The organism is Xanthomonas sp. NCPPB 901 (assembly GCF_056725085.1).
This window is the reverse complement of sequence record NZ_CM161511.1, coordinates 1,664,382-1,778,570: the sequence shown is the minus strand read 5'-3', so window position 1 is coordinate 1,778,570 and position 114,189 is coordinate 1,664,382. Positions and strand designations below refer to the sequence as shown.

At 69.8% G+C, this 114,189-nt stretch carries 98 protein-coding genes, 1 other RNA gene and 1 pseudogene (2 of these 100 running past the window's edge); 61 read left to right on the top strand and 39 right to left on the bottom strand.

The features are described 5' to 3' along the window. The 6 genes from fabZ to AC1PME_RS07225 all read left to right on the top strand — a co-directional run. On the top strand, positions 1-336 hold the 3' portion of the coding sequence (fabZ, locus tag AC1PME_RS07250; protein WP_254460950.1) for a 3-hydroxyacyl-ACP dehydratase FabZ. Its footprint begins 120 nt before the window's first position; 336 of the gene's 456 nt are visible here — the last part of the coding sequence; its start codon lies beyond the left edge, outside the window; it ends in the stop codon at positions 334-336. A gap of 19 nt (positions 337-355) precedes the next feature. Further along, the gene (lpxA, locus tag AC1PME_RS07245) at positions 356-1,147 is read left to right on the top strand and encodes an acyl-ACP--UDP-N-acetylglucosamine O-acyltransferase (protein WP_481097741.1); all 792 of its coding nucleotides are present in this window, start codon (positions 356-358) and stop codon (positions 1,145-1,147) included. A 23-nt stretch (positions 1,148-1,170) separates the two neighbouring features. Continuing rightward, a complete protein-coding gene (gene lpxB, locus AC1PME_RS07240) occupies positions 1,171-2,454 on the top strand; it encodes a lipid-A-disaccharide synthase (RefSeq protein WP_481097740.1) in 1,284 nt (427 codons plus the stop codon). Continuing rightward, on the top strand, positions 2,451-3,146 hold the full coding sequence (locus AC1PME_RS07235) for a ribonuclease HII (protein ID WP_481097739.1): 696 nt from the start codon (positions 2,451-2,453) through the stop codon (positions 3,144-3,146). Before lpxB ends, AC1PME_RS07235 begins: the two co-directional genes overlap by 4 nt. Positions 3,147-3,305: 159 nt before the next feature. Beyond that, complete coding sequence (gene dnaE, locus AC1PME_RS07230) at positions 3,306-6,893, top strand: DNA polymerase III subunit alpha (protein ID WP_481097738.1); 3,588 nt, start codon at positions 3,306-3,308, stop codon at positions 6,891-6,893. A gap of 336 nt (positions 6,894-7,229) precedes the next feature. Next, positions 7,230-8,189, top strand: coding sequence for an acetyl-CoA carboxylase carboxyltransferase subunit alpha (locus tag AC1PME_RS07225; protein ID WP_254460945.1), 960 nt, complete (start codon positions 7,230-7,232; stop codon positions 8,187-8,189). A gap of 168 nt (positions 8,190-8,357) precedes the next feature. Here AC1PME_RS07225 and AC1PME_RS07220 read toward each other — a convergent pair whose 3' ends face one another. Next, positions 8,358-8,813 carry a CopD family protein gene (locus AC1PME_RS07220; RefSeq protein WP_254461375.1) on the bottom strand — a complete coding sequence of 152 codons (456 nt, stop codon included), beginning with the start codon at positions 8,811-8,813 and terminating at the stop codon, positions 8,358-8,360. Between the two features lie 81 nt (positions 8,814-8,894). On the opposite strand from AC1PME_RS07220, the gene AC1PME_RS07215 reads away from it, so the two are divergent. Both AC1PME_RS07215 and AC1PME_RS07210 read left to right on the top strand, forming a co-directional pair. Further along, positions 8,895-9,500, top strand: a complete 606-nt coding sequence (locus AC1PME_RS07215; protein ID WP_481097737.1) for a class I SAM-dependent DNA methyltransferase — start codon at positions 8,895-8,897, stop codon at positions 9,498-9,500. A 63-nt stretch (positions 9,501-9,563) separates the two neighbouring features. Beyond that, the gene (locus tag AC1PME_RS07210; protein ID WP_481097736.1) at positions 9,564-10,871 is read left to right on the top strand and encodes a polyhydroxyalkanoate depolymerase; all 1,308 of its coding nucleotides are present in this window, start codon (positions 9,564-9,566) and stop codon (positions 10,869-10,871) included. Between the two features lie 68 nt (positions 10,872-10,939). Here AC1PME_RS07210 and AC1PME_RS07205 read toward each other — a convergent pair. Then, positions 10,940-11,088: pseudogene (locus AC1PME_RS07205) on the bottom strand (sensor domain-containing protein); the annotation flags it as partial. A gap of 94 nt (positions 11,089-11,182) precedes the next feature. On the opposite strand from AC1PME_RS07205, the gene AC1PME_RS07200 reads away from it, so the two are divergent. Next, positions 11,183-12,961 (top strand): XVIPCD domain-containing protein, encoded by a 1,779-nt coding sequence (locus AC1PME_RS07200; protein WP_481097735.1) that lies wholly within the window; start codon positions 11,183-11,185, stop codon positions 12,959-12,961. Positions 12,962-13,062: 101 nt separating this feature from the next. Continuing rightward, a complete protein-coding gene (locus AC1PME_RS07195; protein WP_481097734.1) occupies positions 13,063-13,980 on the top strand; it encodes a peptidylprolyl isomerase in 918 nt (305 codons plus the stop codon). Between the two features lie 28 nt (positions 13,981-14,008). Here AC1PME_RS07195 and AC1PME_RS07190 read toward each other — a convergent pair whose 3' ends face one another. After that, the gene (locus AC1PME_RS07190; RefSeq protein WP_481097733.1) at positions 14,009-14,521 is read right to left on the bottom strand and encodes a DinB family protein; all 513 of its coding nucleotides are present in this window, start codon (positions 14,519-14,521) and stop codon (positions 14,009-14,011) included. Positions 14,522-14,738: 217 nt separating this feature from the next. Next, positions 14,739-15,662 carry a DMT family transporter gene (locus tag AC1PME_RS07185; RefSeq protein ID WP_254460939.1) on the bottom strand — a complete coding sequence of 308 codons (924 nt, stop codon included), beginning with the start codon at positions 15,660-15,662 and terminating at the stop codon, positions 14,739-14,741. A gap of 218 nt (positions 15,663-15,880) precedes the next feature. Between AC1PME_RS07185 and AC1PME_RS07180 the strand changes: the two genes are divergently transcribed. Further along, on the top strand, positions 15,881-16,822 hold the full coding sequence (locus AC1PME_RS07180; protein ID WP_481097732.1) for a LysR substrate-binding domain-containing protein: 942 nt from the start codon (positions 15,881-15,883) through the stop codon (positions 16,820-16,822). Between the two features lie 277 nt (positions 16,823-17,099). Here the strand turns inward: AC1PME_RS07180 and AC1PME_RS07175 are convergent, their stop codons facing one another. Next, a complete protein-coding gene (locus AC1PME_RS07175) occupies positions 17,100-17,486 on the bottom strand; it encodes a hypothetical protein (RefSeq protein ID WP_481097731.1) in 387 nt (128 codons plus the stop codon). A gap of 180 nt (positions 17,487-17,666) precedes the next feature. Between AC1PME_RS07175 and AC1PME_RS07170 the strand changes: the two genes are divergently transcribed. From AC1PME_RS07170 to AC1PME_RS07150, 5 genes are all read left to right on the top strand, one after another. Further along, on the top strand, positions 17,667-18,803 hold the full coding sequence (locus tag AC1PME_RS07170; RefSeq protein WP_481097730.1) for a sensor histidine kinase: 1,137 nt from the start codon (positions 17,667-17,669) through the stop codon (positions 18,801-18,803). After that, the gene (locus tag AC1PME_RS07165; protein ID WP_481097729.1) at positions 18,800-19,579 is read left to right on the top strand and encodes a LytR/AlgR family response regulator transcription factor; all 780 of its coding nucleotides are present in this window, start codon (positions 18,800-18,802) and stop codon (positions 19,577-19,579) included. Before AC1PME_RS07170 ends, AC1PME_RS07165 begins: the two co-directional genes overlap by 4 nt. A 158-nt stretch (positions 19,580-19,737) precedes the next feature. Next, positions 19,738-20,052, top strand: coding sequence for a metalloregulator ArsR/SmtB family transcription factor (locus AC1PME_RS07160; RefSeq protein WP_481097728.1), 315 nt, complete (start codon positions 19,738-19,740; stop codon positions 20,050-20,052). Positions 20,053-20,082: 30 nt separating this feature from the next. Beyond that, positions 20,083-21,510: a DUF2867 domain-containing protein gene (locus AC1PME_RS07155; protein ID WP_481097727.1), complete on the top strand. Its 1,428-nt coding sequence runs from the start codon at positions 20,083-20,085 to the stop codon at positions 21,508-21,510. A gap of 66 nt (positions 21,511-21,576) precedes the next feature. Further along, positions 21,577-21,870, top strand: a complete 294-nt coding sequence (locus tag AC1PME_RS07150; protein ID WP_295970107.1) for a hypothetical protein — start codon at positions 21,577-21,579, stop codon at positions 21,868-21,870. Between the two features lie 322 nt (positions 21,871-22,192). Here the strand turns inward: AC1PME_RS07150 and AC1PME_RS07145 are convergent, their stop codons facing one another. Then, the gene (locus AC1PME_RS07145; RefSeq protein ID WP_481097726.1) at positions 22,193-23,386 is read right to left on the bottom strand and encodes a DUF4349 domain-containing protein; all 1,194 of its coding nucleotides are present in this window, start codon (positions 23,384-23,386) and stop codon (positions 22,193-22,195) included. Between AC1PME_RS07145 and AC1PME_RS07140 the strand changes: the two genes are divergently transcribed. Continuing rightward, the gene (locus AC1PME_RS07140) at positions 23,327-25,141 is read left to right on the top strand and encodes a DUF885 domain-containing protein (RefSeq protein WP_481097725.1); all 1,815 of its coding nucleotides are present in this window, start codon (positions 23,327-23,329) and stop codon (positions 25,139-25,141) included. The two genes, AC1PME_RS07145 and AC1PME_RS07140, sit on opposite strands and share 60 nt — an antisense overlap. Before the next feature lie 635 nt (positions 25,142-25,776). Here the strand turns inward: AC1PME_RS07140 and queA are convergent. Both queA and AC1PME_RS07130 read right to left on the bottom strand, forming a co-directional pair. Further along, positions 25,777-26,826, bottom strand: a complete 1,050-nt coding sequence (gene queA, locus AC1PME_RS07135; RefSeq protein WP_307549522.1) for a tRNA preQ1(34) S-adenosylmethionine ribosyltransferase-isomerase QueA — start codon at positions 26,824-26,826, stop codon at positions 25,777-25,779. Between the two features lie 130 nt (positions 26,827-26,956). Then, on the bottom strand, positions 26,957-27,388 hold the full coding sequence (locus AC1PME_RS07130) for an Lrp/AsnC family transcriptional regulator (protein WP_010344072.1): 432 nt from the start codon (positions 27,386-27,388) through the stop codon (positions 26,957-26,959). 128 nt (positions 27,389-27,516) lie between these two features. On the opposite strand from AC1PME_RS07130, the gene AC1PME_RS07125 reads away from it, so the two are divergent. From AC1PME_RS07125 to AC1PME_RS07105, 5 genes are all read left to right on the top strand, one after another. Next, on the top strand, positions 27,517-29,013 hold the full coding sequence (locus AC1PME_RS07125; RefSeq protein ID WP_481097724.1) for an aminotransferase class III-fold pyridoxal phosphate-dependent enzyme: 1,497 nt from the start codon (positions 27,517-27,519) through the stop codon (positions 29,011-29,013). 223 nt (positions 29,014-29,236) lie between these two features. Further along, on the top strand, positions 29,237-30,280 hold the full coding sequence (locus tag AC1PME_RS07120; RefSeq protein WP_254460933.1) for a glycoside hydrolase family protein: 1,044 nt from the start codon (positions 29,237-29,239) through the stop codon (positions 30,278-30,280). A 547-nt stretch (positions 30,281-30,827) separates the two neighbouring features. Then, positions 30,828-33,122, top strand: a complete 2,295-nt coding sequence (locus AC1PME_RS07115) for a catecholate siderophore receptor Fiu (protein ID WP_481097723.1) — start codon at positions 30,828-30,830, stop codon at positions 33,120-33,122. A gap of 63 nt (positions 33,123-33,185) precedes the next feature. Beyond that, positions 33,186-33,878 carry a Fe2+-dependent dioxygenase gene (locus AC1PME_RS07110; protein ID WP_481097722.1) on the top strand — a complete coding sequence of 231 codons (693 nt, stop codon included), beginning with the start codon at positions 33,186-33,188 and terminating at the stop codon, positions 33,876-33,878. Between the two features lie 163 nt (positions 33,879-34,041). Then, positions 34,042-34,962, top strand: a complete 921-nt coding sequence (locus AC1PME_RS07105; protein WP_254461373.1) for an FAD:protein FMN transferase — start codon at positions 34,042-34,044, stop codon at positions 34,960-34,962. An 837-nt stretch (positions 34,963-35,799) separates the two neighbouring features. Here AC1PME_RS07105 and AC1PME_RS07100 read toward each other — a convergent pair. From AC1PME_RS07100 to AC1PME_RS07090, 3 genes are all read right to left on the bottom strand, one after another. Beyond that, positions 35,800-36,528, bottom strand: coding sequence for a winged helix-turn-helix domain-containing protein (locus AC1PME_RS07100; RefSeq protein ID WP_481097721.1), 729 nt, complete (start codon positions 36,526-36,528; stop codon positions 35,800-35,802). A 96-nt stretch (positions 36,529-36,624) separates the two neighbouring features. Further along, a complete protein-coding gene (locus tag AC1PME_RS07095; protein WP_481097720.1) occupies positions 36,625-37,233 on the bottom strand; it encodes a HutD/Ves family protein in 609 nt (202 codons plus the stop codon). A gap of 249 nt (positions 37,234-37,482) precedes the next feature. Then, positions 37,483-37,815 carry a ComEA family DNA-binding protein gene (locus tag AC1PME_RS07090; RefSeq protein WP_017909203.1) on the bottom strand — a complete coding sequence of 111 codons (333 nt, stop codon included), beginning with the start codon at positions 37,813-37,815 and terminating at the stop codon, positions 37,483-37,485. 202 nt (positions 37,816-38,017) lie between these two features. Here AC1PME_RS07090 and AC1PME_RS07085 point away from each other — a divergent pair, with 202 nt between their 5' ends. The 4 genes from AC1PME_RS07085 to murU all read left to right on the top strand — a co-directional run bounded on the left by AC1PME_RS07085 (position 38,018) and on the right by murU (position 41,839). Then, positions 38,018-39,508 (top strand): M20 family metallopeptidase, encoded by a 1,491-nt coding sequence (locus AC1PME_RS07085; RefSeq protein ID WP_481097719.1) that lies wholly within the window; start codon positions 38,018-38,020, stop codon positions 39,506-39,508. 237 nt (positions 39,509-39,745) lie between these two features. Continuing rightward, the gene (locus AC1PME_RS07080; RefSeq protein ID WP_010344083.1) at positions 39,746-40,015 is read left to right on the top strand and encodes a GlsB/YeaQ/YmgE family stress response membrane protein; all 270 of its coding nucleotides are present in this window, start codon (positions 39,746-39,748) and stop codon (positions 40,013-40,015) included. A 73-nt stretch (positions 40,016-40,088) separates the two neighbouring features. Then, entirely contained in the window at positions 40,089-41,117 is a 1,029-nt protein-coding gene (locus tag AC1PME_RS07075; protein WP_481097718.1) for an aminoglycoside phosphotransferase family protein, read from the top strand. Further along, positions 41,114-41,839 (top strand): N-acetylmuramate alpha-1-phosphate uridylyltransferase MurU, encoded by a 726-nt coding sequence (murU, locus tag AC1PME_RS07070; protein ID WP_254460926.1) that lies wholly within the window; start codon positions 41,114-41,116, stop codon positions 41,837-41,839. The genes AC1PME_RS07075 and murU overlap by 4 nt, the downstream gene beginning before the upstream one ends. A gap of 171 nt (positions 41,840-42,010) precedes the next feature. On the opposite strand, the gene hda is transcribed toward murU, so the two are convergent. From hda to AC1PME_RS07055, 3 genes are read right to left on the bottom strand one after another with little or no spacing between them, the layout of a single operon-like run. After that, positions 42,011-42,742 (bottom strand): DnaA regulatory inactivator Hda, encoded by a 732-nt coding sequence (gene hda, locus AC1PME_RS07065; RefSeq protein WP_307549499.1) that lies wholly within the window; start codon positions 42,740-42,742, stop codon positions 42,011-42,013. Then, positions 42,739-43,908 carry an AI-2E family transporter gene (locus AC1PME_RS07060; RefSeq protein ID WP_254460924.1) on the bottom strand — a complete coding sequence of 390 codons (1,170 nt, stop codon included), beginning with the start codon at positions 43,906-43,908 and terminating at the stop codon, positions 42,739-42,741. Before AC1PME_RS07060 ends, hda begins: the two co-directional genes overlap by 4 nt. After that, a complete protein-coding gene (locus tag AC1PME_RS07055; RefSeq protein ID WP_481097717.1) occupies positions 43,905-45,008 on the bottom strand; it encodes a DUF2066 domain-containing protein in 1,104 nt (367 codons plus the stop codon). Before AC1PME_RS07055 ends, AC1PME_RS07060 begins: the two co-directional genes overlap by 4 nt. A gap of 106 nt (positions 45,009-45,114) precedes the next feature. Here AC1PME_RS07055 and purM point away from each other — a divergent pair, with 106 nt between their 5' ends. The 4 genes from purM to AC1PME_RS07035 all read left to right on the top strand — a co-directional run bounded on the left by purM (position 45,115) and on the right by AC1PME_RS07035 (position 48,588). Beyond that, the gene (gene purM, locus AC1PME_RS07050) at positions 45,115-46,173 is read left to right on the top strand and encodes a phosphoribosylformylglycinamidine cyclo-ligase (protein ID WP_481097716.1); all 1,059 of its coding nucleotides are present in this window, start codon (positions 45,115-45,117) and stop codon (positions 46,171-46,173) included. 157 nt (positions 46,174-46,330) lie between these two features. After that, positions 46,331-46,984, top strand: coding sequence for a phosphoribosylglycinamide formyltransferase (purN, locus tag AC1PME_RS07045; protein ID WP_254460922.1), 654 nt, complete (start codon positions 46,331-46,333; stop codon positions 46,982-46,984). 63 nt (positions 46,985-47,047) lie between these two features. Then, positions 47,048-47,902, top strand: coding sequence for a DUF3108 domain-containing protein (locus AC1PME_RS07040; protein WP_481097715.1), 855 nt, complete (start codon positions 47,048-47,050; stop codon positions 47,900-47,902). A gap of 2 nt (positions 47,903-47,904) precedes the next feature. After that, complete coding sequence (locus AC1PME_RS07035) at positions 47,905-48,588, top strand: DUF3108 domain-containing protein (RefSeq protein WP_254460920.1); 684 nt, start codon at positions 47,905-47,907, stop codon at positions 48,586-48,588. Between the two features lie 422 nt (positions 48,589-49,010). Here the strand turns inward: AC1PME_RS07035 and AC1PME_RS07030 are convergent, their stop codons facing one another. Genes AC1PME_RS07030 through AC1PME_RS07020 form a run of 3 tightly spaced genes read right to left on the bottom strand, consistent with a single transcriptional unit; the run spans position 49,011 to position 50,885 of the window. Then, positions 49,011-49,325, bottom strand: a complete 315-nt coding sequence (locus AC1PME_RS07030; protein ID WP_481097714.1) for an EF-hand domain-containing protein — start codon at positions 49,323-49,325, stop codon at positions 49,011-49,013. Beyond that, positions 49,322-50,596 (bottom strand): UDP-N-acetylglucosamine 1-carboxyvinyltransferase, encoded by a 1,275-nt coding sequence (gene murA / locus AC1PME_RS07025; protein WP_254460918.1) that lies wholly within the window; start codon positions 50,594-50,596, stop codon positions 49,322-49,324. The genes AC1PME_RS07030 and murA overlap by 4 nt, the downstream gene beginning before the upstream one ends. A 46-nt stretch (positions 50,597-50,642) precedes the next feature. After that, complete coding sequence (locus tag AC1PME_RS07020; protein ID WP_254460917.1) at positions 50,643-50,885, bottom strand: BolA family protein; 243 nt, start codon at positions 50,883-50,885, stop codon at positions 50,643-50,645. A 52-nt stretch (positions 50,886-50,937) separates the two neighbouring features. Between AC1PME_RS07020 and AC1PME_RS07015 the strand changes: the two genes are divergently transcribed. The 17 genes from AC1PME_RS07015 to AC1PME_RS06935 all read left to right on the top strand — a co-directional run bounded on the left by AC1PME_RS07015 (position 50,938) and on the right by AC1PME_RS06935 (position 67,150). After that, positions 50,938-51,939, top strand: a complete 1,002-nt coding sequence (locus tag AC1PME_RS07015; RefSeq protein ID WP_254460916.1) for a KpsF/GutQ family sugar-phosphate isomerase — start codon at positions 50,938-50,940, stop codon at positions 51,937-51,939. 90 nt (positions 51,940-52,029) lie between these two features. After that, the gene (locus AC1PME_RS07010; protein WP_254460915.1) at positions 52,030-52,578 is read left to right on the top strand and encodes a KdsC family phosphatase; all 549 of its coding nucleotides are present in this window, start codon (positions 52,030-52,032) and stop codon (positions 52,576-52,578) included. Then, positions 52,575-53,141 (top strand): LPS export ABC transporter periplasmic protein LptC, encoded by a 567-nt coding sequence (lptC, locus tag AC1PME_RS07005; protein ID WP_254460914.1) that lies wholly within the window; start codon positions 52,575-52,577, stop codon positions 53,139-53,141. The genes AC1PME_RS07010 and lptC overlap by 4 nt, the downstream gene beginning before the upstream one ends. Next, positions 53,119-53,703, top strand: coding sequence for a lipopolysaccharide transport periplasmic protein LptA (gene lptA, locus AC1PME_RS07000; RefSeq protein ID WP_307549488.1), 585 nt, complete (start codon positions 53,119-53,121; stop codon positions 53,701-53,703). The genes lptC and lptA overlap by 23 nt, the downstream gene beginning before the upstream one ends. Further along, entirely contained in the window at positions 53,703-54,422 is a 720-nt protein-coding gene (gene lptB / locus AC1PME_RS06995) for an LPS export ABC transporter ATP-binding protein (RefSeq protein WP_019799410.1), read from the top strand. Before lptA ends, lptB begins: the two co-directional genes overlap by 1 nt. A gap of 41 nt (positions 54,423-54,463) precedes the next feature. Further along, a complete protein-coding gene (locus AC1PME_RS06990; RefSeq protein ID WP_481097713.1) occupies positions 54,464-55,927 on the top strand; it encodes an RNA polymerase factor sigma-54 in 1,464 nt (487 codons plus the stop codon). 56 nt (positions 55,928-55,983) lie between these two features. Next, positions 55,984-56,301 (top strand): ribosome hibernation-promoting factor, HPF/YfiA family, encoded by a 318-nt coding sequence (hpf, locus tag AC1PME_RS06985; RefSeq protein WP_254460911.1) that lies wholly within the window; start codon positions 55,984-55,986, stop codon positions 56,299-56,301. A gap of 21 nt (positions 56,302-56,322) precedes the next feature. Further along, positions 56,323-56,775: a PTS sugar transporter subunit IIA gene (locus tag AC1PME_RS06980; protein ID WP_254460910.1), complete on the top strand. Its 453-nt coding sequence runs from the start codon at positions 56,323-56,325 to the stop codon at positions 56,773-56,775. Further along, positions 56,772-57,722 (top strand): HPr(Ser) kinase/phosphatase, encoded by a 951-nt coding sequence (hprK, locus tag AC1PME_RS06975; protein ID WP_254460909.1) that lies wholly within the window; start codon positions 56,772-56,774, stop codon positions 57,720-57,722. Before AC1PME_RS06980 ends, hprK begins: the two co-directional genes overlap by 4 nt. Beyond that, a complete protein-coding gene (gene rapZ / locus AC1PME_RS06970; RefSeq protein WP_307549481.1) occupies positions 57,719-58,597 on the top strand; it encodes an RNase adapter RapZ in 879 nt (292 codons plus the stop codon). Before hprK ends, rapZ begins: the two co-directional genes overlap by 4 nt. Positions 58,598-58,864: 267 nt before the next feature. Further along, entirely contained in the window at positions 58,865-59,257 is a 393-nt protein-coding gene (locus tag AC1PME_RS06965) for a PTS sugar transporter subunit IIA (protein ID WP_254460907.1), read from the top strand. Next, a complete protein-coding gene (locus AC1PME_RS06960; RefSeq protein ID WP_010344110.1) occupies positions 59,250-59,519 on the top strand; it encodes an HPr family phosphocarrier protein in 270 nt (89 codons plus the stop codon). The genes AC1PME_RS06965 and AC1PME_RS06960 overlap by 8 nt, the downstream gene beginning before the upstream one ends. Before the next feature lie 58 nt (positions 59,520-59,577). Then, entirely contained in the window at positions 59,578-61,296 is a 1,719-nt protein-coding gene (gene ptsP, locus AC1PME_RS06955; protein ID WP_481097712.1) for a phosphoenolpyruvate--protein phosphotransferase, read from the top strand. A gap of 641 nt (positions 61,297-61,937) precedes the next feature. Beyond that, the gene (mgtE, locus tag AC1PME_RS06950) at positions 61,938-63,296 is read left to right on the top strand and encodes a magnesium transporter (RefSeq protein WP_254460904.1); all 1,359 of its coding nucleotides are present in this window, start codon (positions 61,938-61,940) and stop codon (positions 63,294-63,296) included. A 492-nt stretch (positions 63,297-63,788) separates the two neighbouring features. After that, complete coding sequence (locus tag AC1PME_RS06945) at positions 63,789-64,607, top strand: carboxylesterase family protein (RefSeq protein WP_254460903.1); 819 nt, start codon at positions 63,789-63,791, stop codon at positions 64,605-64,607. A gap of 285 nt (positions 64,608-64,892) precedes the next feature. Further along, entirely contained in the window at positions 64,893-65,342 is a 450-nt protein-coding gene (locus AC1PME_RS06940; protein ID WP_481097711.1) for a hypothetical protein, read from the top strand. Between the two features lie 539 nt (positions 65,343-65,881). Continuing rightward, positions 65,882-67,150: an arsenic transporter gene (locus tag AC1PME_RS06935; RefSeq protein WP_481097710.1), complete on the top strand. Its 1,269-nt coding sequence runs from the start codon at positions 65,882-65,884 to the stop codon at positions 67,148-67,150. Positions 67,151-67,463: 313 nt separating this feature from the next. Here the strand turns inward: AC1PME_RS06935 and AC1PME_RS06930 are convergent, their stop codons facing one another. Further along, the gene (locus AC1PME_RS06930; RefSeq protein WP_254460900.1) at positions 67,464-68,840 is read right to left on the bottom strand and encodes an amino acid permease; all 1,377 of its coding nucleotides are present in this window, start codon (positions 68,838-68,840) and stop codon (positions 67,464-67,466) included. A gap of 520 nt (positions 68,841-69,360) precedes the next feature. Between AC1PME_RS06930 and AC1PME_RS06925 the strand changes: the two genes are divergently transcribed. Beyond that, positions 69,361-69,843, top strand: a complete 483-nt coding sequence (locus AC1PME_RS06925) for a hypothetical protein (RefSeq protein ID WP_307549469.1) — start codon at positions 69,361-69,363, stop codon at positions 69,841-69,843. 329 nt (positions 69,844-70,172) lie between these two features. Here the strand turns inward: AC1PME_RS06925 and AC1PME_RS06920 are convergent, their stop codons facing one another. From AC1PME_RS06920 to AC1PME_RS06890, 7 genes are all read right to left on the bottom strand, one after another. Continuing rightward, positions 70,173-72,428, bottom strand: a complete 2,256-nt coding sequence (locus tag AC1PME_RS06920) for a methyl-accepting chemotaxis protein (protein ID WP_481097709.1) — start codon at positions 72,426-72,428, stop codon at positions 70,173-70,175. Positions 72,429-73,229: 801 nt separating this feature from the next. Next, positions 73,230-75,494 carry a methyl-accepting chemotaxis protein gene (locus tag AC1PME_RS06915; RefSeq protein ID WP_254460897.1) on the bottom strand — a complete coding sequence of 755 codons (2,265 nt, stop codon included), beginning with the start codon at positions 75,492-75,494 and terminating at the stop codon, positions 73,230-73,232. Between the two features lie 439 nt (positions 75,495-75,933). Then, positions 75,934-76,998, bottom strand: a complete 1,065-nt coding sequence (locus AC1PME_RS06910; protein WP_481097708.1) for a pectate lyase family protein — start codon at positions 76,996-76,998, stop codon at positions 75,934-75,936. A gap of 420 nt (positions 76,999-77,418) precedes the next feature. Beyond that, positions 77,419-79,431 (bottom strand): M1 family metallopeptidase, encoded by a 2,013-nt coding sequence (locus AC1PME_RS06905; protein WP_481097707.1) that lies wholly within the window; start codon positions 79,429-79,431, stop codon positions 77,419-77,421. Between the two features lie 223 nt (positions 79,432-79,654). Beyond that, positions 79,655-80,602 (bottom strand): aspartate carbamoyltransferase catalytic subunit, encoded by a 948-nt coding sequence (locus tag AC1PME_RS06900; RefSeq protein WP_481097706.1) that lies wholly within the window; start codon positions 80,600-80,602, stop codon positions 79,655-79,657. A gap of 19 nt (positions 80,603-80,621) precedes the next feature. Next, on the bottom strand, positions 80,622-81,104 hold the full coding sequence (gene ruvX / locus AC1PME_RS06895) for a Holliday junction resolvase RuvX (protein ID WP_481098084.1): 483 nt from the start codon (positions 81,102-81,104) through the stop codon (positions 80,622-80,624). 7 nt (positions 81,105-81,111) lie between these two features. Then, on the bottom strand, positions 81,112-81,678 hold the full coding sequence (locus AC1PME_RS06890; protein ID WP_242080798.1) for a YqgE/AlgH family protein: 567 nt from the start codon (positions 81,676-81,678) through the stop codon (positions 81,112-81,114). 108 nt (positions 81,679-81,786) lie between these two features. Here AC1PME_RS06890 and AC1PME_RS06885 point away from each other — a divergent pair, with 108 nt between their 5' ends. The 3 genes from AC1PME_RS06885 (at position 81,787) to AC1PME_RS06875 (ending at position 85,122) form a co-directional block, all read left to right on the top strand. After that, positions 81,787-83,580, top strand: a complete 1,794-nt coding sequence (locus tag AC1PME_RS06885; protein ID WP_481097705.1) for a DUF4153 domain-containing protein — start codon at positions 81,787-81,789, stop codon at positions 83,578-83,580. Between the two features lie 14 nt (positions 83,581-83,594). Continuing rightward, on the top strand, positions 83,595-84,134 hold the full coding sequence (locus AC1PME_RS06880) for a DNA-3-methyladenine glycosylase I (protein WP_481097704.1): 540 nt from the start codon (positions 83,595-83,597) through the stop codon (positions 84,132-84,134). An 85-nt stretch (positions 84,135-84,219) separates the two neighbouring features. Further along, positions 84,220-85,122, top strand: coding sequence for a DUF72 domain-containing protein (locus AC1PME_RS06875; protein ID WP_481097703.1), 903 nt, complete (start codon positions 84,220-84,222; stop codon positions 85,120-85,122). Positions 85,123-85,146: 24 nt separating this feature from the next. On the opposite strand, the gene AC1PME_RS06870 is transcribed toward AC1PME_RS06875, so the two are convergent. The 8 genes from AC1PME_RS06870 to AC1PME_RS06835 form a co-directional block, all read right to left on the bottom strand. After that, positions 85,147-86,262 (bottom strand): FAD-dependent oxidoreductase, encoded by a 1,116-nt coding sequence (locus AC1PME_RS06870; protein ID WP_481097702.1) that lies wholly within the window; start codon positions 86,260-86,262, stop codon positions 85,147-85,149. 46 nt (positions 86,263-86,308) lie between these two features. Then, positions 86,309-88,387, bottom strand: a complete 2,079-nt coding sequence (locus tag AC1PME_RS06865; RefSeq protein ID WP_481097701.1) for a LodA/GoxA family CTQ-dependent oxidase — start codon at positions 88,385-88,387, stop codon at positions 86,309-86,311. 37 nt (positions 88,388-88,424) lie between these two features. Further along, positions 88,425-89,855 carry a hypothetical protein gene (locus AC1PME_RS06860; RefSeq protein ID WP_481097700.1) on the bottom strand — a complete coding sequence of 477 codons (1,431 nt, stop codon included), beginning with the start codon at positions 89,853-89,855 and terminating at the stop codon, positions 88,425-88,427. A 429-nt stretch (positions 89,856-90,284) separates the two neighbouring features. Continuing rightward, the gene (locus AC1PME_RS06855; RefSeq protein WP_429002527.1) at positions 90,285-90,959 is read right to left on the bottom strand and encodes a YitT family protein; all 675 of its coding nucleotides are present in this window, start codon (positions 90,957-90,959) and stop codon (positions 90,285-90,287) included. Positions 90,960-91,113: 154 nt separating this feature from the next. After that, positions 91,114-92,610 (bottom strand): GGDEF domain-containing protein, encoded by a 1,497-nt coding sequence (locus tag AC1PME_RS06850; RefSeq protein ID WP_481097699.1) that lies wholly within the window; start codon positions 92,608-92,610, stop codon positions 91,114-91,116. Then, positions 92,607-93,902, bottom strand: coding sequence for a WD40 repeat domain-containing protein (locus AC1PME_RS06845; RefSeq protein WP_481097698.1), 1,296 nt, complete (start codon positions 93,900-93,902; stop codon positions 92,607-92,609). Before AC1PME_RS06845 ends, AC1PME_RS06850 begins: the two co-directional genes overlap by 4 nt. A gap of 155 nt (positions 93,903-94,057) precedes the next feature. Further along, entirely contained in the window at positions 94,058-95,188 is a 1,131-nt protein-coding gene (locus tag AC1PME_RS06840) for a PilT/PilU family type 4a pilus ATPase (protein WP_481097697.1), read from the bottom strand. Positions 95,189-95,315: 127 nt separating this feature from the next. Further along, entirely contained in the window at positions 95,316-96,353 is a 1,038-nt protein-coding gene (locus AC1PME_RS06835; RefSeq protein ID WP_254460883.1) for a type IV pilus twitching motility protein PilT, read from the bottom strand. A gap of 122 nt (positions 96,354-96,475) precedes the next feature. Here AC1PME_RS06835 and AC1PME_RS06830 point away from each other — a divergent pair, with 122 nt between their 5' ends. From AC1PME_RS06830 to AC1PME_RS06805, 6 genes are all read left to right on the top strand, one after another. Further along, positions 96,476-97,126, top strand: coding sequence for a YggS family pyridoxal phosphate-dependent enzyme (locus tag AC1PME_RS06830; protein WP_254461369.1), 651 nt, complete (start codon positions 96,476-96,478; stop codon positions 97,124-97,126). Between the two features lie 349 nt (positions 97,127-97,475). After that, positions 97,476-98,504 carry a hypothetical protein gene (locus AC1PME_RS06825; protein ID WP_481098083.1) on the top strand — a complete coding sequence of 343 codons (1,029 nt, stop codon included), beginning with the start codon at positions 97,476-97,478 and terminating at the stop codon, positions 98,502-98,504. A 131-nt stretch (positions 98,505-98,635) separates the two neighbouring features. Beyond that, complete coding sequence (proC, locus tag AC1PME_RS06820; RefSeq protein ID WP_481097696.1) at positions 98,636-99,481, top strand: pyrroline-5-carboxylate reductase; 846 nt, start codon at positions 98,636-98,638, stop codon at positions 99,479-99,481. Positions 99,482-99,542: 61 nt separating this feature from the next. Further along, a non-coding RNA gene (locus AC1PME_RS06815) (sX9 sRNA) lies at positions 99,543-99,618 on the top strand. 21 nt (positions 99,619-99,639) lie between these two features. Beyond that, a complete protein-coding gene (locus tag AC1PME_RS06810) occupies positions 99,640-100,092 on the top strand; it encodes a DUF4426 domain-containing protein (protein ID WP_481097695.1) in 453 nt (150 codons plus the stop codon). Positions 100,093-100,403: 311 nt separating this feature from the next. Beyond that, the gene (locus AC1PME_RS06805; protein WP_254460678.1) at positions 100,404-101,327 is read left to right on the top strand and encodes an IS110 family transposase; all 924 of its coding nucleotides are present in this window, start codon (positions 100,404-100,406) and stop codon (positions 101,325-101,327) included. 1,083 nt (positions 101,328-102,410) lie between these two features. Here AC1PME_RS06805 and soxR read toward each other — a convergent pair. Continuing rightward, positions 102,411-102,848, bottom strand: coding sequence for a redox-sensitive transcriptional activator SoxR (gene soxR / locus AC1PME_RS06800; protein ID WP_254460879.1), 438 nt, complete (start codon positions 102,846-102,848; stop codon positions 102,411-102,413). Between the two features lie 100 nt (positions 102,849-102,948). On the opposite strand from soxR, the gene AC1PME_RS06795 reads away from it, so the two are divergent. Continuing rightward, positions 102,949-104,334 carry an MFS transporter gene (locus AC1PME_RS06795; RefSeq protein WP_481097694.1) on the top strand — a complete coding sequence of 462 codons (1,386 nt, stop codon included), beginning with the start codon at positions 102,949-102,951 and terminating at the stop codon, positions 104,332-104,334. Positions 104,335-104,480: 146 nt separating this feature from the next. On the opposite strand, the gene AC1PME_RS06790 is transcribed toward AC1PME_RS06795, so the two are convergent. Further along, positions 104,481-105,281 (bottom strand): cobalamin-binding protein, encoded by an 801-nt coding sequence (locus AC1PME_RS06790; protein ID WP_481097693.1) that lies wholly within the window; start codon positions 105,279-105,281, stop codon positions 104,481-104,483. 70 nt (positions 105,282-105,351) lie between these two features. Continuing rightward, entirely contained in the window at positions 105,352-105,951 is a 600-nt protein-coding gene (pdxH, locus tag AC1PME_RS06785) for a pyridoxamine 5'-phosphate oxidase (protein ID WP_254460876.1), read from the bottom strand. A 102-nt stretch (positions 105,952-106,053) separates the two neighbouring features. Here pdxH and AC1PME_RS06780 point away from each other — a divergent pair, with 102 nt between their 5' ends. Both AC1PME_RS06780 and aroB read left to right on the top strand, forming a co-directional pair. Further along, positions 106,054-106,596 carry a shikimate kinase gene (locus tag AC1PME_RS06780; protein ID WP_254460875.1) on the top strand — a complete coding sequence of 181 codons (543 nt, stop codon included), beginning with the start codon at positions 106,054-106,056 and terminating at the stop codon, positions 106,594-106,596. Beyond that, positions 106,593-107,702: a 3-dehydroquinate synthase gene (gene aroB, locus AC1PME_RS06775; protein ID WP_254460874.1), complete on the top strand. Its 1,110-nt coding sequence runs from the start codon at positions 106,593-106,595 to the stop codon at positions 107,700-107,702. Before AC1PME_RS06780 ends, aroB begins: the two co-directional genes overlap by 4 nt. A gap of 76 nt (positions 107,703-107,778) precedes the next feature. Here aroB and AC1PME_RS06770 read toward each other — a convergent pair whose 3' ends face one another. After that, a complete protein-coding gene (locus tag AC1PME_RS06770; RefSeq protein WP_307549426.1) occupies positions 107,779-108,597 on the bottom strand; it encodes an AraC family transcriptional regulator in 819 nt (272 codons plus the stop codon). Between the two features lie 111 nt (positions 108,598-108,708). Between AC1PME_RS06770 and AC1PME_RS06765 the strand changes: the two genes are divergently transcribed. Further along, positions 108,709-109,734: an alpha/beta hydrolase gene (locus AC1PME_RS06765; RefSeq protein WP_481097692.1), complete on the top strand. Its 1,026-nt coding sequence runs from the start codon at positions 108,709-108,711 to the stop codon at positions 109,732-109,734. A gap of 69 nt (positions 109,735-109,803) precedes the next feature. Here AC1PME_RS06765 and AC1PME_RS06760 read toward each other — a convergent pair whose 3' ends face one another. Beyond that, positions 109,804-111,249 carry an efflux transporter outer membrane subunit gene (locus tag AC1PME_RS06760; protein ID WP_481097691.1) on the bottom strand — a complete coding sequence of 482 codons (1,446 nt, stop codon included), beginning with the start codon at positions 111,247-111,249 and terminating at the stop codon, positions 109,804-109,806. Next, positions 111,249-114,189, bottom strand: partial view of an efflux RND transporter permease subunit gene (locus AC1PME_RS06755; protein ID WP_481097690.1) — the 3' portion only. The gene runs 260 nt beyond the window's last position; only the last 2,941 of its 3,201 coding nucleotides appear in the window; its start codon lies off the right edge, out of view; the stop codon is at positions 111,249-111,251. The genes AC1PME_RS06760 and AC1PME_RS06755 overlap by 1 nt, the downstream gene beginning before the upstream one ends.

The following is a 114,189-nucleotide window of genomic DNA, read 5'->3' as shown; positions in this document are numbered from 1 at the left end:
GCGCACAAGAACGTGAGCGTGAACGAGCCGTTCTTCCAGGGGCATTTCCCGGGGCAGCCGATCATGCCGGGCGTGCTGATCATCGAGGCGCTGGCGCAGGCCGGCGGCATCCTGACCCAACTGGCGATGGGCCGCGACGCGCAGTCCAAGCTGTTCTACATGGTCAAGGTCGACAATGCCCGCTTCAGCAGCCAGGTCGTGCCCGGCGACGTGCTGGAACTGCACGTGGAGATCAAGCGGGTGATCCGCAACATGGCGGTGTACTACGGCGAAGCCAAGGTCGAAGGCAAGGTCGTGGCCTGCGCCGAAGTGCTGTGCGCCGGCACCCGCGAATGACCCTGGCAGGAGACCTGCGATGAGCGCGAATGCCCCCCTGATCCACCCGTCCGCCGTCATCGACCCGGCGGCGACGCTGGCCGCCGACGTGCGCGTCGGCGCCTTCACCGTGATCGGCGCGGACGTGGAAATCGGCGAAGGCTGCGAGATCGGCTCGCATTGCAGCATCGTCGGTCCGACCCGCCTGGGTCGCGACAACCGCCTGGTCGGCCACGTCGCGCTCGGCGGCGACCCGCAGGACAAGAAGTTCGCCGGCGAACGCACCGAACTGGTGATCGGCGACCGCAACGTGATCCGCGAGTTCGTCACCATCAGCCGCGGCACCGGCAGCGGCGGCGGCATCACCCGGGTCGGCAGCGACAACTGGTTCCTCGCCTACACCCACGTCGCCCACGACTGCATCGTCGGCAACCACTGCGTGTTCTCCAACAACACCACCCTGGCCGGGCACGTGGAGGTGGGCGACCACGTCATCATCAGCGGCTTCGCCGGTGCCCACCAGTTCTGCCGCATCGGCGATCACGCCTTCCTCGGCATGGGCGCGCTGATCAACGGCGACGTGCCGCCGTTCACCATGGTCGGCGGCAATTCGCTGGGGCGCCCGCGCGGCATCAACAGCGAAGGGCTGAAGCGCCGCGGTTTCGATCCCGAACGCGTGGCCGCGATCAAGCGCGCCTACCGCGCGCTGTACGTGGCCGCCCTGCCGCTGGCCGAGGCCAAGCACCAGCTGGCGCTGCTGGCCGAAGGCAGCGAGGACGTGCGCGCGATGCTGGAATTCATCGAATCCAGCGAGCGGCCGTTGTTGCGATGACGGTCGGGAATGGGGAATCGGGAATGGGGAATGGGAAGAGCGGCCGCCCGCCCGGCCCCGGCTCCGCTGTTGCTTCAACCATTCCCCATTCCCCATTCCCCATTCCCGGCGCAGCACCGCTGCGCATCGCCCTGGTCGCCGGCGAAGCCTCCGGCGACCTGCTCGGCGCGGGGCTGATCGAGGCGCTGCGCGCGCGCTATCCGGATGCCGAGTTCGCCGGGGTCGGCGGCGAGGCGATGCGCCAGGCCGGATGCCAGACCTGGTTCGACGCCAGCGAGCTGGCGGTGATGGGCCTGCTGGAAGTGCTGCGGCATCTGCCGCGCCTGCTGAAGCTGCGCCGCGCGCTGCGCGAGCGGCTGCTGGCCTGGCGCCCGGACGTGTTCGTCGGCATCGACGCCCCCGACTTCAACCTGGGCGTGGAGCGCTGGCTGAAGCGGCGCGGGCTGCGCACGGTGCATTACGTCAGCCCCTCGGTGTGGGCCTGGCGCGAGCAGCGCGCGGCCAAGATCGGCGCCAGCGCCGACCGGGTGCTGTGCCTGTTCCCGATGGAGCCGCCGATCTACGCCAGGCACGGCGTGGACGCGCGCTTCGTCGGCCACCCGATGGCCGACGCGATCGCGTTGCACGAGGACCGCGGCGCGGCGCGCAGCGCCCTTGGCCTGGGCGCCGACGTGCCGGTGCTGGCGGTCCTGCCGGGCAGCCGCCTGGGCGAGATCGGCAAGCTCGGCGACACCTTCTTCGCTGCCGCCGCGCAGGTGCTGCAGCAGCTTCCGCACGCGCGCGTGCTGGTGCCGGCCGCCAATGCCGCCTGCAAGGCGCTGATCGCCGAGCAACTCGCGCGCTCGGCCTTGCCGCCGGCCGCCACCCAGGTGCTGGACGGCCACGCGCGCACCGCCCTGCTCGCTGCCGACGCGGTGCTGCTGGCGTCCGGCACCGCGACCCTGGAAGCGATGCTGGTGAAGCGGCCGATGGTGGTCGGCTACAAGGTCGCCCCGCTCACCTACCGCATCGTCAAGGCGCTGGGGTTGCTGAAGGTGGACCGCTACGCCCTGCCCAACATCCTCGCCGGCCACGACCTGGCGCCGGAGCTGATGCAGGACGCCTGCACCCCCGACGCGCTGGCCGCCGCGCTGCTGCACTGGCTGCGCAACCCGCAGGCGGTGGCGGCGCTGCAGCCCGAGTACGAACGCCTGCATCGGCTGCTGCGCCAGGACGCCTCGGCGCGCGCGGCCGATGCGGTGCTCGAATTGCTGGAGGGCCGGGATTCGGGAATGGGGAATCGGGAATCGTCAGGAGCAACGGCATGAAGCGCTCCCTTTCTCCATCGTCGCCACAGCAGCCGCTTTTACCCCATTCCCCATTCCCCACTCCCGATTCCCGGCTCTACGCCGGCGTCGACGAAGCCGGCCGCGGCCCCCTGGCCGGGCCGGTGGCGGTGGCGGCGGTGGTGTTCGATCCGGGCCGCACCCGCATCAACGGGCTGGACGATTCCAAGCAACTGACCGCGGCGCGGCGCGAGACGCTGTACGCGCGCATCGTCGAGCGCGCGCTGGCCTGGCAGGTGGTGCTGATCGAGGCCGAGGAGATCGACCGCCTGAACATCTATCAGGCGACCATGCTGGGCATGCGCCGCGCGGTCGAAGGCGTGGCCCATGTGGCCGGTTTCGCCCGCATCGACGGCAACCGCGTGCCCAAGGGCCTGCCCTGCGCCGCCGAGGCGCTGGTCGGCGGCGACGGCCTGGACCGCGCGATCATGGCCGCCTCGATCGTCGCCAAGGTCACCCGCGACCGCATCATGCAGCGCCTGCACGACGAACACCCGCACTACGGCTTCGACCTGCACAAGGGCTACGCCACTCCGGCGCACCTGGCGGCGCTGGCCGCGCACGGCCCCTGCGTCCACCACCGGCGTAGCTTCGCGCCGGTCAGGATGGCCCTTGCGGGCCGGGATTCGGCAGCGGAGATTGGGGATTCGCTGGAGTCGCTGCAGCTCGCGTAAGACCTTCACCGGGGATAGGCGGGCAATCACGCGCACTCACCGCCCACTGAGACCGCAACCAATCCCCAATCCCCACTCCCGAATCCCCGCCCCTCGCTGTCAAGCCTTGCCCGGCTCGCCCCCCGCCGCTACCCTGCCCGGGCATCGCTCTGGTTCCGCATGTCCACTTCCCGCTTCGCCCATCTGCACATCCACACCGAGTTCTCGCTGGCGGATTCGACCATCCGTGTGCCCGAGAAACCGGATCAGGCTGACCCGAAGAAAGCCAAGCAGGCCAACCTGCTCAGCCGCGCGGTGGAGCTGGACCTGCCCGCGCTGGCGGTCACCGACCTCAACAACCTGTTCGCGCTGGTCAAGTTCTACAAGGCCGCCGAAGGCGTGGGCATCAAGCCGATCGCCGGCGCCGACCTGCTGATCGCCGACGGCACCCAGGCGCCGTGGCGGCTGACCGTGCTGTGCCGCAACCGCGACGGCTACCTCAGCCTGTCGCGGCTGCTGACCCGCGCCTGGCTGGAAGGCCACCGCAACGAAGGCGGCGTGGCGCTGCGCCCGGAATGGCTGCAGACCGGCAGCGACAACCTGTTCGCCTTGGCCGGCCGCGAGAGCCTAGCCGGGCGCCTGGCCAGCGAAGGCCGCCACGACCTGGCCGAGCAGCAACTGGCCGACTGGCAGCGCATCTTCGGCGACGGCCTGCACCTGGAACTGACCCGAACCGGCCGCGACGGCGAGGAGGCGTTCAACCAGTTCGCCCTGCACGCCGCCGGCACCCGCGGCCTGCCGGTGGTCGCCAGCAACGACGTGCGCTTCCTGTACGCCAGCGATTTCGCCGCGCACGAGGCGCGCGTGTGCATCTCCTCCGGCCGCGTGCTCGACGATCCCAAGCGCCCGCGCGACTACAGCGACCAGCAGTACCTGAAGTCGGCCGAGGAGATGGCCGCGCTGTTCGCCGACATCCCCGACGCGATCGACAACACCCTGGCACTGGCGCAACGCTGCAACATCGAGATGCAGCTGGGCACCTACTTCCTGCCCGCCTACCCGGTGCCCGACGACGAGACGCTGGACAGCTGGATCCGCAGCCAGTCGCGCGAGGGCCTGGCCGCGCGCCTGGAGAAGAATCCGTTGGCGCCCGGCAAGACCCGCCAGGACTACGTGGACCGGCTCGAGTTCGAGCTGGACACCATCATCAAGATGGGTTTCCCCGGCTACTTCCTGATCGTGGCCGACTTCATCCAGTGGGGCAAGAACCAGGGCATTCCGATCGGCCCGGGCCGCGGCTCCGGCGCCGGTTCGCTGGTGGCGTGGGCGCTGCAGATCACCGACCTGGACCCACTGCCGTACAACCTGCTGTTCGAGCGCTTCCTCAATCCGGAACGCGTGTCGATGCCCGACTTCGACATCGACTTCTGCATGGACCGCCGCGACGAGGTGATCGACTACGTGGCGCGCAAGTACGGGCGCGACCGGGTCAGCCAGATCATCACCTACGGCACCATGGCGGCCAAGGCGGTGGTGCGCGATTGCGGCCGCGTGCTCGGCTTCCCGTACGGCCTGGTCGACGGCGTCGCCAAGCTGATCCCCAACATCCTCGGCATCACGCTGAAGGATGCGATGGGCGAAGGCAAGGACAGCGAGATGGCCTCGCCGGAGCTGATCCAGCGCTACCAGGCCGAGGACGACGTCCGCGACCTGATGGACCTGGCGCGGCAGCTTGAGGACCTGACCCGCAATGCCGGCAAGCACGCCGGCGGCGTGGTGATCGCGCCGACGCCGCTGTCGGATTTCTGCCCGCTGTTCGCCGAACACGATGTCGACAACCTGGGCAAGAACCCGGTCACCCAGTTCGACAAGGACGACGTCGAACAGGTCGGCCTGGTCAAGTTCGACTTCCTCGGCCTGCGCACCCTGACCATCATCGACTGGGCGGTGAAGGCGATCAACGTGCGCCACGCGCGCGCCGGCATCCCGCCGGTGGAGATCGCCGCGATCCCGCTCGACGACGCGCCGACCTACAAGGGCATCTTCGCCTCGGGCAACACCGGCGCGGTGTTCCAGTTCGAATCCTCGGGCATGCGCCGGCTGCTGAAGGACGCCCGCCCCGACCGCTTCGAGGATCTCATCGCGCTGGTGTCGCTGTACCGCCCCGGCCCGATGGACCTGATCCCCTCGTTCAACGCGCGCAAGCACGGCCAGGAGGAGATCGTCTATCCCGATCCGCGCACCGAAGCGATCCTGAAGGACACCTACGGCATCATGGTGTACCAGGAGCAGGTGATGCAGATGGCGCAGATCGTCGGCGGCTACTCGCTGGGCGGCGCCGACCTGCTGCGCCGCGCGATGGGCAAGAAGGTGCCGGCGGAAATGGCCAAGCACCGCGAGATCTTCCGCGAGGGCGCGGCCAAGGGCGGCGTCGGCGAGGCCAAGGCCGACGAAATCTTCGACCTGATGGAGAAGTTCGCCGGCTACGGCTTCAACAAGTCGCACGCCGCCGCCTACGCGCTGGTCAGCTACCAGACCGCGTGGCTGAAACGCCACTACCCGGCCGAGTTCATGGCGGCCACGCTGTCCTCGGACATGGACAACACCGACAAGGTGGTCGGCTTCCTCGACGAGGTGCGCAACCTCGGCCTGACCGTGCTGCCGCCGCGCATCAACGCCTCGGCCTACATGTTCGAGGCGGCCACCCCGGACACCATCCAGTACGGCCTGGGCGCGATCAAGGGCGTGGGCCGCGGCGCCTGCGAGGCGATCGTGGCCGAACGCGAGCGCGGCGGCGAATACGCCTCGCTGCTGGATTTCTGCACCCGCGTGGAATCGGCCAAGCTCAACAAGCGCACGCTCGAGGCGATGATCAACGCCGGTGCGATGGACGGGCTGGGCAGCAACCGCGCCACGCTCATGCTGCAGTTGCCGGAGGTGATGAAGGCCACCGAACAGATGGCGCGCGAGCGTGCCTCCGGGCAGAACTCGCTGTTCGGCGGCGCCGACACCAGCGCGCCGGCGCTGCGCCTGGACCTGCCGGAGAGCAAGGAGTGGCCGCTGGGCCAGTTGCTGGCCGGCGAACGCGAGACGCTGGGCTTCTACCTCAGCGGCCATCCGTTCGATCCGTACCGCGACGAAGTGCGCGAACTGGTCGGCTGCGACCTGAGCGCGCTGGAGAAGATCTGCGCGCAATCCGGCGGCGGCCGCGGTGGTGGCGGCGACGGCGAGAAGCGCGCCTGGCGCCCGGAGGTCAGCGCGATCCTCGCCGGCCAGGTGGTCGGCGTGCGCCGCAAGGGCGACAGCCAGGTGTTCGTGCAACTGGAGGACGGCCGCGGCCGCATCGAGTGCAGCGCGTTCTCCGACGCCATCGCCGAGTTCGGCCACCTGCTGACCCGCGACCGCATCCTGATCGTCAAGGGCGGCGTGCGCGAGGACGAATTCAATGGCGGCTACGCGATGCGCATCCGCCAGTGCTGGGACTACGAGCAGATCTGCACGCACCACGCGCAGCGCCTGTCGCTGCGCCTGGACCTGCGCCAGCGCAGCGCCTGGCCGCGCATCGACGGCCTGCTCGCCCGCCACCGCCCGGGCAAGACCCCGCTGCGCCTGGACCTGCTGCTGCAGTCGGCGCAGGGCGGCATCGCCGGCATGCTCGACCTCAACGGCAGCCATTCGGTGCGCGTGGATCCGCAACTGCTGGACGCCCTGCGCGGCGACCCCGCGGTGCGCGCGGTGAAGGTCAAGTACAGCCCGCCATGGGCGTGAGCCGGGATTGGGGAATCGGGAATGGGGAATCGCAAAAGCCGGCCTCCCGGTTGCGTGAACATCGCGCGCAACCGCCCCGCTCTTCCGATTCACCATGTGCTTGAGCCGGGAATGGGGAATCGGGAGTCGGGAATCGTAGAAGCCGACCTCCCGATGGCGTGAACATCGCGCGGAGCCGCCCCGCTCTTGCCATTCCCCATTCCCCATTCCCCATTCCCCGTTCCCGATTCCCGATTCCCGATTCCCCATTCCCGGCCTCGTCCCCCCGTTCCCCCCCGTACGGGCCATCCGCATCGCTTCGGCTACACTTCCCCCTTTAGTTCTCCACGGCTTCCAATGAACCCGAACTACCTCGACTTCGAGCAACCCATCGCCGATCTGGAAGCCAAGATCCAGGAACTGCGCAACGCCAGCACCGGCCCGGCGGTCAACGTCGAGACCGAGGTCGGGGCACTGGAGGACAAGCTGCGGGTGCGTACCGCGCAGATCTTCCGCGACCTGTCCTCGTGGCAGATCTCGCAGCTGGCGCGGCATCCGCAGCGCCCGTACACGCTGGACTACATCAACGTGTTCTGCGACGAGTTCCAGGAACTGGCCGGCGACCGTGCGTTCGCCGACGACAAGGCCATCGTCGGCGGCCTCGGCCGCATCGACGGCCGCGCGGTGGTGATCATCGGCCACCAGAAGGGCCGCGACACCAAGAGCAAGATCGCGCGCAATTTCGGCATGCCGCGCCCGGAAGGCTATCGCAAGGCGCTGCGCCTGATGAAGCTGGCCGAGCGCTTCAAGCTGCCGCTGCTGACCTTCATCGACACCCCCGGCGCCTACCCCGGCATCGGCGCCGAGGAGCGCGGCCAGAGCGAGGCGATCGCGCGCAACCTGCTGGAGATGGCCGAACTGAAGGTACCGGTGATCTGCACCGTGATCGGCGAAGGCGGCTCCGGCGGCGCACTGGCCATCGGCGTGGGCGACCGCACCCTGATGCTCGAGTACAGCACCTATTCGGTGATCTCGCCGGAGGGCTGCGCCTCGATCCTGTGGAAGGACGCGTCCAAGGCCAAGGACGCCGCCGAGCAACTCGGCCTGACCGCCAAGCGCCTGTCCGCGCTGGGCCTGGTCGACAAGGTGATCCGCGAACCGATCGGCGGCGCCCACCGCAACCCGACGCAGATGGCCAAGCGCCTGAAGGCGGTGCTGCTCAACGAACTGCACGCCCTGGAACAGCAGCCGATCGAGCAGTTGCTGGAGAAGCGCTACGCGCGCCTGCGCGGCTACGGCGCGTACGAGACGGCGTGATCGCAGCGGCGGAGCCGCTGCGGGGAATCGGGAAACGGGAATGGGGAATGGGAAAAGCTGGCCGCCTCGACGCTGTGGCATGCGAGACGAATCCGGCTCGCGCTCTAACAGCTAGCGTCGCGCCGCTTTACCCATTCCCGTCTCTCCATTCCCCATTCCCAGCCCCACTCAAAACGGCTTCGCCAGCACCAACCAGATCACCACCAGCAACCCCAGCACCGGCAGTTCGTTGAACAGGCGCAGCGCGCGCGAGGACGGCAGGGGTTGCGCCTGGTCCACGCGCTTGAGCCAGCGGCCGGTGAAGATGTAGTAGGCCAGCATCAGCGCCACCAGGCCGAGCTTGGCGTGCAGCCAGCCGCTGTGGCCGGGTGCGACCATGGTCGGGAAGTCCGGCAGCACCTTGTAGCCCAGCCACAGGGTCAGCCCCAGCAGCAGCGCCAGGCCGAACATGCTGTGGCCGAAGCGGTACAGGCGCCGCCCCATCAGCGCCAGGCGCGCCTGCACCTGCGGCTGGCCCGCGCTCTCGGCGATGTTGACCAGGATCCGCGGCAGGTAGAACACCGCCGCCATCCATGCGATCACGAACAGCAGATGCAGGGACTTGATCCACAGGTAGAGTTGCATGCGCTGGCTCCGGGTCGCTGGCGTAGGATGTGCGGCCATTTTCGCCGATTCGTCCGGCGCCCGCACGGACCACACGCCCGCATGGACAAACAGTACGACGCCGCCTACTTCCAACGCTGGTATCGCCACAACGGCATCGGCGACGCCGCGCGCCTGGCGCGCAAGGTCGCGCTCGCCGTGGCCCAGGCCGAGTACTACCTGGAACGGCCGATCCGCAGCGTGCTCGACATCGGCTGCGGCGAAGGCGCCTGGCGCGCGCCGCTGCTGAAGCTGCGGCCGAAGCTGCATTATCTCGGCTTCGACAGCAGCGACTACGCAGTGGCGCGCTATGGCCGCCACCGCAACCTGCATCCGGCGCGCTTCGGCGATTTCGCCTGGCTGCGGCCGTGCGCGCCGGTGGACCTGCTGGTGTGTTCGGACGTGCTGCACTACGTGCCCAGCCGCGAACTGCGCCAGGGCCTGCCCGGCCTGGTGGAACTGTGCGGCGGCGTGGCCTTCCTGGAGACCTTCGCCGCCGAGGACGACTTCGATGGCGACCACGCCGGCTTCCAGCCGCGCGCGGCGCGGTGGTACCGGCGCCAGTTCGGTGCGCTCGGGCTGCGCCCGGTCGGCAGTCATTGCTGGCTGGCGCCAGCGCTGGCGGGGGATGCGGCCGCCCTGGAGACGATTGGTCTGGCGCCCCATTAAGGTGCAAGCGCCCCGGATGGGGTATGCTGCACGGCAGCATACGCTCAGGATGGAAACGCCGGCATGCTCTACCAGTGGCACGAACTGACCCGTAACCTGCTTGCCCCCTGGGTCCACCAGGCCGAAGCCAACGCCAAGATCTTCTCCGACGCGAACAGCCTGTGGGCGACCCTGCCGGGCGCCGAGCGTCTGGCCGCCAGCAACGAGTTGATGCATCGCCTGGGCAAGGACTACGAGAAGCCGGCCTGGGCGCTGGACCATGTCGACGTGGATGGCCACGCGCTGCCGATCGTCGAGCAGGAAGTGCTGCGCAAGCCGTTCTGCCGCCTGCTGCGCTTCAAGCGTTTCAGCGACGACGCCAAGGTCGTGGACGGACTCAAGCGGCAGCCGGCCGTGCTGGTGGTGGCGCCGCTGTCCGGCCACCACGCCACGCTGCTGCGCGACACCGTGCGCACCCTGCTGCGCGACCACAAGGTCTACGTCACCGACTGGATCGACGCGCGCATGGTGCCGCAGGCCGAAGGCGATTTCGGCCTGAACGACTACGTGCGCTACGTGCAGGACTTCATCCGCCACATCGGCGCCGAATCGCTGCACGTGATGAGCGTGTGCCAGCCGACCGTGCCGGTGCTGGCGGCGGTGTCGCTGATGGCCGGACGCGGCGAGACCACGCCGCGCTCGCTGGTGATGATGGGCGGCCCGATCGACGCGCGCCGCAGCCCCACCGAAGTCAACAATCTGGCCACGCGCAATCCGCTGTCCTGGTTCGAGCACAACGTCATCCACAGCGTGCCGCCGGCCTACCCCGGCCACGGCCGCGAGGTCTATCCGGGCTTCCTGCAGCACATCGGCTTCCTGGCGATGAACCCGAGCCGGCACTTCATGTCGCACTGGGATTTCTACGCCAACCTGGTCAAGGGCGACCTGCAGGACGCCGAGGCGCACCGCCGCTTCTACGACGAGTACAACGCGGTGCTGGACATGCCGGCCACCTACTACCTGGACACCATCCGCGTGGTGTTCCAGGAGTTCCTGCTGCCGCGCGGGGAATGGGTGATCGACGGAGAACGCGTCGATCCCGCCGCGATCCGCGACACCGCGCTGCTCAGCATCGAAGGCGAACTGGACGACATCTCCGGCCTGGGCCAGACCGCGGCCGCGCACGACCTGTGCACCGGCATCCCCGCCGCGCGCCGCCAGCACCTGGAAGTGCAAGGCGCCGGCCATTACGGCATCTTCAGCGGCCGCCGCTGGCGCGAGATCGTGTATCCGCAGGTGCGCGCCTTCATCGCCGCCAACGCCGGCGCCAGCCGCGCACCGGCCGGCAACGTCACCCCGCTCAAGCGCCGCGGCAGCCGCAAGGCGGGCTGAGCCGCCTCGACGCCCGCGGCGCGACACGCCGCGGGCAGTCCACTCAAGGCGCTTCGCTGCGCACCAGCACAGGCTGCCGTAGGCGCGCGGGTCGGCCGACCACGCCGAAGAAGCGCCCGGCCCGCGAGCGCCGCTTCGGCGGCACTGGCGGGCGCAGCGCGCGGTGCACCCTCACTTCTGTATCGCGCTAGATCTCGGCCACGTCATCCGGCGCGCCGCCCCTGCCCGTGCCCGGCGACAAACGTTTCGGCAACGTCGCGCTGGCTACACTGCGGGACCTTCCTTTTTGCATGCCATCCAGGAGGTTACGCATGAGCCCGACGCCCGCCCCCGCGGAACCCGGCCAGGCTACCGACGCCAGCTTCGCCAGTTCCGGGCACCAGTTCTCGACCGGCCCGGTCAAGCGCGATCCAGAGGCCGGTTCGGGTTCGGTCGAGTACAGCCGCACGGCCGCACAGGCCAAGTACGGCCCGCTGGAATACACCTTGGTGCACACCGGCAAGGTCGGCGCCGGCCGCAAGGAGGAAGACGGCAAGACCGTGTTCAACGTCGAGATGGAGTTCACCCAGGGCCATCGCATCCAGGGCGACTTCAAAGCCGGGCGCCTGGCCGCCGACGGCAGCCTGACCCAGGCCACCGGCGAGCGCGGCCGCTACGAGGTCCGGCTGCGCGGCGAGGCCACGGCCGACGCCGCTGCGCGGGTGAATCCCTTCGACCCCGGCACCATTCCGGTTGGCGGCAGCGTCAAGCTCGATGGCCAGGTGTTCGCCAAGACCTCGATGGAGGCCGCGTTCCGCGGCTTCGCCACGTCCAGCGAGCGCACCGACGCGGCCGGCATGAGCTATGCGGTGCAGCGCCTGGACGCCGATCGCGTCCGCGTCGCGGTCGGTCCGACCCAGGCGGTGGAACGGCTGGAGGCCGTCGGGCTGAAGACCGACATTGCCCAGGCCATGCTGGGCCGGCAGGATGCGCTGGGCCAGGCGACCATGCGCACCGCCACCTTCGACCTGCGCGAGCCGCAGGCCCAGGCCGCGTACCGCGACTTCCTGGCCAGCGGCCGGCTCGCCGCCAATGCGCCCGGCGTCGGCGACGTGCAGAAAGTCGAAAGCCTGACCATGAGTTCGGAGACCCGCGCCCAGCTCGGCCTGGGCCCGTTCAAGGCCGACCTGGGCGGCCAGCGCAACACTGGCGAGCACGTGCGCACCACCTATGCCGACGGCAGCTACAGCGTGGTCGGCAAGGTGCAGTACGCCGGCAACGTGCCGATGACCCTGACCCGCCAGTTCGACCCCGCGGGCAAGGAGCGCGTGGACGAGCGCAGCTATCAGTTCACCTTCGACAAGGTCGACCACAACCAGGCGCAACTGCTCAACGCCGCGCTCACCGGCAAGGACACCGCCTCGGCCGATACGCCGATCGCGGCCGGCCAGAACGCCACCCTGCGTTTCTCCGAGCAGCAGATGGACGCGCTGCGCCAGCAGTACCAGCGCGCCGCGCAAGCCAGTCCGATGACCGCGCACGAGGCCGCACAGTATGAGAAGCAGAGTCCGCAGGACTTCGCGATCGGCCTGGCGCGAAACCTGGGCAATTCCCAGTACGGCCTGAGCGAGCGCCTGTTCCACGTCGCCAGCAGCGCCGGCGGCACCCCAGGCGGCGAGTTGGTGCGCATCGACGCGCAGGTCGACCGCGCCGACCAGCCATCCCCGTCAGCGCCCGCGCGCTCCACCCCGAGCACGGGCACTGCGCCCGATGCGCACGCCACCGCCGATCCGCAGCAACAGGCGATGCAGGAGGCGATCGCGCGCAAGCTCACCCCCTACGACGCCAACGTCGCCGGCAGCCTGCTGCTGGCGGCCCGGCGCGATGGGCTGACCCAGGTCGATCACGTCCTGCGCAACGACAACGGGCGGGTGTTCGCAGTACAGGGCGACCCGCTGTCCGCCGACAAGCGGGTGGCCTACGTGGACGCCGCGCAGGCAGCGACCATCCCGGCCGCCGAAAGCGCCAGGCAACTGGCCGCGCTGCCGCCGACGCCGCAGCAGGCGCCGGTGCAGGAGGCGCAGGAACCGCAGCGGCGCGCGCTGTCGTAAGCAGCACGGTCGGCGGCACGGCGGTCGCGCCGTGCGGCCGGCGCATTGGCAGCGACCACCGCTTCGGTGAGAATCGGACGCTCACCGACCGGGCCGTCCTCATGCCGCTGCGCACTTCCCTGCTCGCCCTCGCGCTGTCCCTGTCCGCCTCCGCCGCGTCTGCGGCACCGCCGCCGGCGACGCCGTACCGCAGCCCGCAACAGATCCTGGACGCCTCCAAGCCCAGCGACTGGCGCACGCTGGATCCGGCCAACACGCTCTACCTGGACCTGGACGCCGGCCGCGTCGTCATCGAACTGGCGCCGGCGTTCGCGCCGCAGCACGTCGGCAACATCCGCACCCTGGCCCACGAACATTTCTGGGACGGCCTGAGCATCTACCGCTCGCAGGACAATTTCGTGGTGCAGTTCGGCGACCCCGACGGCGAGGAGCCGGGCAAGGCCAAGTCGCTGGGTAGCGCCAAGACCCACCTGCCCGCCGAATTCCAGCGCCCGGCCGCGGGCCTGGCGTTCCAGCCGCTGCCCGACCGCGACGGCTGGGCGCCGCAGGTGGGCTTCGTCGACGGCTTTCCGGTGGCGCGCGATCCCAAGGCCGGCACCGCCTGGCTGGCGCACTGCTACGGCACGCTCGGCGCCGGCCGCAACAACGACGAGGACAGCAGCATCGGCGCCGAACTGTACGTGGTCACCGGGCAATCGCCGCGGCAACTGGACCGCAACATCACCGTGGTCGGCCGCGTGGTCAAGGGCATGGAACTGCTCAGCGTGATCCCGCGCGGGCCGGACCCGATGGGCTTCTACGAGAAACCCGAGCAACGCACGCCGATCCGCGCGATCCGCCTGGCCAGCGACGTGCCGGACGCCGAACGCACGCCGCTGCAATTGCTGCGCACGGATACGCGGACCTTCCGCGAGGTGGTCGAGGCGCGGCGCAACCGCCGCGATGCGTTCTACAAGCGTCCGGCCGGGCACATCGACCTGTGCAACGTGCCGCTGCCGGTGCGCACGCCGCCGCAGTGACGCGTCATGCGCGCGCCGTCCGGCGCGCTCAGGCGCCGCCGACGCTGCGCCGCTGCGGCTGCTGTACGTGCAGGAAGCGCGTGAACAGTTCGCGCGGCTGCTCCACGGCGCACTCGGTCAGCAGCATGGCGATGTTGCCGCGATGGAAGGCGCCATGCGCCAGGACGTGGAACAGCATTTCCTGCCGGCTCATGCTGCCGGCGTCGCCATCGGTGAAACGGAACGCAAGCGTCTGCTGCAAGGCGGACGCATCGAGCCGGGCGACGTAATCGGCATACCATCGGTCCGATTCGGTCACCGCCGCGCCCAGCGCCTCCAGTTCCGGCGTCTGCGGCGTGTTGCTCGCGGTGAAGGCATGCGTGCCGCCCTCCAGGTGTGCGGCGAAGATCCGGTCCACGACATACGTGTGGTTCAACAGCCGGATCGCGCGCTGCCGCTGCGCCGGATACGCAGCCGCATCGATCTGCGCCAGCGCCTGCAGCAGTTCGGCGTTGGCCCAGGCCTTGAAAGCGAACTGCGATGCGAGCAGGGAATCGGTCATTGCGTCGCCCTCCAGGCCAGACGGTCGTGCCATGCGGCGGTTGCGGCGGCACCACGCGGGCGCGCCAGTATCCAGCATCCTCACCCACGCCTGCCACCTGCGGATCGGCTGTCGCGTCCTGGTAGGTGCCGGTGGTGTTCCGACGCCGCCACGCGGCGGCTGGCAGGCCGAAGCCGACCCGCGATGTCGCTAGCGCATGGATGACACGTCCTACCGCCTACCGCGCGCGCTGGCTGAAGGCGACGCTGCCCAGGATCAGCGCCCCGGCCAGCAGCATGGTCCAGGTCAACGGCTCGCCCAGGAACCACCAGGCCAGCAGCGCGCCGAACACCGGGATCAGATAGGTCACGGTCGAGGCGCGGGCCGGGCCGATGCGCTGGATCAGCCGGTAGTACATCAGGTAGGCCAGGCCGGTGCAGACCACGCCCAGGCCGCCGGCGCAGGCCCAGGCCAGCGCCGGCACCGGTGCGGTCGGCCAATGCGTCCACGCCAGCGGCGCCAGCAGCAGCGCGCTGCAGCCCAGCGTGGCCGCCGCCGACGCGGCCGGCGGCAGGTCGCCCATGTGCCGCTTCACCAGGTTGTAGCCGATGCCGTACAGCAGCGACGCGGTGGCGCCGGCGAAGGCCGACGGACCGACGCTGAGCCCGGCCGACTTGCCGGTGGCCAGCACCAGCACGCCGACGAAGCCCACCAGCAAGGCCAGCGCGCGACGGGAACCGATCCGCTCGCCGAAGAACAGGAACGCGATCAGCGCGGTGAACAGCACCGTCATCGCATTGCAGATCGCGCCGATCGCCGCCGGCGCATGCTGCGCGCCCCACGCGAACAGCAGGAACGGCAAGGCGGAGTTGAGCACGCCGATCGCCGCCAGGGTCGGCCAGCGCCGCAGCGGGAAGCGCGCCCGCGCCAGCCACAGGAACGGCAGCAGCACCGTCGCGCCCAGCGCCAGGCGCAGTTCCACCAGCGCATAGGCGCCGAACTGCGGCGCGGCCACGCGCATGAACAGGAACGAGCAGCCCCAGACGACGCCGAGGAAGCCCAGTTCCAGCGGCGTGCGCCAGTCGCGTGTCGCAGCGCGGTCGGGTGTGGACGCAGGTGGGGCGGAGATGGCCGGCTGCAGGGAGGGTTCGGAAGTGGGCATGGAGGAGGCTCGCGGTCGACCGGAAACGCGCCGCAACGCTCATGCGACGCCACGCATCCGCTGCCGGCTGCGGATGCGTGGCGGCGCGGTCGCGCCACATCCCGCATCGCGCCTGCCCGCCGCGCATGTCGTGTTCGGCTGCCAGCATCGCCCCGCATCACAGGGGCCGACAAGCGCGTAGTATCGTCGCGAGCCACAAATCTGCCGCGTGTCTGACCGTGCAACTGCGCCCGTCCCTGCTGCCCGCGCTCGGCGTCTTCGCCGCCGCGGCCCGCCACCAGAACTTCGCCCATGCCGCGGAGGAACTGCATCTCACCGCCAGTGCGGTCAGCCACCATGTGCGGCGCCTGGAAGCCCTACTCGGCGCCACGCTGTTCCAGCGCCACGCGCGCGGGGTCAAGCTGACCGCCGAGGGCCGGCAACTGGCCGATGCCGCCAGCGCGGCACTGGCCGATATCGCCGCGGTGGCCGGCAACCTGCACCCGCAAGCTGACACCGCGCCGCTGCGCATCACCACGCTGCGCTCGCTCTCGTACTGCTGGCTGCTGCCGCGCCTGCCACGCTTCTGCCAGGCTTATCCGCACGTGCGCCTGGAGATCCAGACCGACTCGGCGTTCTCGCGCTTCGAAGAAGGCGGCCCGGAGCTGGGCATCCGCTACGGCCAGGGCGACTGGCCGGGACTGACCTCGCACCACCTGATGGACGACGAACTGTTCCCGGTCGCCTCGCCGGCCCTGCCGCAACTGGCGACGCTGCGCCGCCCGGAGCAGATCGCGCAGTTGCAACTGCTCACCGACATGTCGCCGCAGGGCTGGCGCGACTGGTTCCGCGCCGCCGGCGTGCGCGGCGTGGCGCTGCCGCCGATGCACACCTTCAACGACAGCACCGATGCGCTGCGTGCGGCGGTGTACGGCGTGGGCGCGGTGCTGGCGCGCAAGCACATCGCCCAGCCCTACGTGCAACGCTACGAACTGGTACGCCTGCCCGGCCCGGCGCTGACCGCGCGCTATTCCTACTACATCGTGCATCCCACCCACCGCCTGCTCAGCCCGGCCGCCAGCCACTTCATCGACTGGCTCAAGCGCGAGGCGCCGGACGAGCGCACGCCGCTGCCGGCGCTGCCGGCGGAACTGCTCGGGCTGCCGCCGAAGGCGGGTTAGTTCGTTTGGCCGTGCGTGCGCAGCGAGTGCGCAGTGAGGTGGTGGCGCGACAGAGACCTTAAGGACTGAAGTCCCTCCCACAGATGGCGGAAGCCCCTCTCCGATCGGGAGAGGGGTTGGGTGAGGGTCCGGCGCAAAGGCGACTCTTGGAGCCTGGATGTACGAGGCTGCGCCCGTTCCCTCATCCGCCCCTGCGGGGCGCCTTCCCCCGAAAAGGAGGCCATGGTCCCGATGGGAGAAGGAAGCGCCGTCGCCGCTCTCCGATCGGAAGCGCAGGTCAAGGTGAGGTTCCAGCCGTCTCAGCGACCTGCAGCGCATGCCCGCCGGACTGCGAATGCGGCAGCGGCCGGATGCGCACGCGGTGCGCACAGACGTCCACATCCGGATACAGCATCGAACGTCCGTTGCGAAAGGTGAAGCGAAGATCGTAGCGGCAGGCAGCGCCTGCGAGCGGGAAGGTCGCTGCGTCGCCACCGCCCAGCAACGGCGCGTGGAGTGCGACCTCACGGAACGCTCCACTGCCCGGCGCAGCGACCGCCAGCGACGTCAGCGCGTCATAGGCACGGTTGCTGAGTTCCAGATAGCGGACCGGTTCGGCGGCGGCCGCCGGTGCGGTCGCGACGAACAGGGAGACGGTGAAGGCAAAGAGACGGATCGAGGGCATGACGGGATCTCCGATGGGAAGGATTCGCCAGCCACACGGGGTAGATGCCCCTGTACCGGCGTCCCATCAGGCCGCGTGATCGTGCGGCTGCAAATCGATTCGGGACGAATCGTCGCTCTCGCGCTCCCAATCGTAGTGCGCACGCACCGGCGCTTTCCACGGCGTGTCGCTGCGCCTAGGATGCGCCCGTCCCCCCTCGACCGCCTCTGGATGAACGTCCGACTCGGCACTACCGAAATTCGCCTGGGGCGCTATATCGCGCTGTGGACGCTGGTGGCCATGGTGTTCATGCTCCAGAACATCATCAACAACAGTGCGTCTGCCGGCAGGTGGCCTCTGGAGGTGCTCATCCGGTGGTCGCTGATCCAGTGGTACAGCTGGGCCCTCCTGGCGCCCACCGTCTTCCGGCTCGCCGAACGCTTCCCTGTCCGCGGCGCCCAGCGCTTCCATGGACTTGGCGCGCAGGCAGTCGCCAGCCTGTGCGTGACGTTTGCCGCGATGGTCATCGGCGCACTGGTCTCCACCCTGTTCGAACCCAGCGGTTTCGCCGAACAACTGGGTTATTTCCTGGAGCAGCACTTCGCGATCGGGCTGCTGACCTACTGGACCTTGTTCGCGATCCAGCAAGCGTTGCACTTCCACGCCGAGAAGGCACGGCGCGAAGTGGAAGCCAGCCGCCTGGCCGCCGAACTCGCGCAGTCGCGTCTGCAAGCGCTGAAGAGCCAGCTGCAACCGCATTTCCTGTTCAACACGCTGCATGCAATCGTCACCCTGCTGGACGAAGACACACTCGCCGCCGAGGACATGCTGCTGCGGTTGAGCGAGCTGCTGCGCGCGTTCCTGGAAGACTACGACGGCCAGGAAATCACCCTGGAACGCGAACTGGCCCTGCTCGACCTGTATCTCGGCATCCAGCGCAAGCGCTATGGCGACCGCCTGAGCACGAAGATCTATGTCGCGCCCGGCACCCTGCACTGCGCAGTGCCCAGCCTGCTGCTGCAACCGCTGGTGGAGAATGCGATCCGCCACGGCATCGGCCAGCGTGTCGGCAGCGACCGCATCGAGATCGAGAGCCGGCGCGAAGGCGAAACGCTGTCCATCGAAGTGCGCAACGGCAACAGTACGCTGGAGGAAAACGGCAGTGCGAGCGGACACGGCATCGGTTTCTCCAATACTCGCCTGCGGCTGAAGGAACTCTACGGCGACAAGGCCGACATCCGGCTCGACATGCTCTATCCGCTAGGCGTTTCCTGCCGCATCCGGCTGCCCTTCCGCGAACTGGACGCCGAGGAAGCCCCGGAGCACGTCGCCGTATGAGTATCACGGCGCTGGTCATCGACGACGAGCCGATCGCGCGCCACGCCATCGTGCGGCTGTTGCGCGCCGATCCGGACATCGAACTGCTGGGCGAATGCGGCGATGGCGCCTCTGCGGTGGTCGCGATCCGCAGCCAGTCGCCGGACCTGGTGTTCCTGGACATCCAGATGCCGGCACTGACCGGCATGGACGTCGTGACCACGATCGGTGCGGCCAACATGCCGGCAACGATCTTCGTCACCGCCTACGAGCAGTACGCGGTGCGTGCATTCGAGGCCAATGCAGTGGACTACCTGGTCAAGCCCTTCAGCCGCGATCGCTTCGCCGAGACACTGCAGCGCGCAAAGCGGCGCCTGTCCGCCGGCAACGGCATGGGATCCTTCGCCGAGGCGCGCATTCTGCAGACCCTGGATGCGCTGCGCCAGCGCGACGACTATCTGCAACGGATTCCGGTGCGCGTCGACGAAGCAGTGGTGTTGATCGCGGTCGAGGACATCGTCTGGATCAAGGCCAGTCGCAACACGGTGCTGATCCACTTGACCGACCGCACCCATGAACTGCGCGAGACCATGGCCACGCTGGCCGCGCGGCTGGACCCGCGCCACTTCGCCCGCGTGCATCGATCGGCGATCGTCAACCTGCGTCGGGTCAGGGCGATCCATCCTTGGTTCAACGGCCACCACGTGGTCACGATGGAGACGGGACAGCAACTACGCATGAGCCGCTACCAGCATGAAGCCTTCCTGCGCCTGGTGACCACACGCAAGGAAAGTTGAAACGCGGGCACCTCGCCGGTCACGTCTTTTGCGACAACGACTCTCCTCATGGACGGAGAACGTCATGGGGGAAACCGCGTCACAGCGTCGATTCGACACTTGACATGGACCAGGCGACACGCCATTAATTAACTAATTCGTTAATTATCTAAGCCCCGATGTCCATCGACCGCGTCTTCGAAGCCCTCGCCTCGCGCCCACGCCGCGAGATCCTGGCCTATCTGTCGGCACAGGAACTCACCGCCGGCGAGGTCGCGCAGCGCTTCGCGATGAGCGCGCCGGCGATCTCGCGGCACCTGTCGGTGCTGGAAGCGGCCGGGCTGGTGGCGAGCGAGCGCCGCGGCCAGTTCGTGGTGTACCGGCTCACCCCCGACAACCTGGTCAACACCCTCAGCGGTTTCGCCTTCGAGATCTGCCCCAGCGCCGGCCCGCTCAAACGCGAATCGCGCAGGCAGGCCAAGCGCACCGCCTGATCTTCCCGCCACGGCAACAGGAGTCCGCCGATGACCGCCGCACCGCTCAGCGAACACGCCGCCGCGCAAACCGGATTTCCCTCGGTGCGCCTGCCCTCCTACAGCGGCGGCTTGCCGGTGGAGGTCATCCTGATCGCCCAGCTCGGCGTCGGCGCCGGCGATCCGTTGATCGCCCAGGCCTGCCTGCGCCAGCGCGCGCATCCGCAGTTCCGCGACGCGCTGGACGAGCCCTCGGCGCGCCTGGCCGGCACCGATTTCAAAAACGGCGAGTCCACCGCGCTGTACTCGTTCGCGGTCGGCAGCGGCGGTCATCCATTCCATTGCCATGCCGGGCATCGCATGTTCACCGCGATCACCGGCAGCGGCGGCGCGCTGCTGCGTTTCAGCACCGCCTCGCCGGCGCAACTGGCGCAGGATCCGCAGCATTTCCTAGCCGCGCTGCGGCACGTCGAACTACCCGCCGATTGCCTGTTCAGCGTGCGCTTCGGCGGCGGCACCTGGCACCAGTTCGCGCCGCTGCGCGCGCAGTCCGGGCACCCGGCGTTCTTCGCCCTGTCCTGCCACAGCGATGAAGCCGGCGGCGCGCTGGCCGAGGACGTGCGCGCACAGGTGCTGGCCGGCACCGCCGACATCGCCACCCTCACCGAACTGCTGCCGCCCGCAGTCACAGCGCTACTGGCCTCGCCGCAGGCGCAGGCGCGATCCGTGCCGACGGTGCGGCTGTCGCTGGCGGCCTCGCCGGGCAGCCGGCGCCTGGCTTGGTGCACCGGCTTGCGCGCCCTCAGCGGACGCCTGCGGCAGCGGCTGGGCGCCTGGCGGCATCCGGCCGGCTTCGCGACGCTGGCGCCGCGCTTGCCACGCGCGCGGGTAACGCCGCAGTTGCTGCCCGGCTCGCTGCTCGAACAGCAACTGCCCGCGCATCATCACCAGGACAGCGTACGGCTAGCGGTGCCGGCGCAGGCGCGGCGGCCGCTGAGCGCGCACGCGCTGATGGCGGCGTTGCTGGATGGCTTCCTGCAGCACCCGCCGCGTGGCGTGACCTGGCTGATGCGCCTGCGCAACGTGCTGGTGGCGCCGTTGCGGCTGCGCACCTCGCCACTGGGCTGTCCGGTGTCCTCGCTGCTGTCGCCACAGCGCGAGCAGTTGTTCGCCGGGCGCTTCCCGGTGCTGGCACAGGCCACTCAGGCGCAGCGCGTGCAGGTACTGCTCGGTGCCGACGATCGCCACCTGGCGTTCCGCAGTTGCGTGGGCGTGAGGCTGCGCGACGACGGCAGTGCCGAGCTGAGCCTGGAAACGCGGGTGGCCTGCCGCAATCGCTTCGGGCACCTGTACATGGCCCTGATCGCCGCCGCGCATCGCCGCTACATCGCGCCGACGCTGCTGCGCGCGGCCGCCGAGGCACTGCTGCTGCCGGTGGCCGAGCATGCCGCCCCGGACGCGGTCGTGCCGCTGCGCTAAGCGCGTCATCACCCCGCCTTAGCCGATGCCTGCCTAGCCTGCGCCTTCCCCCTAAGAGGAAGGCACATGCCCCAGCTCCGCATCCGCATCACCGGCAGCGAGGACGACGCCCGCGCCATCATCAACCTGCTGTCGAGCCTGGAGGGCATCGAACACGTCGAGGAAATCGACGACCTGATGCCACACATGGACGACGACGATTCCAGCTCCGCCGGCCTGCCCGACGACCAGGGACCGGGCACCCACGAAGTGGAAGTGGACGCCGGCAACGCCGCCACCGCACAGAAGGTGCGCGAGGCAGTGGAGGCGCTGGCGTTCGAACTGGACGTGGTCGTGGAGTTCGAACAGGACGAAGGCTGAGGCCTGCATCCGGGGCGTTGCGCCGCGTGGCGCTGCGTCCTGGCATGCTCATGGCCAGCATCCTTGCTTTCCAGCGGCGCCAGCCGCGCCTCAGGTACCCGACTTCAAGGCGTCGGGACTGAAGTCCCTCCCACAGTGCACCCAGTGAATCTATCGCGAGCCCCAGCAGGAGTCGTTTTGCTGTCGCTCAAGCTTGAGTGTCAGACGAGAAGAACGGCAGGAGCGGCTTCAGCCGCGACCCGCAACCCATCATTGTCCGCTGCTCGCGCATCACCTCCATCCGTTCCTGCCCGATCCCGTCGGACGGGAACAGATTCCTCCGCTAGGCGGAACGACGCCGCCGTCGGCGCCAGGCGATCAGCCGCCACAGCACGTAGCCAAGCAACGCGAACGGCGCCAGGCCGACCACCGCGCGAATCGCCCAGGCGATCGAGCCGGCGAAGATTTCGCCACTGTCGCGCAGCGCATCGCCGATGTCGCTGCGGCTGCGCTCGGCGGTCGGCGCGGCGAACGTCAGCGTCACCCGCTGCGTATCCAGGCGCCGGCGCTGCTGCGCGGCCTCCTGGCTGGTGGCGAGCAACTGCGTCTCCACGGCGGCCAGCTTCTCCGACAGCGCGATCATGTCGGCCACGCTGAGATCGCGACGTTGCTCGAACTCCTGCAGACGCCGCTGCTCGGCCTGCAGCCGCTGGCGTTGCGCGTCGTTGTCCTGCACCGCCTGCGCCAGATCCTCGGCATGGGTGGTGCGGCTTTCGATCTGGCCGTCCTGGCCCGCCTGCGCGATCAACGGCTCGACCCCGGCCGGCGCGATCCGCACGCTGAGTTCGCCGCGCGGCCGCTCGCCGCCGCGCTGTTCGACCTGCAACACCGTGCACGCTCCGAAACTGGCTTTCAGGCAGCCGTCCTGCAGTTGCTTGAGCCGTGCGGGAATCTGCGCCGCCGGCAGCGCCACGCTGACCTCGTGCTCGTAGGCCAGGGACGGCATGACGCGTCCGTCGCCACTCGGCGGGGGGGCCGCGACGGCCGCGTCTGCCGCCTGCACCGCGGCCTCCGCCGCACTGGCGGCGCTACTGGCAGCATCGGCGGAATAGCGATCGGCGGCCGGCAACGCAGCGCTCTCGCCGCCGCGGCTGCAGGCCGCGAGCGACGCCAGCAGCGCCAGCGAAGCACCCCAACGACGCCAGCGCCGGCGCGCAGGCAACAGACTGCGTGCCGCGCCAGCGGGCACGGCGCGCCCTGCGGCGGCGGCAGGCAGTGCAGCGTTAATCGCGACCGCCGCGGTGGCGGCCTTCGGATCGAACGCGAAATCGAACGCGACAGGGTCGCGGTGGCGACGTCCGTTGTCCTGCATTGTGCAGCTCCCGGGTGGCAAAAACCGCAAGGGTAATCCAATGGCAGGGGCGCCGGCAGCCGCGGCGGCGCTACCCTGGCGGATCGACCCACTCCAGGAATCCCGATGCGCCAGCACCTGCTCGCCGCCGCCCTGCTCGCCGCCCTCGCCGGCTGCCAGCAGCAACCTGCCGACGCGCCCGCCGCCAGCAACGCGCCCGCCAAGACCGCGACGGCATCCGATGCGGCGGCCGACGCCAGCTTCGCCGCGCTGTCCAAGCGCGCGGTGGACACCTGGATGCAGCTGTCTCCGGTCAGCGCCACCCAGACCGGCGACCACCGCTACGACAGCGAACTGGACGACCTCAGCGCGGCCGGACGGCAGAAGAGCCTGGACGCGAGCAAGCAGTTGCTGGCGGAGCTGGACAAGCTCGACGTGAGCAAGCTCTCGCGCGAGAACCAGGTGGACGCGGCGATCCTGCGCAACCAGTTGCAGTCGGACATCTGGAACAGCGAGGTGGCGCAGGGCTGGGCGACCGATCCGCAGGTCTACAACGGACTGGCCGGCGGCGCGATCTACGGACTGATGGCGCGCGAGTTCGCGCCGCTGCCGGAGCGGCTGAAATCGGCCACCGCGCGCATGGAGAAGATCCCGGCGCTGTTCGCGCAGGCGCGCGCCAACCTGGACCCGGCGCGCGTGTCGGAGATCAGCGCCAAGACCGTGGCCAAGCAGAACCGCGGCATCCTCAGCATCGTCGACAGCTTCATCGTCCCGCATGTCCAGGAACTGCCGCAGGCCGACGCGCAGCGTCTGCAGGCGGCGATCGAGGGCCTGAAGAAGGCCGTGGCCGAGCAGCAGACCTGGCTGGACCAGACCCTGGTGCCCAACGCCAAGGGCGACTTCCGCCTGGGCGCGGAAAAGTACGACCAGAAGCTGAAGTTCGCGCTCAACTCCTCGCTGTCGCGCGCCGACATCAAGCAGCGCGCCGAAGCCGAACTCAAGCGCGTGCGTCAAGACATGTACGGCATCGCCCGCACCGTGCTCAAGGACAAGCCCGGCGCGCCGGCCCTGGTCGATGCGCCCAGCGACGAACAGCAGCAGAAGGCGATCGAAGCGGCGCTGGAGCTGGCCTACGCGCAGCATCCGGCGCGCGACAAGGTGGTCGAGGCCGCCAAGGCCTCGCTGGCCGACGCCACCGCCTTCGTGCGCAAGAAGGACCTGGTGACCCTGCCCGACGCGCCGGTGGACATCATCCTGATGCCCGAATTCCAGCGCGGCGTGGCGGTGGCGTACTGCGACTCGCCCGGCCCGCTCGACAAGAACCTGAAGACCTTCTACGCGGTGTCGCCGATCCCCGATGACTGGACCGCGCAGCAGGCCGACTCGTTCCTGCGCGAGTACAACAGCCGCATGATCCATCTGCTGAGCATCCACGAGGGCGTGCCCGGGCATTACGTGGAAGGCTGGCACTCGGCCAAGTTCCCCTCTACGTTGCGCGGCGTGCTGCGCTCGGGCGTGTTCGCCGAGGGCTGGGCGGTGTACACCGAGCGGATGATGCAGGAGCAGGGCTACCTGGACAACGATCCGCTGTTCCACCTGGTGCAGCTGAAGTTCTACCTGCGCAGCATCGCCAACGCGCTGCTCGACCAGGGCGTGCACGTGGACGGCTGGAGCAAGCAACAGGCGCTGCACCTGATGGTGCACGACGCCTTCCAGCAGCAGAGCGAGGCCGAGGGCAAGTGGGTGCGCGCGCAGCTGACCTCGGCGCAGTTGCCGACCTACTTCGTCGGCGTGCAGGAGCACCTGGACCTGCGCAAGGCGATGCAGGACAAGCTCGGCGACAAGTTCAACCTCAAGGCCTACCACGACCAGGTGCTGTCCTACGGCGCGCCGCCGGTGCGGTTCGTGCGCGAGCTGATGCTGGACGAGCCGATCAAGTAGCTGGGATTGGGGAGTCGGGATCGGGGATTGGCAACGGTGGCGGCGCCGAGGCGCCGGGAGAAAGCTCCCTCGGTTGAGGGGGCTGCCGGAGACGGTCAAAACGGATGACGCCGGAACTGTGTTGCTGCAATTGACGGGACGCAGCGCAGATCGGCCATCTCGCTGCGATCGCGCCGCGACCGCGCCACCCCGGCGCGGGGCCGGCAACGCGAAGGCGTTTTCGCCAGGCGCCGCCGCGGTCGGCGGCGACGCCTGCACTGCCCGCTCGCCGTAGACCTCGATTTCCGAACAGGCCAACCACGAGGACGGGGTGTGGGCCTCGACCCTCAAATGCTCGGCGGCGCTGCCGTCCAGGGCGATGTACGCCGGCGCCACGTCCGACTGATCGAGCTCGGTGCAGGACTGTGGATTGTCGAAGAACACCGGCCCGGGGCTGGAGCTGCCGCCGAACACCGCGCCCCAGACGGACGGTACACGCGGCGCATCAGCGTCCGCGCCTTCGTCGCATCGCGGCGACGGCGGCGGTCAGCGCGTCGGCGTTGGTGTCGACGCACGCGCCAGCGAGCGGGCGACGGCCCGCTGCATCGCAGGCAGCGCGTCGTCCACAAGAACGCGCGGCGGTGCGCGCAACACACTCACCCCGCGTGGCCTGCCGGGGTCTCGCTGCTCCACAGCAGCATCGCATCGCCATAGCTGAAGAAGCGGTAGCGCTGGGCGATGGCGTGGCGATAGGCGGCGAAGATGCGTTCGCGGCCGGCGAAGGCCGAGACCATCATCAGCAGCGTGCTTTCCGGCAGATGGAAATTGGTCACCATCGCGTCGACGCTGCGGATGCGGTAGCCGGGCAGGATGAAGATCTGCGTCTCGCCGGCGAACGGATGCAGTTCGCCGTCCTTGGACGCGCTTTCCAGCGCGCGCACCACCGTGGTCCCGACCGCGATCACGCGGCCGCCGGCCGCGCGCGTGCGCCGCACCTGCTCGACCAGGCTGGCGCCGACGTTGAGCCACTCGCGGTGCATCTGATGCTGTTCCAGCGCCTCCACCCGCACCGGCTGGAAGGTGCCGGCGCCGACGTGCAGGGTCACATGCCCGACCTCGACGCCGCGCTGCTGCAGCGCCTGCAGCAACGGCGCATCGAAATGCAGTCCGGCGGTCGGCGCGGCGACCGCGCCGGCCTCGCGCGCGAACACGGTCTGGTAGCGCTCGCGGTCGTCCAGCCCAGGCTCGCGGCGGATGTACGGCGGCAACGGCAACCGCCCGGCCTGCTGCAGCCAGTGCTCCAGCGCGCCGTCCACGTGGAACTGCAACTGGTAGAACTCGCCATCGCGACCCAGCACCTCGGCCTCGCCGCCGGCGTCCAGGGCGATGCGCGCCCCGGCCTTGGGCGACTTGCTCACGCCCAACTGCGCCCGCGCGCGCTGGCCGCCGAGCAGCCGCTCGATCAGGATCTCGACCCGCCCGCCGGTGCGCTTCTGCCCGAACAGCCGCGCCGGAATCACCCGCGTGTCGTTGAAGACCAGCAGATCGCCGGCACGCAGCAACTCCGGCAGATCGCGGACGTGGCGGTCATCGAAGGGCGCCGGCGCCGGCGGCACCAGCAGCAGCCGGCTGGCCGAGCGCTCGGCCAACGGCGCCTGTGCGATCAGTTCCTCGGGCAGGTCGTAGTGGAAATCGGACTTCTTCAAGGCGCCGGCAAAAATCGGGAATGGGCCGAACATTGTAGCGGCGCCGGGATTGGAGATTCGGGATTGGGGATTGTCCAAGGCATGAAGCGGGATCCAGCTCTTGCCAATCCCCAATCCCGACTCCCAGCCTTCAACGCTCGAACTTGGTGGACAGAATGATCGACGAGGTCGTGCGCTCCACCCCGTCGAGCGCGCCGATGCGATCGGTCAGTTCGTCCATGTCGTTGACCCCCGGCACCACGCCCAGCGCGATCAGGTCGAAGGAGCCGCTGACCGAATGCAGCACGCGCACCGCGTCGATCTCGCGCAGCGCCTTGACCACCGAGGTCATCTTCTTCGGCAGCACGGTGATCAGGATATGCGCACGGATATGGCCCTGCTCGTAGTCGTCGCGGGTGCGCACGGTGTAGCCGCAGATCACGCCCTCGCGCTCCAGGCGCTCGATCCGGCTCTGCACGGTAGTGCGCGACAGGCCGAGGCGGCGGGCGATCTGCGCGGTGGAGGCGCGCGCGTCCTCGCGCAGCAGCGACAGCAGGGCGTCGTCGGAGGCGGTGATCTTCATGGCCAGGGATTTTCGTCGAATCGACGAAATTGCGTCAATTCCTGCACGGATTCACGCTGCCATTCGACGATCCTGTCCCGATAATAGGGAGGATCGTCGCCAGACAGCCCGCCTTCAGGAGATCTTGCATGACCGTACTCGGCCCGCTCGCCCCGCTCCGTGCCCACGCCGGCGACCGCCTGACCCATGGCCTGGACGACGCCAGCATCGAGCGCCTGGTGGCCTCGCATCCGGCGCTGCGCGCCGCGATCGACGCGGCGGGCGAAGACTATGCACGCATCGCTGCCGAATTCGGCGAGTTGCTGGAACTGGACGAAGCCGAACAGATCCGCCACCTGCAGGCCGGCTTCGTCAATTTCTACGCCGACGACGCGGTCACCCCCTACGTGGCGCTGAGCGCGCGCGGCCCGTGGGTGGTCACGCTCAAGGGCGCCGTGCTGTACGACGCCGGCGGCTACGGCATGCTCGGCTTCGGCCACACCCCGGAGGCGGTGCTGGAGGCGATGGCGCGGCCGCAGGTGATGGCCAACGTGATGACCCCCAACCTGTCGCAGCTGCGCTTCGAGCGCGCGCTGCGCGCGGAGATCGGCCACCGCCGCGGCGGCTGTCCGTATGCACGCTTCATGTGCCTCAACTCCGGTTCCGAAGCGGTGGGCCTGGCCGCGCGCATCGTCGACATCAACGCCAAGCTGCAGACCGACCCGGGCGCGCGCCACGCCGGCGCCAAGATCAAGCGGCTGGTGGTCAAGGGCAGTTTCCACGGCCGCACCGACCGGCCGGGCATGTACTCCGACTCCAGCCGCAAGACCTATCTGCAGCACCTGGCCAGCTACCGCGGCGAGGATTCGCTGATCGCCATCGCGCCCTACGACGTGGAGGCGCTGCGCCGCGCCTTCGCCGAGGCCGAACAGCACGGCTGGTTCATCGAAGCGGTATTCCTGGAGCCGGTGATGGGCGAAGGCGACCCCGGCCGCGCGCTGCCGCCGGCGTTCTACGCCGCCGCGCGCGAACTGACCCGCAACCACGGCAGCCTGCTGCTGGTCGACTCGATCCAGGCCGGCCTGCGCGCGCACGGCGTGCTCTCGGTGGTGGACTATCCCGGCTTCGAGCAACTGGACCCGCCGGACCTGGAAACCTACTCCAAGGCGCTCAACGCCGCGCAGTACCCGCTGTCGGTGCTGGCGGTGACCGAGCACGCGGCGCAGGTGTACCGCAAGGGCACCTACGGCAACACCATGACCAGCAACCCGCGCGCACTGGACGTGGCCACCGCCACCCTGGCGCAGTTGACCCCGCAGGTGCGCGCCAACATCCGCGAGCGCGGCGCCGAGGCGGTGCAGAAGCTGGAAAAGCTCAAGGCCGAGCTCGGCGGCGCCATCACCCAGGTGCAGGGCACCGGCCTGCTGTTCTCCTGCGCGCTGGCCCCGCAGTACAAGTGCTACGGCGCCGGTTCGACCGAGGAGTGGCTGCGCCAGCACGGCGTCAACGTGATCCACGGCGGCGAGAACTCGCTGCGCTTCACCCCGCACTTCGCGATGGACAGCGAAGAGCTGGACCTGCTGGTCGGGCTGATCGGCCGCGCCCTGCGCGAAGGCCCACGCTTGGCGCAGGCCGCAGCGGCCTGAGTCCGCTCGAGGCTGCAAGCATCGCGGCACCACGGCCCGGCAGCATGGGGAAGGCGATTCGCTCGCTCCCAATGCAAGCGCATGCGCGACCGCCATGCGCTTGTTTCGCGGCGTTCGCGAACCATGACAATCGCAAGCCATCCGCGTATCGAATTGGCTGGTTCGCCAGCCTTCGCTTGCGCCGATTCACCTATACTGATTCGACTCAGCGACGGCCCAGCGAATGCGCACTCCTCTTCTCCTTTCCATTGGCGTGCTCTTCGCGGCCGCTCATCCCATGGCGTACGCCGCTGCTTTTTCCGAAGGCGAACTGCTATTCGACCAGCCCGGGTGGGACTACTCCCCCAGCTCGCTCATCGATCTGGATGGAAAAGAGAAAGTGTGGTGGTGCGGCCATCTGAATGGCCATGACGTCGTCAAGTACCGCGAGCGCACGGGAACGGGCAGTTGGAGCGCTCCCGTGATTGTCCTTCAAGCCAATCAGTTCTTGCGCGGCGCACGCCCGCTCACCTGGGAGGGCGTCCACACCTGCGACCCCACGGTGACCCGTGGCCATTGGAATTACCAAGGCCAGGACTACAGCTACGTGATGTACTACACCACGGAGCGGCCTGGCAGCAACGGCATCGACAATCGCATCGCCGTGGCGTTTTCGAACGATGGAATCAACTGGAAGAAGCACGACGCGCCCGTGATCCATGACGGCGATCCCGGCACCTATGGCACAGGACAATCCGTTGCCTGGAGCGCGGACGGCGCAGCCGGCATCAGAACCGTCTACACCTATGTGGATGGCAACGGCGACATCAGTTATTTCTACCGGGAGTCGCCGGACGCAATCAACTTCGGCGAGAAGCGGAAGCTCAGCCAGAACGGCCTCACCTTGAACGGGCAAAGCGGCATCTCGCATGCCAAGCCCGCGCTCGGCTTTGCGCCAGGATCCTACAACGGGCACTATTTTTATTACATGGCCAGCGTCTGCGAGGCCCATCTGGACTCCAGCTATGGCCCCGCCTATCCAGAGTGGGGTACGGCAAAGGGCGTGTGCGTTTATCGCGCGGAAGGAGAGGACGCGTTTACCGGCACCTGGACCAAGGTGTTGGACAGCGCGCACATCAAACCGGTGGAAGTCGAACCCGGCTTTCTGACCAACATTTACGGCAGCCTGGACGGAATCCTGCCCACGATTTCCATTCGCTATGGGTGCAGCGGATCCGGCGATCCGAACACCTGGGAGATCTGCTGGTCCGAGGGAAAACTCGATTAGCGCTATCTCGCCTTGACCGCGCCTGGGTCGCGGTGATCGACCCGATGGCGCGTCATGCCGGCCTCTTCCGGCCACACCGCGTCGCCTGCGCGCGTTTCGCCCCGACACCCCTGCGTACTCCGACGCCGGTGGTGTCGGCGGCCATCCTCGCGGCCACGCACCATCCTGCGGCGTTCGCATCTTGGCCCCGCCCCCGCTGTCGAGCGTAGGACCAACATCGCCACGGACATCCTGTCCGGCCTCGCCCCTCCGGTAGCGCTCCAGACGCCGTCCGAACCCGAACCCGAACCCGGCCCCGTTCAACCGACCGGCAGCGGGCACCTTTTCGAGCATCAACGGCCATGCGGCAATGAGATCGCCGGTGCAAAACGACAAAGATATTGCAAACAATTCGCATTTTCATGGAAAATGAACGGACTGCCCGCATCGCACTCGCGGCAGACACCCTTTCGCACTGCCGCCCGATCCCGGCGCCGCGCCCGCTCCCACTGAGGGACGGCCGGTGTCCGCGGCCGGGGCGTCATCCATCCTGCAAACCGAACCGCCCATGACCTCCTCGATCAAGCGCCGCAAACATCCCGTGACCCGCCAGGCCGCGGCACCAACCCTCACCACCGCCATGCTGCTCGGCGGCCTGAGCCTGCTCTCCTCCGCGCACGCCGCGACGGCCGACCAGCCCACCACCCTCGACCAGGTCGACGTACAGGCCCAGCGCGCCAAGCGCTACCTGGTGGAAGTGCCGGATTCGCCGAAGTTCACCCAGCCGCTGATCGACACCCCGCAGACCCTCAACATCATCGGCAAGGACCTGTTCAACGAGCAGGGCGCGACCACCCTGACCGAGGCGCTGCGCAACAGCCCGGGGGTCGGCACGTTCTATGTCGGCGAGAACGGCAACACCAGCACCGGCGACGCGATCTACATGCGCGGCTTCGACAGCTCCAGCAGCATCTTCGTCGATGGGCTGCGCGACCTCGGCTCGATCTCCCGCGACGTGTTCAATATCGAACAGATCGAGGTCGAGAAAGGCCCGGCCGGCACCGACAACGGCCGCAGCGCGCCGACCGGCGCGATCAACCTGGTGACCAAGCAGGCGCACCTGGACGACGCCACCAGCGCCACGCTGTCCGGCGGCGACCACGGCCAGCGTCGCGCCACCGCGGACTGGAACCAGAGCCTGGGCGCCAGCAGCGCGCTGCGCATCAACGCGATGGGCCAGGACAGCGACGCCATCGGCCGCGACCATGTCGCCAACAAGCGCTGGGGCCTGGCCTCGTCGCTGGCCTTCGGCCTGGGCACCGACACGCGCTACCTGCTCGACCTGCTGTACGTGAAGCAGGACAACGTGCCCGACGGCGGCGTGCCGACCATCGGCCTGCCCGGCTACAGCTCGCCGGATCCCACGCGGCCGTGGCTCGGCGGCGCCGCACGCGTGGACAGCGCCAACTTCTACGGCACCCGCGCCGACCACGACGACGTGACCGCGAAGATGGCCACCTTCCGCATCGAGCACGACGTGTCCGACGCGGTCAAGCTGACCAACACCGCGCGCTGGGGCCGCAACGAACAGGATTACCTGCTGTTCGCGTTCATGCCCAACGCCGCCAACTTGCGCACGCCGAATCCGGCCGATCCGACGACCTGGACGGTGGCGCGCAGCCTGCCGACCTTCAAGGACCAGCAGTACACCCTGCTCGCCGACCAGTTGAACCTGCGCGTGGACTTCGCCACCGGCGCGGTGCGGCACAACCTCAGCACCGGCGTGGAAGTCTCGCGCGAGGAGCTGCGCAGCTGGGGGCACAACCTCGTCGACCGTGCCGCGTGGCTGGCGGCCAATCCGGCCAACCTGTACGCGCCGGACTGGAACACCACCCCGCTGCGCAGCGCACGCAACGGCGCGCGCAGCCACGGCACCACCACCACCTACTCGGCCTATGCCTTCGACACGCTGAAGTTCGGCGACAGTTTCCTGGTCACCGCCGGGGTGCGCGCGGACCACTACAAGACCGACTTCGACAGCCTGGTGTGCAGTTCGGCCACCTCCACCGCCGCGCCCTGCACCACCGTGGTCGGCCTGGACACCGACATCGCCGACACGCTGTTCAGCTGGAAACTCGGCGCGGTCTACAAGGCCAACGAGGACGTCAGCGTCTACGCCAACTTCGCCACCTCGCAGCAGCCGCCCGGCGGCAGCACGCTGGAACTGAGCGCCTCGGCCAACAACGCCAACAACCCGCGTTTCGATCCGCAGAAGGCCAGGACCGCCGAGGTCGGCACGAAGTGGAACTTCCTCGACGATGCGCTGTTCGCGACCCTGGCGCTGTTCCGCACCGACGTGAACAACGAGATCGTGCAGGGCAGCGACGGGCTGTACTACCAGAGCGGCGAGAAGCGCGTGCAGGGCATCGAACTGTCGGCGGTTGGCAAGCTGACCGAGCGCTGGTCGCTGTCCAGCGGCTACACCAAGCTGGATGCGCGGGTGCGGCAAGGCACCACGGTCTCGCAGGACGGCAGCCAGGACCTGGCCTACACCCCGGACAGCGCGTTCACCGCCTGGAGCACCTACACCCTGCCGTTCGGGCTGACCATCGGCGGTGGCGTGCGCTATTCGGGCGAGATGAAGCGCGGCCGCGACGGCGCGGTCGGCACCCCGGCGTTCGTGAAGTCGTACACGGTGTGGGACGCGGTGCTGAGCTACCCGGTCAACGACCATGTGGCGCTGCGTCTGAACGCCTACAACCTGTTCGACAAGGACTACGTCTCCGCCATCAACAAGAGCGGCTTCCGCTACACGCCCGGCGCGCCGCGCTCGGTGCTGCTGACCGCCGAAGTCCGGTTCTGACCGGTCGCCTCTGCCAATGCGCGGTGGACGCCCTATCCTGGGCGTCCACCGCCGGAGCGCACCATGCTGCTGCACATTCCCGACATCCTCACGGCCGATGAGGTCGCGCGGTTCCGCCAGGCGCTGGCCTCGGCCGACTGGGTGGACGGCCGCGAGACCGTCGGCGCGCAAGGCGCGCAGGTCAAGCGCAACCTGCAACTGGCCGACGCGTCCGCGCTGAAGCAGGAACTCGGCCAGGCGGTGCTGAGCGCGCTGGCGCGCAGCCCGCTGTACTTCGCCGCGGCGCTGCCGCTGCGCACCATCCCGCCCCGCTTCAACCGCTACGCCGGCGGCGGCAGCTACGGCCTGCACGTCGATGGCGCGGTGATGACCCAGGCGGCCACGGCCGCGCAACCGGCGCTGACCGTGCGCAGCGACCTGTCCTGCACCCTGTTCCTGAGCGCGCCGGAGGAGTACGACGGCGGCGAGCTGCTGATCCACGACACCTACGGCGAGCACGAGGTCAAGTTGCCGGCGGGCGACCTGATCCTGTATCCGTCCAGCAGCCTGCACCGGGTGGCGCCGGTGACCCGCGGTGCGCGGCTGGCTTCGTTCTTCTGGGTGCAGAGCCTGGTGCGCGATGCCGCCCGGCGGCAGACCCTGTTCGACCTGGACACCGCGATCCAGGCGCTGACCGGCAGCGGCGCCGACGCGGCGGCGCTGCTGCGCCTGACCAACGTCTACCACAACCTGCTGCGCGACTGGTCGGAGACCTGAGCGTGCGCGGCGGCGCGGACCCCAGCGGCGAGGCTTACGCGGCGCGGTGCAGGGCCGGACGCTCCGACGGTGTCGCGGCACCGCGGCGCCAGGTCGACGCATGACCCACCTCGCCACCGGGCGCGCGTCCAGCGGCGGCATCGCCACGCTGCAAGGCCACAGCATGGGCACACGCTGGAGCGCCAAGCTGGTGCCGCGGCGCGACCACGACCTGCCGGCGCTGCGGGATGCGATCCAGGCCCAGCTCGATCTGGTCGTCGCGCAGATGAGCACCTGGGATGCGCAGTCGGACCTGAGCCGCTACAACCGGGCCGACGCCGGCACCTGGCACGCGTTGCCCGCCGCGCTGGACACGGTGCTGCGCTGTGCGTTGGAAGTGGCGCAGCGCAGCGGCGGCGCCTTCGACCCCAGCATTGGCGCCGTGGTCGGCCTGTGGGGGTTCGGCGCCGAGGCCGGACCGCAGCGCGTGCCCGACGCAGTCGCACTGCAACGGGCCCGCGCCGCCGGCGACTGGCGCCGGCTGCGCGTCGACGGCGCCGGCCGCTGGCCGCAGCCCGGCGGCTTGCGCCTGGATCTGTCGGCGATCGCCAAGGGTTATGGCGTCGACCTGGCGGTGGCGGCGCTACGCGCGCACGGCGTGGAGAGCGCGCTGGTGGAGGTCGGCGGCGATCTGTATGGCTACGGTCGCAAGCCGGACGGGCACGCGTGGCGGGTGCTGATCGAGGCAACTCCGGAAGCGCAGGTGCCTGCCGATGCAGCGCCGCGCGCGCTCGCAGTCGACGGCCTCGCGGTGGCGACCTCCGGCGACCGCTGGCACCACTTCGACCAGGACGGCCGGCGCTACGGCCACCTGCTGGATCCACGCAGCGGCCAGCCGATCGCGGCGACGCTGGCCGCGGTCACCGTGGCGGCCGCCGACACCATGCGCGCCGATGCCTGGGCCACCGCGCTCGGCGTGCTTGGCGTCGACGCCGGGCTGGCCTGCGCCGAGCGCGAATCGCTGGCGGTGCGCTTCGTGCTGCGCCACGGCGGCGGCATGCAGGAACGGCACAGCAGCGCCTTCGCGGCGTTGGCGGACGCCTGAGCGCGGCACGCTGCTCCGGATTCCGCGGTGGCGCAGACCAGCAGCGCAACGGGCGAGGCGCGCGCGGGCTTGGGGAGGACGCCGCGGCCGAACCGCCGCTGCCCGCCGGCGGCATGGGCAAGAATCGGCCAGGCCCGGACTCGGCGCGAGACCGGACGCCTGCAAAGGCAGGCAAGCGCGACCACTACGATGACGTCGTCCGCAAGGCTGCAGCGTGCGCCCCGCTCCCCCGCTCCCCCGCTTCCCCGCGCCTGCACCTGCACACCTGCACACCTGCAAGCGAGCCTGGCATTGCAGCTGCACGCCGGGAAGCGCGAACGGACCAGGGCGACAGCAGGGTGTCTCGAGTAACGGCAAGAGGCGCACGCGGAGCAGGCTGTTGTCCCCATTGTGGGATCAGCAGCCTCGACCAGGCGTTCCCGGCAAGGCTGTCACGGCTGAAGCTGAAGCCGCTCCTACGTGACAGCGTCATGCATGGCGAACGCAATTTGTCAGGGGTCCCCAGCAGGCGGCGCCTGGTCGGGCACTGCCTCGTCCACGCCCCATTTGAATCACGCGCGACCGGCACGCGCCAGGACGCACGGCAGAAGGCCCAAACGGCACGGGACATCCCCGCGCCAGCATGCGGGTGCAGGAGCCATTTCAGGGCACCCCTGACAACGCCGGGAGATGTCGTGTAGGGGTGGCTTCAGCCGCGACGGGCTTGACCGGGAACGCCCCGCGGCTGAAGCCGCTCCCACAGGGAAAGCGGCATCCGGCGCGAGTGGGACGGAAGCAGGCGATCAGAAGAACCCTTCAGCCGCGACAGACGGTGCAGGCGCATCGCGCCATCGCACCTCAGCGCGTGGCCGGCAATCCCATGCGCTGCAGTTCGAACACATACCCTTTGCCGCGCACCGTACGGATCCATTGCGGCACCAGCGGATCGTCGCCGAGCTTCTGGCGCAGCCGCGACACCTGCAGATCGATGCCGCGGCTGCCCGCCGATGCGCTGGTCTCGCCGTCGCCCAGCGCGGCACGCAAGGTCTCGCGGGTAAGCACCTCGCCGGGCTGTTCGAGGAACACCGCCATCAGCCGCAGTTCGCCGGGCGACAGCGGAATGGTCCGCCCGTCCGGCGCCACCGCCTGGTGACGCGCGGCGTCGACCTGCCAGCCGCCATGCGCCGCCAGCGGCGGCTGCGGCGCCCGCACCCGGCGCAACACCGCGTTGAGCCGCGCCACCAGTTCGCGCAGGTCGGGCGGCCGCACCAGGAAGTCGTCCGCGCCCAGGTCGAGCCCGATCACCCGATCCACCGGCTCGGCGCGATCGGCCATCATCACGATGGCGATGTCGCCGCGATCGCGCAGGTGCCGGCACAGGCGCAGGCCCTCGGCGCCATCGAGGCCGGCATCGAGCACCACCGCGTCGTAATGCCCGGCCGCCAGTTGCGCCTGCAGGTGCGGCGCACTGCCGGCGTCGTGCGCCTGCAGGTTGAAGCAGGCCAGGTAATCGCGGATCCGGTCGCGCAAGGCCGGGTCCGCGTCCGCTACCAGGATTTTCGCCAACCACCTGTTGTCCGAGAGCACCTGTCGGCTTCCGCTGTCCGGCCCGGGTGGCCGCGTTCGCGCATTGGACGCGGTCGGCGCCGACGCCGCAAGACCCGCGCGCGTGGGCGCGCAGGCTCAGTCCGCGGGCGTCGGCGCGGCCTCGATGCGCATCGCCAGCAGCGCCCCACCCCCGCTCAAAGCGAAGCGGCGCCTGGCGTCGGCGGCCAGCCAGGCACTGTCGCCAGCCGCCAATGGCGGCAGTCCGCTGGCCGCATCGAACTGCGCTTGCCCTGCCAGAAGATGAACGGCCAAGGCGACGCCGGGTTCGGCGAAGAACAGCATCGGCCCGACCAGCGGCCGGTGCAGCAGTTGCGTGCGCAGCCGGTCGCGTCGCCACATGAGGTTGAAATCGTGGGTCGGCCCGTCTAGCAACTCGCCGCGCAGCGGCCGCTCGCCGGCAAAGCGCAGGCGCGCGCAAGGCTCCTGCAGCACCTGCTCCTCGCCGTCGTCGAAACGCAGGCGCACGCCGTTGCCGCGCAGCAGGACCAGTTCGCGGTCGATGCCAGGGAAGGCGGAGAAGGCGGCGTCCTGCTCGATCTCGGCGATGGAGAGGCGCAGCAGCCAATCCTCGCCAGCGGCCGGCAAGCGCAGGATCTCCCGGGTCCAGCCCAGGCCGTTGCGCCAGCGTTCGCGGCGATACGCGTTGGCGGGAATCACCCGCGCGGGCAGCGTGCACCAGTCCATGCGCGCATTCTGCACGATCGTGGCAACGCTGCACGATCGCGGCAGCGACGCCTGTCCTTGGCCGGCCTGGATCTGCCACCACGATGCGCCATGGCCCCAAAAAAAACATCGCCCGGCTGCACGTCACTGTGCAACGCCGGGCGACGATGTACCTCCTTGTCGGCGTCCTGCCTTCCCCCTTCGCATCCTGCTCAGTGAGGCTGCGGCCGCGCGTCCAGCGCCGGCCCTATCCTTTCGTTGCAAATCCCTTTAACGCCTTTCCACCGGCTTGGCAGCTGCCTGCTTGGCGGCTGTCGGCGCGGGTGCCTTCGTGGCGCCCACATCGATCCGGTCGCGGTTCCGTTCGACCGTCTTGAGTCCGATGCCTTTCACCAGCGCCAGTTCCTCGGCGCTCTTGAAAGGTCCGTGCGCCTGTCGGTAGTCGACGATCGCCTGAGCCTTGGAGGCTCCCACGTTCACCAACACCTGATCGATCTCCTCGGCTCCCGCGGAGTTGATGTTGACCTTGTCCGCGGCGAGCGCGGAACCGGACAGCATCAGGGCAACGACCAGCGACTTCAGGACCACGATAAAAGACTGCATGGCAACGCTCCTTGTGACTTGGATGGGGACTCACCGGCCTTTCCTGCCGGCGTGGTCAGCATCACTCGCCACATGGGTACAGCCTATCGTCGGAGCGCGTCACAAACAGCAGGTAAACGGCGCGTCGACGTGTAGGAAAAACCCTACACAGGCGCCGGGCGTAGAATGACTGCACACGTGTGCAATCACCCCGGAGTTTTTCATGGATAGTGCCAAGATCGACCGTTTCCTGAGCGAGAAGTGGGATGACGACATCGTCCCGCAACTGGTCGATTACATCCGCATCCCCAACAAATCGCCGATGTTCGACGCCGATTGGGTCGCGCACGGCTACATGGCCGATGCGGTGGCGCTGATGGAGCGCTGGGCGCGGGCGCAGGCGATCCCCGGCCTGCAGGTGGAGGTGGTGCAACTGGAAGGCCGCACCCCGCTGATCTACCTGGAGGTGCCGGCCAGCAGCGAGGCGACCGGCGAGGACACCGTGCTGCTGTACGGGCACCTGGACAAGCAGCCGGAAATGACCGGCTGGGATCCCGACCTGGGCCCGTGGACGCCGGTGCTCAAGGGCCACCGCCTGTACGGCCGCGGCGGCGCCGACGACGGCTATGCCCTGTTCGGTTCGCTGGCGGCGATCCAGGCGCTGCAGGACCAGGGCATTCCGCACGCGCGCTGCGTGGTGCTGATCGAGGCCTGCGAGGAATCGGGCAGTTACGACCTGCCCGCCTACGTCGACCACCTGGCGGCGCGGATCGGCAAGCCGTCGCTGGTGGTGTGCCTGGATTCGGGCTGCGGCAACTACGAGCAGCTGTGGTGCACGACCTCGCTGCGCGGCCTGGCCGGCGGCAACTTCAGCGTCAAGGTGCTCAGCGAAGGCGTGCATTCGGGCGATGCCTCCGGCGTGGTGCCGTCGAGCTTCCGCATCCTGCGCGACCTGCTGTCGCGGCTGGAGGACGAGGCCACCGGCAAGATCAAGGTCGACGGCCTGTACGCCGACATCCCGGAAGAGCGGCTGGCGCAGGCGCGCAAGGTCGCCGAGGTGCTGGGCGACGAGGTCTACAGCAAGTTCCCGTTCCTGCCCGGCATGCGCCCGATGCACGCGGACCTGTCCGAGCTGGTGCTCAACCGCACCTGGCGCCCGGCGCTGTCGGTGACCGGCGCCGACGGGCTGCCGCCGCTGGCCTCGGCCGGCAACGTGCTGCGCCCGGAGACCGCGGTGAAGCTGTCGCTGCGCCTGCCGCCGACGCTGGACGGCAAGCGCGCCGGCGAGCTGCTGAAGGAGGTGCTGCTGCGCGATCCGCCGTATGGCGCCGAGGTGTCGCTGGCGCTGGAGAAGTCCTCCTCCGGCTGGAACGCGCCGGCGCAGTCGCCGTGGCTGACCGACGCGATCGAATCGGCCTCGCAGGCGGCGTTCGGCAAGCCGGCGATGTACATGGGCGAAGGCGGCTCGATCCCGTTCATGGGCATGCTCGGCGAGAAGTTCCCCGGCGCGCAGTTCATGATCACCGGCGTGCTCGGCCCGCATTCCAATGCGCATGGCCCCAACGAGTTCCTGCACATCCCGATGGGCAAGCGGGTCACCGCCTGCGTGTCGCGGGTGATCGCGGCCCACCATGCCGCCAGCCTGCGCGGCGAGACCACCGGCAGCGCGGCGGTGGCCGGCGGCGAGCAGCATGGCGGGCATGGCTGCTGTTGAGGGGCCGGGATTGGGGATTGGGGATTGGGGATTGGCGAAGCCGGTTTCCTGAGTACCTGATTCGCCCCCCCTGTTTGCGGTGGGAGAGGCGTCGGCTCCGACGCGGCGCCTTTCCGATGGTGTCATCGCTACATGGCGCGGCCAGCCGTTGCATCCGCCGCGCGCAAGCATCGACGCCAGCACGGTCGATCTGGCACGATCCGACGCTGATCCCCCTCCGTGTCCGGAACGCTCTCCATGCACACTCTGTTCGGCAGCGACAGCTGGCTCTACATCATCCTGGTGGGCTTCGTGGTCGGCCTGCTGGCGCGCTTCCTCGGCCCCAGCAGCGGACGTTCCGGCTGCCTGTTCACGGTGCTGCTGGGCATCGCCGGTGCGCTGCTGGCCGGCTGGTTCGGCCACTACATGGGCTGGTACAGCCGCGGCGAGCCGGCCGGCTTCCTCGGCGCACTGCTCGGCGCCATCGCCCTGCTCGCGCTGTTGCGGCTGTTTTCCAGCAAGCGTTGAGGCGCGCCGCGCCGCTCGCCACGGCGGCGGCGCACGTTTACGCTGTGCGGCTCGTTTCCGCCGCAGCCTGCCGATGAGCGCCAGCCCTTCCGTTCCCGATATCCTTGCGGCGCGCGCCGCACACCGCCTGGCCTGGGCCCGCACGACCCTGGACGATGCGCAGGCGACGCTGGAGCGCGCCTCGGTGGATGCCGGCCAGCGCAGCTACTGGCGCAGTCACGGCCGTGGCGCCAGCCGCATCGTGATGGATTCGCCGCCGGACCTGGAAGACGTGCGGCCGTGGCTGCGCATGCACGCCCTGCTGCGCGCCGGCGGCGTGCGCGTGCCGGCGATCCTGGCGCAGGACGTGGACGCCGGTTTCCTGCTGCTGGAAGACCTGGGGCAATCGACCCTGGCGCAAAGTCTGGACACGACCACGGCCGACGCGCTCTTCGAGGCCGCGCTCGGCCAGTTGCTGCGCCTGCAGGCGATCGCGCCGCCGCCGGGCATGGGCGTGTTCGGCGAGGCGCTGCTGCAACGCGATGCCGGGCTGTTCGAGGACTGGTTCCTGCAACGCCACCTGGGGATCCGCCTGGATGACGACGAACGCGCGGCCCTGCATGGGGCGCAGCGCCAGCTCATGGACAACGCGCTGGCGCAACCGCAGGTGCTGGTGCATCGCGATTTCATGCCGCGCAACCTGATGCCGGCGGCCGACGGCCCGGCGGTGCTGGATTTCCAGGACTGCGTGGTCGGGCCGGTGGCCTACGACCCGGTGAGCCTGTTCAAGGACACCACGGTGAGCTGGCCGCTGGCGCAGGTGGATGCGTGGCTGGCCAGCTACCACGCACGTGCGCTGCAGGCCGGGATCCCGGTGCCGCCGCTGGCGCAGTTCCTGCGCGATGCCGAGTGGATGGGCATCCAGCGCCACCTGAAGAACCTGGGCATCTTCGCGCGGCTCAACTACCGCGACGGCAAGGGCTGGTACCTGGACAACGTGCCGCGCTTCATCGCCTACCTCGACGAGGCGCTGCCGCGGCACCCCAGCCTGCAGCCGCTGGCACGGTTGCTGCACACGCGGATCAAGCCGGCCCTGGCGCAGCGCGCGGCGGCCGGCGCATGAAGGCGCTGATCTTCGCCGCCGGCCTCGGCGAGCGCATGCGGCCGCTGACCACGCACACGCCCAAGCCGCTGCTGACGGTGGGCGGCACGCCGCTGATCGTCTGGCATCTGCGCAAGCTCGCCGCGCTGGGTGTGCGCGAGGTGGTGATCAACACCTCCTGGCTGGCCGAGCAGTTCCCGCAGACGCTCGGCGACGGCGGCGCGTTCGGGCTGCGCATCGCCTATTCCTACGAAGGCGCCACGCCGCTGGAAACCGGCGGCGGCATGCTGCACGCGCTGCCGCTGCTCGGCGAGGCGCCGTTCCTGCTGGTCAACGGCGACATCTGGACCGACTTCGATTTCGCCCGGCTGGCGCCCGAGCCGCCCGGCCTGGCGCAACTGGTCCTGGTGGACCCGCCGGCCTATGCCGCACACGGCGATTTCGCCCTGCAGGACGACGGGCGCGTGCACAACACCGGCGCACCGCTGCTGACCTATGCCGGCATCGGCATGTACCGCCCCGCCCTGCTGCGCGACTGGCAGACCATCGCCGCCCCGGCGCCCACCGCGCCCGGCACGCCGCCGCGCTTCTCGGTGGTGCCGCTGCTGCGCGCGCAGGCCGAGCAGGGCCAACTCCATGGCCTGCGGCATCGTGGGCGCTGGACGGATGTGGGGACGCCGCAGCGGTTGGCGGAATTGGAGCTGGGAATGGGGAATCGGGAGTCGGGAATGGGGAAAAGCTGAGTCGCGAGAGCTGAAGCAGTACCCAGAAGCTGGAAGAGTAAAAAGCAGCTTGCAATCGATGCACTGCTTGCCGCTGCGGACAACGATGGTAGCGGGGGCAGGATTTGAACCTGCGATCTGTGGTGGGCGACGACGCATGCCGGGATTGAGGCTGCCGAAGCTCGCGGGAACTCAGCTTTTCCCCATTCCCGATTCCCCACTCCCGATTCCCAGCCCCTCCAGCACCCTACGCAAAAACGGCACCGTCACCCGTCGCTGCGCCGCCAGCGATTCGCGGTCCAGGCGTTCCAGCAGGCCGATCAGGCCGGCCAGGTCGCGGCCGGCGTGGGTCAGCAGCCAGTCGATCGCCGCGTCTTCCAGCACCAGGCCGCGGCGCTGGGCGCGCTCGCGCAGCACCGCGGCGCGGCCGGCGTCGTCCAGCGGCGCCAGGGCGATGCGGGCGCACTGTGCCAGCCGCGAACGCAGGTCCGGCAAGCTGAGCGCCAGGCCGTCGGGCATCGCCTGGGCGGTGTACAGCAGGGTCACCCCGGCGCTGCGCGCGCGGTTGTGGAAATCGAACAGCGCCACCTCGTCCTCGCGCTGCCCGGCGATCGCTTCCAGCCCGTCGAGCGCGACCAGGTCGCGTCCTTCCAGTGCTTCCAGCGCGTCGCGCAGGCGCCCGGCGGCGGCCTGCAGCGGCAGGTAGGCGGCGCTGCGCCCGGCCTGTTCGGCCGCCGCGCACAGCGCCAGGGCCAGGTGGGTCTTGCCGGTGCCGGCGGGGCCGGACAGATACACCCAGTCGTCGGCGGCGCCGTCGGCGACCGCCTGCAACTGCGCCAGCAGCCCGGCCGGCGCGCCCAGGTAGCGGTCCAGGCGCTGTTCCGGCGGATAGCGCAGGGCCAGTGGCAGTTGCGGCACGCTCACGGCTGCTCGGGGCTGCGCGGCGGCAGTTCGATGATGGTGGTGCGCTCGGTGACGGTGTCCAGCAGGATCGCCGACTTCTCGCCCGCATACAGATCGCTCTGCCGGTACTGCTCGTGCAGGTAGTGCAGCAGCACGTTGGCCACCGCCGCCACCGGCAGCGCCAGCAGCATGCCGAGGAAGCCGAACAGCTGGCCGCCGGCCATCACCGCGAAGATCACCGCCACCGGGTGCAGGCCGATCTTGTCGCCGACGATGCGCGGGGTCAGCACGTAGCTCTCCAGCAACTGGCCGACGGTGAACACCACGCCGACCAGGATCAGCAATTGCAGGTCCAGGCCCTTGGCCTGCACCAGCGCGGCCAGCACCGCCAGCAGGATGCCGGTGGTCGCGCCCAGGTAGGGGATGAAGCTGATCAGGCCGGCGACGATGCCGATCAACAGGCCGAGCTTGAGCCCGACCAGGGTCAGGCCGCCGGCGTAGATCACCCCCAGCGCCAGCATCACCAGGAACTGGCCGCGGATGAACGCGCCCAGCACCTCGTTGGACTGCTGCGCCAGGCGGGTGATCGTGCCGACGTGGTTGCGCGGGATAGTGATCGCCACGCGCGCGACCAGCAGGTCCCAGTCGCGCAGGAAGTAGAAGGTCAGGATCGGCAGCAGCACCAGGTTGACCACCCAGGTCACCATCGCGAACCCCGAGCGCGACAGGTAGCCGAAGAAGGTCGCGGCGACGCCGCCGGCCTGCTGCCAGTGCCCGCGGATCCAGTCGATCAGCCGCTCCGGGTCCAGCCAGCCCATCAGCTCCAGCCCGGTCTTGTGCTCGGCCCAGGGGATCGCGGTGCCGATGAACCAGTCGCGCGCCTGCGGCAGCACGTCGATGAAGGTGACGATCTGCCGTTCCAGCATCGGCACCAGGATCACCAGTGCCAGCACCAGCAGCAGCACCATCAGCACGAACACCAGGGTCACCGCCATGTTGCGCGAGCGTCCGGCGCGTTCCAGCCGGTCCACCAGCGGGTCGCCGAGCCAGCCGAGCAGCAGCGCCAGCACGAACGGGGTCAGGATCGGCGCCAGCAGCCATACCACCCACAGCACGCCGAAGATCACCGCCGTCCATTTCAGGCGGCGCAGGAACAGCGCGATCTCGGCTTCGGGCGACAAGGTCATTTCAGGCGGTACTCCGTGGGTTCGCTGGTGAGGATCACCGGACCCTCGACCGGCGCCACCACCGGCTGCAGCGCGGCGTCCGGGCCGAGCATGCGGTTCAGCCCGGACACGCCGCTGAGCAGGTCCAGGTCCAGCTCCAGGCGATCGCCGTCGGCGCGGATCGGCACGATGCGCCGCACCACCGAGGCGTTCTGCAGCGCGGAGGACGCGCGCAGATAGTCGTCGGCGTTGCGGATGCCGGTGATCACCACCCGGTAGATCCCGGCCGGGCCGGCGCTGACCGCCTTGGCGTAGCGCTTGACCAGGGCGTCGGCGGCACCGTCGGCGCCGCTGGCCATGGCGCGGCGCGCGTCGGCGTCGCTGGCCGACCAGGTCGACAGCACCTTGCCGCCGTCCACGAAGGTCCAGTCGGCGGTCCAGCCGCCGGCCTTGCCGCGGTACAGCTTGCCGATCAGCTGCATCGGCGGGCTGTAGCGCGACGAGGCGCTGGCCACCGCCGCGGTGTCCTGGCGCCAGATCGCGCCGGCCAGGGCCTGCTCGGCAGCGTTGCCGGTGGGCAGGCCGAGGCGGAAGCCGCGCTCGATCGCGCGGTCGAGCAGGCTGCGCGCGGCGTTGGACTGTTGCACGCCGACCAGGCGCGGGCCGCTGCCGTCGTCGATGGCCAGCCACACCACCGGCTTGGGCCGCGGCTGCGGCCACACCGGCAGGCCCAGCGCCGCGGCCAGCCCGTCCACGTCCTGCGGGCGGAAGCGCGCCACCAGGATGGTGCGGAAGGTCGGCGCGCCGCTCGGCGAGGTGCCCTGGTCCTGGCGGTAGTCGAAGGTATCGACCAGGTTCTTGGCGTTGCGCAGCGCCTGGGTCACCCCGGGCCGCGACATCACCCCCTTGTCGCCGGAGATCTTGCCCAGTACCACGCCGAGCGCGCGGGCCAGGGCGCCGTTGCGGTCGGCCTCGCTCTGGCTGTTGACCGGCACCTCGGCGTCGTAGGGACCGGTAGCGCCGGCCACGTCGCCCTCGGTGCGCAACTCGGCCTGGGCCAGGGCGGTCGCGGCGGGCAGGCACAGTGCGAAAGACAGGAGGAAGGCAAGGCTGCGGCGCATGAAGAGTCCAATACTCGGCGTATCCGGGGCGAATTGTTGCCCGAATGCGGGCCTAGCGCCAATGCGGCCTGTTAAAATCGCCGCCTTTCCGCCGACCCCGCCGCCCGTGACCACTTCCCAGCCCCCCGCCGCCGCCCCGTTGACCTACCGCGACGCCGGCGTCGACATCGATGCCGGCAATGCCGTCGTCGAACGCATCAAGCCCCTGGTCAAGCGCAGTTTCCGCCCCGAGGTGATGGGCGGGCTGGGCGGCTTCGGCGCCCTGTTCGACCTGTCCGGCAAGTACCGCGAGCCGGTGCTGGTGTCCGGCACCGACGGCGTCGGCACCAAGCTGAAACTGGCGCAGCAGCTCGGCCGCCACGACACGATCGGCATCGACCTGGTCGGCATGTGCGTCAACGACGTGCTGGTGCAGGGCGCCGAGCCGCTGTTCTTCCTCGACTACTTCGCCACCGGCAAGCTCGACGTGGAGACCACCGTGGCGGTGGTCGGCGGCATCGCCCGCGGCTGCGAACTGGCCGGCTGCGCGCTGATCGGCGGCGAGACCGCGGAAATGCCCGACATGTACCCGCCGGGCGAATACGACTTGGCCGGCTTCACCGTCGGCGCGGTGGAGAAGTCGCAGCTGCTCGACGGCGCCCGGGTGCGCCAGGGCGACGTGCTGATCGGCATCGCCTCCTCCGGCCCGCATTCCAACGGCTACTCGCTGATCCGCCGCATCTACGACCGCGCCGGGCGCCCGGACGCGCTGCAGGTAGGCGGCGTGGCCCTGGCCGACGCGCTGATGGCGCCGACCGCCCTGTACGTCAAGCCGATCCTGTCGCTGCTGCGCGAACAGGGCGAAGGCATCCACGCCATGGCGCACATCACCGGCGGCGGCCTGACCGAGAACATCATCCGCGTCATCCCGGACGGCCTGGGCCTGGACATCCGCGCCAGCGCCTGGACCCTGCCGCCGGTGTTCGAGTGGCTGCAGCGCGAAGGCGCGGTGGCCGACAGCGAGATGTGGCGCACCTTCAACTGCGGCATCGGCTTCGTGCTGGTCGCCGCGCCCGAGCAGGTGGCCGCGCTGGAACGCAGCCTGGACGCCCTGGGCCTGGCGCACTGGCAGATCGGCGCGGTGGTGGCCGCCGCGGACGCCGGCGAACGCGTGCACATCGGCTGAGCCGCGTGGCGGCGGCCAAGCGCGTCTGGCGTGCCGCGTGCCGGTTCGGCGCGGCGCGGCCGGCAGCGGCGTTCCCGTCCGACACGGTGTCGGGCCGGCGGCCTCTGCGGGCGCGGCACCGTCCGTCCGCCATTGCCCAGCCCCGGACTTCCGCCCGATGACCCTCCGTCTCGCTGTGCTCGCCTCCGGCCGCGGCTCCAACCTGCAGGCCATCCTCGCCGCGATCGCCGCCGGCACCCTCGATGCCGAGGTGGTCGGCGTGTTCGGCGATCGCCCCGCGGCGCCGGCGCTGGCGATGGTGGCACCGGACCGGCGCTGGGCGGCGCCACCCAAGGCCTTCCCCGACCGCGCCGCGTTCGACCAGGCGCTGGGCGACGCCGTCGCCGCGGTGCGGCCGGACTGGGTGGTCTGCGCCGGCTACATGCGCATTCTCGGCGCCGGCATCGTGCAGCGCTTCAGCGGACGCCTGCTCAACATCCACCCCTCGCTGCTGCCCAAGTACCGCGGCCTGCACACGCATGCGCAGGCCCTGGCGGCCGGCGACGCCGAGCACGGGGCCAGCGTGCATTTCGTGGTGCCGGAACTGGACGCCGGCGCGGTGATCGCGCAGGTGCGGGTGCCGGTGCAGGCCGGCGACGGCCCGGACGATCTGGCGCAGCGCCTGCTGCCGCGCGAGCACCGGCTGCTGTGCGCGGTGCTGCGGCTGGCCGCGGCGGGCCGCCTGGCTGAACGGGACGGCAAGGTCTGGCTGGACGGTCAGTGCCGGTTTAGTCCGCTGCGCCTAGATTGCGACGACGTGCTGCTTCCCTGAATGCGCTGCCGCACCTGTCCGCGGCCTCTTCCCCTCCTCCCCCCGCTCACGCCAGCCGATCCCATGAAGCTCGCTCCGCGTCCGTTCGCCCTCCTCGTCGCGTCCGGCCTCGGCCTGCTGGCGCCCATCGTCGGTGCACAGGTCGTACCGGCGCCCACCGCGCCGCCGGCGCCGCAGACCGCACCCGCGCCGACAACGCCCGCCACCGGCACACCCGCGCCGGCCGCGGCGACGCCGCCGGCGCTGCCCGCCGAGGCCTGGACGCCGCCGCCGCTGCAGCCGTTCGTGGCCACCTACGACGCCCTGTACAAGGGCAAGCCGGCCGGCGACGCGCGCATGGACGTGGTGCACACCGGCGGCGACCAGTGGCGGGTCGACCTGGGCGTGCACGGCCGCAGCGGCTTCGCCAGCATCCTCGGCCTGAACATCGAGCAGAGCACGGTGTTCACCGTACAGGACGGCCGCTATGTGCCGCAGAGCCAGAGCACGGTCAAGAAGGCGGTGTTCTTCGGCAAGAAGGTCACCGGCGTGTACGACTGGAAACAGGGCGTGGCGCGCTGGGACGGCGACCTGAAGAAGGACCGGCAGGCGCCGATCCCGCTGCAGCCCGGCGACCAGAGCGCGCTGCTGCTCAACCTGTCGCTGATGCGCGATGCGCAGCCGGGCAAGACCATGACCTACCGCTTCGTCGACGTCGGCCGGGTGCGCGAACATGTGTACCGCGCCGCCGACCAGACCGAGACCGTGCAGGTCGGCGACATCAGCTACGACGCACTGCGGGTGTCGCGCACCAATGGCGGCCGTAATGAGACCATCCTGTGGATCGCCAACGGCGTGCCGACGCCGGTGCGCATCCTGCAGCGCGAAGACGGCGAAGACCGCATCGACCTGCGCCTGACCGAATACCAAGGAGCCTGACCATGACCCGCATCGCCCGCCCGCTGACCGCCCTCGCCGCCGCCCTGCTGGCCACGGCCAGCCTGCCCGCCCTGGCCCTGGAGCCGTTCACCGCGGACTACCAGGCCAGCTACATGGGCATGCAGGCCAACGGCGTCATGACCCTGGCCAAGGAAGGCGGCAACCGCTGGCGCTACAGCCTGGCGATCAAGAACCAGGTCGCCGACCTCAGCCAGAGCACCGTGTTCGAGGAAAAGGGCGGGCAGCTGCGTCCGCTCAGCAGCGACGACCGCTCGGTGTTCCTGATCAAGAAGAAGGCGGTGACCGCCAACTACGACTGGAGCACCGGCCAGGCGACCTGGGGCGGCGACCTCAAGGCCGACCGCCGCGGCCCGGTGAAGCTGCAGCCGGGCGACATGGACGCGCTGCTGATCAATCTGGCGATCGCGCGCGACGTCAATGCCGGCAAGACCCCGAGCTACCGCATGGTCGACGAGGGCCGCGCCAAGCCGATGACCTACCGCGTCGCCGGCAAGGAAGCGGTCACCGTCAACGGCAAGACCGAGCAGGCGACCAAGGTCAGCCGCACCGACGGCTCCAAGGAAATCGTCGCCTGGATCGTGCCGGACATGCCGGTGCCGGTGCGCATCCTGCAGCGCGAAAACGGCCAGGACGCGCTGGACCTGACCATCAAGGCGTTGCGCTGAAGAGCCGGGATTGGGGAATGGGGATTGGGGAATCGTGAAAGCAGCTCCCCGCCCGCGATCGTTCCCGTGTGAGGGCCGGCATTGGGGAATCCGGATTGGGGAATCGTAACAGCGGCTCCCCGCCCGGGTTTTTCCCATGAGGAGCGGCTTCAGCCGCGACGCGGCGAGCTGGAATTTGGGATTCGGGATTGGGGAATCGCAACAGCAATTCCCTGCCCGTGGTGCTTCCCATGTGGGAGGGGCTTCAGCCCCGACGCGCGGATGCGCATCGTCTTGCGGAAACCAGCTGGCGAGTTGCAGCAGACCCCAAACGGCGCGCGTCGACTCCTCTCCATGGCACATGGATCGTGACGACGGGCCTTGCCTCTCTCTACCGCACTCCCTACGCGGGCGCCACTTAGGCGGCGCCCTGCCCCTGGCCCTTACTTCTTCTCCGCCGGCGCAGCCTTGAAGGTGGTGCGGCAATCCACGCGGATCTGCGCGCCGCTGCTGCGCCAGTAGAACGTGCTGCACTCGCGCGGGCCGTTCTGGGTGCGGCTGACGCCGACCGCGTAGAACGACTGCCAGATCTCGTCGCGGGTGACCTGGCCGTCGCCGTTCCAGTCCATGTCGCGCTCCTCGATGCCCTGGGTGATGGCGATGCCGGTGTACCAGGCATAGCCGACCCAGGCCAGCAGCACCACGACGATCGCCAGCAACACCTTGCGCCGGCGGCTGAAGCGGCCGCTGAGGATCATGCGACGCGCCGGATGGACGCGCCCAGCGCCCCCAGCTTCTCCTCAATGTTCTCGTACCCCCGGTCCAGGTGGTAGATGCGGTCGATGGTGGTGTCGCCGTCGGCGACCAGGCCGGCCAGGATCAGCGAGGCCGAGGCGCGCAGGTCGGTGGCCATCACCGGCGCGCCGCTCAGCCGCTCGCTGCCGCGCACGATCGCGGTATGCCCTTCGATCTGGATGTCCGCGCCCAGGCGCAACAGTTCGTTGACGTGCATGAAACGGTTCTCGAAGATCGTCTCGTTGATCACGCCGACGCCGTCGGCCACGCAGTTGAGCGCCATGAACTGCGCCTGCATGTCGGTCGGGAACGCCGGATACGGCGCGGTGGTCAGGCTGACCGCGCGCGGGCGCTTGCCGTGCATGTCCAGGCGGATCCAGTCCTCGCCGGTCTCGATGCTGGCGCCGGCCTCGGTGAGCTTGTCCAGCACCGCGTCGAGGGTGTCGGCGCGCGCGCGGCGCACGGTGACGCTGCCGCCGGTCATCGCCGCGGCGACCAGGAAGGTGCCGGTCTCGATGCGGTCCGGCAGCACCGCGTGACGGCCGCCGGACAGGCGCTCCACGCCGTGCACGACGATGCGCGAGGTGCCCGCGCCCTCGATCTTCGCGCCCAGCGCGATCAGGCAGTCGGCCAGGTCGCTGACCTCCGGCTCCATCGCCGCGTTCTCCAGCACGGTGGTGCCTTCGGCCAGGGTCGCGGCCATCAGCACGTTCTCGGTGCCGGTGACGCTGACCATGTCGAACACGTAGCGGCCACCCTTGAGCCGGCCATTGCTGCTGGCCTTGATGTAGCCGTTCTCGACGCTGATCTCCGCGCCCAGCGCCTGCAGGCCCTTGATGTGCTGGTCGACCGGGCGCGAGCCGATCGCGCACCCGCCGGGCAGCGACACTTCGGCCGCGCCGAACTTGGCCAGCAGCGGGCCCAGCACCAGGATCGAGGCGCGCATGGTGCGCACCAGCTCGTACGGGGCGACGTGCTGGTGGACCTTGCGCGGGTCGACGGTGATCGCGCTGCCGCGCGAAAGCGTGCCCTCGTCGATGGTGACTTCCGCGCCCAGCTCGCCGAGCAGCTTCACCGTGGTGATCACGTCGTGCAATTGCGGCACGTTGGTGATCTCCACCGGCGCATCGGCCAGCAGGGTCGCGCAGAGGATCGGCAGCACGGCGTTCTTGGCGCCGGAAATGTTCACTTCACCGTGCAGCGCGCTGCCGCCGGTCACTACGATTTTGGCCATGGGTCTCGTGGGGGAAGGGAAAAGGGGGAAACGGACGCGCAGCGGCTCAACCGGCCGCGCGCTCGGCCTGCTCGGGGGTCAGGGTGGTCAGCGCCAGCGCGTGGATGGCGCCGCCCATCAGCTCGCCCAGGGTGGCGTAGACCATGCGGTGGCGCGCCAGCGGCAGCTTGCCGGCGAAGGCGTCGCTGACCACGGTGGCCTCGAAGTGCACGCCGTCGTCGCCCTGCACCTGCACGCGCGCGCCAGGCAGGCCGGCCTCGATGAGTTTACGGATGGTTTCGGCGTCCACCGGGCTTTCCTAATAAAATGATCGGCCATTCTACCCTCCGACCGGCACCCGCATGGATGTATCGCCCCTGTCTCCCGCTGCGCCCGACGACGCCGGCCTGGTCGCCAGCGGCCGCCGCGTGGTCGAGATCGAGCAGGCCGCGCTGGCGGCGGTGGGCGCCCGCATCGGCGCCGACTTCGCCGCCGCCTGCCGGTTGATCCTGGGTTCGCGCGGGCGCGTGGTCGCCACCGGCATGGGCAAGTCCGGCCACGTGGCGCGCAAGATCGCCGCCACCCTCGCCTCCACCGGCACGCCGGCGTTCTTCGTGCACCCGGGCGAGGCCGGGCACGGCGACCTGGGCATGATCACCGACGCCGACGTGGTGCTGGCGCTGTCCTACTCCGGCGAGTCCGACGAGATCCTGATGCTGCTGCCGGTGCTCAAGCGCCAGGGCAATGCGGTGATCGCGATGACCGGCCGCGCGCAGTCCACGCTGGCGCGCGAGGCCGACCTGCACCTGGACGTCAGCGTGCCGGCCGAGGCCTGCCCGCTGGACCTGGCGCCGACCTCCAGCACCACCGCCTCGCTGGCGCTGGGCGATGCGCTGGCGGTGGCGCTGCTGGACGCGCGCGGCTTCACCGCCGACGACTTCGCCCGCTCGCACCCGGCCGGCAGCCTCGGCCGCCGCCTGCTGCTGCACATCACCGACGTCATGCACGGCGGCGACGAACTGCCCAAGGTGCGCGAGGACGCCAGCCTCAGCGAAGCGCTGGTGGAGATGAGCCGCAAGCGCCTGGGCATGACCGCGGTGGTGGACGCCGACGACCGCCTGCTCGGGCTGTTCACCGACGGCGACCTGCGCCGCGCCCTGGACAGCGCGCTGGACGTGCGCCAGACCCGCATCGCCGAGGTGATGACCCGGCAGCCGCGCACCATCGGCGCCGACCAGCTCGCCGCCGAGGCCGCGCGGCTGATGGAAACCCACCAGATCAACGGCCTGATCGTGGTCGACGCCGCCGGCCGCGCGGTCGGCGCGCTCAACATTCACGACCTGTTGCGCGCCAGAGTGGTTTAACAGGCTGAACCCGTTCACTGCCCACCGGCGCCCCCACGCCACGGGCCCTGGCCGCTGGAAAGCCGGCCTCCCCGCCCCGATATCCGAACCATGCCCTATTCCCCGCTGGCCGACCTCCCCGCCGACCTGATCGACCGCGCCGCCCGGATCCGCCTGGCGTGCTTCGACGTCGACGGCACGCTGACCGACGGCCGCCTGTACTACGACCGCGACGGCAACGAGAGCAAGGCCTTCAACGTGCTCGACGGCCAGGGCCTGGTGCAACTGCGCCGGCACGGCATCGACGTGGCGCTGATCACCGCGCGCCCCAGCCTGGCCGCGGAGAAGCGCGGCCAGGAACTGGGCCTGCTGGTGCAGATCGGGGTCAAGGACAAGCGCGCCGGTGTGCAGGCGCTGTGCGACGCGCGCGGCATCGGCCTGGAGCAGGTCTGCTTCATGGGCGACGACCTGCCCGACCTGGCGCCGCTGCGCGTGGTCGGCCTGGCGGTGGCCCCGGCCAACGCCCACCCCTGGACCGCCGAACACGTGCACTGGACCACCCGCGCCCGCGGCGGCGAAGGCGCGGCGCGCGAACTGTGCGACGTGCTGCTGGCCGCCCAGGGCCACGTCCCCTCGCTGCTGCAGGAGCATGGCGCATGAACTGGCGCACCACCCTCGGCGGCCTGCTGCTGGTCGGCGCGCTGATCAGCGGCTGGTCGGCCTGGAACCAGCGCAGCAAGCCCACCCGCAATCCGTCCGACGAAGCCAGCGTGGACTACATCGCCCGCGACTTCGAGATCGTCAGCCTGGACAAGCAAGGCAAGGAAGCGATGACCCTGCGCGCGCCGCAGATGCAACGCAGCCGCGCCGACCAGACCCTGTCGATCGTGACCCCGCTGTTCCTGCTGCCCGACGCCAACGGCCAGCACTGGGAAATGCGCAGCAAGACCGGCTGGGTCAGCGCCAACGGCGACGAACTGCGCCTGCGCGACGACGTCGCCGGCGACAGCCCCAAGGTGCCCAGCATCCCGCCCACCACCTTCCGTACCCAGAGCCTGGACGTGTTTCCGCAGACCAACAGCGCACGCACCGCCGACCCGGTCACGATGACCCGGCCCGGTATGATGCAGACCGGCGTCGGCTTCCAGGTCGACTTGAAATCCCGGCAGTACAAGCTCCTTTCACAGGTCAAGACACGCTATGAACCGAACGCTGCCCGCTAAGCTCGCACTGCTCGCCCTGCTGCTGCCCGCACTGGCGATGGCCAAGTCGTCCGATCGCAATCAGCCGATGGATATCACTTCCGCCAGCCAGAGCGGCAACATGCTCGACGACGACGGCAAGATCCGTTACACGGGCAATGTCGTCATCATCCAGGGCACGCTCGAAATCCATGCCGACACCGCCGACCTGTTCAAGAAGAACGGCGACATCGATCGCGTCGTGCTGACCGGCAAGCAGGCCACCCTGAAGCAGGAACTGGACGACGGCTCGCCGATGGACGCGGTCGCGGACAACATCGACTACAAGGTGCCGACCGACACGGTGATCCTCACTGGCAATTACCGCATGACCTCGCCCAAGGGCACCAATGCCGGCCAGCGCATGGTCTACAACACCAAGACCGGCGACATGCAGGGCGGTGGCGACGGCACGCGCGTGCACACCGTCATCCAGCCGAAGAATGCCGCCGCCGCGCCGGCCGCCGCGCCCGCGAACAACGCCAAGCCCGCCGCCAAGCCGGCCGCGGCGCCCGCCAAGCCGGCCAAGCAAGGAGGCAAGTGATGCTGCTCGCCGAAGGCCTGCGCAAGCGCTACAAGCAGCGCGAAGTGGTGCGCGACTTTGCGCTGACCCTGGAAGCCGGCGAAGTGGTCGGCCTGCTCGGCCCCAACGGCGCCGGCAAGACCACCTGCTTCTACATGATCGTCGGCCTGGTCGACGCCGATGCCGGACGCATCGTGCTCGACGGCAACGACATCACCGCGCTGCCGATGTACAAGCGCGCCAAGCTCGGCGTCGGCTACCTGCCGCAGGAACCGTCGGTGTTCCGCAAGCTCAGCGTCGCCGACAACATCCGCCTGGTGCTGGAACTGCGCGAGGATCTGGACGCCGCCGGCCAGGAACGCGAACTGGTGGCGCTACTGGACGAACTGCAGATCAGCCACGTCGCCGACCAGCTCGGCGCCAGCCTCTCCGGCGGCGAGCGTCGCCGTTGCGAGATCGCCCGCGCGCTGGCCGCCAAGCCGCGGCTGATGCTGCTCGACGAACCCTTCGCCGGCGTCGACCCGATCTCGGTCGGCGAAATCCAGCGCATCGTCACCCACCTCAAGCAGCGCGGCATCGGCGTGTTGATCACCGACCACAACGTGCGCGAAACCTTGGGAATCTGCGACCGGGCGTATATCCTCAACGAGGGCAGTGTGTTGGCGCAGGGGGCGCCGGAAGCACTGCTGGCCAACAGCGACGTGCGCCGCGTCTACCTCGGGGAAACCTTCAGGCTCTGACCGCGCGCGCCGGCTACGCTCCTTCCGCGCTCGGGACAGGCATGAAAGCACGGCTGCAGACATCGCTGGGACAGCACCTGGTCATGACGCCGCAGTTGCGTCAGGCGATCAAGCTGTTGCAGATGTCCAGCGCCGAGCTGGAAGTGGAAATCGCCGAGGCGGTGGAGAGCAACCCGCTGCTGGAATGGTCCGAGGACGCCGCACCGGCGTTCGAACGCGGCGATGGTGCCGACCACGCCCATGATCACGACCACGCGCCGAGCGAGGCGCGCAGCGGCGACGATGGCGACCGCGGCGATGCCGCGCCTTCCAGCGACGGCGCCGACTGGAACGAGGCCGAACCGGCCTGGAGCGGCGGCAGCGGCGGTTCGTTCGACGACGACGACCTGGGCAGCGCGGCCGAACGCGTGGCCGAGCCGGATACCCTGATCGACCACCTGCTGTGGCAGTTGCACCTGTCGCCGCTGTCCCCGCGCGACCGCAGCATCGGCGCGGCGCTGATCGACGCGCTCGACGACGACGGCTACCTGCGCGAGCCGCTGGCCGCGATCGCCGAGACCCTGCGCCCGGACATCCTCGCCGACGAGGACGAGATCGGCACCGTGCTGCACCAGATCCAGCGCTTCGATCCGGCCGGCATCGCCGCGCGCACCCTGGGCGAGTGCCTGACCCTGCAACTGGACACGCTGCCCGAGGACACGCCCGGGTTGGCGCTGGCGCGCACCATCACCAACGGCCCGCTGGAGCGGTTGCCGCGCAGCGGCGTGGCCGGGCTGGCCCACGAACTCAAACGCCCGACCGCCGAAGTCGACACCGCGGTCGCGCTGCTGCGCTCGCTGGACCCGCGCCCTGGCAAGCAGATCGGCGAACTCGGCAGCGATACCTACGTGGTGCCGGACTGCGTGGTCTGGCGCCAGCGCGGGGTCTGGCATGCGGCGCTGTCGGCGCACGCCCAGCCCAAGGTCACCATCCACCGCGGCTACGAACGGCTGATCCGCCAATGCGGCGAAAGCGACGCCGGCTACCTGCGCGGCCAGTTGCAGGAAGCGCGCTGGCTGCTGAAGAGCCTGGAGGCGCGCGGCGAGACCCTGCTCAAGGTGACCCGCTGCCTGCTCAAGCAGCAGGCCGGCTTCCTGGAGTTCGGCGAACAGGCGCTGCGGCCGCTGACCCTGCGCGAGATCGCCGGCGAACTTGGCCTTCACGAAAGCACCATCTCGCGCGCCATCGCCCGCAAGTACGTGCGCACCCCGCGCGGCACCATCCCGCTGCGCGCCTTCTTCGCCTCGGGCATCGACACCGACAGCGGCGGCGAGGCCTCCAGCACCGCGATCCAGGCGATGATCCGGCGGCTGATCGATGCGGAGAATCCGCGCAAGCCGCTTTCTGACGCCAAGCTGGCCGACCTGCTGAAAAGTGCCGGCGTCCCTGTAGCGCGCCGCACCGTGGCGAAGTATCGTGAGGCCATGAACATTTCCGCCTCCCACGAACGCGTCCGGATCGGCTAGCGACGGCAGTGGCGGCAATGGTTCATAGGTGTGAAACCCGAACCAAGGAGTATCCGATGCGTATCGAGACCTACGGCCAGCAGATCGAAGTCACCCCCGCCCTGCGCGAGTACGTGGAGACCAAGCTGCAACGGCTGAAGCGACACTACGAGGAAACCATCGAGGTCCGCGCCCAGCTGGCGCTGCGCAAGCCCGAGCATCACGTCGAGGCCACCGTCAACGTTCCCGGCCGCACCCTGCACGCCGACGCCAGCGCGCAGACCATGTACGCGGCGATCGACCTGCTCGCCGACAAGCTGGACCGGCTGATCATCAAGCACAAGGAAAAGAAGCACGACCACCATGCGGCCGAGGTGCGCGACAATCTCGCGTGATCCTCCCCACGTTGCGCCGCCATGCCCTTGACCGATCTGATGGCGGCCGTCAGCACCCAGGTGCTTGCGGCCGCCGATCGCGACACCCTGCTGCACACCGCCGCCGGCCTGCTGGCCTGCCAGCAGGCCGGTGCCGATGAACTCTTCGCCAGCCTGCGCGAGCGCGAACGGCTCGGCAGCACCGCCATCGGCCACGGCATCGCCATCCCGCACGGCCGCGCGCCGGACCTGGACGCCCCACGCGGCGCGCTGCTGCGCTTGCAGCAGCCGATCGATTTCGACGGCCAGGGCACCCAGGTCGACCTGGTCTTCGCCATGGCCGTGCCGGCGCACTACACCCACCAACACCTGATGCTGCTGTCCGAACTGGCCGAGCAGTTCTCCATCGAGGAATTCCGCGACGCCCTGCGCAATGCGCCGGACGCCGCCGCACTGTATGCGCTGCTCGGCGGCGCGCCACGGGCCGCCGCATGAACACCAGCATCGACGCACGCGAACTGTTCGACCAGCAGCGCGACCGCCTGGGCCTGCGCTGGCTCGCCGGGCACAAGGGCGAACACCGGGTGCTGGAGGCCGGCAATGCGGTCTCGCGGCGTCCGTCGCTGGCCGGCTATCTCAACACCATCTACCCCAACAAGGTGCAGATCCTCGGCACCGAGGAACTGGCCTGGCTGGATTCGCTGGACGCGCGCCAGCGCTGGGAAACCATCGAGAAGATCGTGCAGGTGCGGCCGCTGGCGCTGGTGGTCACCAAGAACCAGTCGTGCCCGGAAGACCTGCGCGCGGCCGCCGACGAATCCGATACGCCGCTGTGGGTCTCGCCCAAGCGCGGCCACGAACTGCTCAACCACCTGTCCTACCACCTGGCACGGACCCTGGCGCCGCGGGTGATCCTGCATGGCGTGTTCATGGAGATCTACTCGATCGGCGTGCTGATCACCGGCGAGGCCGGCTCGGGCAAGAGCGAGCTGGCGCTGGAACTGCTCAGCCGCGGCCATCGCCTGGTCGCCGACGACGCCCCCGAATTCACCCAGATCGCCCCCGACGTGCTCGACGGCACCTGCCCGGAACTGCTGCAGGACCTGCTGGAGGTGCGCGGGCTGGGCGTGCTGAACGTGCGCGAGATGTTCGGCGATACGGCTGTAAAGAAGAACAAGTACCTTCGGCTCATCGTGCACCTGACCCGGCCCATGACCGAGCCCACGCCCCACGGCTACGAGCGCCTCACCGGCGATTCCGGCACCCGCCACGTGCTGGACCTGGACGTGCCGCTGATCACCCTGCCGGTGATGCCAGGCCGCAACCTGGCGGTGCTGACCGAGGCGGCCACGCGCCTGCACATCCTGCGCACCAAGGGCATCGACCCGGCGGCGATGTTCATCGCCCGCCACAGCAACCTGCTGGAGCGGCGCAGCCCATGACCGCCGGCGCCAATACCTCCACGCTGGTCATCGTCAGCGGCCTGTCCGGCTCCGGCAAGTCGGTGGCGCTGAAGACCTTCGAGGACCTGGACTACTACTGCGTCGACAACCTGCCGGTGGAGCTGCTGCCGGCCTTCGTCAAGAGCCTGGTGCGCGAGGATGCCGGCCCCAGCAAGCTGGCGGTGGGCATCGACGTGCGCAGCCGCCATAGCGACCTGACCCAGCTCGCGCGCTGGCGCGAGGCGGTGGCGCAGTTCGGCCTGGACGCGCGGCTGCTGTTCTTCGACGCCAACGACGAGGCGCTGATCAAGCGCTACGCCGACACCCGCCGGCGCCATCCGCTGTCGCACCAGGGCCTGTCGCTGCCGGAGGCGATCGAGCGCGAGCGCGCGCTGACCGAGCCGCTGCGCCGCGAGGCCGACGCGGTGATCGACACCAGCTCGCTCAACGTGCACCAACTGCGCCGGCGGGTCACCACCGAGTTCGCGCTGTCCGCCGAGAACACCCTGTCGCTGCTGTTCGAGTCCTTCGCCTACAAGCGCGGCGTGCCGGCCGAGGCGGATTTCGTGTTCGATGCGCGGGTGCTGCCGAACCCGCACTGGGACCCGGAACTGCGCCCGATGACCGGCCGCGACAGCGGCGTGCGCGACTACCTGGACGCGCAACCGGACGTGCAGCGCTACACCGCGCAACTGATCGACTTCCTGGACACCTGGCTGCCGCGGCTGCGCAACGACACCCGCAGCTACGTCACCATCGCCTTCGGCTGCACCGGCGGCAAGCACCGCTCGGTGTACCTGGCCGAACGCCTGGCCCGCCACGCCCGTGAACAGGGCTGGCCGGAAGTGGCGACCTTCCATCGCGAGCAGGATTGATCGAAAGCCGGGATTGGGGATTGGGGATGGGCGCGTCTGCGCGCGCTGTGGCGCAAGCGCGGCGCGCGAATCTGTAGACGAATCGCGGCCCCCGCATTTCCGTAGGAGCGGCTTCAGCCGCGACCATGCCCCGTCGCATCGCGGCTGAAGCCGCTCCTACAGGCCACCTGCCTCGGCGCGCGCAGACGCGCTCACCCCCACGTTCGAATCGCCAATCCCGGCTCCCGGCCATTCCCTGCGCCCTGCCTGACCTGTTAACGTTCTCCCATGGCTTGCGGCATTCTCCTCATCACTCATCCCGGAATCGGTGCGTCGCTGTTGCGCGTGGCCACCGGACTGCTGCGGCAGTTGCCGCTGAAGACCGAAGCGTTCGAGGTGCCGTTCGATGCCGACCTGGATGCGCTGCTGCCGCAGGCCTCGGCCGCGTTGCGGCGGGTGGACGATGGCGATGGCGTGCTGGTGGTGACGGATCTGTACGGAGCCAGCCCGAGCAACCTCGCCGCGCGGCTGGCGCGCCTGGGCACGCCGGTACGGCGCGTCTCGGCATTGAGCCTGCCGATGCTGCTGCGGATCATGAACTACCCCGAACAAGGACTGGAGCAGTTGCCCGCGACGGCCGCCGCCGGCTCGCGCAACGGCGTGGTGATCGACGATGCTTGAACGCGAACTGCTGGTCTCCAACCGCCTCGGCCTGCACGCCCGCGCCACCGCCAAGCTGGTGCAGACGCTGTCTTCGTTCCGCTGCAACGCCACGCTTGCGGCCAAGGGCCGCGAGGTCAACGCCAAGAGCATCATGGGCGTGATGCTGCTGGCCGCCGCGCAAGGCACGCCGGTGACGGTACGGGTGGACGGCGCCGACGAAGCCGAGGCGCTCAAGGCCGTGGTCGACCTGTTCGAGCGGCGCTTCGACGAGGACAGCTGAGCATGCGCCGCCGGCGGCCGCAGGCAGGGACGCGGTGCCGCCGCACGGGGCAGGCGCAATGAGCGTGCGCATCGCCGGCCATGGCGCATCGCGCGGCAATGCCCTGGGCCGGGCGCGGGTGCGCCTGCCGCACGCGCTGGAGGTGGCCGAGCAACGCATCGGCGCCGCGCAGATCCCCGGGGAACTCGATCGCCTGCACCGCGCGGTGGATGCCGCGCGCGAAGAGATGCACGGCCTGCGCCAGCGCCTGCACGGCGCCCTGGCCAAGGAGGTCGGCGAATTCCTCGACCTGCACGCGCTGCTGCTCGACGACCCGGAACTGCTGCACGGCCTGGACGAACTGATCCGCACCGGCCGCTACAGCGCCGACTACGCGCTGCGCCTGCAGCGCGACCGCCTGGCAACCGTGTTCGACGACATGGAGGACGCCTACCTCAAGAGCCGCATGGACGACCTGGACCATGTGATCGGGCGGATCCATGCGTTCCTGCAGAAGCGCCAGCCGGACAGCGACGGCCTGGCCGGCGAGATCCTGGTGTGCGAGAACGTGGCGCCGTCGGAGCTGGCGCAACTGCAGGCGCAGGGCGTGGTCGGCATCGTCACCAGCGCCGGCAGCACCCTGTCGCACAGCGCGATCCTGGCGCGCAGCCTGCACCTGCCGCTGTTGGTGGGCGTCGCCGATGCGTTGCAGAAGATCAACGACGGCGACGTGCTGATCATCGACGGCAGCCAGGGCGCGGTGCTGGTCGACCCGACCCCGGACGACCTGCGCGACTACCGCAGCCGCGTGCGCGACCAGGCCAAGCTGCAGCGCAGCCTGGGCAAGCTGCGCTCCAAGCCCAGCCGCACCCGCGACGGCGTGGACATCACCCTGCTGGCCAACGCCGAATCGCGCGACGACGTGGCCCGTGCGCATGCGCTCGGCGCCGATGGCCTGGGCCTGTACCGCACCGAGTTCCTGTTCCTGCAACGCGATGCCCTGCCCGACGAGGAAGAGCAGTTCCGCACCTACCGCGACGCGGTGCTGGGCATGAGCGGCCGGCCGGTGACCATCCGCACCCTCGACCTGGGCGCGGACAAGGCCGACCGCACCGGGCTGACCATGAGCAACGAAGAAAACCCGGCGCTGGGGCTGCGTGGCGTGCGCCTGTCGCTGGCCCGGCCCAAGGTCTCCGACACCCAGTTGCGCGCGCTGCTGCGCGCCTCGGCCTACGGGCCGGTGCGGGTGCTGGTGCCGATGATCAGCACGCGCGAGGAGTTGATGGCGATGCGCCGCCATCTCAAGCGCATCGCCGCGCAGTTGCGCCGCGACGGCCACGCCATCGCCGAGCGGGTACCGCTCGGCGCGATGATCGAGGTCCCCGCGGCGGCGATCGCCCTGGACACCTTCATCGACGCCATCGACTTCCTGTCGATCGGCACCAACGACCTGGTGCAGTACCTGCTCGCCGCCGACCGCAACAACGAGGCGCTGGCCGAGCTGTATTCGCCGCTGCATCCGGCGGTGCTGCGCCTGATCGCGCAGGTGATCGCCACCGGCCAGGCGCATGGCAAGCCGGTGGCGGTGTGCGGCGAGATCGCCGGCGACCCCGCGCTGACCCCGATGCTGCTGGCGCTGGGGCTGCGCGAGTTCAGCCTGCACCCGGCGACGATGCTGGAAGTGCGCCAGGTGATCCGCGACACCGACCTGCAGGCGCTGCGTCAGCGCGGCATCAAGCTGCTGCAGGCGCGCGACCGCAAGGGCATCGAGCGCTGGCTGGGCTGCGCGATCGGGTGACTTCCGCGCGTGTTGCGGCGTTGCACCTTGTAGGAGCGGCTTCAGCCGCGGCCAGTTCAAGCGCGACAAGATTGGTCGGCACCGCCTGTCGCGGCTGAAGCCGCTCCTACAGAAGACCGGGCCGCCGCGCGCGCAGACACGCATCGCGATCTCTGCCTCCCGACTGCCTCAGCCTGCGTCGCATCCTTGTGGGAGGGACTTCAGTCCCGACGCCTGAACCCCTATCGCGTCGGGACTGAAGTCCCTCCCACAAAGAGCTGCCGTCCGCGTGTCTGCATAGATGCGCCCTCTCCCATCAGCATCCCTCTCCCCAACTTTCTGCCTTCCGTTTCCTGCCTTCCGTTCCTGCTTTCTGCTCTGCTCTCTACTTCGCCTCAGTACTACCTGCTCCCTGCTCCTGATCCCTACCCGTTGCCTCTCACCCACCTCCCCAAGAGCAAGCTGCTCGCTTCCTACTCCCTCGCTTTTCTCCGATCGCACTGACCCTGCTTCGCTCCGCACTTGCGATTCCCGATTCCCAATTCCCGAATCCCGGCTCTCCCAACACTGTGCTTCCCGCAACATGCAGGCGATAATGTGGGGATGAACATCTGACCGACCGCGTTTCTTCGGAGCGCGGCCTCACCCCAAGGGAGCAGCGCATGGCCGACGCCGTCCGCCACGACAAGACCGCGCGGCAGCTACGCATGCTGTCCGATGCGCTGGACAGCGGGCGTCTGGGCCCGGTGCGCCGACTGGTCAATACGCTGGCGCCGGCCGAGATCGGCAACCTGCTGGAGTCGCTGCCGCCGGGCAAGCGCGAGGTGGTGTGGGGGCTGGTCGATCCGGAGGACGACGGCGAGGTGCTGGTCCACGTCGGCGAGGAAGTGCGCGAGAGCCTGCTCGCGGACATGGACCCGGACGAAATCGTCGCCGCGGTCGAAGACCTGGACATCGACGACCTCGCCAACCTGGTCGAGGATCTGCCGGACACGGTCATCGACGAAGTGCTCAAGTCGATGGACCGCGAGAACCGCGAGCGGCTCGAGCAGGTGCTGTCGTATCCCGAGAACAGCGCCGGCCGCCTGATGAACCCGGACGTGGTCACCGTGCGCGCCGACGTCAACGTCGACGTGGTGCTGCGCTACCTGCGCCTGCGCGGCGAGCTGCCTGACCACACCGACCATCTGTTCGTGGTCAGCCGCCGCCACCAGTACCTGGGGCGGGTGTCGCTGGCGGCATTGGTGACCCACGAGGACTCCACGCCGATCAACCGCCTGATCGACGACGAGCAGCCGGCCATCGACGTCGGCGAAGGCGCCGACGAGGTCGCGCGGCAGTTCTCCGACCACGACTGGATCTCCGCGCCGGTGGTGGACGACAACAACATCCTGCTCGGCCGCATCACCATCGACGACGTGGTCGACATCATCCGCGACCAGGCCGAGCACCAGGCGATGAGCGCGGCCGGCCTGGACGAGGACGAAGACCTGTTCAGCCCGGTGCGGCGCGCGTTCCGGCGCCGCCTGCTGTGGCTGACGATCAACCTGGGCACCGCCTTCATCGCCTCCAGCGTGGTCGGCCAGTTCGAAGGCACCATCGCCAAGTTGGTGGCGCTGGCCGCCCTGATGCCGATCGTGGCCGGCATGGGCGGCAACGCCGGCACCCAGGTGCTGGCGCTGATGGTGCGCGGCCTGGCCCTGGGCCAGATCGGCGCCTCCAACGTGATCGTGCTGCTGCGCAAGGAACTGTCGGTGGCGCTGATCAACGGCCTGGCGCTGGGCATCGGCCTGGGCCTGATCGTGCTGCTATGGTTCAAGCAGCCGCTGCTGTCGCTGGTGATCGGCTCGGCGCTGACCATCAACCTGCTCACCGCCGCGTTGGGCGGCGTGCTGGTGCCGCTGACGCTCAAGCGCCTGGGCTTCGATCCGGCGCTGGCCGGCGGGGTGATCCTGACCACGCTGACCGACGTGATGGGCTTCCTCAGCTTCCTCGGCCTGGCCACGCTGGTCCTGCTCTAGCGCGGCGGGCGCTCGCCGCGGGATTGCGCCGGTCGGCGGCATCGCGGAGACAGGAAGCGCCGGGGACAGGAGCGAACCGCACGCGGCCGCCGCTGCGGCGCGGAGGCGCCGACCTCGACGTACGTGAAAGGCCTCGACGCCATCCACGGTTGCGGCCCCCGCGGCAGGCGCACGGCACCGCGCTTCGGAAGCCGCGTCCGACGTTGTCATCGCCGCATCGGCAGCCCGACCGGACAAAAAACACTCCATGCGCTCCCGCCCGCGCGGCCACGAACGCGCCGCGCCGCCAGGTCGACCGACCCGCAGCGCTCATCCCCAATCCCAAATCCCCAATCCCCGCCCCGTTGCACGCCTTCCCTCGCCCGGGTCAGCACCTGACGCGCCACCCCGCCACCGCCGCCGGCTGACTGGCGCATGTCCGCCGCCGCTGCCCGGGTTGTCGCGGGGATGCCCCGACCACGATACTGCGGGCTTACCATCCGAGGGCCGGCCATGTCGATGCGTTCGCTGCTGCTTCTGCTGTGTCTGTCGATGGTCGGATGCAGCAGCCTGCCCAGCGACCCGTCCACCGGCCACTTCGTCAGCCGCCAGCTCACCCTCGACGGCCGCGTCTATCGCTACCAGGTGTTCGTGCCGGCGCCGGCGCATCGCCAAGGTCCGGTGCCGGTGGTGCTGTTCCTGCACGGTTCCGGCGAGCGCGGCGACGACGGCCGCGACCAGACCACGTCCGGACTGGGCCCGTACCTGCGCCGCCACCTGGCCGATTTCCCGGCCCTGGTGGTGATGCCGCAGGTGCCCGACGGCGAGGAATGGAACGGCGTCAACGCGACCATGGCGCTGCAGGCGCTGGACGACAGCAGCGCCGAATTCAACGGCGACCCGCAGCGCACCTACCTGACCGGCATGTCGATGGGCGGCTACGGCACCTGGGAGATCGCGCTGAAGCAGCCGCAGCGCTTCGCCGCGCTGGTGCCGATCTGCGGCGCGATCCTGTCCCCGCACGAGGACCGAGAGTACCTGGTGGTGACGCCGGTGGCCTACCTGGCCGATCCCTACAGCGCGCTGGCGCAGCGCCTGCGGCACGTGCCGGTCTGGATCTTCCACGGCGCCCAGGACGACGTGGTGCTGCCGCACGACGACCGCAAGATCGTCCGCGCGTTCAAGAACCTCGACGCCGACGTGCGCTATACCGAGTACCCGCAGGGCAATCACAACGCTTGGGATGCCACCTACCGCGATCCCAAGATGTGGCAGTGGCTGTTCGCGCAGAAGCGCAGCGACGCCGCCACGCCGACCGCCGCCGACAACTGAGCCACCGGCCTGCGCTGCGCGCGCGTGCGCGACGGTGCAGCCGGCCAGGTCCTGGAGCACCGCTCAATGCAGCGGCATGCGTGCGACACCACCGGATGCTCGCGGCGCAACGTGCACACTGCCGCCACGGCGCGGCCGCAGACCGAGCCAGTGACGCCCCACTTGCACAGCGCGGCGGCGACACCCCACCCCGGCGCGGAGTAGCGCAAGCACATCGCCGCGCTGTCGGCTGCACGGCGCCGCGCGAAAGCGCGTACAGTCCGCGCTTTCGCGCACAGGCCGAGCATGGCGACCGCCCCCTCCTCATCGCAGACCGCCTTCCACGCCCGTTTGCGCGCCCTGGAACCGAGTGCGGCGACGATCGCCGACGCGGCGGTTCCGCCGTTGCTGGTGCCGGCATGCGACGACGCCACCGCCCTGCAGCTCAGCGACAGCGGACGCTGGCTGCTGCAGGTGCTGGATGCGCTGGACGCCCTGCACCAGGCCGCACAGGCCACCCGCCTGTCCGCCGATGCGCTGCGGCGCGACCAGAAGTTCGCGCCGCCCGGGCGGCCCTCGCTGCACCTGGTGCAGTTGCGCCAGCAGCAGACGGCCGCGCAACAGGCCGTGCGCCGCGCCAACCAGGCGCTGGCCCAGGCCGCTGCCGGCTTCGTGCGCAGCGCCGGACTGACGCCGCCGCCACGGATCGCGCCGGTGGCGTTCGTGCAGGGGTGGATCGCGCGCCATCTGCGGTAGAGCCGGGACCCGTGGTCCGGGACCGGGGACCCGGGAAGCGCGGGAGCGACGTCCGGGCACCGCGAATAACGACGGGCAGTCTGTGGCAGGAGCGGCTTCAGCCGCGCCGAGGCGTTCCCGGTAAAGCCTGTCGCGGCTGCAGCCGCTCCTACAACGGCGTGATGCGTCGCCGACGCGGGGCATTCGAGGTGCGCTGAAGCCGCTTCCACCAAGCAAGCTGGATCCAGCTTGAGTGTGGCGAAAGCGAGCGACCAGAGGCGCCCTTCTTTCGCGTTTGACCGCTATGCAGCGAGGCTTGGCGGGACCGTCGCGATCGCGAAGCGAAGCTGGGCCCGGCCAGCTCCGCGCGGGACATCGCTTGCGCTGTTTCCCGGGGCCCGGGTCCCGAGTCCCGGCTTCATGTCCCACACGCTATCCTTCCCCGCCCCACGCCAGCCCCAACGTCCCATGCCCGCGCCCGCCCCCATCGCCCTCCCCTGCCCTGTCGCGGCGACCTCCTCGCGCGCGCGCCTTGGCGCCCGCGCCACGGCAACAGCGGCATGAGCATGCCCGGCGCGCACACGGCCAATCTCGCCACCTGGAGCATCTGCGCACTGGCCACGGCCGGGGTGATCGCGCGGCCATTCAAGCTGCCCGAGGCGTGCTGGGCGGTGGGCGGCGCGCTGCTGCTGATGGCGCTGGGGCTGATGCCCGGCGGCGAGGCCTGGCAAGCGGTGCTCAAGGGCCTGGACGTCTATCTGTTCCTGATCGGCATGATGCTGCTGTCGGAGACCGCCCGCGCCGAAGGCCTGTTCGACTGGGTGGCGATGCATGCGGTGAACCTGGCCAAGGGTTCGACCCAGCGCCTGTTCGCGCTGGTGTTCGGCGTCGGCATCGTGGTCACCGCGTTCCTGTCCAACGACGCCACCGCGGTGGTGCTGACCCCGGCGGTGTACGCGGCCGCGCGCAAGGCCGGGGCCAAGCCGCTGCCGCTGCTGTTCGCCTGCGCGCTGATCGCCAACGCCGCCAGCTTCGTGCTGCCGATTTCCAACCCCGCCAACCTGGTGCTGTACGGCGGCAAGATGCCGAGCCTGGGCGCGTGGATGGCCGCGTTCGCGCTGCCGTCGGCGCTGGCGATCGGGGTGACCTTCGCAATGCTGCGCTGGGCCGAGCGCAAGGACCTGACCGGCCGCTGCGCCGCGCGCGTGGACACGGTGCCGCTGACCCGCGGCGGCACCTTCGCCCTGGTCGGCATCCTCGCCACCGCCGCGCTGCTGGTGGGCGTGTCCGCGCTGGGCCTGGACCTGGGCCTGCCGACCTGCCTGGCCGGCCTGGCCACGCTGGGCGTGGTCTGCCTGGGCGGCCGGCAGTCGCCGCTGCCGATGGCCAAGGCGGTGTCGTGGTCGGTGCTGCCGCTGGTGGCCGGCCTGTTCGTGCTGGTGGAGGCGCTGTCGCGCACCGGCGTGATCGGACTGCTCGCGCGCACCCTGGCCGACGCCGCCGCGCAGTCGCCGCAGGCCACCGCCGGCATCGCCGGCACCGTGCTGGCCTTCGGTTCCAACCTGATGAACAACCTGCCCGCCGGGCTGATCGCCAGCACCACCGTGGCACAGGCGCAGCCGCCGCAACTGGTGGTGGACGCCCTGCTGATCGGCGTGGACCTGGGCCCGAACCTGTCGATCACCGGCTCGCTGGCGACCATCCTGTGGCTGACCGCGATCCGTCGCGAGGGCGAGGACGTGGGCTTCTGGCGCTTCCTCAAGGTCGGCGCGCTGGTGATGCCGCCGGCGCTGCTGTGCGCGCTGGGCGCGCGCCTGCTGCTGGGCTGAGCGGCGCGCGTCCATTTCGCGGGATCAGCGCAACGCGCGTCGCGGCTGAAGCCGCTCCTACAGCGGGATTGCTGCGAGCTGTCGGTGCCGTCGTAGGAGCGGCTTCAGTCGCGACAGGCATTACCGCGGACGCCTGCCGCGGTTGCTCCCGCGGAAAGGCGACCAGCGCCGCCCTCCAGCGACACTCACGCCGCAAGCGAAACCCCCTGTGGGAGCGACTTCGGTCGCGACGCGCAGCACCCTCCGGCCATCGGCAAACCAGCGGGCCGAAAACCCCTCCGCAACGGCATGCCCCCAACGGGGCGGCTGCGCCCTACCCCGCGCGCAGCCGCCGCGCCACGCCGCTGACCAGCGCGATGGCCGCGGTCAGCGCCGCCATCGACAGGAACTGCGTGCGGGTGTCCGGCGAGGCCACCAGCAGGCCGAAGATCAGCGCCAGGATCGCCAGTGCCAGCACCGTGAGCACCGGATAGCCGCGCATGCGGAACGGCAGGCGGGTGCCGGCGCGGTCGGCGCGCGCGCGCAGGATCAGCTGCGACAGCAGCGAGATCGTCCAGACCAGCAGGCAGGTGGCACCGACGATGTTCAACAGCACCGGCAGCACCCGGTTGGGATACAGCAGTTCCAGCACCGCGGCGACGAAGCCGAACAGCACGCTGGCCAGCACCGCCAGCCACGGCACCTGCTGCCGGCTGGACGCGGCCAACGCGCGCGGCGCTTCGCCACGCTGGGCCAGCGAGAAGATCATCCGCGAGGCGCCGTACAGATTGGCGTTGAGCGCCGACAGCAGCGCGATCACCGCGATCAGGGTGATGCCGGTGGCGGCGCCGGGAATGTTGGCCGCCTGCAGCACTGCGGCGAACGGCGACCGCAGCGCCTCGCTCTGCCACGGCACCACCGCGATGATCACGCTCAGCGAGCCGATGTAGAACACCAGGATGCGCCAGGCCACGGTGCGGATGGCGCGGGCGATGCTGCGCTCCGGGTCGGCGGTCTCGGCCGCGGCCACCGCCACGATCTCGGTGCCGCCGAACGCGAACACCACCACCAGCAGCGCGGCGCCGATGCCGGCCAGCCCCTTCGGCGCGAAGCCGCCGTTGCCGGTGACGTTGGACAGGCCCGGCGAGGCCACCCCGGGCAGCCAGCCGGCCAGCAATGCGATGCCGACCAGGATGAAGCCGACGATCGCCGCGACCTTGAGGATGGCGAACCAGAATTCGAACTCGCCGAAGTTGCGCACGCCCAGCAGGTTGATCGCGGTGAAGGCGGCCATGAAGGCGATCGCGGCCAGCGGCACCGGCAGGCCCGGCCACACCGTCGCCAGCAGGCCGGCGGCGCCCACCGCCTCGGCGGCGATCACGATCACCAGTTGCAGCCACCACAGCCAGCCCACGGTGGCGCCGGCGGTCGGCCCCATCGCATCGGCGGCGTACACCGAGAACGCGCCGCTGGCCGGCTTGGCCGCCGCCATTTCGCCCAGCGCGTTCATCACGATGATCACCAGGGCGCCGGCCACCAGGTAGGAGACCAGCACCGCCGGCCCCGCCGCGTGCACGCCGACGCCGGAGCCCAGGAACAGGCCGGCGCCGATCGCGCTGCCCAACCCCATCATGATCAGTTGCCGCGGTTTCAGCGCATGGCGCAGGGCGGGAGCGGCGGCAGGCGGGACAGGCGCGGACGGATGCGACATCGGCTCGGTCGGGTCGGGTGCGGGAAACGCGACACGATACAGCCTGACGGCGACGGCGTGCGGCTGCGCGCGCGTTTGGCCGGTTGCGGCCACCGATCGCCCCACCCCCGCGGCGTGGCTGCTGCAACGCAGCGCCGATCCGCGCACGCGGCGGCGGTACGGGCCCCGCGCCCCGATGTGGGCGACCTCCCTGGCGCGCGCGTCCCTCCCCGGCAGCACTTAGGAACGGCACGATCGGGACGGAGTACGGAATATCCTTACATTCACTCGCCAGGCAAATTCTTCGCATCCCGTTGATTTTGCATATTGACAGCGATACTAACGTCAGAAATACTGAACTCGACGCCCGCCAGATCTCCTATCTCCGTACCTGCCGATGAGGGCGCGAACGCGGAGCCAGGCGGCGGCAGGCGACGACGGACCGGGAGACGGCCCGTTGCGGGCGTTCCGGCCGGAAGGACCACGACCACCGCTCGTCCCATGGCGTACAGGTCCGTACATCCAGACAAGGAGAGACACCATGATCAAACCGCTGCTGACCCTGACCATCCTGGCGGCCACGCTGGCCGTGCCCCGCCTGCAGGCCGCCGAGCGCGTGCCGCTCAACGCCGCCGATGCCATCCAGGGCATGGGCGAACGCCTGCCCGTCGGCAAGAAGAACGTCAGCCTGTCGCCGCTGTTCAAGGTCTACACGTTCGAGAAGGCCGGGCTGCGTTTCGTGCAGATCAACTCGCTGCAGGACGAGGTCATCACCGTGCTCACCGCCACCCCGGGCACCGAGGCGCGGCTGCCGATCGGCAGCGCCGCCGAGGAGCAGATGATCGCGATCAACGACGCGAAGAACCAGCCGCTGGGCATGGTCACCGCCGCGGCAAGCTGCCCGTGCAACGCCACCGTGGTCTACCGCGACGCCAACACCACCATCGTGGTGGTCTATGGCTCCAACGGCGAGTACATCACCTCGTACGTGATCAAGACCCCGCGCAGCGGTCCGCCGCAGTAAGCCCCTCCATGCGCCGCGGCCGCACCCGGCGGCCACGGCGCGCTTGGCTGCTGACGGCCATGGCCCCGGTCGCCCGATGGGACCGGCCGCCGCCGCATCCGGCGAGGGCGATGCCCTGCGCATGCGGCGTCGCTCCTGCTGGCCCCGAAGGACGTCCGCCCGGGCGCCAGCCGACGTTCGCACAGCACGTCTCCGCGGCGGCCCACCGCCCGCCTACTCGCATCCAGTGCTCCATCGCGCACGCCGGGTAGCGACTCGCAAACGCAAGCGGCCGCCTTCCGAAGAAGACGGCCGCACAACAGCGGTTCGCAGCAGCGGACCGCGTCGGATCAGAACTCCTGCCAGTCCTTGTCCAGCGCCACCGCCGCCGCGAACGCCGGCGCGCGTCGTGCCGGCGCGGCCGCGGTCTGCGGGCGCGGGCTGCGCGTGGCCGTCGGCGCGACATTCCTGGCGCGCGACGGCGACGGGGCTGGCGACGGCGCTGCAGCATGCATGCCCTCCAGCTTGAACAGCGCCACCGCCTGGGTCAGCTCCACCGATTGCTGCTCCATCGAACGCGCCGCCGCCGTGGCTTCTTCCACCAGCGCCGCATTCTGCTGGGTGCTCTCGTCCATCTGGGTGACGGTCTGGTTGACCTGCTCGATGCCCGCCGACTGTTCCTGCGACGCGGCCGAGATCTCGCCCATGATGTCGGTGACGCGCTGCACGGATGCCACGATCTCCTGCATGGTGCTGCCGGCCTGGTCGACCAGCGACGAGCCCTCGGCGACGCGGGTCACCGAATCGTCGATCAACGCCTTGATCTCCTTGGCGGCATTGGCCGAACGCTGCGCCAGGGTGCGCACCTCGCTGGCGACGACGGCGAAGCCACGGCCCTGCTCGCCGGCGCGCGCCGCTTCCACCGCGGCGTTGAGCGCCAGGATGTTGGTCTGGAACGCGATGCCGTCGATGACGCCGATGATGTCGGCGATCTTCTTGGAGGAGGCCTCGATGCCGCTCATGGTCTCGACCACCTGGCCGACCACCGCGCCGCCCTGCGAGGCCACCGCCGCTGCGCCGCTGGCGAGCTGGTTGGCCTGGCGGGCGTGTTCGGCGTTCTGCTTCACGGTGGAGGTCAGTTCCTCCATCGAGGCGGCGGTTTCTTCCAGGCTGGCGGCCTGCTGCTCGGTACGGCGCGAGAGGTCATCGTTGCCGGTGGCGATCTCGCTGGCAGCGGCATTGATGCTGACTGCGGCGGTCTGGATGCGGCCGACGATGCCGGTCAACTGGTCGGCGGTGGCGTTGGCGTCGTCGCGCATCTGCGCGAACACGCCCTGGAAGTCGCCTTGCATGCGCACGGTGAGGTCGCCGGCAGCGATGGCCTGCAGCAGCGAAGACAGCTTGCCCAGGTTGCGGTCGCTGACCTCCATCATCGCGTTGAGGTCCTGCACCATCAGCCGGAAGTCGTGCTGGAAGCGGTCGGCGTCGCCACGGGCGCTGAAGTCGCCGGCCGCGGCGGCCGCGGCCAGGCGCTTGATCTCGGTGTTGATCGCCAGCAGGCTGGCCTTGGCCGCATCCATCGATTCGTGCAGTACCGCGCGGCTGCCGGGCAGGCGACGCGCGTCGCGGCGCAGGTCGCCGTTGGCGTATTCGTTGAGCACGTCGATGGCGTCGACGATCGCGTCCAGGTGCTCGAACATCATGGTGTTGATGCCCTTGCTCAGCTCGCCGTACACGCCCGGGAAGTCCTGCGGCATGCGGTGGCGCATGTCCTTGTCCGCGTGCAGTTCGATCATCAACGCGGTCTCGTGGGAGAAGCGCTGCAACTGGGTCTGCATGCGGCCCATCGCCAGCAGCAGGCGGCCGGGTTCGTCGCGTGCATCGGTGGCCACGTCGTTGTCCAGGCGCCCGTCGGCGATGGCCTCGGCGGCGCGGGTGGCGCGGGCCAGCGGCACGGTGAGGCTGCGGGTGATCATCCACGCCAGCAGGCTGCTGACCAGCACCACCGCCAGGCCGCCGGCGATGAGCATGGCGCGCCCACGCGCCATCGCCGCCGTCGCGGCCGCATAGGCCTCGCTGCTGCGCGTGGCCTGCAGATCGGCATAGCGGGCGATGGCGTCCTGCCACTTCTGCGTCAACGGCGCGGACTGCGCCATCAGCAAGGCCAGCGCCTCATCCGGCTTGCCGTGCATGCCCAGATCCATCACCCGGTTGTTGACGTCTACGGTCATCTGCCGGGTGCGGTCGACCTCCGCCAGCACGGCCTGGCTCTGCGCGCTGCTGGGAATGGCCCCGACCCGCTTGCGTGCCGCCAGGTAGCGCGCGCGCTGTTCGGTGATGACCCTGGCGAAACGCAGATTGTCTTCCTGGGAGGTCGGCAACACGATGTTGCGCACGTTCACGGCGATGAGCGAACACGCGTTGAGCATCTCGTTGGAGGTGCGGATCGAGACGATGTTGCGGTTGACGATGCCGTCCAGCCGCTCGCGCGCCTGGAACAGGGTGAACAGCCCGGCGACGACCAGCGCCGAGGACAGCAGGATGAGGATACCGAACGCAGTGGCGAGCCGGGCGCCAACGTTGTAGCGCTGAAGGAAAGCAATCATGGAAAAGGCCTGTCTGGGGGAATGAAGAGGCAATGGAGCGCCCCGAATCGCGCACGCGACCACTGACCGTCGTGGGCGCCGGCATGGAAACAAGATGAACAACCCGTGAAAAAGCGTTCCGAATCAAACGCTTGATGACGCAGCCCGCTTACCGTGCGGGCGAAGTAACGGCGCTTCCGCGCGCGTCTTGAGAGGCGATTGCAAAGAATTTATTGAACGCCCTCAGGCACATCATCGGCGTGTGGAGGGCATGCTCACACAGTGCCCGGATCGGTGTTTTTGCGTGAAGGCTGCGTGTACGTCGTGTTGCAATGGACGGCATGGCGCTTGCTTGCGGTAGAAACGCGAGGCCAGAAAAAAAGATGAGCGATTGCGCACCGCGCCGCCCGTCCATGCGCACGGCGCAGGCCAGGAGCGCGATCGCAATCACGCCTTGATATCGACAGGGAACGCGGGGTCGTGCGCCAGCAGCCAAGCACGTCAGCGGATACGCCATGCCGTGTGTGCGATGCGTCGGGCGCACGGGGGACGGCCGTTAAGGTGGAGCAGACAGGCACACGCCCGCCTGCGCGGCGTGCACGCGCGCAGAACGAAGACGGGGATGAGGACAGCGCGCGGCGCACAGGCACGCGGCCTGGCATCGGTCGGCACCAGGTCGTCGCGCCGAGGCAGGCACGGCATCGCGGCCGCGCCAGCGGGCGTCCAGGCTGCTGGACGCGATCCCGGCAGCACGACCGCCGGCCTTCGACAGAACGGGCGGCGCGCCTTGCGCCGCCCGTCCGATGACACCCGTGCTACGACTCAGAATTCCTGCCAGTCCGTGTCCAGCGCCACGGCCGCAGCCGGCTGCGCCGCGTGCCGTACCGGTGCGGCGGTGGCCGTGGCCACCGCCGGGCGGACGCTGCGCTTGCCCGCCGACGTCGCGCTGGCCTGGCGCCGCGGCGCCTGCGCCACCGGCGCGGCCGCCGCGGCGTCCAGCTTGAACAGCGCCACCGCCTGGCTCAGTTCCACCGCCTGCTGCTCCATCGAACGCGCCGCCGCACTGGCCTCTTCCACCAACGCCGCGTTCTGCTGCGTACCCTCATCCATCTGGGTGACGGTCTGGTTGACCTGCTCGATGCCGGCCGTCTGTTCCTGCGAGGCCGCGGAGATTTCGCCCATGATGTCGGTGACGCGTTGCACCGAGCTGACGATCTCGGACATCGTCTTGCCGGCCTGGTCGACCAGCGCCGAGCCTTCGGCAACGCGGCTGACCGAGTCGTCGATCAGCGTCTTGATCTCCTTGGCGGCATTGGCCGAGCGCTGCGCCAATGTCCGCACTTCGGTGGCGACGACCGCAAAACCACGGCCCTGGTCGCCCGCACGCGCGGCTTCCACCGCCGCGTTCAAGGCCAGGATATTGGTCTGGAAGGCGATGCCGTCGATGACGCTGATGATGTCGGCGATCTTCTTCGACGAGGCCTCGATGCCGCTCATGGTGTCGACCACCTGACCGACCACCGCGCCGCCCTGCGAGGCCACCGCGGCCGCACCCACCGCCAGCTGGTTGGCCTGGCGCGCATGCTCGGCGTTCTGGCGCACGGTGGAGGTCAGTTCCTCCATCGAGGCGGCGGTCTCTTCCAGGCTGGCGGCCTGCTGCTCGGTACGGCGCGACAGGTCGTCGTTGCCGGAGGCAATCTCGCTGGCCGCGGCGTTGATCGACACCGCCGAGTGCTTGATGCGGCCGACGATGCCGGCCAGTTGTTCGGCGGTGGCATTGGCGTCGTCGCGCATCTGCGCGAACACGCCGCTGAAGTCGCCGTGCATGCGTGCGGTCAGGTCGCCTGCGGCGATCGCCTGCAGCAGCGTCGACAGCGCCTGCAGGTTGCCGTCGGCGGTGGCCATCAGTTGGTTCAGGCTCTCCACCATCACCCGGAAGTCGTACTGGAAGCGCTCGGCGTCGCCGCGCGCGCTGAAGTCGCCGTCGGCGGCGGCGATCGCCAGCTGCTTGATCTGCCCATTCATCGCCGACAGGTTGGCCTTGACCTCGTCCATGGTCTGGCTCAGCACCGCTTCCTCGCCAGGCAATCGGTCCATGTCTTGCGACAGGTCGCCGATCGCATAGCGGCCCATGATCTGCGCCAGGCGGTTCTTGACCGCCAGATGCGAGGCCACCAATGCATTGGTCTCGGCGGCCATGCGCCCGTAGTCGCCGGGGAAGGCCTGCACTTCGATACGGTGGCTGACTTCGCCCGCGTCGTGGCGCTTGGCCATCTCCAGTTGCGCGCCGATCAGGTTGCGCACCTGTTGCTGCATGCCCTGCATCGCCACCATTAGACGGCCGGTCTCGTCGCGGGCATCGGTACGCACGTCGTTGTCGAGCTTGCCGTTGGCGATGTCCTCGGCAACGCGGGTAGCGCGGGTCAGCGGCACGGTCAGGCTACGCGTGATCAACCAGGCCAGCACACCGCTGACCAGAACCACGATGGCGCCGCCGGCCAGCAGCAAGGCACGGCCGCGGCCCATCGCCACCTGGGCGCTCGCATACGCCTTGGCGCTTTGCTCGCGCTGCCGGTTGGCGTAGGTGTCGATCGCCTCGCGCCACAGATTGGTCGCCGGCGCCGCCTTGCTCATCAGCACCTTCAGCGCCTCTGCGTCCTTGTCGGCCATGCCGAGATCCAGCACCTCCTGGTTGGCACTGCGTGTGCGCTGGTAGGCAGCGTCGATCGTCTTGCGCATCTGCACGCCGACCGGACTGGTGTTGGGAATCGCGTACAGCTTGTCGTGGGTCTGCTCGTAGTACTGGCGCTGCTGCTCGATGACCCTGGCGAAACCCTCGTTCTCTTCATGGGAGGTCGGCAGCACGATATTGCGCAGGTTGATCGCGATCTGCGAACTGGCGCTGCGCATTTCGCTGGCGTAGGCGAAGATCTGCATGCGTCGATTGACGATGGTATCCATCAGTTCGCGGGCCTGCTTCAACGTGAGCAGGCCCGCGACGACGAGCGTACAGGAGAGCAGGATGAGGACGCCGAAGGCGGATGCGAGCCGCGTCCCGACGTTGTAGCGCTGAAGGAATCCGATCATGTGGAGGGCACCAGGTGAGAAAAGGAGAGGAGCCCGCGCCACGACCGGGATCGCGCAAGACAACGTCAGGCCTGCGGCCTGGACGCGATGCGACGGAGAAGAAGGACAACACACTTCCACCGACCGCATCAGGAACGTCCCGTGCGGGTACTCGCTTTAGGTAACGGCGGCGCCGTCCGATTCTTGATGCGTAACTGCGCACATTTTTTACGATGCACCAACATCGGGAAAAGGGACGCACAAGAATGGGGAAAAAGACCTCTGGGCCGCCATACCGCATCAAATTCACGTGAAAACGGCAGATCCCGGTCGACGGACACCACCGCGCACGCTGCGCAACGCGGCACCGGACAATCTCCAAAGATGCCGCAAACGGCATACATTTGGTGACACTTCCATGACAGCCGCCTCCGCGCCGCGGCGCGGAGGCGGCCACGCCTCACTCCGCCAGATGGGTGCCGGCGCCGGCGGTGGCGATGACCTTGGCCTTGACCTGCGCGGCGGGAATCGCCGTGTACAGGTAGCCCAGCGGCTCGGGATAGGTCTTGGACGAAATCCAGGTGGTGGCGTTGGCGTAGGGCTTGCTGGTGCTCTCCGGCACGGTCCAGGTGATGCCGTTGCCGACGTAGTCGTTGATCAGGTCCCAATAGCCGATCTCGCTGCTGTCGCGCGAGGTGACCGGGTTCTTGATGTTCTCGAAGTAGTTGGCTTCGATCAGCGCCACCCCGCCCATGCGCACGTTGATGCCGGAGGTGAAGACGTTGTTGAAGTAGTTGTTGTAGATGTGGCTCAGCCCGCGCCGCTGCAGCGGCAGGCGCGATTCCACGTTCTCGAAGCGGTTGTGGTGGTAGGTGGTGCGTGCGGCGGCGTTCTGGGTATCGCTGTCGCTGTAACCGTTGAGCGCGACCTTCTGGTAGTCGTGGATGTAGTTGTACGACAAGGTAACGTGGTTGACGCCCTTCTTCATGTCGATGCCGCCATCGAAGGACGCGTCGCCGGCGCCCGGGCACTTGGTCAGCGAGGCGAAGATCGTGTTGTGGTCGATCCAGATGTTGGACGGCTGGCCGCTGGAATTGCCTTCCAGCGCGATCGAATCGGCATCCTCGCCGCCGGGCAGCAGGCCGATGGTCATGTTGCGGATGATGACGTTGTGCGCGTTGCCGACCACGCGCACGCCGAAATTGGCCGAGGAGCCGTTGGCGCCCTGGATGGTGATGTCGCGCTTGTTCTTGATCTGCACGGACTTGGCCGGCAGTTTCCATTGCGCGCACACGTCGGTGATGCCGGCGTAGTTGAAGCTGCCGGTGTAGTGGAGCACCAAGCCACCGGAACCGGCGTAGTTGTCGATCGCCGCCTGCATCGCCTCCATCGTGGCGACATTGACCGGGATGGCATTGCCGCCGCCGGTGGTATTGGCCCCGTAACCGACGGGGCCAGCGAAGGCCGGGGTGGCGCCTGCGGCCAACGCGAGCGCCAGTGCGCCCCTGCGGAATTGCTGCTGCATGATTGTCTCTCCCAGTTGTCGCGATGAGTGCGGGACGCATGGCGCTGCGCGCATGCGCCGGCACGGGGCGTGGGGGCCGGCGGCATTCTTGGAATGCGCGCTGCGGCCCACGCAATCGCCGCGACGCCGAACTGGAACCCCGCGCCCCGTTCGCGACGCAGGACAGGACAAGCGGACACGCACGGTCCGCAGGAGACAGACAGCGACAGCCGGGGACAGGCCGTCTACACGCGCGCCGCGTGGGCCACAGGTCGTCGACAATGACGGCGAACGCACGCGCATCGCACGCAGCGCGATCGAGGCCGGTGCACCGCATCGGGACAAGCGCGCACTGGCGGCGCGCAACGGCAAATGTTGCGGCCGCAGCACGTTTGCGCGGGCCATCCGACGCCGACGACGGCGCGGATGGCCGCGGCGCGATCAGCTCACCGTATCGAGGCGGTTGTCGCTGCGGTCGGCGTCGGGCAGCACATGATCCGGATCCAGGGTCACGTGCAGCACCTTCTGCGTGCTCGGCACCCGGATCTGCGGCTGGGTCTGCTGCATCCAGGTCTCCACCGGCACGCGCTGGTCCATGTGGCTGCCGTCGGCGAAATCGATGCGCAAGGTCGCCGGCATCACCAGCTTCTGGCGGCTGCGCAGGGTCACCAGCAGGCCCTTGGCCGGGTCGTGGTCGACATAGGCGGCGGCGCGCACGCCCATGTCCAGCTGCCAGTTGTTGAAGTACCAGCCGCGCCACCACCAGCTCAGGTCCTCGCCGGACTCGCTCTCCATCAGCCGGAAGAAATCCGACGGCGTCGGATGCTTGTAGGCCCAGCTGGCGATGTACCTGCGGAACGCCGGATCGAAGCGCGCCGGGCCGAGGATCTGTTCGCGCAGCAGCACCAGGCCCAGCGCGCCCTTGAAGTAGGTCAGCGGATGCCGGTAGGTCTCGCTGGTGGCGTCGGCGCGATCGAGCAGGGTCGGCGCCTGCGCGTCGGCCAGCAACGGCAGGATCTCGTCCACCGGGTTGCCGCCGCCGGGCGCGTACTCGCCGTCGCGCTTGGGTGCGAATTCGCCGTGGTTGATCGCGTCGGAGGCGTAGACGTCGATGAAGGTGTTGAAGCCCTCGTCCATGAACGCATGGCGGCGCTCGTTGGAGCCGACGATCATCGGGAACCAGCCGTGGCCCAGTTCGTGCGCGGTGATCCAGAACAGCTGCTTGCCGCCGTCCTCCATGTCGTCGAAGACGATGCCCGGATACTCCATGCCGGCGCCATGGCCGCCCAGGTTCACCGCCGCCGGCCAGGGGTACGGGTACCACTGCGAGAAGTGCTCGATCGAGGCTTTGACGAACTCGGTGGAGCGGCCCCACTTGTCGGTGCCCACCGCGCTGCGCGGATACACCGACATCGCCAGCGCATGCTTGCCCTCGGGCAGGTTGATCCGCGCCGCATCCCAGACGAACGCCGGCGAGGCGGCGAAGGCCACGTCGCGGGTGTGGTCCATGTGGAAGCGCCAGGTCTGGGTGCCGCTGGCGCTGGGCCGGCTGGCCGCCGCGCCGATCTCGTCGGCGCCGCGGATGGTCACCGTGCGGTCGCTGGCGGCCGCCTGCGCCAGGCGCTGGCGCTGGGTGGCGGTGAGCACCTGCGCCGGGTTCACCAGTTCGCCGGAACCGGCGACCAGGTAGTCCCACGGCACCGTCACCGCGTAGTCGAAATCGCCGTACTCCAGGTAGAACTCCGCCCCCAGGTAGGGCTGGGTGTCCCAGCCGCGCAGGTCGTCGTACACGGCCATGCGCGGATACCACTGCGCGATCTCGTAGATGTCGCCGTCGGCGGTGGGGGTGACCGCGGTACGGCCGCCCCAGGTGCCGGGGACGGTGTAGGCGTAGTCGATGTGCAGCTTGAGCGCCTTGCCGCTGTCCAGCGGCTGCGGCAGGTTCACGCGCATGCGCGTGTCGTCGATCAGGAAGGTCGCCGGCACGCGCTTGCCGCCCTGCTCCAGCTCCACCCTGGCGATGCGGTAGCCGTCGGTGGTCTGCGGCGCGGGCCGGTCCGCGCGCGCGGCACGCAGGGTGCGGGCGCGGGCATCGGCGCGGTACAGGTTCTGGTCCAGCTGCAGCCACAGCACGTCCAGCGCGTCCGGGCTGCGGTTGCTGTAGGTGATGGTCTCCTGGCCGCGCAGCGTGTGCGTGGCCGGCTCCAGGGTGGCGTGCAGGTCGTAGTCGACGCGGTTCTGCCAGTACTGCGGGCCCGGCACGCCGCCGCCGCTGCGGTAGGCGTTGGCCGGGTGCGGCAACTGCAGCGGCGCGAACAGCGCCTGCGGATCGTAGGCGCCCGGGCGGTCCGCGGTGGCGCTGGCGGCGGCGGGTGTGGCGGTGCCGGCCTGGGCGGCGGCGACAAGCGGAAGGCAGACCGCGGCGCATGCAGCGCGGCGCAGAACAGGGATCATGGTGGCGTCCGTGGGGAGGATCGCCGCCGATGGTAGGCCGAATCGGGATGGCGCGGATGTGCCGATCGCCATCTTCGGGTGCGATGCCGTCTTAGGCGCGGCTCAGGGCATCGCGCATCACGACGGGACGTGTCCTGTAGCAGCGGCGGCTACCACGACAGGCGCGACCGGGAATGGCCGGTCGCGGCTGAAGCCGCTCCTGCGGAAGTGCCGAGCGCGGGCCTCAGCCCAGCAGCGTCTCCAGCACCGCCATGCGCACCGCCACGCCGTTGGCGACCTGGCGCAGGATGCACGACTGCGCGCCGTCGGCGACCTCGTCGGTGATCTCCACGCCGCGGTTGATCGGCCCCGGGTGCAGCACCACCGCGTCCTTGGACGCGCGGCGCAGGCGCTCGGCGGTGAGGCCGTACTGGCCGTGGTAGTCCTCCAGCGAGGACACCAGGCCTTCCTCCATGCGCTCGCGCTGCAGGCGCAGCATCATCACCGCGTCCACGCCGTCGAGCATGGCGTCGAAGTCCTCGCCGACCACGCAGCCGTCCAGGGTGCCGTCGTCGGGCAGCAGCGCGCGCGGGCCGCAGACCCGCACTTCGCCGGCGCCGAGGGTGCGCAGCGCGTGCAGGTCCGAGCGCGCCACCCGCGAATGCTTGACGTCGCCGACGATGACCAGCTTGAGCTTGGAGAAGTCGCCGCCCTTGGCGTGGCGCAGGGTCAGCATGTCGAGCAGGCCCTGGGTGGGATGCGCGCTGCGGCCGTCGCCGGCGTTGATCAGCGCGGTGCCCTCGCCGGCCGCCTCGGCCAGGCGCTCCACCGCGCCGTCCTCGGGGTGGCGCACGACGAAGCCGCGCACGCCCATCGCTTCCAGGTTCTTCAGCGTGTCGCGGGCGGTCTCGCCCTTGCGCGTGGACGAGGTGGAGGCGTCGAAGTTCAGCACGTCGGCGCCGAGCCGCTGCGCGGCCAGGTGGAACGAGCTGCGGGTGCGCGTGGACGGTTCGAAGAACAGCGTGCACACCGCGGTGCCGGCCAGCACGCCGCGCTTGCCGACCCGGCCCACCGCCGCGTCGCGGATCTGCCCGGCGCGGTCCAGCAGTTGCAGCAGGGTCGCGCGCGGCAGCCCTTCCAGGGTCAGCAGGTGGCGCAGGCGCCCGTTCGAATCGAGTTGCGGATCAGTCATGGCGGGTCCGGGCAGGGGATCAGGAAAGGGGAGTGGCGTCGTCGGGCGCGGCCAGCCAGCGCTCCACGATCACCGCGGCGGCCACCGCGTCCAGCGCGGCGGCGTCGCGGCGGCGCTTGCGGCCGGCGGCACGGTCCACCGCGAAGCGTTGCGCGGCTTCGACCGAACTGGAACGTTCGTCGACCAGCACCACCGGCAGGCGGTAGCGCGCGCCGAGTGCGCGGGCGAAGGCATGCGCGCGCTTGCGGTTGGGCTGGTCGGCGCCGTCGAGGGTCAGCGGATCGCCGACCACCAGGCCGTGCGGCCGCCATTCGGCATGCAGGCGATCCAGCGCCGGCCAGTCCGGCCCCTGCGCGTGCACGTCGATCACCGCCAGCGCGCGCGCGCCGTTGCCGAAACAACTGCCGACGGCCACGCCGATGCGGCGGTGGCCGACGTCGAAACCGAGCACGGTGCCGTCGCGGCGGATCGTCGCGGGCGCGGGCGCGCCAGGCTCAGGCAGGCCGGACTCAGGCATGCCCGCTGTAGTCGGTGAGGCGGAACAGGTCCACGCCGATGCGCCCGGCCGCCGTCTGCCAGCGCCGCTCCAGCGGCAGCTCGAACAGCAGTTCGGCGTCGGCCGGCGCGGTCAGCCAGCTGTTCTCGCCCAATTCGTATTCCAGTTGCCCGGCGCCCCAGCCGGCGCAGCCCAGCGCGACCACCGCGTTGCGCGGCCCCTCGCCACGCGCCATCGCCTCGAGCACGTCGCGCGAGGTGGTCAGGAACAGGCCGTCGCCGAACGCCAGGCTGGAATCCCAGCCATGCGCGCCGTCGTGGATGACGAAGCCGCGCTCCGGATGCACCGGCCCGCCGCTGAGCACCACCTGCTCGCGCAGCGCGGCATCGATGGTCTCGATGCCCATCTGCTCCAGCACTTCGCCCAGGGTGTATTCGGAGGCGCGGTTGACCACCACGCCCATCGCGCCGTTCTCGTCGTGCTGGCAGATCAGCGCCACGCTGCGGGCGAAGTTGGGATCGGACAGCGCCGGCAGCGCGATCAGCAGTTGGTTGGCCAGAGGCGTGGGCAAAGCGGACATGGCGCCATTCTATCGTCCCTCCCGCGTGCGCGCTGCGTGTGGGCGGCGGCAGACTGCCATAATCCGCCGGGTCGCGGCCCCGACCGGTCGCCCAAGGAGCACGCACGCATGGACACGCCCCTCGACCTGCCGCGCCAGACCCGCGCCTTCATCGTCCTGGTGGCCTTGCTGCAGGGCGCGCTGCTGTACCTGGCACAGCGCGGCGCCGAGAGCGGCCTGTGGCCATTCGGTGCGCTGGGCGGACGGGTGTGCTGGTACACCCTGGTGCTGACCGTGCCGACCATGACCCTGCTGTCGGTGCGGCACCTCGGCGCGCTGCGCCTGTGGCAGCACACCATCGCGGTGGCGATGCTGGTGGCGGCCCTGTCCGCCTGGGCGGCCTGGAACGCCACCGGCGCGCCCGGCCTGCGCGCCGGCGAGGTGCTGGGCCCGTTCGGCGCGACCCTGGCGCTGGCGATGTTCGTGCTGCTGCCGTGGCTGCAGTGTCGGCTGCAGCACGGGCGCTGGCAGGCGCCGTACCGCGACCTGTTCGAACACGCCTGGCAGAACGCGCTGACCCTGGCGCTGGCGCTGCTGTTCGTAGGAATCTGCTGGCTGGTGCTGTGGCTGTGGGGCGCCCTGTTCGCGCTGGTCAAGCTGACCCTGTTCCGCGACCTGTTCCGGCAGACCGCCTTCGTCTATCTGGCCACCGGCACCATGTTCGGCCTGGGCCTGCTGATCGGCCGCACCCAGCAGCGCGCGGTGCAGGTGATGCGGCAGATCCTGTTCGCGATCTGCACCGGGCTGCTGCCGCTGCTGGCGTTCGTGGCGGTGCTGTTCGCGCTGAGCCTGCCGTTCACCGGCCTGCAGCCGCTGTGGGAGACCCGCGCCGCGGCCAGCCTCCTGATCGCACTGGTGGCCACGCTGGTGGTCTTCGTCAATGCGGTGTACCAGGACGGCACCGCGGCCGCGCCCTACCCGGCCTGGCTGCAACGGGTGATCGACGCCGGGCTGCTGAGCCTGCCGCTGTACGCGGGGCTGGCGCTGTACGCGCTGTGGCTGCGCGTCGACCAGTACGGCTGGAGCGCCGAGCGCTTCGCCGGGGTGCTGGTCGCGGTGGTCGCCTGCGGCTACGCAGGCGGCTATGCCTGGGCGGCGCTGCGCCCGGGCGCACGCTGGCTGCAGCCGCTGGCGCCGGTGAACCGGGTGCTGTCGTGGGCGGTGATCGGCCTGGCGCTGGCGGCCAGCTCGCCGCTGCTGGACCCCTACCGCCTCGTCGTCGGCGACCAGTTGCAGCGCCTGGCCGACGGCCGCACCAGCGCGGCGCAACTGGACCTGGCCTATCTGCGCTTCGACAGCGGCCGCCGCGGCTACCGCGCGGTGCAGGCGCTGCGCGAGGTGCCCGCATTCGCCGACGACCCGGTGCAGCGCGAGCGCCTGCACCGCATCCTGCAGCGCCAGCAGCGCTGGGGCGGCGACAACGACGCTGCGCCACGCAGTACCGATCCGCTGCAGGTGCGCCAGCGCATCGCGCTGGCCGCCGGCAGTACCGAGCCGGACGCCGCGTGGTGGCAGGCGCTGCTGGCCGGGCACATCGAGGACGGCAACTGCCGACGCGAGGGCGCGCAGTGCGTGGCGCTGCGCCGCGACCTGGACGGCGATGGCCACGACGAGGTGCTGCTGTGCAATGCCAGCGCCGGCTACGGCGTCGAATGCCGGGTCCATACCGACCCGGGCAGCGGCTGGCGCGACGTGGCGCGAACCCATTTCTTCCCGCGCCGCGGCGACAACGCCGAGGCGCTCTACCAGGCGCTGCGCGACGGCAAGCTGCAGGTACTGCCGCGGCGCTGGCCCGACCTGCAGCTGCCGGGGGCCCGGCGGACCGAGCTGGACGCCGCCGACCCCAACGACCAGACCGACTGACGGATACCCGCCACATGAGCAGCTACTGCGATCTCGCCATCGGCCACCCGGTGCACGGCCATTACCACGACCACGAGTACGGCGTACCGCAACGCGCCGACGCCGACCTGTTCGAGCGGCTGGTGCTGGAGATCAACCAGGCCGGGCTGAGCTGGGAGCTGATGCTGAAGAAACGCGCCGGGTTCCGCGCCGCCTACGCCGGGTTCGACGTGGACACGGTGGCGGCCTTCGGCGAGGCCGACGTGATGCGCCTGCTCGGCGATGCCGGGATCATCCGCAACCGGCTCAAGGTGCAGGCGGCGATCCACAACGCGCAGGTGATCCAGGGCCTGCGGGCCAGCCACGGCAGTTTCGCCGCATGGCTGGACGCGCAGCATCCGCGCAGCAAGGCTGAGTGGATCAAGCTGTTCAAGCGCACCTTTCGCTTCACCGGTGGCGAGATCACCGGCGAGTTCCTGATGAGCCTGGGCTACTTGCCCGGCGCGCACCGCGAAGACTGCCCGGCGTTCGCGCGCATCGCGCAGCTGGATCCGCCGTGGATGCGCGCCGGCTGAGCCTGCTGGCGGGCGAGGACCGGCACGACACGGCCTTGGCGCCGCCTGCACGGGCACTGCACGAGGTCGACGGCATGGTCTCCGCATGGCCTTGCGCATCGGCATTTCCGGCTGGCGCTATCCGCGCTGGCGTGGCGTCTTCTACCCGCCAGGGCTGACCCAGTGGCGGAAGCTGGAATACGCCGCGCGGTGCTTCCGCTCGGTGGAACTCAACGGCTCGTTCTACTCGCTGCAGACCCCGAAAAGCTACGCCGCCTGGCACGACGCCACGCCGCGCGACTTCGTGTTCGCGGTCAAGGGCCCGCGCTTCGTCACCCACCTGAAACGGTTGCGCGACTGCGAGCAGCCGCTGGCCAATTTCTTCGCCTCCGGCCTGCTCGCGCTGGGGCCGAAGCTGGGGCCGCTGCTGTGGCAACTGCCGCCGTCGCTGGCCTTCGACCACGACCTGCTGGATGCCTTCCTGGCGCTGCTGCCGCGGACCAGCGAGGCCGCCCTGGCGCTGGCGCGCAAGCGCGACAGCGCGCGCATGCGCGACCGCAGCCTGCTGCGGATCGACCGCAACCGGCGCCTGCGCCATGCGCTGGAAGTGCGCCACCCCAGCTTCGCCACGCCGGAGGCGGTGGCCTTGCTGCGCAAGCACCGGGTGGCGCTGGTGCAGGCCGACACCGCCGGCAAGTGGCCATACCTGGAAGACGTGACCGCCGACTTCCTGTACTTGCGCCTGCACGGCGATGCCCAGCTCTACGCCAGCGGCTACGACGACAAGGCGCTCGACACCTGGGCACAGCGCATCGCCGCCTGGCACCGCGGCAGCGAGCCGGCCGATGCGCAACGCGTCGGCCCGCGCGCACCGGCCCGCGTGCGACGCGACGTGTACTGCTACTTCGACAACGACATGAAGGTACATGCGCCGTTCGACGCGCGGCGCCTGGCGCAACGGCTGGGCGTGCCGACGCCGTGTCCCGCCCGTGGCAACGAAGATGCTTGAGCGCCGCGCCGCGCGGCGCACGCGTCAGGCGGCCAGCCGGGCCTGCCAGAACGGCGCCTGCGCCCAGCGCCGCTCGCGCGCGTACAGCGCCTCGCGCTCGCGCAGATAGGTGCGAAAGCGCGCGAACACGCCATCCTGGTACGCCACCAGCGGCGCCGTGCCGGCGCCCTGCAGGTGCGCGGCCAGTGCCTGCGCGGCGGCCTCGCCGTCCTGCAGCGCCTTGACGATGCCATGGGCGGTCAGCGGATCGTAGGCACTGGCCGCATCGCCCACCGCCAGCCAGTCCTCGCCCACCACGCGACTGAGGATCGCTGACGGCCCCAGCGCCGCGACCAGACCATTGGCCCGGGCCAGCGTCGCACCGCCCTGCTCCAGCCAGCGCGCGACATGCCGGGTCTCATGCACCGCCGCCAGCCAGACCGACGCCTCCAGGAACTGGCGCTGCCGCCGCGGCTCCAGCGCCAGCGCCACCATCATCCGCGCGTCCGGCAACTTGGCCGCGTACCACCAGCCGTCCGCGCAGGCTTCCAGCAGCGCCTGCGACGGAATCGTTTCGGCCTGCTCCAGCGCGAACACGCCGGCGACGAAGGCCAGGCAGTCCACTTCGTTGCGGGCCACGCCCAACCGCCGCACCGCCGCGGCAGCGATGCCGCTGGCATCCACCAGGAACCCGGCGCGCAGCCGGCGCACGTCGCCTTCCCCGCCGTGCAGGTCCAGCACATGGTCGCCATCGGCGGCACGGCCGACCGCGCCCAGGCGCAGGCCGCGCAGCAGCGTGCCGCCCTGCGCCGGCACCGCGGCGGCCAGCATCGCGTCGAAGGCGGCGCGGTCCACATGCCAGCCCTTGCCCTGCCCGGCCACGATGAAATCGTTGTAGCCCAGTTCCGGCCGGCCCCAACTGGCGCAACTGCCGGCCGAGGCCAGCGGCCGCTGCGCCAGGAACGCCTCCCACACGCCCAGCCGCTGCAGCGCCGCACTGGCGGTCGGCGCCAGCGCCTCGCCCAGCCGCCAGCCGGCGGCGCGGCCCATGTCGATTACCACCACGTCCTCGATGCCGCGCGCGGCCAGCGCCAGCGCGGTGGCGCAGCCGGCCACGCCACCGCCGACGATGGCGACGGTGCAGCGGTGGTTTGCGCTCATCGGCGTGTGGCGTGCAGACACGCCATGTGCTCTCGACGCGCGCGCGTCATACCTTCGGATCGACGGGAACATTGGCCATCGGCCAGGGCGCCACGAATTCCTTGCCCGGATCGAATTGGCTCGCCACTTCGAGGAACAACTCGGGCGGATACGGCGGCTTGCCGGGCACCTGCGCGATCTGCGCGCCACTGATGACGAAGCCGACCTTGGACCAATTGGCGACGAAGTCCGCGTACGCCTGGAAGCGTCCGGCCCTGGTCGGATACGGGCTGTCTGTGCCGGCGCCGCGCACCGAGTACACCTGCGGCCCCAGGTACCAGGTGTCGTCGTCCGGATCGACCTGACACAGCGCCGCCGGGTACACCGCGAACGGCCGCTCGGCCGGCCACGACCAGAACAAGGTGTTGTTCGGGTTGACCGTTTGCTGGCCCGGGTTGGGATCGGGCAGATGGGTCGCGCAGGAGTTGTAGTCGGTATGCCAGGGTACCGACATGAACTTGGACAGGTCGCCCGGCTCCACCGGATGCGTTTGCAGCGGCACATAGCCAAAACTCAGGAACGCGCGGTCCTTGCTCGCCTTGCTGTAGTCCAGCGAAGCCTGGTTGATGCGGAACGGACCGCAGTCCTGGGTCTTCCAGTCCTGCACGTAGAGATTGATGTCGCGAATCGGGAACGACACCTCGATGCCCGGGCTGTAGCGGCCGCCGAGGCAATTCTGCAACGTGACCCTGTCCAGCATTTCCCCGGAACCCAGCTTCGGAGCGTCACCCTGCTTGCATTTTTTTTCATGCCACTGGCTGAGCAGGAAGTACTGGGTGGCACTGACGCTGAGGAAGCTCTTCTGCGCGTCGCCGAGCGACAGCGGCATCATCGGCGAGCCGGTCTCTGTGTCGGCGGCCGAGGCCGGGTCGCGGATCAGCGTCTTCAGGTTGGGAATCTTCGCACCCGGATCGTCGGTGGGCTGGATCTGTCCGATCATGTCGTGGCCCTTGACCGCGCCCGACGGCAGGTTGGTGTTCCAGCGCTGCAGCATCGCTGCATGGAAGATCGGCTGGATGTCGTCGCTGAAGGACGGCTGGTAAGCGCCGACGAAGGCGTTGTTGGCGTACAGCGACGGCACCAACCCCAGTTGGCGCACCCACACGTCGTAGACATCGTCCCAGGTGGAGACCACGTTGCGCGTCTGCGGCGCATAGCCCGGATCGCCGGTGACGTACCACGCGCCCTGCACGCTGGCGGTGCTGCCGTCGGTGAAGATCAGCACGGCATTGACCGGGCCATCGGCGGCATCGTCGTACCACAGGCCGTTCTCGGTCGCATCGTTCAATGCCGGATAGGTGCCGTCGGCCCCTCTCACCGCCGAAGTCCGGGCGAAGCCGCCGGCCACGATCAACGCACCATCCGCCTGCACCCGCAGGTCGCCCAACGAATCGAGCTTGCCGAGCGGCTCGTGCAGCGTGTGGAACATCGACGGGAAGCTGACCGGATAGGACGGCTGCGAGTGGATCGCGCCGCTGGCATCGGCGTAGCTGGCGGTGGTGGTCATGTCGAAGGCGACGACCGCTGCATTGCCTGAGGCGGCGCTGATCGCGCGCGGTCCCGGATCGATGACGAGCTGCAGCAGGCGAACCGGATTGCTTGGGTCGGACGAACCGGCGTAATCCGGATTGCGCAGCCGTGGCAGATACGTTGGATGCGGCCCATACGCCTCGATGCCAATGAACTGTGGATTGTTGTGTTCGTCCAGAGTGACCGTCGAATAGTTGTTGAGCTTCTTGTTGGCCAAGTGCACGGTCCACACGATGTCCTTGACGGTCTTGCCGTCGATCGTGCTGCCAACGTCCACGCGCACGCCGCCGCCGTTGGGATACGTGCCAGAACTGCCGCCGGGGTAGGCGTAGATGTGGAAGCGTGCGGCCTGGCGCTTGACGTTGCCGGCGGCATCGCGGAAGTCGTGCTCGGCAATCGGCGTGGACTCGGTTCCCGGTTGCACCGGCAGTCCGCCGAACAGGCCGTCGGCGTCGCGGGTACCGGCCGCGGTGACCGGTGCCAAATAGAACTCCTGGCTGTCGCCGACGCGGCCGATGCCGATCGCCGGATGCACGCGAAACACGTTGCTGGTCATGGTGACTTGCTCCTGATCCGGGTGAGAGGGACGCGCCTCAGCGCGGCGTGGCCGGCCGCGCCGCCGGCGGTGCCTTCTGCGGCACCTGCGCCTGGAAGTAGTCGTTGATCACCACGTGGCTGATGTTGACGTTCAGCCCCGGCAACGACTGCGCGCGCGGATCGGACGAGATCACCTGGGTGGTGTTGTGGCAGGCGAAGCAGTTGTTCTGCGTGCTCTGCACCTGGGTGAAGGTCTCGATGGTGGAATTGGACAGCTTGATCGAGCCGGTGAGCAGCGGCGGCGCGCCCTTCGGCGTCGGCGAGGGAATGCACTCCAGCGCCGACCCTGGTTGGAATGTGCAATCGGGCGCCAACGCGTCTTCGGCGACGAACCAGATCGCGCCGACCTCGAAGTAGTTTTTCCACACGTCGTGCAACTGCGCCTGCACCGAGGCGTTGATCGACTTGATATTGGGAATGTTGCAGTCCGTCGATCCCAGCGGGCACGGCTTCTGGCCGCCGTAGGGCACCATGCGGCAGACCTGGGTCACCGGGCTCAAGGTCTGGGTCTGCGCGTTCAATGTCAGCGCACCGGCACCCGCGGCGTTGACATTGCATTGTTCGATCGGGGTACCGGCCTTGTAGAACGTCCAGTCCTTGTCGGAGACGGGCTGGCCCGGATCGAGCGGCGTATCCACGTCCGGCGCATTGTCGCGGTGCTCGAACGTGGCCCAGATCATTTCCGGATGGCCGTTGACCGTGCCGCCGATGTGGAAGCCGACCAGCGCCACCATCTGGGTTTCGGTGTCGCCGGTAGCGACGATCTTGCCCTTGCGCATGCCCAGCTTGGCGATCTGCGCCTGGCGGGTATAGAACGTGGACACGTCCTCGCCCGGCTGCACCACCTTCCATGCCGCCTTCAGGGTCATGCTGCCGACCTTAAAGGACTTATGCGGATCGAATGCGCGCAGGGCGTTCGGATTCTTCAGGTTATTGTCGGCGATGAAATCGCCAAAATCTTTATTGGAGTGGATCGAGTAATAGACCGCACGTCCATGGCGATCCACCAGCACGCCATCCGGGCCTGCCTGGTCAATCAGTTCCACCGTGCGCGCCTGCTGTGAGCGACCGATCAACGGATCGAGCACGCCGTCGGCAACGCCGCCGATGCCGTCGCTGCTCATGGTCAGGAAACGCGGCTGCCCGCCCACGTCCTGGGTCAGCCACAGGAAGGCGTTCCACGACCACTGATGGAAGGCGCAATTGCTGCTGGACTGGAAGCCGGCCGAATCCGGCGCCGGCGTCTGCGCATGTGGGAACCACGAGGGCGCCGGCGGCGCTGGCGGTGCGCAGGCCTCCGCGCTGGGCGCCGGCCCCGGTGCGGGCCCCGGCGTGGGCGTGGGCGTACCGCCCCCGCTGCCGGGATTGGGACCCGGGCCCGGATTCACCGCGGAGCACGCCGCGACCACCACACAGACCAATGCCACGAGTCCCATCGCACGTTTCATCGCACCGCCCCTCGTTCCGTGGAAAAACCCTGAGTACCGGCGTCCGCCGCGGCGCGCCGGACAGGCAGCACCGCGCCGCCACGCAAGCGTGGCGTCGAACATCGTGGTGTACGTCATGCAGGTGGATCGCGCTCCCCGCGATCGCGTGCGCCGTCTGCGCGCACTCATCCTTTCTTCGACAGCAGCATGCGCTGCGTCACACTTGAACAGCAAGACCGTTTCGTAGACACCGCGGCGATTCCGTAGACAGTTGCGGTGCCACATGGCGCAACACGCAGCGCTGCCCTGCGGGGCATGCACGCCCTGCCTGCGCAGGCGCAGCGCGGGTCGTCCACGCGTCCGCACGCAGGACCCGCGTGGCGCGACGCGCACCGTGCCGATCGCCACGGCGATCGGCGGCGGCGGAACTCACACGCCCATGTAACGTCCGGCGCGGTGGTTGAACATCAGCACCAGGCTCAGCACCACCGCGCCGATCGCCGAGTACAGCACCTGCTGTGGCGCCAGCAGCCAGAACGCCACCGCCATCAGCGCCGCGTCGAAGCCCATCTGCACCTTGCCCGCGCTCCAGCCGCGGCTGCGCTGCAGATACACCGCGAGGATACCGACGCCGCCCAGGCTTGCGCGATGGCGGATGAAGAACAGGATGCCCAGCCCGACCAGCGCGCCGCCGACCAGCGCCGAGAACAGCGGCGTCATCGTCGCCCAGCGCGCCCAGCGCGGCAGCAGATCGGTCAACAGGCCGCAGGCGGCGACCGCGACGAAGGTCTTGAGGGTGAACTCCCAGCCCATGCGCCGCACCGCGAGCCAGTAGAACGGCAGGTTGACCAGCACGAACATCAACCCGAAATTCCAGCCCAGTGCGTAGTGCAGCAGGAAGGCCACGCCGGCCATGCCGCCGATCATCAGCCCGCCATGGGCGAACACCGCCAGGCCCAGCGAGGCCACCAGGGTCGCCAGCAGCATGCCCTGCACGTCCTCGGCCACGCTGTGCCGCAGCGCGCGTGCATCCTGCGCGGTGCCGGCCGAATCCGGCGGCGGGGTCAGCGGTCCGGCCGTGACGACGGCGCCGTCGTCGGGCAACGGGTCCAGGTCCGGACGCAGATCGGAATCGGGAAGGCTCACGGGAGGGGCACGACGTGGGGGACGGTATTAGACACCAGTTCAGGATGTAGTTGCACATGAAACTTTGAGGACTCGCAGCGGATCGCCCCCAGTACAGCGCCTGCAACCGCGATCAGCGCGCGGCCGAGGTGCGGTGCTGGCGCTTGTCCGCGTACATCTCCGCATCGGCGCGTTCGAGCAGTTCCTCCAGATCCTCCACGTCCAGATCGCGTCGGTTGCACACGGCCAGGCCGAAGCTGGCCGACAGCGCGGTCGCGAAGCCGTCGTCCTCGCCGGGCCTGGCAAGCGCCACCCGCAGCGCGTCGATCAGCGCATGCGCCCTCTCCGGCGTGGTCAGCGGCAGGTACAGCGCGAACTCGTCGCCGCCCCGGCGCCCCAGCAACTGGCCCGGCCGCAGGCGGCTCCGGCAGCGCTTGACGAAGGCGCGCAAGGCCGCATCGCCGGCGGCGTGTCCGAACTGGTCGTTGATCGCCTTGAGGTTGTCCATGTCGGCAACGACCACCGCCAGCGGACTCGGGTCCTGCGCGGCCGATTGCAGATGGTTGAGCACCTGCTCCAGGAACCCGGTCCGCGACAGCGCCCCGGTGACGGGATCGCGCACCAGCGCTTGGCGCAGCCGCGTGTTGTCGGCGTAGAGCCCAGGGACGGCCAGTCCGAAATAGCTGTTCGCCGCCAGGCTGATCATGGCGAACTGCAGCGCCAGCGCCTGCGCCTCGAGCCGCAGCAGCGGCGTGGCCACCGCGATCAGCAGGCTGAAGGCGGCGATCGCCGACAACGCCTGCAACATCCCGTGGGTGTGCACGATCCACAACTGGATCACCACCACCACGAACAGCGCGAAGACCACCGCCGGCTGCCGCGGCAACGCGGCCGCCAGCCACATCACCGCCAGGGTGACGCCGAGCAGCAGCGCGAGCTTGGCCAGATAGCCCGAGACGCTCCCGGCCGGCGCGATCATCCCCGAGATGCGGGGGATGCCGGGCTGCGGCGCGATCCGCAGCGACTCGGCCAGACGCAGCACCGCGACGATCGCCAGCGGGCCGAGCGCCAGCAGGCCGGCGTAGTCGCCGATCGCCCATGGGATCAACTGCGAGAGCAGGGTCGACAGGTCGATGGCACCGGTGACGGCCAGCCCCGCGCCGCCCAGGCAGGACGACAGCAGCGCGGCCACGCCGCCACCGAGGATGAAGTAGGTGACCACGCGCGGCAGACTGGTCGCGGCGCCGCTCTGGCCGACGCGGCGCAGCAGCCAGGCCAGGCCGCCCCAGATGCAGAACTGCTGCGCGGTGAACAGCAGCGCGTACGCCATGACCGCACGGCCGGGGATCGCAGGGGAGGACGTCGTGCGATAGAAGCTGAGCAGCGTGGCCAGCACGCAGGCGACGGCGATCGCCGGCGCGCCGCGCCGGCCCAGCACCATGAACGTGGCCAGCGTCACCGCCACCGGCGGGAACCACAGGCTCGCATGCGGCTGATAGTCCAGGACCCGCGCCAACTCGAAGACCGCCAGCCACAGCGCCACCAGCACCGCCGACAGCAGCAGCAGCGCGCCGGAACGGCGCGGCGCCGCGGGTGGAAGGGACGGCGCCGCGACGTCCCCGCCTGTCATCCATCCGCCTCCGTGCGCCCCCGGGCGAGGGCCGAACCGGGGCCGGCGAAGGCCGTGACCGAACTGTCGTCGCTGCCGCCCACCACCACCGACGCATCGCCGCAGAAACCGATCGCCCAGCTCATGTTGCCCGCGGCCCAGGTCCAGCGCGGCGTGCTGTCGCTGGCGCTCCAGACGGTGAAACCGCCAGGCGCCCCGTCGGGATACCCATCGGCCACCCCCAACCAGCGTCCGCCGGGATCGAATGCCAGGAAGTTGGGCGAATGCGCGCTGTAGGACGTCCACTGCAGCCGCGGCTCGGCGCCGGTGTCGGCGAACACGGCGACGACGCCGCCTTGCCCGGACTTGGCGTGCGGCAGGTTGCCGGCGACCGCGACCGTGTCGCCGGAACGATCGCAGGCCAGCCCGTAGAGGGTCGTCGCCCCCTCGGGGATCGTCGCGGTCCAGACCGGTGCGCGCGTGTCCGGAAACGTGGCCACGTCGAAGGCGTACAGCGTGCCGTTGCTGCCGCCGGCATAGGCGCGGCGCCCATCGCCGGACAGGACCGCGATGTGGAGGTGGACGTTCTTGGGCGACCGCCAGCGCGTCAGCACCACCGGTTGTCCCGATGCGATCGAGAACAGGATGATCTCGCCCAGATAGCTGGCCACCAGTCCGGTGGCGCCGTCGTCGGCGATGCCGGTGGCGACGACGGTGTCGCCGTTGCTGTCGCCGCCAGTGCTCAGCGCGATGCGAGCGGGCTCGGCGCCGAAGGCCGCGTCGCCGTCGCGGCAGAACAGATAGCCCTGGTCGGCGCCGGCCAGCAAGGTCCGCCCGTGCGCATCCAGCGCGACCATGTTGCCGCGGGCGGAAGGCAGCGAGAAGGACAGCAGCTCCTCGCCGCCCGGCACCGCCCAGGCGCCGATGAAGCCCGTGTCCGGACCCTGGCTCTTCCAGCCACAGCTGGCCACGGTGCCGCCATCGGCCGCCACATCGACCCAGTACACGCCCTGCCAGCCGTCGAATTCCTTCGTCAGCAGCCGCTTGCCGGTCCGATCCCAGGCGTAGGTGCCGTAGTGCCCTTCCTCGTCGTCGCACACGTCGGTGCGGGTGGCCGCAGGCGCGACGCGTTCGAAGATCTTGCGTTGCGCCACCGGCACCGCGTCCAGCCCGGGAACCTGCGAGGCGTCGCCGTAATGGTGATAGAAGGTGCCGGCGACGATGACATTGCCATCGTCGGACACCGCCACCGAGTTGATGTAGTAGCCGGCATGCGGCTGTATCGACCAAAGCACCTCAGGCACGTCGTTCATGGCGGCTCTCCTCTCTTCGGCTGCACAGTCCGCGATGAACGCCGGCGGACAGTTGACTGAGAATACCCCCTGTGGACGAACCGGAAACAACCGCTGCGACCCTGCGTCCGCGTCGTCGCGCCTGCGCCCGGCCCGCGTTCGCCTGCCGGGCCGGCTCAGCGCACTTCGGCGATCTCGACCCCGTCCAGGCCCTGCGCCAGGGTGCGCGCGTCGCCGCCCTGGGCCAGCTTGATGCGCAGGCGCACCTCGTTCTGCGAATCGGCGTGGCGCAGCGCGTCCTCGTAGCTGATCTCGCCGGCCTGGTACAGCTCGAACAGGCTCTGATCGAAGGTCTTCATGCCCAGATTGGTGGACTCCTTCATCACGTCCTTGAGCTTGTGGATCTCGCCTTCGCGGATGTAGTCCTGCACCAGCGGGGTGCCGAGCATGATCTCCATGGCCACGCGGCGGCCCTTGCCGTCCGGGGTCGGGATCAGCTGCTGCGCGACCACCCCGCGCAGGTTCAGCGACAGGTCCATCAGCAACTGGCTGCGGCGGTCTTCGGGGAAGAAGTTGATGACGCGGTCCATCGCCTGGTTGGCGTTGTTGGCGTGCAGGGTGCACAGCACCAGGTGGCCGGTCTCGGCGAAGGAGATGGCGTGGTCCATGCCTTCGCGGGTGCGCACCTCGCCGATCATGATCACGTCCGGCGCCTGGCGCAGGGTGTTCTTCAGCGCGTTCTCCCAGCTGTCGGTGTCGATGCCGACCTCGCGCTGGGTGATGATGCAGCCCTCGTGCTTGTGCACGAACTCGATCGGGTCCTCGATGGTGATGATGTGGCCGGTGGAGTTCTGGTTGCGGTAGCCGATCATCGCCGCCAGCGAGGTCGACTTGCCGGTGCCGGTGGCGCCGACGAAGATGATGATGCCGCGCTTGGTCATCGCCAGGGTCTTGATCACCGGCGGCAGGTTCAGCTCGTCCACGCTGGGAATGCGCGTCTCGATCCGGCGCAGCACCATGCCGACCTGGTTGCGCTGGTAGAAGCAACTGACGCGGAAGCGCCCGACCCCGGCCACGCCGATGGCGAAGTTGCACTCGTGGGTCTTCTCGAACTCCTCGCGCTGCGACGGCGTCATCACGTTCAGCACCAGGTCGCGGCTCTGCTGCGGGGTCAGCGGCGTCTGCGTGATCGGCGTGATCTTGCCGTGCACCTTCATCGCCGGCGGCATGCCCGAGGTGATGAACAGGTCCGACGCCTTCTGGTGCGCCATCAGTTTCAGGAAGGAGGTGAAGTCGATGGTGCTCATGGCCGGCTCCTTCGGAGCTGAGAATCGGGAATGGAGAATCGGGAATCGCAGCAGCGGGCATCCGGAAGCGGAAAGGAGAGTGCGGTTGCTGTTCCCATTCCCGATTCCCTACTCCCGATTCCCGGCCTCACTCGAACAACCGCTTGTCCTTAGCGTACTCGCGGGCCTGGTTGCGGGTGATCAGGCTGCGCTTGACCAGGTCCTGCAGGTGCTGGTCCAGGGTCTGCATGCCGTACTGCTGGCCGGTCTGGATCGCCGAGTACATCTGCGCGACCTTGTCCTCGCGGATCAGGTTGCGGATCGCAGGGGTGCCGACCATGATCTCCCAGGCCGCGGTGCGGCCGCCACCGACCTTCTTCAGCAATGCCTGCGAGATCACCGCGCGCAGCGACTCGGACAGCATCGAGCGCACCATCGGCTTCTCGCCGGCGGGGAACACGTCGATGATGCGGTCGATGGTCTTGGCCGCCGAGCTGGTGTGCAGGGTGCCGAACACCAGGTGGCCGGTCTCCGCCGCGGTCAGCGCCAGGCGGATCGTCTCCAGGTCGCGCAACTCGCCGACCAGGATGATGTCCGGGTCTTCGCGCAGCGCCGAACGCAGCGCCTCGTTGAAGCCGTGGGTGTCGCGGTGCACCTCGCGCTGGTTGATCAGGCACTTCTGCGAGGTGTGCACGAATTCGATCGGATCCTCGACGGTGAGGATGTGGCCGTATTCGTTCTTGTTGATGTAGTCGATCATGCCGGCCAGCGTGGTCGACTTGCCCGAGCCGGTCGGCCCGGTGACCAGGATCAGGCCCTGCGGCTGGTCGATCAGCTGGCGGAAGATCGGCGGGCAGCCCAGGTCCTCCAGGGTCAGCACTTCCGAGGGAATGGTGCGGAACACCGCGCCGGCGCCGCGGTTCTGGTTGAACGCGTTGACGCGGAAGCGCGCCAGGCTGGGAATCTCGAAGGAGAAGTCGACCTCGAGGAATTCCTCGTAGTCGCGGCGCTGCTTGTCCGACATGATGTCGTAGACAAGCGCATGCACCTGCTTGTGGTCCAGCGCCGGGATGTTGATGCGGCGGACGTCGCCATCGACCCGGATCATCGGCGGCAGGCCCGCGGACAAATGCAGGTCGGACGCCTTGTTCTTGACCGAGAACGCCAATAGTTCAGCGATATCCATACGCTGCTTTTCCCCTTGGGCTGCGACTGGAAGGATGATTCCCCGGCCGGCAGTATAGCGCCCTTCCCTTTGCCGGAACGCCGCCCGTGACCCTCTCAGCGCTGCAACAGATTCGCCTGGACATGGACCGCGCCGCCGACGCCGCAGGGCGGCCGCGCGCGCAGTTGCTGGCGGTGTCCAAGACCCAGCCGGCTGAGGCCGTGGCGGCGCTGGCCGCACAGGGGCAACGCGCTTTCGGCGAGAACTACGTGCAGGAAGCGGCCGCCAAGATCGCCGCGCTGGCCGATGCCGGACTGGAATGGCATCTGATCGGCCACCTGCAATCGAACAAGGCCGAACTGGCGGCGACGCTGTTCGACTGGGTGCAGACCGTGGACCGGCCCAAACTGGTCGCCGCCCTGGCCAAGGGCCGCGCGGGCGCGCAGGCGCCGCTGAACGTGTTGATCCAGGTCAATATCGACGATGAGGCCAGCAAGCATGGCTGCACACCCGAGGCGATCGACGCGCTGGCCGACGCCATCGCCGCGCACCCGGCGCTGGCCCTGCGCGGGCTGATGGCCATTCCCGCGCCCTGGCCCGAGGCCGAGCGCCGCCGCGACGCGTTCGCGCGCATGCGTGCGCTGTTCGAGCGGCTGCGCGCCGCGCATCCGCAGGCCGACACCCTGTCGATGGGCATGAGCGGCGACTTCGCCGACGCCATCGCCGCCGGCGCCACCATGGTGCGGGTGGGCACCGCGCTGTTCGGCGCGCGCGCGCCGCGTGCTCCTGGATGAGCAGGCTCCTGGATCGGCGCGTTCCTGGCTGGATCCACTGCTGTCGCGCCGCATTACCGCAACACCGGTGACAGGGTGGTGACTTGTCTACGAACGCTTCAAAAACGGTTCACCAACATCGGAATTCTGTCGTAGCCCATCCCTTTGAAAAAAATAGGGTTTCGGGATGAATGAAAGGTTCGCTCCGACACTGCTCGCTGAACCATGCGACACGGTTAAAAATCGTTAATTCAGTCACGTTTCAGATGTGCGCGCTTCGGCTTCCATTGCGACGACCGCGGCTCATCCGCAGGTCCATCGCCGAATGTGCTCGGCTCCAACGAGGTCACAGATGCAAGCATCCACCCGATTGCTGTTCGCCTCCTGCTGCATCGGTCTGCTGCACGTCCCCGCGGCAATGGCCGCGCCGACGGCGACGCCGGCCTGGAACAACGAAGAAGCGATGATGTCGCCCGCGGAAGTCCAGGCGCGCACCGCCTGGCGCGAGACCATGGCGCATCAGCCGACGCCGACGGAAGGCTGCTTCCATGCCAGCTTCCCCGATACGCAGTGGCAAACGGACGTCTGCAAGACCCTGACCCGCCGGGTGCACCCGATCCCGCACAAGATCCTGTTCGGCGCCACCGAAACCACCGGCAACGGTTACGACTACGCGCTGCGGTCGAGCAGCCTGATCAGCAAGGTCGTGGGCAGCTTCCCCCAGGTGACCGGGGTGACCTCGGAGAAAGGCGTCGGCGTGGCGTCCTTCGGCGGCGGCGGCATCCTCGGCCCGAACGAGTACTCGCTGCAGATCAACTCCAATTACAACGCCACCACCAGCGTCTGCGGCGGCCGCTCCGGCTGCACCGTGTGGCAGCAGTTCGTCTACGCCACCGACTACGAGACCCAGGGCCAGGCCGCGGTGTTCATGCAGTACTGGCTGATCGGCTATGGCAGCAGCTGCCCGAGCGGCTGGATGAGCGGCGGCGGCTCGGACTGCTACCGCAACAGCAACGCGGTCAGCGCGCCGGACGTGCCGGCCACGCAACTGGCCAACCTCAAGCTGACCGGTTCGGCCACCGCCAACGGCAACGACACCATCACCTTCACCAACAACGGCACCGCCTACAGCGTCAGCGCCAGGGACAGCGTGGTCAAACTGGCCACGGTGTGGAAGGACGCCGAGTTCAACGTGGTCGGCAACGCCGGCGGTTCCAGCGCCAACTTCAACTCCGGCTCGTCGATCACGGTGAAGGTCGCCGCCACCAACGGCTCCACCGCCGCCCCGACCTGCGCGGCCAATGCCGGCAGCACCGGCGAGACCAACAACCTCAACCTGGGCAGTTGCTCGGTGGCCGGCGGCAGTACGCCGTCGATCACCTTCACCGAGTCCAACTGAGTTCGCCGCGCCGGTCCGCACACAGCGGCCGGCGCGTTCCCGCCTGGCACGATCCGGTTGCGCCGCACCGCCGCACTGCGGCGCGGCGCAGCCGCTACCATGACGCTCCCTCTTCGCGACGGTGTTGCGCCATGGCTTCCGCTTCCCCCGATTCCCACGCCGCCGACCTCGCCTTCATCGGCGGCGGCAACATGGCGCGCAGCCTGATCGCCGGCCTGGTCCGGCAGGGTGCCGATCCGCGCCGCATCCGCGTGGCCGAGCCGGTGGCGGCGCTGCGCGAGGCGCTGGCCGCCGAGTACGCGGTGCAGGCGGTCGCCAGCGCGGCCGAGGCCGCCGACCGCGCGGCGCTGTGGATGTTCGCGGTCAAGCCGCAGGTGCTGCGCGGGGTCTGCACCGACCTGGCCGCGTTGGCACAGGCGCAGCGGCCGCTGCTGGTGTCCATCGCCGCCGGCATCACCACCGCGCAACTGGACCGCTGGCTCGGCGGCGGCCATGCCCTGGTCCGCGCGATGCCGAACACCCCTGCCCTGCTCGGCGCCGGCGTCACCGGCCTGTTCGCCAGCGCCGGCGTCGATGCCGGCCGGCGCGCCCACGCCGAACGCGTGCTGGCCGCCGCCGGGGTCACCGTGTGGGTCGAGGACGAGGCGCTGATCGACGCGGTCACCGCGGTGTCCGGCAGCGGTCCCGCCTACGTCTTCCTGCTCGCCGAGGCGATGGAAGCGGCGGGCATCGCCCAGGGCCTGCCCGCCGCCACGGCGCGCACCCTGACCCTGCAGACCCTGCTCGGCGCGGCGCGCATGCTCACCGAGTCCGGCGAGGCGCCGAGCGAACTGCGCCGCCGGGTGACCTCGCCCAACGGCACCACCCAGGCCGCGATCGAGACTTTCCAGCACGGCGGCTTCGAGGCGCTGACCGCGGCTGCGATCGCCGCGGCGGCCGCGCGCGGCCGGGCCCTGTCCGCCGCCAACGACGACTAAGCGCGGCTGACAATGCGACTGCGCGGTCGCCGAGCGGACGCGGACGGTGCTCGGCCTGCTCACGGACCACTTGTACACTGCGGTTCCTGCGCGCCGTTCGGGCCCACCTGGCGGCTGCGCGCGACGTTGTGTTCGCCACCCTGAGCCGGAGACCGCCGATGCGTGTCCTGCCCGCTGCACTGCTGTGCCTGGCCCTGGCCGCCTGCGCGGACCAGGACACCCCACGCCCGGCGACGCTGCTCGCCGCCACGCCGGCGCAGGCCGATTTCGGCGCGCTGCGCGTGCACTACAACGCCCTGCCCACGCTGGCGATGAGCGAGGACGCCGCGCGCCGCTACGGCATCGCCCGCGAGGCCGACACCGCGCTGGTGATGATCGCGCTGCGCACCCTGCACGACGGCGAGGAAACGCCGGCAGTGGGCACGGTGGAAGCGGTGGCGACCGACCTCAGCGGCCAGCGCCAGCCGGTGACGCTGCGCGCGGTTCGCACCGACGCCTACACCGACTACGTCGGCACGGTCCGCAGCAGCGCCCACGACCAATTGCGTTTCGTGGTGCAGGTGCGCAGCGCCGACGGGGCCGGCACGGTGCGCTTCACCCGCAATTTCTAGCGCCTGCAGCGTGCGGTGCGCGCCGTCGTCCTGTAGGAGTGGCTTCAGCCGCGACCGGGCGCTACCGGGAAAGCCCCGGTCGCGGCTGAAGCCGCTTGTGTCAAATGAGAGTCTATCGTTGTAAGTGAGAGCGGAGTGCGGCAGGCCGTTTAGCCGCAGTGCCAGCAAGCACGAGTAGGAGTCAGCGCCGCCGCACCCCGTATCTCCTGCCTCATCAGCCCGAACAGTTGCCCGAGTCGCGAGCTCGAACTCCACAAGCATGGGCATCGGCAGGAGTGCTCTCGTTCCTGAGTCTACTGCGGAGAACGTCTATGCGGCGCTATGTCGGGATCGATGTATCCAAGGCCGAACTGGTCATTCATGTCCTGCCGGACGAGCAGGCCTGGACCCAACCCAATACGCCACAGGGGCAGCGTGTGCTGGCCCAACGCCTGGTGGAGCTGGGCTGCGAGCGGATCTTGCTGGAAGCCAGTGGCGGCTACGAACATGCCGTGCTGCGGGTGCTCCGAGAGGCGGCCCTGCCGGCAGTGCGGATGGCCGCCGATCGTCCGCGCAAGCTAGCCCAAGCCTTGGGCCTGCAGGCCAAGACCGACGCCCTGGACGCGCGCCTGCTGGCCATCGCCGCCCAGCACATCCCGACCACGCCCACGACCGTGGTGCCCGAGCACCAGCAGTCTCTTCGCGAACTGTTGGACCTGCGTGCCACCCTGGTGGGCCAGCGCGATGCCCATCGGCGGCGCCTGGAACACATCACCAGCGCCAAGGTGCAACACCGCTGCCGAGAGGTGATCGCCCTGCTGAACCAGCAGATCCAGACATTGACGCAGGAGATCGAGCAGCAGGGCAAGACCTGCTCGAGCTTGCCCAAGGTACCTGGGCTCGGCACGATCCTGCGCGCAGTGCTGGCCGCGCGGTTGCCAGAGCTGGGCACGCTGCCGCCACGCAAGCTCGCCGCCCTGGTCGGGCTGGCCCCGTTCAATCACGACAGCGGCTGCTGGAAAGGCCAACGTCGCATCAAAGGCGGCCGTGCCGACGTGCGAGGCGTGCTGTACATGGCCACCTGGGCCAGCATCCGCGCCAAATCCCCCTTGGCCAACACCTACGCGCGCTTGCGCGCGGCCGGCAAGCCGGCCAAGGTCGCCATCGTCGCCTGCATGCACAAGTTCCTGCGCTGGCTCAATGCCATCGCGCGCGATCAGGCACCGTACGCTCCTCCGGTTATCGCTGGGGCATGACAGTTGACTCCTACAGACAAACCGCCGCACGCACACCGATCAAGGTGATCACACGTGCGCGTTGTGGGAGGGACTTCAGTCCCGACTGCATGCAGTGTCCGGCGCCTTTGCTCTTCGCTCGTCGCGACCGAGTCTTGACTGAAGGGCACGGTGAATAACTCGCCTCCACCATTCTCAACAAGCTCGGTACCCGCGCCGCAGTGAAGACGATCCCCTGCGGATCATCTGAGCGCGCGCAAGCGCGAGCGCCGTGACATCCACCGGCATCGCGTCGGGACTGAAGTCCCTCCCACACCCTCTGGTTCGCACATGGCAGCGCCATCGCGCCCGGTCGCGGCTGAAGCCGCTCCTACATACAGACCGCCACACGCATACCGATCAAGGTGATCACACGTGCGTGTTGTGGGAGGGACTTCAGTCCCGACTGCATGCAGTGTCCGGCGCCTTTGCTCTTCGTTCGTCGCGACCGAGTCGTGACTGAAGGGCACAGTGAATAATCTCGCCTCCACCATTCTCAACAAGCTCGGTACCCGCGCCGCAGTGAAGACGCCCCCCTGCGCATCATCTGAGCGCGCGCAAGCGCGAGCGCCATGACATCCACCGGCATCGCGTCGGGACTCAAGTCCCTCCCACACCCTCTGGTTCGCACATGGCAGCGCCGCCGCGCCCGGTCGCGGCTGAAGCCGCTCCTACAGAAAAACCGACACACGCATACCGAGCATCACGATCACAGGTGCACATTGTGGGAGGGACTTCAGTCCCGACTGCATACAGTGTCAGGCCTCTTTGCTCTTCGCGTGTCGCTACCGAAGAGCACGGTGAAGAACTAGGTCTCCATCATCCTCGACAAGCTCGGCATGCGCGACCGCACTCGCGCCGCGCTCAAGGCGATCGCCCTCGCATCATCGTGCACACAAGCGGCAATGCCGCGAAGTCCACCGGTACCGCGTCGGGACTGAAGTCCCTCCCACACCGTCTGGTTCGCACATGGCAGCGCCGTCGCGTGCCGTAGGAGCGGCTTCCGTGGGCCTGGCCGGCGGCCGCACCGACATCACACGCGGTTGCCGCGCGCCGACGCGCCGCTCAGTCCTCCGCCCAGCGCTGCGGGCCGTCGCCGTGCGCGGCCAGGGTGTCGGCCGGGTTGCTCAGCCGGCAACGGCGCAGCGACAGGCAGCCGCAGCCGATGCAGTCGGTGAGCTGGTGACGCAGCCGGGTCAGTTGCACGATCCGCGCGTCCAGTTCCTCGCGCCAGGCCGCCGACATCCGCGCCCACTCGGCGCGGGTCGGCGTGCGCGCATCGGGCAACTGCGCGAAGGCAGCCTTGACGCTGTCCAGCGGCACGCCGACGCGTTGCGCCACGCGGATCACCGCCAGCCGGCGCAGCACGTCGCGGGTGTAGCGGCGCTGGTTGCCGGCGGTGCGCACGCTGCGGATCAGGCCCTTGTTCTCGTAGAAGTGCAGCGCCGACACGGCCACGCCGCTGCGCGCCGCGACCTGCCCCACGCTCAGTTCCTCCTGCATCGCTTGACCTCGAGTCCGGTTGAGGTTGCATGCTGCACGGCCTGCACGCGCCCGTGCAAGCCACGCCAGCCGCTGTCCATCCGCTGCTCAAGGGATCCCGATGCAAGACCACGCCACCACCGCCGATGCCCCGCCTGCTCCTGCCGCTGCCGGCTCCGTGCTGGCGCCGGCTTATCGCGCCACCACCATCGGCATGGTCGCGCTGGTGTCGCTGATCGCCTTCGAGGCGCTGGCGGTGGCCGCGGCGATGCCGACCGTGGCGGGCGAACTGGACGGCCTGCGGCTGTACGCGCTGGCGTTCGGCGGCACCCTGGCCACCAGCGTGATCGGCATGACCGTGGCCGGGCGCTGGAGCGACCTGCACGGGCCGGCGGCGCCGCTGTGGGCCGGCCTGGCCTGCTTCGTCTGCGGCCTGCTGCTGGCCGGCTTCGCGCCGTCGATGGCGCTGCTACTGGCCGGCCGGCTGGTGCAAGGCCTGGGTGCCGGGACGATCTCGGTGGTGCTGTACGTGCTGGTCGCGCGGCTGTATCCGCAGGCGATCCGTCCGCGCATGTTCGCGGCGTTCTCCGCCGGCTGGGTGCTGCCGTCGCTGGTCGGCCCCAGCATCAGCGGGCTGATCGTCGAACACGTCGGCTGGCGCTGGGTGTTCCTGGCGGTGCCGCTGCTGGCACTGCCGGCGGCGGCGCTGCTGTGGCCGGCATTGCGGCGCCTGCCGCCCGCCGCGCGCGCGGATGGCGCCAGCGGCGCGGCGCAACTGTGGTCGCTGGGCGCGGCGGCCGGCGTCTGCCTGCTGTACCTGGGCGGCCAGCAGCGCGGGCTGTGGGCGGCGGTGCTGCTGCCGGCGGCGTTGGCGCTCCTGCTGCTGTGCACCTGGCGGCTGCTGCCGGCCGGCACCTTGCGCGCCGCGCGCGGCCTGCCCAGCGTGATCGCGCTGCGCGGCATCGCCGGATCGGCGTTCTTCGGCTGCGAAGCGTTCCTGCCGCTGCTGCTGTCGCGCGAACGCGGGCTGTCGCCGGTGTGGGCGGGCGTGGCGCTGAGCGCCGGTGCGCTGGGCTGGTTCGCCGGCTCCTGGTACCAGGGCCACTACGGCCGCGACGCCAGCCGCCTGCTGCGGCTGCGCCTGGGTTGCACGCTGATGGCGCTGGGCATCGCGGCGACCACCCTGGCGCTGCTGCCGGCGGTGCCGGCGGCGCTGGCGATCGGCGGCTGGACCGCCACCGGCCTGGGCATGGGCCTGATCTACCCGACCCTGGCGGTGCTGACCCTGACCCTGTCGCCATCGGCGCGGCAGGGACGCAACAGTTCGGCGCTGCAGTTGAGCGAGGCGATCGCGGTGGCCACCACGCTGGCGGTCGGCGGCTCGCTGTTCGCCGCGCTGCTGGCGTATTCGGCGGCGGCGGCCTACCTGTCGACCTTCGCCGTCGCCGCGCTCATGGCCTTGCTCGGCCTGGCCGTCGCCGGCCGTACCCAGCCGCCGCCTGGCTAGCGGCCCCGCAGCCCATGCCTGCCGCGTCGTGGTCTGGCGCGCGCGTGGCCGAGGATCGCGCAAACGGCCATCCGTCCGTGGCCGAGCGACGACGCGGCCATGGACGCGCGTCGCGGACTCCGGACTCCGGCCTGGGCGGGCGCGCCCTAGCGCGCGTCCAGGCCCCTGGCCCAGGCCTGGATGATGGCGGCGATGGCGCGCACGCCATCGGTGAGCGCGGCCGGCCCCGGCTGCAGGATCAACGGCGACTTGATCTCGAACAGTTGCCCGTCGCGCACCGCCGGAATCGCCGACCAGCCCGGCCGCGCGGCGACGCGTTCGGGACGGAAGCGCTTGCCGCACCAGGAGCCGAGGATGATGTCCGGCGCACGCCGCACCACTTCATCGCCGTCGGCGAGGATCCGCGCCTTGGCCAGCGGCTGCACCGACAGTTCCGGGAACACGTCGTCGCCGCCGGCGATGCCCACCAGTTCGGCCACCCAGCGGATGCCGGTGATGATCGGCTCGTCCCATTCCTCCAGGTAGACCCGCGGCCGCCGCGGCAAGCGCGCGGCCTGCGCGGCGATGGCGTCGAGGCCATGTTGCAATTCGTCGGCGTAGGCCGCCGCGCGCGGCCCGGCGCCGACCAGCGCACCGAGCCGGCGGATGTAATCGAGGATGCCGGCGACGCTGCGATGGTTGGCGATCCACACCTCCACGCCATGCCGCACCAGCTCGGCGGCGATGTCGGCCTGGATGTCGGAGAAGCCGATCGCCAGGTCCGGCTGCAGCTTCAGGATCTCGTCGATCTTGGCGCTGGTGAAGGCGCTGACCTTGGGCTTGTCGCGGCGCGCCTGCGGCGGGCGCATGGTGAAGCCGCTGATGCCGACGATGCGCTGCTGCTCACCGAGCGCATACAGCGTCTCGGTCGGCTCCTCGGTCAGGCAGACGATGCGCTGCGGGCCCATGCTCAACGCGCCTGGCCCACGCACGCACGCGCCGCGGCCGCCGCATCCGGGCAGGCCGGGCCGGCGCCGCTCACGGGAACAGCATCCGCTTGCTCCAGTGCCCGGCGGCGTCGGCCTCGTAGCGCCAGCGCTCGTGCAGGCGGTACTTGGCGCCGTACCAGAACTCGAAGCTGCGCGGCACCACGCGGAACCCGCCCCAGCCGTCCGGGCGCGGCACCTCGCGGCCCTCGAAGGTGGCCTCGGCCTTGGCCACGCGGTCCTCGAACTCCTCGCGCGAGGCCAGCGTGCGCGACTGCGCCGAGGCCCAGGCGCCGATCTGGCTCATGCGCGGCCGCGAGGCGAAATAGGCGTCGGCCTCGGCCGCAGCGACCAGTTGCACCTCGCCGTCGATGCGCACCTGCACCCCGTCCTCGCGCATGCGCCGCCACAGGAACAGCAGCGAGGCCTGCGGATTGGCCTGCAGCTCGCGGCCCTTCTGGCTGTCCAGGTGGGTGTAGAACACGAAGCCGCGCGGGTCGTAGGCCTTCAACAGCACCACCCGCGACGACGGGCGCGCCTCCAGGGTGGCCGAGGACACGACCATGGCGTTGTATTCGGCCTCGTCGCTGCTGCGCGCCTCGGCGAACAGGTCGGCGAACGTGGACAGGGCTTCGGCGTACAGATCGGGCATGGCGGCAGGCACTCGGCGGACGATGCGCCATTGTCGCGCCATGCCCCGCGCGACGCACGCATCGGCGCGCGAGGCGGTATCGGTCTCTGCTAGCATCGGCGGATGAATCCCGCCCCCAACCTGGTGCTGGTCGGCCCGATGGGCGCCGGCAAGAGCGTCATCGGCCGCCGCCTGGCCGAGCGCTTCGGCCTGGTCTTCGTCGACAGCGACCAGAGCATCGTCGAGCGCACCGGCGCCAGCATCGCCTCGCTGTTCGAGCATGCCGGCGAAGCCGGCTTCCGCGAGCACGAGCGCGCGGTGCTGGAAAGCCTCCTGAGCACACCCGGCCACCTGATCTCCACCGGCGGCGGCGCCGTGCTCAATGCCGACAGCCGCCGCGAGATGCGCGAACATGGCTTCGTGGTGTATCTGCGGGTCGGCGTGGCCGCGCAACTGCAGCGGCTGCACCGCGACCGCAGCCGGCCGCTGCTGCAGCGCGGCGACCGCGAGCGGGTGCTGCGCGACCTGCACGCGGTGCGCGAACCGCTGTACCGCGAGGTCGCCGACCTGATCTTGGACACCGACCACCTCACCCCGGCCGAGGCCACCGCGCAGCTGGTCGTGCGCCTGGCCGCGTCGTGGAAACTTCCGGAACCCACTGCATGAATGCCGCATCGCGCACGGTCGAGGTCGCTGGCGACCCGGCCTACACCATCCGCATCGGCCCCGGCCTGCTCGACGACGGCGCCGCCCTCGCCGCGCAGGTGCGCGGCCGCCACGTCCTGCTGCTCAGCGACAGCCAAGTTGCGCCGCTGTACGCCGCGCAGGTCCGCGCGGCGCTGCTGGCGGCACGTCCGGACCTGCAGGTCGGCGAGTTCGTGATCCCCGCCGGCGAAGCCTCCAAGACCCTGGACAACTTCGCCGCGGCGATCGCCGCGCTGGCCGCCCTGGGCGCCACCCGCGACGCCTGCGTGCTGGCGCTGGGCGGCGGCGTGGTCGGCGACCTGGCCGGCTTCGCCGCCGCCTGCTGGATGCGCGGGGTGGACTGCGTGCAACTGCCGACCACGCTGCTGGCGATGGTCGACTCCTCGGTCGGCGGCAAGACCGCGGTGGACATCCCGCAGGGCAAGAACCTGGTCGGCGCGTTCCATCCGCCGCGCGCGGTGCTTGCCGACACCGCCGTACTGCGCAGCCTGCCGCCGCGCGAACTGCGCGCCGGCCTGGCCGAGGTGATCAAGTACGGCGCGATCCGCGACCCGCTGTTCTTCGCCTGGCTGCACGCCGAGCGCCACGCGCTGCTGGCCGGCGAGCCGGCCGCGCTGGCGCAGGCGATCGCGCGCAGCTGCGAACACAAGGCCGAGATCGTCGCCCGCGATCCGCTGGAGAAGGGCGAGCGCGCCCTGCTCAACCTCGGCCACACCTTCGGCCACGCCATCGAGACCGAGCAGGGCTACGGCGCCCCGGACAACGCCAACCTCAACCATGGCGAAGCGGTGGCGGTGGGCATGGTGCTGGCCGCCGCGCTGTCGGCCCGGCTGGGCATGGCCAGCGCGCAGGACACGGCGCAACTGCGCGCGCTGCTGCAGGATTTCGGCCTGCCGACCGCGCTGCCGGCCGGACTGGCGCCGGAAGCGCTGCTGGCGCGCATGCGCCTGGACAAGAAGAACCTGGCCGGACGCCTGCGGCTGGTGCTGTGGCGCGGCATCGGCCACGCCGAGATCGTCCCCGACGTGGACGAGGCCGAGGTGCTGGCGGTGCTGGCCGCCGGCTGAGCCGGTACAGCGCTTACGCGGCAGTCACCCGCGCGCGCCGGTCGGCTGGCGCGCCTGCACACGCCCGCATCCGCACTCAGCGTGCCTGCCGCCACGCGCGCGGGGTCTGCCCGACCTGCGCCTTGAACACGCGCGACACTGCGGCCTCGCTGCCGTAACCCACCTCGTCGGCAAGCTGCTTCAGCGGCCGTCCTTCGCGCAGGCCGCGCTGCACCAGGGCAATGCGCCAGTCCTGCAGGTATTGGCCCGGGGTGCAGCCGAGGGTCTCGCGAAAACTGCGCGCGAACGCACTGCGCGACATGCCGGCACGGGCGGCCAGGCTCTCCAGCGTCCACGGCTGCGCCGGGGCGTCATGGATGCCGGTCAACGCCAGCCGCAGCCGCGCATCGGCCATGCCGGCGAGCATGCCGCCGTCGGCGAGCCCCTGTTCCATCAGTTCGCGGATCACGTGCACCAGCACCACCTCGAACAGCCGGTTCAACACCGCCTGGCGCCCGCAATGCTGGGCAAACGCTTCTTCGAACAGCAGGTGCAGCAGCGTCTCACCCTGGCGCAGTGCGTCCAGCGGCAGGCAGATGCAGGCCGGCAAGGCGCGCACCAGCGGATTGGCCGCGCCACCGCTGAAGCGCAAATGCGCGCAGGCGAAATCCGCGCCGCGTTGCGCATCGGTCTCGAAGCGGTGCGGCATGGCCTGCGGGTACAGCAGCAGGCTCGGCCGGTCGATCCGCAGCACGTGTCCGTCGCCGTTGTGGACGACCACGCTGCCCTCGCGCAGCAGATGCAACTGGCCACGGTCGCCGTCATCGAGCCGGTGCAGGCCGCACAGCGTGCCGGCGTGGAAGACCTCGGCACTGACCGAGAAGTGGGTCAACAAGGCGGCAAGGCGGTCGGTCACTCAGGACTCCGGGTAAAGTTTCGTGGACGATTCGCCACCCATCGTATCGCCTTGGCGCGCAAAGTCACCCCTGTCGCCGGCACCCCGCCCGGCATGCCCCAGGAAACCGCCATGAAGACCCTGCTCCCCTTGCTCGCCACCTCACTGCTGGCTGGCGCGATCGGCACTGCCACGGCCGCGACGCCGGCCGATCAGCCGGCACCGTTGCGCCCGGTCGCGACGTTCCTCGATGCGCTCAACGGCAGCGGCGGCAAGCCGATCGAGCAGCTCACGCCGGCGCAGGCGCGGCAGGTGCTGCGCGATGCCCAGGCCAATACGCCGCTGCCGCCGGCCGAAGTCAGCCGCACCACCATCCAGGCCGACGGCAAGCCGCTGAACCTGGTGATCGTGCGGCCACCGCACAGCGCCGGCCAGGTGTTGCCGGCCTTCATGTTCTTCCACGGCGGCGGCTGGGTGCTGGGCGACTTCCCGACCCACGAACGCCTGATCCGCGACCTGGTCAACGCTTCCGGCGCGGTGGCCGTCTATGTGGACTACACGCCGTCGCCGGAAGCACAGTATCCGGTCGCCATCCACCAGGCCTATGCCGCCACCCGCTGGGTCGCCGAGCATGGCGCGCAGATCGGCGTGGACGGCCAGCGCCTGGCGCTGGCCGGCAACAGCGTCGGCGGCAACATGGTCGCGGCCGTGGCGCTGCAGGCCAAGGCGGCCGGGACGCCAGCGCTGCGCTACGACCTGATGCTGTGGCCGGTGACCGATGCCAGCTTCGACGATGGCTCGTACCAGCGCTTCCAGAGCGGCTACTTCCTCACCCGCAACATGATGACCTGGTTCTGGGACAACTACACCACCGATCCCAAGGCCCGCGCCGAGATCACCGCCTCGCCGCTGCGTGCCACCCCGGCGCAGCTGGCCGGCCTGCCGCCGACGCTGATCCAGACCGCCGAACTGGACGTGCTGCGCGACGAAGGCGAAGCCTTCGGCCGCACGCTGGACCAGGCCGGGGTGACGGTCACCGTGACCCGCTACAACGGGCTGATCCATGACTTCGGCCTGCTCAATGCCCTGCGCGACGTGCCCGCGGTGCGGACCGCCATCCAGCAGGCCGGCGACGGACTGCGCGAACACCTGAAGTAAGCGCACCACCGGCGGCACGCCATGCAGCGCGCCCGGCTGCAGCGTGCCGCCAACCAGCGCCCCGCGCACTCAGGGCTGGGCGCGCTCCAGCGACGCATCTCCCCCCAGCGTGCGGTACAGCGTGACCCGGTTGGTCGCCGCGGTCAGTTCGACCGCGACCAGGCTGCGCTGCGCCGCGTAATAGCTGCGCTGCGCATCCAGGTTGGACAGCGCGCTTTCCACGCCGATGCGATAGCGCTGCGCGCTGGCATCGTAGGTGTTGGCGGCATCGGCGAGGAGCGCGCGCTGCGCGCGCAGCTGCGCGTCGATGGTGCCGCGCCGGGCCAGCGCATCGGCCACTTCGCCGAAAGCGGTCTGCACGGTCTTCTCGTAACCGGCCACGGCGGCATCGCGCTGCGCCTCGGTGTAGCGCACGTTGGCACGCGCCGCGCCGCCATCGAACACGGTGTAGGCGGCGCCGGCGCCCACCGAGCCGCTGAATGCGTCGTGGGCGAACAGGTCCGACAGCGCCGTGCTGGTCAGCCCCAACAGGCCGCTCAGACTGATACGCGGAAACAACGCGGCGCGGGCGGCGCCGATCTCGGCATTGACCGCGCGCAGTTCGTACTCGGCCTGCACCACGTCGGGCCGGCGCAGCAGGACGCTCGTGTCCAGGCCGGCCGGCGGATCGCCGATGCGCGCCGCGGCCTCCTCGAGCGAGGCCGGCAACAACGCCGGATCGACCGGAGCGCCCACCAGCAACTGCAAGGCATTGACGTCCTGCGCCACCGCCGTGGTCTGCGCGGCCAGGTCGGACTGCGCGGCGTGCAGCACCTGGTTGGCCTGATCCAGCGCCGCGTGCGGCACGATGCCGCCGTCCACCCGCTGCGCGGTCAGCGCCACGCTGGCGCCGGCGCTGCGCACGGTGTCCTGCGCGAGCGTCAGCAGGCTGCGGTCGCTGGCATAGGTCAGCCAGGCCGTGGCGATGTCGCCGACCAGGGTCAGCCGCGTGGCCCGCGCCGCCGCCTCCTGTTCCAGGTAGCGCTGCTGCGCGGCCGCGGTCAGCGCGCGGATCCGACCGAACAGATCGAGTTCGAAGGCGGTGACGCCCAGCCCCAGGTCGTAGTTGCTCGCATAGCCCGCCGCCGGCGCGGCCGCTGCGTTGCCGCCCTGCGTTCCGTCGTTGGCCGGGGCCGCGCCCTTGCCGCGATAGGAGCGCGCATAGCTCGCGCTGGCGCCGACCTCGGGCAGCATTGCGGCGCGCTGGATCCGGTACTGCGCCCGCGCCTGGGCGATGTCGGCGAGCGCAATCCGCAGATCGCGGTTGCTGTCCAGCGCCTGCGCGACGAGCGCCTGCAGGCGCGGGTCGCCGAACACCTGCCGGTAGCTCAGCGACGGCAGCGTGGCCTCGTGCTGCGCCAGGTAGGCATCGCCCACCGGCCACGACGGCGGGATCGGTGCGGCGGGACGCACGTAGGCCGGCGTCATGCTGCACGCCGACAGCAGGGTGACGGCACCGAGCGCGAGCGCGCGCATCAGGCCGGTTCCGGCAGCGACGGCGCCGACGGCGGCGTGGCGCCGTCGCGACGCGCGCGGCGGCGCGCCAGCCACTCGGCCATCGCGATGTGGAAGGCCGGGGTCAGGTACAGAGTCAGCGCCTGCGAGAACAGCAGGCCGCCGACCACCGCGATGCCGAGCGGGCGCCGCGCCTCGGCGCCGGCGCCGAAGCCCAGCGCGATCGGCAACGACCCCAGCACCGCCGCCAGGGTGGTCATCATGATCGGGCGGAAACGCACCGTCGCCGCTTCGAGCATCGCCGCGCGCGGCTGTTTCCAGCGTTCCTCGCCCGAGCGCTCCAGGTCCAGCGCGTAGTCCACCATCATGATGCCGTTCTTCTTGACCAGCCCGACCAGCAGGATCAGGCCGACGAAGCTGAAGAGATTGAGCTCCTGGCGGAACAGCACCAGCATGAGGATGGCGCCGAAGCCGGCCAGCGGCAGCGAGGTCAGGATGGTGATCGGATGCAGCGCGTTCTCGTACAGGATCGCCAGCACGCCATAGATCAGCAGCACGGTGATCAGCAGCAGCATCGGCAAGGTCTTCATCGAATTCTCGAAGGCCTGCGCCGAGCCGGCGAACTGGCCGCTGATGGCGCGCGCATCGCCCTTGCCCAGGGTCTGCGCCATCAGGTTGCCGATGCCGGCGGCGGCCTCGCCCAGCGACACGCCGGGCGCCAGGTTCATCGACAGGGTCACCGCCGGCAGGCCGGCGTAGTGGTTGATCGCCACCGGTCCCACGCCCATGCGCACATCGGCCACCGCGCGCAGCGGCACCATCGGGCCGCCGGCCGCGGTCAGCACCGCGCTGGTGCCGGAACTGCTGTTGGAGGTCTGCGTGCCGATCGCGGTGATGCCCGGGTTTTGGTTGCCGTTGAACGACAGCGCATCCAGGCCGTTGAGGTCGGCCTGCGCCGCGGGGTCGACCTGCAGCAGCACTTCGTACTGGTCCGTGTCGCCGTAGATGGTGCTGATCTTGCGGCCGCCGTACGCGCTGGCCAGGGTGTCCTGCAGGCCGGCGGCGGTGACGCCCAGCGCGGCGGCCTGCTCGCGGTGTAGCACCACCTCGATCTCCGGGTTCTTGAGCTGCAGATTGCTCTGCGGATCCTGCACCTGGCGCAATTGCCGGAGGCGTTGCAGGATGGTGTCGGACTGGGCGTACAGCGCCTTCTGGTCGGTGGACTGCAGCACGTACTGCAGCGATCCGTTCGAGGCCGTCGGCCCCATGTCGATCGCCGGCGGATTGCGCATGTTGAGGGTGATGCCCTGGATCGCGGCGACCTGCTTGCGCACGTCCTGGATCACCTGCTCGGCGCTGCCGCTGCGCTCGGACAGCGGCTTGAGCCCGATCAGCAGGCGCCCGCTGTTGCTGAGGGAATTGTCCGAGCCGATCACCGATTCGACGTTGGCCACGTTGGGATTGCGCTGGATGATCTTCACCACCGCCGCCTGCTTGGCGACGAAGTCGGCGAAGGCGGTGCCCTCCGGCACACGGGTGTCGCCGTCGATCTTTCCCGAATCGACCTGCGGGATGAAGCCTTTCTCGACCACCGCGTAGACGCCGGCGGTGCCGACCAGGGTGGCCAGGCCGATGACGCACATCAGGCCGATGCGCTCGGTGGCCCAGGCCAGCGAGCGCGCGTAGCCGCGTTCGCTGGCGTCGACCAACCGGTCGAAGCGCTCGAACACCCAGCCCGTGCTTTTCTTCGGATCGAGCCAGCGGCTGGCGAGCATCGGGGTGAGGGTCAGCGAGACGATGCCGGACAGGATCACCGCGATCGCGATCACCATGCCGAACTCGGAGAACAGCCGCCCGACCAGTCCGCCCATGAACACGATCGGCAGGAACACCGCCGCCAGCGACACCGTCATCGACAGCACGGTGAAGCCGATCTCGCGCGAGGCGGCGATGGCCGCGTCCATGCGGCTGGCGCCCTGCTCGGCGTGGCGGACGATGTTCTCGATGACCACGATGGCATCGTCGACCACGAAGCCGACCGACAGGGTCAGCGCCAGCATCGAGATGTTGTCGAGGCTGAAATGCAGCAGGCGCATCACCGCGAAGGTGCCGATCAGCGAGGTCGGCAGCACCAGCGCGACGATCAGCGTCGCCATCCAGCTGCGCAGGAACAGCAGGATCACCACGATCACCAGCAGCAGCGAGCCGAGCAGGGTCCATTCCACGTCCTCGACCGAGGCGCCGATGTAGTCGCCGCGGTCGTAGAGCACGTCGAGCTGGGCGTCGCCGGGCAACTGCGCGCGGATCCCCGGCAGCGCCGCCTGGATGCCCTGGGTCACCGACAGCGTGTTGGCGCCCGGCTGGCGGTGGAGGTTGATCTCGATCGCGCGCTGGCCGTTGAGCGAGGCCGCGGTCTGCAGGTTCTCGACGCTGTCCTCGGCATGGCCGACGTCGCGCAGGCGCACCGGCGCACCGTCGGCATAGGTCAGCACCATGGCGTCGAAATCGGCCGCGCGCTTGAGCTGCCCGTCGGCGCGCACAGTGTAGGACCGCGCGCGCCCCATCAGCGTGCCGGCCGGCGCGTTGCTGTTGCCCGCCTGCACCGCCGAGACCACCTGGTCGAAGCCCAGGTGGCGGGCGGCGAGCAGGTGCGGATTGACGAACAGGCGCACCGCATACTTCTGCGCGCCGTTGACGTCGATCTGCCCGGCGCCCGGCACCGAGGCCAGGCGCAGCGCCACGCGGTCCTTGGCGAACTGGTTGAGCAGCGGCAGCGCGATGGTCCTGGAGCGCAGGATCAGGTGCATGATCGGCGCGGCGCTGGGATCCTCCTTCTGGATCTGCGCCGGATTGATCTCGCGCGGCAGCAGCCCGGCCGCCTGCGAGACCGCGTTCTGCACGTCCTGCGCGGCGGCATCGACATTGCGGCTCAACGCGAACTGCAACACGATGCGCGTGCTG

Bases quoted from the DNA above. Each gene is read 5' to 3' on its own strand.
- lpxA (WP_481097741.1), top strand. From the start codon at position 356: ATGAGCGCGAATGCCCCCCTGATCCACCCGTCCGCCGTCATCGACCCG.
- lpxB (WP_481097740.1), top strand. From the start codon at position 1,171: ATGGGGAATGGGAAGAGCGGCCGCCCGCCCGGCCCCGGCTCCGCTGTT.
- AC1PME_RS07235 (WP_481097739.1), top strand. From the start codon at position 2,451: ATGAAGCGCTCCCTTTCTCCATCGTCGCCACAGCAGCCGCTTTTACCC.
- dnaE (WP_481097738.1), top strand. From the start codon at position 3,306: ATGTCCACTTCCCGCTTCGCCCATCTGCACATCCACACCGAGTTCTCG.
- AC1PME_RS07225 (WP_254460945.1), top strand. From the start codon at position 7,230: ATGAACCCGAACTACCTCGACTTCGAGCAACCCATCGCCGATCTGGAA.
- AC1PME_RS07220 (WP_254461375.1), bottom strand. From the start codon at position 8,813: ATGCAACTCTACCTGTGGATCAAGTCCCTGCATCTGCTGTTCGTGATC.
- AC1PME_RS07215 (WP_481097737.1), top strand. From the start codon at position 8,895: ATGGACAAACAGTACGACGCCGCCTACTTCCAACGCTGGTATCGCCAC.
- AC1PME_RS07210 (WP_481097736.1), top strand. From the start codon at position 9,564: ATGCTCTACCAGTGGCACGAACTGACCCGTAACCTGCTTGCCCCCTGG.
- AC1PME_RS07200 (WP_481097735.1), top strand. From the start codon at position 11,183: ATGAGCCCGACGCCCGCCCCCGCGGAACCCGGCCAGGCTACCGACGCC.
- AC1PME_RS07195 (WP_481097734.1), top strand. From the start codon at position 13,063: ATGCCGCTGCGCACTTCCCTGCTCGCCCTCGCGCTGTCCCTGTCCGCC.
- AC1PME_RS07190 (WP_481097733.1), bottom strand. From the start codon at position 14,521: ATGACCGATTCCCTGCTCGCATCGCAGTTCGCTTTCAAGGCCTGGGCC.
- AC1PME_RS07185 (WP_254460939.1), bottom strand. From the start codon at position 15,662: ATGCCCACTTCCGAACCCTCCCTGCAGCCGGCCATCTCCGCCCCACCT.
- AC1PME_RS07175 (WP_481097731.1), bottom strand. From the start codon at position 17,486: ATGCCCTCGATCCGTCTCTTTGCCTTCACCGTCTCCCTGTTCGTCGCG.
- AC1PME_RS07170 (WP_481097730.1), top strand. From the start codon at position 17,667: ATGCGCCCGTCCCCCCTCGACCGCCTCTGGATGAACGTCCGACTCGGC.
- AC1PME_RS07165 (WP_481097729.1), top strand. From the start codon at position 18,800: ATGAGTATCACGGCGCTGGTCATCGACGACGAGCCGATCGCGCGCCAC.
- AC1PME_RS07160 (WP_481097728.1), top strand. From the start codon at position 19,738: ATGTCCATCGACCGCGTCTTCGAAGCCCTCGCCTCGCGCCCACGCCGC.
- AC1PME_RS07155 (WP_481097727.1), top strand. From the start codon at position 20,083: ATGACCGCCGCACCGCTCAGCGAACACGCCGCCGCGCAAACCGGATTT.
- AC1PME_RS07150 (WP_295970107.1), top strand. From the start codon at position 21,577: ATGCCCCAGCTCCGCATCCGCATCACCGGCAGCGAGGACGACGCCCGC.
- AC1PME_RS07140 (WP_481097725.1), top strand. From the start codon at position 23,327: ATGCGCCAGCACCTGCTCGCCGCCGCCCTGCTCGCCGCCCTCGCCGGC.
- AC1PME_RS07130 (WP_010344072.1), bottom strand. From the start codon at position 27,388: ATGAAGATCACCGCCTCCGACGACGCCCTGCTGTCGCTGCTGCGCGAG.
- AC1PME_RS07125 (WP_481097724.1), top strand. From the start codon at position 27,517: ATGACCGTACTCGGCCCGCTCGCCCCGCTCCGTGCCCACGCCGGCGAC.
- AC1PME_RS07120 (WP_254460933.1), top strand. From the start codon at position 29,237: ATGCGCACTCCTCTTCTCCTTTCCATTGGCGTGCTCTTCGCGGCCGCT.
- AC1PME_RS07115 (WP_481097723.1), top strand. From the start codon at position 30,828: ATGACCTCCTCGATCAAGCGCCGCAAACATCCCGTGACCCGCCAGGCC.
- AC1PME_RS07110 (WP_481097722.1), top strand. From the start codon at position 33,186: ATGCTGCTGCACATTCCCGACATCCTCACGGCCGATGAGGTCGCGCGG.
- AC1PME_RS07105 (WP_254461373.1), top strand. From the start codon at position 34,042: ATGGGCACACGCTGGAGCGCCAAGCTGGTGCCGCGGCGCGACCACGAC.
- AC1PME_RS07095 (WP_481097720.1), bottom strand. From the start codon at position 37,233: ATGGACTGGTGCACGCTGCCCGCGCGGGTGATTCCCGCCAACGCGTAT.
- AC1PME_RS07090 (WP_017909203.1), bottom strand. From the start codon at position 37,815: ATGCAGTCTTTTATCGTGGTCCTGAAGTCGCTGGTCGTTGCCCTGATG.
- AC1PME_RS07085 (WP_481097719.1), top strand. From the start codon at position 38,018: ATGGATAGTGCCAAGATCGACCGTTTCCTGAGCGAGAAGTGGGATGAC.
- AC1PME_RS07080 (WP_010344083.1), top strand. From the start codon at position 39,746: ATGCACACTCTGTTCGGCAGCGACAGCTGGCTCTACATCATCCTGGTG.
- AC1PME_RS07075 (WP_481097718.1), top strand. From the start codon at position 40,089: ATGAGCGCCAGCCCTTCCGTTCCCGATATCCTTGCGGCGCGCGCCGCA.
- murU (WP_254460926.1), top strand. From the start codon at position 41,114: ATGAAGGCGCTGATCTTCGCCGCCGGCCTCGGCGAGCGCATGCGGCCG.
- AC1PME_RS07060 (WP_254460924.1), bottom strand. From the start codon at position 43,908: ATGACCTTGTCGCCCGAAGCCGAGATCGCGCTGTTCCTGCGCCGCCTG.
- AC1PME_RS07055 (WP_481097717.1), bottom strand. From the start codon at position 45,008: ATGCGCCGCAGCCTTGCCTTCCTCCTGTCTTTCGCACTGTGCCTGCCC.
- purN (WP_254460922.1), top strand. From the start codon at position 46,331: ATGACCCTCCGTCTCGCTGTGCTCGCCTCCGGCCGCGGCTCCAACCTG.
- AC1PME_RS07040 (WP_481097715.1), top strand. From the start codon at position 47,048: ATGAAGCTCGCTCCGCGTCCGTTCGCCCTCCTCGTCGCGTCCGGCCTC.
- AC1PME_RS07035 (WP_254460920.1), top strand. From the start codon at position 47,905: ATGACCCGCATCGCCCGCCCGCTGACCGCCCTCGCCGCCGCCCTGCTG.
- AC1PME_RS07030 (WP_481097714.1), bottom strand. From the start codon at position 49,325: ATGATCCTCAGCGGCCGCTTCAGCCGCCGGCGCAAGGTGTTGCTGGCG.
- murA (WP_254460918.1), bottom strand. From the start codon at position 50,596: ATGGCCAAAATCGTAGTGACCGGCGGCAGCGCGCTGCACGGTGAAGTG.
- AC1PME_RS07015 (WP_254460916.1), top strand. From the start codon at position 50,938: ATGGATGTATCGCCCCTGTCTCCCGCTGCGCCCGACGACGCCGGCCTG.
- AC1PME_RS07010 (WP_254460915.1), top strand. From the start codon at position 52,030: ATGCCCTATTCCCCGCTGGCCGACCTCCCCGCCGACCTGATCGACCGC.
- lptC (WP_254460914.1), top strand. From the start codon at position 52,575: ATGAACTGGCGCACCACCCTCGGCGGCCTGCTGCTGGTCGGCGCGCTG.
- lptA (WP_307549488.1), top strand. From the start codon at position 53,119: ATGAACCGAACGCTGCCCGCTAAGCTCGCACTGCTCGCCCTGCTGCTG.
- lptB (WP_019799410.1), top strand. From the start codon at position 53,703: ATGCTGCTCGCCGAAGGCCTGCGCAAGCGCTACAAGCAGCGCGAAGTG.
- AC1PME_RS06990 (WP_481097713.1), top strand. From the start codon at position 54,464: ATGAAAGCACGGCTGCAGACATCGCTGGGACAGCACCTGGTCATGACG.
- hpf (WP_254460911.1), top strand. From the start codon at position 55,984: ATGCGTATCGAGACCTACGGCCAGCAGATCGAAGTCACCCCCGCCCTG.
- AC1PME_RS06980 (WP_254460910.1), top strand. From the start codon at position 56,323: ATGCCCTTGACCGATCTGATGGCGGCCGTCAGCACCCAGGTGCTTGCG.
- hprK (WP_254460909.1), top strand. From the start codon at position 56,772: ATGAACACCAGCATCGACGCACGCGAACTGTTCGACCAGCAGCGCGAC.
- rapZ (WP_307549481.1), top strand. From the start codon at position 57,719: ATGACCGCCGGCGCCAATACCTCCACGCTGGTCATCGTCAGCGGCCTG.
- AC1PME_RS06965 (WP_254460907.1), top strand. From the start codon at position 58,865: ATGGCTTGCGGCATTCTCCTCATCACTCATCCCGGAATCGGTGCGTCG.
- AC1PME_RS06960 (WP_010344110.1), top strand. From the start codon at position 59,250: ATGCTTGAACGCGAACTGCTGGTCTCCAACCGCCTCGGCCTGCACGCC.
- ptsP (WP_481097712.1), top strand. From the start codon at position 59,578: ATGAGCGTGCGCATCGCCGGCCATGGCGCATCGCGCGGCAATGCCCTG.
- mgtE (WP_254460904.1), top strand. From the start codon at position 61,938: ATGGCCGACGCCGTCCGCCACGACAAGACCGCGCGGCAGCTACGCATG.
- AC1PME_RS06945 (WP_254460903.1), top strand. From the start codon at position 63,789: ATGTCGATGCGTTCGCTGCTGCTTCTGCTGTGTCTGTCGATGGTCGGA.
- AC1PME_RS06940 (WP_481097711.1), top strand. From the start codon at position 64,893: ATGGCGACCGCCCCCTCCTCATCGCAGACCGCCTTCCACGCCCGTTTG.
- AC1PME_RS06935 (WP_481097710.1), top strand. From the start codon at position 65,882: ATGAGCATGCCCGGCGCGCACACGGCCAATCTCGCCACCTGGAGCATC.
- AC1PME_RS06930 (WP_254460900.1), bottom strand. From the start codon at position 68,840: ATGTCGCATCCGTCCGCGCCTGTCCCGCCTGCCGCCGCTCCCGCCCTG.
- AC1PME_RS06925 (WP_307549469.1), top strand. From the start codon at position 69,361: ATGATCAAACCGCTGCTGACCCTGACCATCCTGGCGGCCACGCTGGCC.
- AC1PME_RS06920 (WP_481097709.1), bottom strand. From the start codon at position 72,428: ATGATTGCTTTCCTTCAGCGCTACAACGTTGGCGCCCGGCTCGCCACT.
- AC1PME_RS06915 (WP_254460897.1), bottom strand. From the start codon at position 75,494: ATGATCGGATTCCTTCAGCGCTACAACGTCGGGACGCGGCTCGCATCC.
- AC1PME_RS06910 (WP_481097708.1), bottom strand. From the start codon at position 76,998: ATGCAGCAGCAATTCCGCAGGGGCGCACTGGCGCTCGCGTTGGCCGCA.
- AC1PME_RS06905 (WP_481097707.1), bottom strand. From the start codon at position 79,431: ATGATCCCTGTTCTGCGCCGCGCTGCATGCGCCGCGGTCTGCCTTCCG.
- AC1PME_RS06900 (WP_481097706.1), bottom strand. From the start codon at position 80,602: ATGACTGATCCGCAACTCGATTCGAACGGGCGCCTGCGCCACCTGCTG.
- AC1PME_RS06890 (WP_242080798.1), bottom strand. From the start codon at position 81,678: ATGTCCGCTTTGCCCACGCCTCTGGCCAACCAACTGCTGATCGCGCTG.
- AC1PME_RS06885 (WP_481097705.1), top strand. From the start codon at position 81,787: ATGGACACGCCCCTCGACCTGCCGCGCCAGACCCGCGCCTTCATCGTC.
- AC1PME_RS06880 (WP_481097704.1), top strand. From the start codon at position 83,595: ATGAGCAGCTACTGCGATCTCGCCATCGGCCACCCGGTGCACGGCCAT.
- AC1PME_RS06875 (WP_481097703.1), top strand. From the start codon at position 84,220: ATGGCCTTGCGCATCGGCATTTCCGGCTGGCGCTATCCGCGCTGGCGT.
- AC1PME_RS06870 (WP_481097702.1), bottom strand. From the start codon at position 86,262: ATGAGCGCAAACCACCGCTGCACCGTCGCCATCGTCGGCGGTGGCGTG.
- AC1PME_RS06865 (WP_481097701.1), bottom strand. From the start codon at position 88,387: ATGACCAGCAACGTGTTTCGCGTGCATCCGGCGATCGGCATCGGCCGC.
- AC1PME_RS06850 (WP_481097699.1), bottom strand. From the start codon at position 92,610: ATGACAGGCGGGGACGTCGCGGCGCCGTCCCTTCCACCCGCGGCGCCG.
- AC1PME_RS06845 (WP_481097698.1), bottom strand. From the start codon at position 93,902: ATGAACGACGTGCCTGAGGTGCTTTGGTCGATACAGCCGCATGCCGGC.
- AC1PME_RS06840 (WP_481097697.1), bottom strand. From the start codon at position 95,188: ATGAGCACCATCGACTTCACCTCCTTCCTGAAACTGATGGCGCACCAG.
- AC1PME_RS06835 (WP_254460883.1), bottom strand. From the start codon at position 96,353: ATGGATATCGCTGAACTATTGGCGTTCTCGGTCAAGAACAAGGCGTCC.
- AC1PME_RS06830 (WP_254461369.1), top strand. From the start codon at position 96,476: ATGGACCGCGCCGCCGACGCCGCAGGGCGGCCGCGCGCGCAGTTGCTG.
- proC (WP_481097696.1), top strand. From the start codon at position 98,636: ATGGCTTCCGCTTCCCCCGATTCCCACGCCGCCGACCTCGCCTTCATC.
- AC1PME_RS06810 (WP_481097695.1), top strand. From the start codon at position 99,640: ATGCGTGTCCTGCCCGCTGCACTGCTGTGCCTGGCCCTGGCCGCCTGC.
- AC1PME_RS06805 (WP_254460678.1), top strand. From the start codon at position 100,404: ATGCGGCGCTATGTCGGGATCGATGTATCCAAGGCCGAACTGGTCATT.
- soxR (WP_254460879.1), bottom strand. From the start codon at position 102,848: ATGCAGGAGGAACTGAGCGTGGGGCAGGTCGCGGCGCGCAGCGGCGTG.
- AC1PME_RS06795 (WP_481097694.1), top strand. From the start codon at position 102,949: ATGCAAGACCACGCCACCACCGCCGATGCCCCGCCTGCTCCTGCCGCT.
- AC1PME_RS06790 (WP_481097693.1), bottom strand. From the start codon at position 105,281: ATGGGCCCGCAGCGCATCGTCTGCCTGACCGAGGAGCCGACCGAGACG.
- pdxH (WP_254460876.1), bottom strand. From the start codon at position 105,951: ATGCCCGATCTGTACGCCGAAGCCCTGTCCACGTTCGCCGACCTGTTC.
- AC1PME_RS06780 (WP_254460875.1), top strand. From the start codon at position 106,054: ATGAATCCCGCCCCCAACCTGGTGCTGGTCGGCCCGATGGGCGCCGGC.
- aroB (WP_254460874.1), top strand. From the start codon at position 106,593: ATGAATGCCGCATCGCGCACGGTCGAGGTCGCTGGCGACCCGGCCTAC.
- AC1PME_RS06765 (WP_481097692.1), top strand. From the start codon at position 108,709: ATGAAGACCCTGCTCCCCTTGCTCGCCACCTCACTGCTGGCTGGCGCG.
- AC1PME_RS06760 (WP_481097691.1), bottom strand. From the start codon at position 111,249: ATGCGCGCGCTCGCGCTCGGTGCCGTCACCCTGCTGTCGGCGTGCAGC.